Origin of the sequence: Tateyamaria sp. ANG-S1, from assembly GCF_000814025.1 — a bacterium.
Lineage (GTDB): Bacteria > Pseudomonadota > Alphaproteobacteria > Rhodobacterales > Rhodobacteraceae > Tateyamaria.
This window is the reverse complement of record NZ_JWLL01000003.1, coordinates 786,582-874,274: the sequence shown is the minus strand read 5'-3', so window position 1 is coordinate 874,274 and position 87,693 is coordinate 786,582. Positions and strand designations below refer to the sequence as shown.

Below are 87,693 nucleotides of genomic sequence, written 5' to 3'. Positions count from 1 at the left end.
GATAGAAATTCGCAACGCGCACCGCCAGCGGATCAAGCCCCAGATGACCCGCCACATGATCGACAATCCGCTCCATCCCCAGCATCCCCTGCGGCCCGCCAAAGCCGCGAAACGCAGTAGCAGACTGCGTGTTGGTGCGCAGACGATGGCTCTCGATCCGCACATCCGGCAGCCAATAGGCATTGTCGGCATGCAACATCGCCCGGTCGGCCACTGGCAGGGACAGATCCATGGCCCAGCCGCAGCGCACATACTGGCACACATCCAGCGCGGTGATGCGGCCCTCGCCATCAAAGCCCACGTCATAATCGATCCGAAAATCATGCCGCTTGCCGGTGATGACCATATCGTCATCGCGGTCATAGCGCATCTTGCAGGGGGCACCGGTCAGCCGGGCGGCCACGGCGCAGGCGACAGCCAGCGCATTGCCCTGGCTTTCCTTCCCGCCAAAGCCGCCGCCCATCCGCCGCGTCTCGCAGCGTACCGCATGCATGGGCACGCCAAGCGCATCGGCCACCTTGTGCTGAATCTCGGTCGGATGCTGGGTGGAGGAGATGACGTGCATGTCGCCATCCTCACCGGGCAATGCCAACGCAGCCTGCCCCTCAAGATAAAAGTGCTCCTGCCCGCCAATCTCGAACGACCCTGTAAGGCGGTGCTCTGCCCCGCCCATGGCCGCGGCCGCATCACCGCGGGCATAGATGCGCGGGCCGTCTTCGAACCGGGTGCCCGCGGCCAAGGCCTGATCAATGGTCAGGATCGGATCCTCCTCAGCAATCTCGACCTTACCCAACCGCGCAGCATGACGCGCCGCCAGATGCGAGCGGGCGACGACCAGAAACAGGGGCTGGCCCAGATAGTGCACCGACCCGTCGGACAGCAAAGGCTCATCATGGGCCGACGGCGAGACGTCATTGGCAAAAGGCAGATCGCCCGCAACCAGAACGGCGACGACGCCATCCGCAGCTCGCACAGCCTCCAAATCCATCGCCGTGATCTGCCCGCGGGCGACGTCACTGATGCCAAAAGCCAGATGCAAAGTACCCGTCGGGCTGGGTATATCGTCCACATAACGCGCGGCCCCGGTCACATGCAGATGAGCGGCATCGTGGGGCAGAGGTTTTGCGACTGTCATGCCCGCACCTCCAACACATTCGTGGCCTGCCCCTGATCTTCAAGCCATGCACGCAGCAGCATGTTCTGCGCCGCCTCCATCCGGTACTGGGCAGAGGCCCGCATATCCGACATCGGCGTGAAATCCCGTGTCATCGCCTGCATGGCGCTTGCCACGGTCGCATCGGTCCAAGGCATGCCGCGCAGCGCAGCCTCGGCTCGCTTCGCCCGCTTGGGCGTGCCAGCCATCCCGCCAAAGGCGAGGCGCACCTCGCGCACTTCTCCGTCCTCGACGTCGATCCAAAAGCAACCGCAGACGGCCGAGATATCCTGATCGAACCGTTTCGACAGCTTGTAGCAGCGCAGATGATCCGGCCCGCGCGGGATCGTGATAGCTTCCACAAACTCGTTCTCCGCACGGTCCTGCTTGCCATAGTCGATGAAGAAGTCCTCAATCGGCATCTCTCGCACACCATCGACGGACCGCAAATGCAGCGTGGCCCCAAGCGCAATCAGCGCGGGCGAACCATCTCCGATAGGCGAGCCGTTGGCGATATTGCCGCCAATCGTCGCCGCATTGCGCACCTGGACGGAGCCATAGCGGCGGATCAACTCTGCAAAGGCGGGGTGATGCTCGGCCATGACATCATGCAGATCGGTCAGCGTCGTCGCCGCACCAATCCGTATCTCGTCTTCGCCGACCTCAACACCACTCAGCGCGGGAATGCGGTTCAAAAAGGCCACCGGCCCGAGGTCGCGGAAATCCTTCGTCACCCACAGGCCCACATCCGTGGCTCCTGCAATAAGCGTGCCGCCGGGATTTTCATTCATCCACGTGGCGAGGGCCTCGGGCGTTGTTGGGGGCTCTGCCCCCGGCTCCGTTGGAGCCTCCCCCGTGGTATTTTCAGTCAGAAGAAGGGGAGTGTCGTTTACATGATCGGGGACCGGCGCTGTTTCAGCGGCCTTGGCGGCGCGTATAATGGGCGCGTAGCCCGTGCAACGGCAAAGGTTGCCCGCAAGGGCCGTGTCATGGTCCGTCTCGCCGTTCAGGTGCGCCGTCGCCATCGTCGTGATGAACCCCGGCGTGCAGAAGCCGCATTGGCTGCCATGGTGCTCGATCATCGCCTGCTGGACAGGGTGCAACGTGCCGTCCGGCGCGGCGATCCCCTCGACCGTGCGGATCGCCTTGCCCTCAAGCTGCGGCATGAACAGGATGCAGGCATTCAGCGCCCGTGCGCCAGCCTGATCCGTCACCATGACCGAACAGGCGCCGCAATCGCCCTCGTTGCAGCCTTCCTTGGTGCCGGTCAGGCCGGGGCGGTCTCGCAGCCAGTCCAGAAGTGTCGTAGTCGGGGAAGTGTCCGCCGTGATCTCGCTTCCGTTCAGAAGAAAGGTCGTGCGCATGTTATATGTGCCTGCCGCGGTACCAACGCCCCTGATACGGCCCCTCGGTCGATGCGGCGTAGACCGAAGGGCGGGCTGTCAGCGGGTAAGGTAGGGCAGGCGGGCAGGCAAAGGCAAGCGGGCCGGGCGGTTACGCCGCCATCTTGGTGGCCAGTGCCTCAAGGTTGGCCAACCCGGCCTCCCAGCCCGCCATGAACTCGCCATCCGCGTCCGGCCCGGTGAAGGACGACACCGCGACCGAAACGTCGAGGCGCGATCCCGTCCCGTCCGCCGTCACCCGGTAGGTGACCAGAGTTGTCGCGATGGCGGCCCCGCCGGTAATGACTGTCTCGGTAAAGGCCGCGTCGTGCGGTCCGTCGATCCTGTACCAGCGCGTATCCACCGTGAATTCGGGGTTGTCCGCAGGCCCGCAGCGGTGCGTTTCATGGCCGCCCACGCGGAAATCGGATTTGTCCATGATCAGCACCATGCCTTCCTCAGGGGCGCCCCAGGCCTCGCGCATCTGGCCGTCGGTCAGCAGGTGCCACAGCCGGTCCGGCGTCAGCGGCATGGTGCGGCTGAGGTCGAAATGTCCGGTATCGGTGCTCATGATCGTGTCCTTTCCATGTGGTCGGCAAGGCGGGACAGGCGGTCCATCCGCGCCTCCCACATCGTCCGGTGCGCGTTCAGCCAGTCGGCCCCGGCGCGCAGAGCATCCTGGCGCATTTGATAGGTGCGCACGCGCCCTTTCTTGGTGCTTGTGACCAACCCGCTGTCTTCCATCACCTTGAGGTGCTTCATGAATGTCGGCAGCGCCATGGCGTGCCCGTCATGCAGCGCGCTGACGGCAGCAGGGCCGTCGATCAGCTGTTCGACCACCGCCCGGCGGGTGGGGTCGGAGAGTGCGCTGAAGAACCTGTCGATTTGGTTAGTCATGTGACTAAGTATTGGAGTGGCGCGATTCGAGTCAAGACACTTAGCTAAATAGCTAACTTATAGCCTGTGGATAACATCTTGTGGGGCTTTCCGTGCGGCGCGCCACGACATATCGTGGACCCCATGACCAACGCCCCCCGATTCATTCACCTGCGCACCCACTCCGAATACTCGCTGCTTGAGGGCGCGATGCGCCTGAAGAAGCTGCCCGGCGTCGTGCGGGATGCAGGCATGCCCGCCATCGCGCTGACCGACACAAACAACATGTTCGCCGCTTTGGAGTTCTCGGTCGGCATGGCTGGGGCAGGGGTGCAGCCCATCATCGGCTGCCAGGTCGATCTGCAATATGTGACCCCGCGCCCCGGCGAACGGCCCCGCGATCCCGCGTCATTGGTGCTGCTGGCGCAGACCGAGGCGGGGTACGAAAACCTGATGAAGCTGAACTCGTGCCTCTACCTGCGCGACGGTTCCGAACTGCCACATGTCACTGTCGAGGAACTGGCGGGCCATTCGGCGGACGTGATTTGCCTGACCGGAGGTCCAGACGGCCCCGTCGGGATGCTGTTGCAGACGGGGCAGGTGCCGGCTGCCCAGACCCTCATGGAACGGCTCAAGGACATCTTTGCTGACCGCCTCTATGTCGAGTTGCAGCGCCATCCGGGCGAGGGTGGTCAGCCCGAGGCCGAACGTCTGACAGAGCGCCCGCTGATCGAAATGGCCTATGCCATGGACCTGCCGCTGGTTGCCACCAACGACGTCTATTTCCCCAAACCGGACATGTATGAAAGCCACGACGCGCTGATCTGCATCGCTGAGGGGGCCTATGTCGACCAACAGGAACCGCGCCGCCGCTTGACGGCCCAGCACTATTTCAAATCTCAGGCCGAGATGGTGACGCTCTTCGCCGATCTGCCGGAAGCCATTGAAAACACGGTCGAGATTGCGCAGCGTTGCGCCTTCATGGCGTATCGCCGCGACCCGATCCTGCCCAAATTCGCGGATGACGAGGTCGAAGAACTGCGCCGCCAGTCCAACGAGGGCCTGCAGGAACGGCTCAAGGTCATCCCGCACGCCACATCGGTCGAAGAATACCAAAAGCGCCTCGATTTCGAACTCGATATCATCGAGGGCATGGGCTTCCCCGGCTACTTCCTGATCGTGGCCGACTTCATCAAATGGGCCAAGGATCACGACATCCCGGTAGGGCCCGGACGGGGCTCCGGTGCGGGCAGCCTCGTGGCCTACGCGCTGACGATCACCGACCTCGACCCCCTCCGCTACGCGCTCCTCTTTGAACGGTTCCTCAACCCCGAACGGGTCTCCATGCCCGACTTCGACATCGACTTCTGCATGGACCGGCGCGAGGAAGTGATCCGCTACGTGCAGGAGAAATACGGGCGTGACAAGGTGGGCCAGATCATCACCTTCGGCGCGCTTTTGTCCAAGGCCGCCGTGCGCGACATAGGGCGCGTGCTGCAAATGCCCTACGGCCAGGTGGACCGGCTGTCGAAACTCATCCCGGTCGAGGGGGTCAAACCCGTCAGCATCGAAAAGGCGCTGAAGGATGAACCACGCCTGCGCGAAGAGGCGCGGAACGAAGAGGTGGTGGACCGCCTCCTGACCTACGGCCAACAGGTCGAGGGGCTGCTCAGAAATGCCTCAACCCACGCCGCGGGTGTGGTGATCGGGGACCGTCCGCTCGACGCGCTGGTGCCGCTCTACCAGGACCCGCGTTCCGACATGCCCGCCACCCAGTTCAACATGAAATGGGTGGAACAGGCGGGCCTCGTCAAATTCGATTTCCTCGGCCTGAAAACCCTGACGGTGATCCAAAACGCCGTCGAACAAATCCTCGGCTCGGGCCGCAAGTTACACATCGCCGCCGACGGCACGGAACTCTATACGCCTGCGGATGGAATGGAGAATGACATCGGCGGCATCCCACTGACGGACGAAGCGTCCTACAAACTCTACGCCGCAGGCAAAACGGTCGCCGTGTTCCAGGTGGAAAGCTCGGGCATGATCGATGCGCTTAAGCGGATGAAGCCCGACTGTATCGAGGACATCATCGCCCTCGTGGCGCTTTATCGCCCCGGCCCGATGGAGAACATCCCGAAGTTCTGCGAGGTGAAAAACGGGCTGTCGGAACGCGACACCCTACACCCCTCCATCGACCATATCCTGGACGAGACCCAAGGCATCATCGTCTACCAGGAACAGGTGATGCAGATCGCGCAGGAAATGGCGGGCTATTCCCTTGGCGGCGCCGACCTTCTCCGCCGCGCCATGGGTAAGAAAATCCAGGAAGCCATGGACGCCGAACGCCCCAAATTCCTTGCGGGCTCCAAGGAAAACGGCGTGGACGAGGACAAGGCGCTGGAAGTCTGGCACCTCCTCGACAAGTTCGCGAACTACGGCTTCAACAAGTCCCACGCCGCCGCCTACGCCGTGGTTAGCTACCAAACGGCATGGCTCAAGGCGAACCACCCGGTCGAGTTCATGGCCGGTGTGATGAACTGCGATATCCACCTGACGGACAAGCTGGCCGTTTATTTCGAAGAGGTGCGCAAGGGCCTCGACCTGCCCTGGGTGCCGCCTTGCGTGAACCGCTCCGATGCAACGTTCAAAGTGGTCGACGGCGCGCTGGTCTATGCGCTGGGCGCGCTGAAAAACGTGGGCGTCGAAGCCATGCGGCTGGTGCAAGAGGCGCGGGCCGACAAACCCTTCGTCAACCTCTTCGACTTCGCCCGCCGCGTGGATCTGAAGAAGGTCGGCAAACGCCCACTCGAAATGCTGGCTCGCGCAGGCGCCTTCGACCAACTCGACCCCAACCGCCGCCGCGTCTTTGACGCTTTGGACGCGCTCAGCGCCTATTCGGCAGCGGTGCACGACCAGAAAAACTCCAATCAAGTCTCGCTCTTCGGCGAGGCTGGTGACGACCTGCCGGAACCCCGCCTCCTGCCGCTTGACGACTGGTTGCCCGCCGAACGTCTGGGCGAAGAGCATAAGGCCGTCGGCTTCTACCTCTCCGGCCACCCGCTCGACGACTACATGGGCCCACTTAAGCGCAAAGGCGTGATCACGCTGGACGAGGTCACGGCCAAGGCCGAAACCCAGCCGCTCGTGGCCAAGCTCGCAGGCGTGGTGGCAGGGCTGCAGGTGCGTAAATCGGCCAAGGGCAACCGCTTCGCCTTCTGCCAGATGTCCGATACCACAGGCGCCTACGAGGTCACGCTCTTCTCCGAAAGCCTCGAAAAATCGCAGGATCACCTAGAAACCGGTGCCAAGGTCATCGTCACGGTCGAGGCAACGATGGAAAGCGACCAGCTCAAGCTGCTGGGTCGCTCCGTCGCCCCGGTGGACACGGCAGTGGCCGATGTCGGCGGCATGGGCCTGCGCATCTTTGTCGAAGCGCCCACCGCGCTCGCCTCGGTCGCTACGGTCCTCGAAGGGGCGGCCAACACAGCCAAGGGCGCAGGGCGCGGCCCGATCACGGTCTGCCTGATGGACGACAGCCTGCCGGGCGAGGTCGAGATGGACCTTGGCGCAGAATTCCCCGTGACGCCCCAGATCAAGGGCGCGATCAAATCCCTCTCTGGCGTGGTCGAGGTGCAGGACCTCTGACGCCAACGGCCCCCCGACTGGACGTCATGGCGTCTTGGGGATAAAACCGGCGCCGGGATGTGGATAAGTTCAGGGGGGATATGCGCGTGATGCGAACGCTGTCGGCCTGCGCCTTGTTGGTTCTCCTCGGGGCCTGTGGCGATCCGCTCCGCGGCATCGACCGCGTGTCAGCCGGTGCTGTTCTGCCCCCTGAACCGGGTGCCAACGTCCTGCCAACCGAAGAAGAGCTCGCGCGCGAGGACAGCGTTCTGTCCGGCCTCTTCCGTGACCCGACCAATGGCGCGGACGAAAACGCACAAGCACCTGCGCCCAACCCTGACCAGATCGACGCTGACGCCACGGTATCAGACACAGACGGAGCGCCGCCTGCCGAACCAGCCCCGTCCGAAGGGCTTGCAAGCGCCGGGCCTGACGCCGCGGTAAAACCGGCAGAGCCCGGCTCGCGCGGTCTCTTCGGCTGGCTGCGCCGCGCATCGCATTCAGATGCGGACCCACAACCACTGAAAGGCCAAGATGCGATCACCGCAGGGGCCGACCCGCAAACGGACACCGAAGCTGACGCAGAACCTGTCGTCACAGCCGCCGTCTCCCCCGACGCGCTGGTCGAGCCGGAAAAGCGCCGCCGCCTCTTCGGCGGCCCTCGAAACACGCCGCGCAATGGTCCAGACGCCATGGATGTGGCACCCGGCATGATGGTGCCCTTCGGGCAAATCGCGCGCAATTGCGACGCAACACCGGCAAGATCGGGCGCGGTGGTGGACAAGGCCGCAGGCAAGGGCCGCGGCTACGTGCTCTACGACACAGCCCCCGACAGCACTGCACCACGTACCTTCTACGTGACGGGCTTTGCCGACAATTGCCCCCGCCAGTTCACTGCAGCACTCGCGCTCTTCGGTGAACCCGCCTTCCACGAACAACTCCGCTACGGCCTGCCCGCGGAGGAGTATCCCTACTCGACCACCGACGAAGCTTATGAAAAGCTGAAGCGCAAGGTGTGCAATGTGGGGCGCAACAAGCCTTGCAGCGGTCGCATCGACCGCCTGTCACGGAACACGACGTTCATCAGCGCCTACGAGAACTTTACCGACAACGGGCGCTGGGCGGACATGCTCTTGTATGACGGGGTGGTTCTGGCGGCGTCACTCAAGACACCCTGAGGTCTGCGCTTTTTGCATCCCGACCCTTCGGAGAGGATTTTTTTGAAACAGGGAAGACAGACCCTGTTCAACAATCATTAAGGTTAATCGCCTTTGGTAAGGGCGCACCGGGAGCAGGGATGCAAACCGGTGTAAACGGGGAAGGCCCTTGGTCCATTGCGATCAAGGGCTGGACCACCCTGCCTTTCCCCACGTTGACAGGGCGAGCGCCACGGTCCGCATCTTCCCTGTTTCAAAAAAATCCTCCCCGAAGGGCCGCTCAGCCAAGACGCCGTCCACCTCAATAGTGCGGTGGCCGTTCATCCCCGATCACGACACCACCGCCGCCATCCGCCTCGCGCTGCGCTTCACGCTCCATCAGCATCTGCACGCGCCGGGTCAGCAGGGCAATCTCGGTCTCCTGCCGCGCCACCACGTCCGACAGCTCGTCCACGGTCCGCTGCAAATGCGCGATCTCTTCTTCCAGCTTTTCCATATCCCCCTCCTGCCACCTCAAGCCCCGCTTGCCCAGCCCCCATGCCTGCGGTATCCCGCGCCCGAACGCAAACCCGGAGCGCCACCATGGCCAAGCCCAAGAAAACCTCCCGCCCCAAGGCGCAAACGCCCAAGGGGTTCCGCGACTATTTCGGCACCGACGTCACCGACCGGGCCGAGATGCTGCAAAAGATCGCCGGGGTGTATCATCGCTACGGGTTTGACGCACTCGAATCCAGTGCCGTGGAAACGGTCGAGGCGCTGGGCAAGTTCCTGCCCGACGTGGACCGCCCGAACGAAGGGGTCTTCGCTTGGCAGGAGGAAGACGGCGACTGGCTTGCCCTGCGCTATGACATGACGGCGCCGCTGGCCCGCGTCTACGCCCAGCACCGCAACGACCTGCCCAACCCCTATCGCCGCTACACGATGGGGCCGGTCTGGCGCAATGAAAAGCCGGGGCCGGGGCGGTTTCGGCAGTTCTATCAATGTGATGCGGACACGGTGGGCACGGCTTCCATGGCCGCGGATGCCGAGATTTGCGCGATGCTGTCCGACACGCTCGAAGCGGTAGGCATCCAGCGCGGCGACTACGTGATCCGTATCAACAACCGCAAAGTGCTGAACGGTGTGATGGAGGTCGCAGGCCTCGCCGGTGACGACAAGGAAGCCGAACGCGGCATCGTTTTGCGCGCCATCGACAAGCTCGACAGGCTTGGGCTTGATGGTGTGAGGGCACTGCTCGGTGGGGGACGCAAGGATGAAAGTGGAGACTTCACGAAAGGTGCTGGCCTAAGCGAACGGCAAATCACACCAATAATCGATTTCCTTGAAATTGGTATTGTGACACTGGAAGCCAACGAACGAATTCGAGAGAACTTGAATGAAAGCGATAAGATTGAAGGGGCAAGGGACTACTTGCCCACCAAGGGCGGGCAAAACCCCAACTATGATACCTTAAATCTGCTTTCTGCGCTTGTGGATCGGTCTGAAATCGGAATGCAAGGTGTCTCTGAGCTACACCAGATATGTAAGCTTTTGTTTTCACAAGGGTACCGGGCTGATCGAATCTTGGTTGACCCCTCCGTCGTGCGCGGCCTCGGCTACTACACCGGCCCCGTCTACGAAGCCGAACTCACCTTCGACGTCCAGAACGAAAAGGGCCAGACGGTCCAGTTCGGCTCCGTCGCGGGCGGGGGACGCTACGACGATCTGGTCAAGCGCTTCACCGGGCAGGAAGTCCCCGCCACAGGCGTCTCCATCGGCGTCGACCGGCTGCTGGCCGCCCTGCGCGCCACCAACCGCATCGGCACCACCGAACAAGGCCCCGTGGTCGTCACCGTCATGGACCGCGACCGCATGGCCGACTACCAGGCCATGGTCGCCGAACTGCGCAGCGCAGGCATCCGGGCCGAGGTCTACCTCGGCAACCCGAAAAACTTCGGCAACCAGCTCAAATACGCTGACAAGCGCAACGCCCCCATCGCCATCATCGAAGGCGGCGACGAAAAGGACCGCGGCGTCGTCCAGATCAAGGACCTCTACCTCGGCGCCAAGATCGCCGAGACGGCAACGCACGAAGAATGGGCCGAAAACCCAAGCCAGTTCGAAGTGCCGCGCGATCAGATGCTCGCCAAGGTGCAGGAGATCCTGAACCAATGACCCAAGCACGCGAGCGGGCTCACGCCCTGCGCGACCGCTTCATCGCGGCGGGCGCGCAGCTGGTCAAACCGCCGATCCTGCAACCGGCGGACCTGCTGCTCGACCTTTATGGCGAGGATATTCGCGCCCGCGCCTACGTCACCTCCGACGCCCTGCGCGGCGAGCAAATGCTGCGCCCGGACTTCACCGTGCCGGTCGTGCAGATGCACATGGCAAACGGCGCCGACCCCGCCCGCTACACCTATGCGGGCAAGGTGTTTCGGAGGCAGGAGGACGACCCTGACCGCGCCAACGAATACCTGCAAGTGGGCTACGAGCTCTTTGACGGCACCGACCCTGCGGCAGCGGATGCCGAGGTCTTCGCCCTGATCGCCGACGCCGTCAGCCCGCTGAACCTGCGCGCCGCCACGGGCGACATCGGCATCCTCATGGCCGCCGTTGATGGCCTCGACACATCGGAAAGGCGCAAGGCCGCGCTCCGCCGCCACATCTGGCGCCCCCGCCGCTTCCGCGCGCTGCTCGACCGCTTCTCGGGCCGCAGCCCCGTGCCGGAAACCCGCGCTGCCCTGCTCGCAGGCAAGGCCGCAACCGACGCGCCCCTGACCGGCCTGCGCCGCCAGTCCGAAATCGACGCGCGTATCGCAGCGCTTCAAGCGGACGCCGCCGAACCGCCGCTCTCGGGCGCGCAAATGGACAGCCTCGACGCACTGCTCAACGTCCGCGAAACGCTGCCCTTCGCGCTGGCCCAGATGCACACGCTCTGCGCCGACCTTCCCGCCCTACGCCCCGCCGTCAAACGGATCGACGCACGGGCCGAAGCCCTTTCCGCTCGCGGCATCGACGTCGACAATCTCGAATTCGAGGCGAGCTTTGGCCGCACCTCGATGGAGTACTACGACGGCTTCGTCTTCGGCTTTTACGCCGAACAGCGCCCCGACCTGCCCCCCGTCGCCTCCGGCGGGCGCTACGACGCGCTCACCCGCCGTCTTGGCCAAGGCCAGGAAATCCCAGCCGTAGGGGCCGTCATCCGCCCCGGCCTGATGGACGAGTTGGAGGGCACAGCATGATCAAGCTCGGCGTGCCGTCCAAGGGGCGGCTCATGGACAAGACGTTCCAGTGGTTCGAAAAGCGCGGCGTTACACTGATGCGCACCGGATCAGACCGTGAATATGCGGGCGCAGTGGAGGGCATCGACGGTGTCGCGCTCGTGCTGCTCTCTGCCGGGGAAGTGCCGCGCGAACTCGCCGCCGGGCGCATCCACCTTGGCGTCACCGGCACCGACCTGATCCACGACAAACTGCCGCTCTGGGAACAACAGGTCGAACCGATGGCTGAAATGGGCTTTGGTCACGCTGACCTCGTGCTGGCCGTGCCCAAGGCGTGGATCGACGTGGACCTGACCGATGATCTGGACGCCGCCGCTGCCGCCTTTCGCGCGGCCCACGGCTTCCGCCTGCGCATCGCCACCAAGTACCACCGGCTTGTGCGTGACTTCCTGCGGGACGCAGGCGTGGCCGACTACGCCCTTGTCGACAGTCAGGGCGCAACCGAAGGCACGGTGGCGAACGAGACGGCAGAGGCCATCGCCGACATCACCTCATCCGGCGATACGTTGCGCGCCAACCACCTCAAGATCCTGAGCGACGGCCTGATCCTCGCCAGTCAGGCGACGCTGTGGCGTAGCCGCGTGGCCGAGGTCACGGATGCGGACCGCGCGGTGCTGGCCACGCTGCTGGATCGGCTCGGGGCCGACTGAAGGCCAAGTCTTGCCAAAGAGTGAACGCGCCCGCGCAAACATGAACGCCGGGCGCGTGTTAACGATGTCTGAACGGGTGCCCGTAGACGAAAACACGCAATTTGCGCTTCAAAATGTGCAGTTTGCCCAAAACCGGCTGAAAACGGGTGTTTTGGAAGGGGCCAAAACGCGCAGTTTCAGAGCGAAAATATGCAGTTTCGCAAAATCTGGCGCGAAACATGCACAGCACGGTGCGTTAACCTTTCGCCTCAAAGAACCCCGATCTCGGCCAGCGCCCGGTTCAGTTCGACCGGCAGCGGCTCCTCCCGCTCCCGCCCTTTCGGCAGGTCCGGCGGGCTGTCTTCGGGCTTCAGATACCGCCATCCCTGAAACGGCCGCTTGAGCGCCGACTGCACCCGGATCAACTCCGGATCAGACACAATGGCACAGCGCCGAATACCGTCGCTGCCAATCACCTCATCCAGCCGCAGAATGCGCTGCCGACAGGTCAGCACCCCCTTCACAACCCAGAAGATCGACCCACCATTTAGTATCTCGGCCTCGCGTTTGGGCCACATACGGGTCACATGGCGGGGATAGCCGTCAGCGGTCTGGGCCCGTTTCGTGGACTGCCACGCGACCAGATCCTCATAGCTGTCGCTGCCCACGGACAGCTTAATGAGATTTACTGTATTTCCACCCATCTCGAATCCTTGCCACACCCAAAGTGTAGCGTATATTGTAGTCCTCTTTGCGAAAGCCTCAACGCTTTGTGTTTTTCTCCACATCTGCCTGTGGATAACTGGGAAAGGTCCAAGAGATGTCTGCATTCAGTGCGCCGATAGCCGAACAGATCTGGGACATGAAGTACCGCTTCAAGGAGGCCGACGGCACGCCCATCGACGTCACGGTCGAAGACAGCTGGCGGCGCATCGCACGCGACCTCGCGTCGGTCGAAAAAGACCCCGCTGAGTGGGAGCAGACCTTCTATAAAGCATTGGAAGATTTCAAGTTTTTGCCCGCTGGCCGCATCACCGCCGGGGCAGGGACAGCACGCTCCGTCACCCTCTTCAACTGCTTCGTCATGGGCACGATCCCCGATAGCATGGGCGGCATCTTCGAGATGCTGAAAGAGGCGGCGCTGACCATGCAGCAGGGCGGCGGCATCGGCTACGATTTCTCGACCATCCGGCCCAAGGGGGCAGGGGTCAAAGGCGTGGCCGCCGACGCCTCCGGACCCCTTAGTTTTATGGACGTTTGGGACGCGATGTGCCGTACCATCATGTCCGCAGGCAGCCGCCGCGGCGCGATGATGGCCACCATGCGCTGCGACCACCCGGACATCGAGGATTTCATCACCGCAAAGTCCGACGCCGCCCGCCTGCGCATGTTCAATGTCTCCGTCCTCGTGACCGACGCCTTCATGGAAGCGGTGAAGGCCGATGGGTCTTGGGATCTGGTCTTTGATGGGACAGTCTACAAGACCGTTCAGGCCCGCGACTTGTGGAATGGCATCATGCGCTCAACCTACGACTATGCCGAGCCCGGCGTGATCTTCATCGACCGCATCAACGCTGCCAACAACCTGAACTATTGCGAGACCATCGCCGCCACGAACCCCTGCGGAGAACAGCCCCTGCCGCCCTATGGCGCGTGCCTCCTCGGCTCCATCAACCTCGCCCGGCTGGTTACGCAACCCTTTGAAGAAGCAGCGGAATTGGATGAAGCGGCGTTGTCAGACCTCGTCGCCACAGCCGTCCGCATGATGGACAACGTGGTCGACGCCTCACGCTTCCCCCTCGAAGCACAGGCGCGCGAAGCGGCCGCCAAACGCCGCATCGGCCTCGGCGTTACCGGCCTGGCCGACGCCCTTTTGATGCTGGGTCTGCGCTATGGCTCAGACGAAGCTGCGGCTCAGACCGAAGCGTGGCTCAAGGCCATCGCACGCGCCTCCTACCTCGCGTCCGTCGAGCTAGCGAAAGAAAAGGGCGCCTTCCCGCTGTTCGATGCCGAAGGCTACCTCGCCAGTGGCACGATGCAGGTGATGGACGAAGACGTGCGTGACGCCATCGCAGAACACGGCATCCGCAACGCGCTCCTCACTTCCATCGCGCCCACCGGGACGATTAGCCTCTACGCAGGCAACGTCTCATCCGGGATCGAACCCGTCTTCGCCTATGCCTACACCCGCAAGGTTCTCCAAAAAGATGGCAGCCGGACGGAGGAGGAGGTCGTTGATTACGCAGTACAAATGTGGCGCGACAAGTTCGGCGATGCAGAGCTGCCCGACTACTTTGTGAACGCTCAAACCCTCGCCCCCAGCGACCACGTCAAAATGCAGGCCGCGGCCCAAAAGTGGGTCGACTCGTCGATCTCCAAGACCATCAACTGCCCCGAAGACATCTGCTTCGACGCCTTCAAGGACGTGTATATGCAAGCCTGGGACACAGGCTGCAAAGGGTGTACGACCTACCGCCCGAACGCGGTCACAGGTTCCGTCCTGACCGTGGCTGAGGAGAAGCCCGCCGAAGCGCCCGTCATGGCCAACGACGACGCCGAACCCATGCAGCCCCATGGCGACGTCATCTACATGGCGGAACCGCTCGACCGTCCAAGCTCGCTTGAGGGGAACACCTACAAGGTCAAGTGGCCCGACAGCGAGCACGCGCTCTATATCACGATCAACGACCTGGTGATCGGTGGCCACCGCCGCCCGTTCGAAGTGTTCATAAATTCCAAGAACATGGAGCATTTTGCCTGGACAGTCGCGCTGACCCGCATGATCTCCGCCGTGTTCCGGCGGGGCGGGGACGTGTCGTTTGTGGTCGAAGAACTCAAGGCCGTGTTCGACCCGCGCGGCGGGGCCTGGATGCAGGGCAAATACATCCCCTCAATCCTCGCGGCCATCGGCGGCGTGATCGAACAGCACATGATCCAAATCGGATTTATCGAAGGTGAAGGCATGGGCCTGAAGTCCGATCCGCAAGCCGAGGTCGTGGGGCTAGACACCCCGCGCGGCAAAGCCTGTTCAAGCTGCGGCAGCTACGACATGCGAATGATCGAAGGGTGCATGACTTGCGCATCATGCGGGTTTTCTAAGTGCGGGTAAGGCCCCGGTCATTGGTTGTTGAAACGCGTCACCCGACATGGCTATTTGGGTCACGAAACGGCCCCTAGCTCAAAGCCCATTTGTCCCAGAGAATCAATAAAGTGCCTTTAATTCAATAGGCTAGCCTTTGCGAAGCAGGTCTTCGATTTCAGATACAAGCGTGGTCATCGTGGTCTCGAGGCCTTTGCTGAGGCCCTTTATCGTATCAAGGGTAGGTTGGTGCTTTTGCGTCTCTAGAAGAGAGATGTATCGCATCGAAACGCCAGCCCTGTAGGCCAGTTCTTCTTGAGTAAGCCCAAGCTCAGTTCGGCGTCTGCGCACAACAAATGCGAATGAACTGAGTAACTTATCCGATTGCTCTTCCATGCAATCGGCTTCTCGGGTCTTTACGATTTCGTCTATGAAGTATACTGTGAATTGTAGGGATTGTTTGTCTAGCTAAGTCTTCTGTTGGAACTCCGCGAAAGGGCTGTCTGTGCCAGGTGGAGAAGCAGAAGGCAGCGAAAGCTGATAAACATATAAGCGGGTATTCAGCACAAGTTTTTGAGGAGGAGCTTGATGAATCAGAGCGATTTCGAGGTCAGGTTTGCCCCAGTGTTTGCGCTGAAGGCGGCTGCCGGGTCCATTTCACCCGAAGCGAAGCCACTGAAATCACAAGATAGGCAGCGAAACTGGGACGCCTTGATGGAAGTGTTGCCATCAGTGTTATCGAAGTGCTCCGGGATAGATTTTCACCCGGACAATGCCGACTATCCTCCGCAAAATGCAAGCCTTCTCAGCGGTGGTGCGCAATCAATGGATGAGCGCCTTTTTCGTCACGGAGTAGATTTGGTTGACGTTGCTGCGATCATTCAAGCAACCGGTCGCCAGCGGTTGAGAATGCCCAGACCAAGACCCGCGAAAGCAACGAGCGCAAGGCCAATTTTCTGCCAACGATCCCATGTTGCATTTGAACGATCAAAGCTGTCCGCGATAACCCGCTTCGCTTCTTCTTCATTGAGCGAGCCACAATCATAAGCAGTGCATACCTCGCCCAGAGTCATTCGAAGACTCAATTCCTCTTTTGATATTCTTGGTATTTGCTGAAGTAGCCTACGCGCATCCAGAATGTTTTCATCAGAAACTCCACAGCATCCCCCATCTCTTCCACCAGGCGCTTGTGCCTCGCCAATATTTGGCGAAAAAACCAAGAGGGACAGAGCTAAAGCGAATACTTTCATGTACTTACGCCTTTGTTTGAAACTCGAAAAAGAGCAAACAACGAAATTAGCAAGCCAAACAAACCCACCAAGAACGCACCGGCTGCCAACCAAGTGTTGATGTCTGCACGTTTTGAATCCCGTTCCTGCTGTTTTGACGTGTTCAGCCGATCTATGAACCGGCTAGCTTGTTCCTCGGCAAGCTGACCGCAACTAAAATGTTCACATAGGGTGCCCGAAAACTGGCGTTGCAAAATCTCGGCTGGTGCGACATCCGCCGCTTCGATATTTTGTCGGAAAATACGTGCGTCGTCTTCAAGAGAAGTTGGGACGGCATCGCAAGCACCGCAAGTTGTTTGTGCCACAACGGGCGACGAAAAAAATAAAGCGAAAAAAGTGATCCAGGCCAGTTTTATCCTACGCCTTTTTGGGAAGTAGTTCATTGCGATGGTTTCCAGTGGTTGAGAATGCTTGATGTTAAGTTGAGGCGTCGCCCTACTACAAGCCAGCGGGCGCATGAGCCTCATAGCACCTGAGGAAGTGCTATATTTGCATTTGTTGAAAACAATTCCGAAAGCATTGTCGAAGCGGACCTTAGCGCAGCCGCAGCGAAGTAAGGCTATGGTCGCGCGGAGCGGTCGCCAGAGCGCCCAAGATGAATGTCCGCATTGGGCTGCCTGCCGTCTATCGCCGTCAGATTGGCTCCCTCTGGGGAAGGATCCCCAGAGCCGGCTCCTCTAAAACACAAACCAAAGCACCATGAACGGAAGCCCGTATGCGAGCGCGCATCGTCCCGTAAGTTCGATCACTTGTTCACGCTTTGAATCGTGCGCCGACTTACCGTAGAGAAATCCCATGATTAGAAATGCAGGCCACAGTAACGTGAGAAAGACAAACTGTAACACCTTAAAAAATGCTCCGCTCTCTGGTCGAACGCCTTCATATTTCTCCTGAATTCTATCGACTGATGACGCTGCCACCAGTCCTGCAATTAAGAACGCGATGGAGTGGACAGTCTCGATTTCCATTATTGCTCCCATTTGTCTGGCGCGATGGTAAGCCGCCGCGAGCCAAGAGCCAAGGTCCGCTTCGGGCTGCCAGGAGACATCGATCAGAAGCGCAGCGGACGGCCACCTTTATCGGCGTAGTAGACGTACAAATCTCGCCCGTCGAAGCGTCGTCACAACATCGGCCCCTTATCGACCTCACCTGCGTTTAGTAAGCGGATCATCAGTCTCCGCGCTTAGCCAAGCTCCATAGTTGCGATTGCCTGTAGAGTGTGGCGCGTTTCGGGGACATTGCCTCGGTACATTCTTGCTGTAACAAACGGTACGGTGAATCCGGCGCTCTCCAGCTCACGTCGCAGTTCGCCGTTTTCCTCGGGGACATCGATAATGAGCGGGCCATCTGATCGAACCACTGCAATGTCCGAAATCAGTTCAACTGAAGCCGAAAGGTCAGGGGCAATGATCGGACCGATTTTGGTTCCATCCCGGCAGGCACGCCAGGTTGCGAAGCCACGGATAGTTCCGTCTTGCACAAGAACGCGCGTTTCGCGTTTGCCGAGTTCTTCCGTTAGCCATGCTTCCAGGAACCTGTATCTTTTGAAGCCGTTGGCGCGACCGTCCAAAGTCATAAGAGCGGAAAAGTCTTTCCGCTCGAACGATCGAACCTTGTGCGACTTCCGCGCTCCCAGGCGACCTTCGTGCCTAAGACTTGATCCGGTCTTTACAAAGCCAGATTTGCTGTAGTTGCTTTCTTGCTCCGGAACACCATCCAGACCTACAGAGCGCGATCCCGCGTGCTTGATCCCGAATTGCCAGGTCGCGAAGCCCAACCCTTTGCCCCGCCATTCGGGGCGACAGATGTAGAGCCCCAGAAACGAATTTTCTGAGTCATGGTTTACCACTGACACCGAAGCAACCGGGGCGCCGTCAACGCAGGTAAGAAAGAAACCGCCCGCGTCAGCTGCATGGAAAACGTCTGCATCGGATACGCCCGGGTTCCAACCCTCGTCGGATGCCCAAGACAACACAGTCTTTAGTTCAGAACGGTCCATTGTCCGGGTTACGGCATTGGAATACATATTCAGTCCTCTACCTAGACGTCATTATTGGAGTGCTCCGTTGGTATGTCGCGCCCTCGCCAAACACAAAGCGAATTCCTACAAACATCTACCTGAGCGTAGGCAGTCTGATACCTGTGATGGTTCAGGCAGGCAGGTGTAAGTCCCAAAAACCGCCCGCAATCATACCTGTTCACGATACACCTTGTCTGCTCCAAGAGGCGCTCGAAGGCGAGTTTCCGTCATTCCGTAAGCGGAGCTTAACTGCGGCAAAGCACCGCGTTTCAGACTTTTAGCATGTTGACATCGAGCAGTTGCAGCGAAGGTCGGCTTTCTTGGTTGCTATCGCGACAGCCTGGCCCATCAGTGAATGGCAGGATTGGGCCGATATGCACCGCCCTCAACGAATTCCATAGCAAGTATGCTGCATTGCTCAGGAGGTTGGCTCAGAGGCCTAGCCTGTGTCCTTGGTGCCAAGCGCACATAGAGGCACATACAATTTGGAGCAGGGGCCACCTTTGGCCCCTGCGACGCGCCGATTTCGCCTATCCAGCCACGTCCCTGATCGTGGCGCGTGAGAGTGCTTCGCTCTTTTCCCGCTCTTCTTCGTTGAGCGGCTTGATTGTGATGCCGAAGACTCCAAACAGGATCGTCACAATCGGAGACAGCCAGCAGAAGAATGCGAACGGCATATAGGCAATGGTTGCCACGCCAAGGGTTGCGGCCTGATAGGCCCCACCGGAGTTCCACGGAACGAGGTTTGCCGTGACGGTCGCCGAGTCTTCGACTGCGCGAGATAAGTTCTCTGGAGCCAGGCCCCGATCACGATAGGCTTCTGCGTATGTCCGCCCGGTCATCACGATAGACATGTATTGATCGCAGAGAACCAGGTTGGAACCAACGCCCGTCAGCGCGGTTGCAGTGATGAGGCTGCCGGAGGATTGCGCCCTGGCCAGTATCGCATCTGCCAGAACTTTGAGCTGGTTGGTACGCTCCATCACGCCACCAAACATCAATGCGATCATTGTCAGGCTGATCGTATAAGTCATCGAGTCCATCCCGCCTCGGCTTAGCAGGTTGTCGACGTCGTTACCGCCTGTCTCAGACGAAACGCCATACATCGCCGAGTTAAGAATGTCCGGCCAGCTGGCACCCTGCAGGCCTGCAGCGAAGATCGCGCCGACGACAGCACCGACTGTGATGCCCGGTATTGCTGGGATTTTCTTGATCGACACCACCAGAACAACCAAAGGCGCAACAAACAGAACTGGATTGATTGTGTAGTTTGCATCGAGTGTCGCGAGCATTGTCTCGACCCGCTCGACATTGCCCTCTGCGGCGGCATAACGGAATGACAAGACACTTTCGATGACCAGCGTGATAGCGAAGCTGACACCGGTTGTGTAACTCATATGCCGAATGTGAGTGAACAGGTCCGTCCCGGCCATTGCGGGCGCCATGTTCGTGGTATCCGAAAGCGGCGAAATCTTGTCCCCGAAATACGCGCCGGACAGGACAGCGCCCGCCACCAGCGGCAACGGAATGCCCAGGCCAGCGCCGACACCCATAAGCGCAACACCGATTGTCCCGGTCGTGCCCCAACTGGTCCCGGTGGCCAAAGAAATCACCGCACAGATCAAAAGGGTCGCCGGCAGGAAAATGGCAGGTGAGAGGATCAGCAAGCCATAATAGATGAGCGTTGGCACAACGCCGGCAAGGATCCAGATGCCGATCAACATGCCAACGACAAGCAGGATGATGACCGCGGGGATCGCGTTGGTGATCCCGCGCACCATCCCGTTCTGGATGTTCGTCCAGGAAAAGCCACAGCGCAGCCCGACGATCGACGCGACAATCACGCCAAGCACCATCGGAATGTGTGGATCAAGCCCGTAGATCAGGATCGACGTCGTGATCCCGATGATCAAGGCAACCAGGGATATCGTTGCCTCTAGAATTGTGGGCGCTCTCGCACCCTCAGGTATTGTTGTTTTCATCACTGTCTCCTTGTTGGCGGATAAGGCAGAGCTTCTGTGGCTCCTTGAGATGGGGCGATGTGCAAAGCGCCTCCGTTCGCGCCCTGCGACATCGCACGTGCGTTCAGCCAGCGCGGGCTGGACATTGCAGACCGGCACGCCGACTGCGGTTTGCTTTTGGGCCCAGGGTCTGGCGGGTGGAAAGGGGCCCGCCTTTGACCTTGGGGCGGCGCTAGATCACGCGCCTGATCGGGACACTCCGTCCACGGGTAAGCCCGCTCACTGCGGTAAGAATGCCAGTCCGGTCGATGCCGTAATGGCGGTAAAGGTCTTGAATGCTGCCTGTCTGCCCAAAATGTTCGACGCCAAGCGAAATCGCACGATGGCCAGACACCGACCCAAGCCAGGCGAGCGTTGCGGGATGCCCGTCAAGAACCGTCGCGATGGCGCAATGGGCAGGCAGGTCGGCAAACAAACGTTCGACATGCGATGTGGCTGCCGCGTTGCCGCGGGCCCGTGCCCGTTGGGCGGCGGTCCAGCCTGCGTTCAGACGGTCGGACGATGTCACCGCAAGAACGCCGACGTCGCGCCGCGCTTCCGACAATTGTCCGGCGGCCGCGATGGCCTCTTGAGCGACCGCGCCCTGATACGCGATGACCACGTCACAATTCGGGCCCGGCTTTCTCAGCCAATAGGCCCCGTCAATTGCGCCTTGGCGGAAAGCGTCATCCGCGCGTTTGCCGGGCTGTTCCAACGGTGCAGTGGTCAAACGCAAATAGACTGAGCCGCCGGTTTCGTCTCTCAGCCAGGTGCGTTCATCCGGATCAGCGCCACCGTCCCGCTGCAGGTAGTCAAAAGCCCATGCCATGATGACAGCAAGCTCATCGGCAAAGGCAGGCTCGAAACTGGCAAGACCGTCCTGTGACATGCCTGTCAGCGGCGTGCCAATAGACTGGTGCGCGCCGCCTTCAGGGGCCAGCGTCACACCCGATGGTGTGCCCACAATGATAAACCGCGCATCCTGATAGCAGGCGTAGTTCAGCGCATCGAGGCCGCGATGCACAAACGGGTCATAGACCGTTCCAATCGGGATCAGACGCTTTCCAAACAGCGCATGAGACAGGCCCCCAGCACCCAACAACAGGAAGAGGTTCATCTCGGCGATGCCGAGTTCGAGGTGCTGGCCCTCGGGGGCGAAGTTCCACTTCGCGGTCGAGGGGATGCGCTGCTCGATAAACGCATCGGCCATTTCGGTGCGGGCAAAAAGCTTGCGCCGGTTGACCCAGGGGCCAAGGCTTGTTGTGCCGGTCACATCGGGCGACGTGGTCATAATCCGTTTTGCCAGCGCGCTGTCACCCTTGGCCAGATCATCAAGGATCTTGCCGAACGCTGTTTGCGTCGAGATGTCTTTATCGACCGCGACTTCGATCTTGGGGACCGGCAGTACATCGTCCTCGTAGCGGCGGGGGCCTTTGGCGAAGAACGGCACCTCATCCAAAAAGCGCTGGAATGTGGTCTTGTCCTCAACTGTTGCCAGTGGCTCCCATTCCTCTCCCTGCTTCACACCCATCGCCGCCTGCCAGTCCGACATCTGGGCTTTCGTCATCAGCCCGCCGTGGTTGTCTTTGTGACCGGCAATGGGCGTTCCCCAGCCCTTGATCGTATAGGCGAGGACGCAAACAGGGAGGTCATGGTCTATGCCTGCGAAGGTCTCGGCCATGGTCTCCACACAATTGCCGCCGAGGTTCTCCATCAGGTCGGCAAGCGCAGTGTCGCTGCGCTTTTCGATAAGAGCGCTGACGGGACCTTGGTCACCCAAATCATCAAGAAGCCGTTTTCGCCATACCGCTCCGCCCTGATATGTCAGGGCGCTGTATTCCTGATTGGGACAAGCATCGATCCAGTCGCGCAGGGTCTCACCGCCGGGTTCTTTGAACGCTGCCTTCTGCAAGGCACCGTGTTTCACGCGAATGACGTCCCAGCCAAAGGCGTGGAAGGTTTTCTCGACCCGCTCGAACAAACCCTCGCGGACGATCCCGTCCAGAGATTGGCGGTTGTAATCAATGATCCACCAGCAATTCCGAAGGTCGTTCTTCCAACCTTCCTGAAGCGCCTCATAAATGTTGCCCTCATCAAGTTCGGCATCCCCGACCAGCGCAACCATGCGCCCGGTGTCCAGATCAGCCCCCCAGTCTTTGGCCTGTATGAAATCCTGCACCAGCGACGCCATGGACGTGATCGCGACCCCCAGTCCAACCGAGCCGGTCGAGAAATCAACGTCGTCCACATCCTTGGTCCGCGACGGATAGCTTTGCACGCCGCCAAGCCCGCGAAAATTCTCCATGCGGGCGCGGTCAAGATTGCCCATCAGATACTGCATGGCATGGAAGACCGGGCTGGCATGGGGTTTGACGGCGACACGATCCTCCGGCCGCAGTACCGAGAAGTATAGCGCCGTCATAATCGAAACCATGGAGGCGGAGCTTGCCTGATGTCCGCCGACTTTGATGCCATCCGCTTTTGGACGGATATGGTTGGCGTTGTGGATCATCCAGTGGCTGAGCCAGAGGAGCCGCTGCTCGACCGTCTTGAGATGTGGATCAAGGTCCATACGCCAGCGCCTCACACAAATGGAATTCTGTGGAAACGGGCAGCAACTGGTCCGCTATCGGTTGCAACGGTCAACTTGGTCTCTTTTTCCGATACGGAAGCATCGACCAAACCCACGCCGATTGTTTTCCCCAAACGCTTCGAGAACGCGAATTCGCTGACATAGCCAATGTCTTTGCCATTGCCTGTGACCGGGCAGGGATGACCAGGAAACGCGGGGGATCCATCCAGAACAAATCCGACCCGCTTCCTTTGTGGCCCTCTTGCAGCCATCGCTTCGAGGGCGGCGCGCCCAACAAACTCGTGCTCAGATTTAAGGTCGACGAGTGATCCAAGTCCTATTTCAAATGGAGTGGCACGCCAGTCCTGCCAACGAATGTCCGCACCATAGGAGACAAGCCCACTTTCAAGTCGCTCAACATCATTGGGTGCACCGGGACCGATGCCAAAGGGCTGACCGGCCTCGTTCACAATGTCCCAAAGCGCTGTGCCTTTGCTACGATCCCTTAGATAAAGCTCGTACCCGCCTTGTTTCGACCATCCAGACCGCGCCAGTACAACAGGAATGCCGTCAACCGACGTCTCGATAAATCCGAAGAACTTGAGATTTACTGCGGCAGCTCCAAACAGCGCCTCGGCAACATGGACAGCCTTTGGTCCTTGTATTGCCATCGGAGACACGTCTGGTTCGCTGACAGTGGCATCCCAGCCTTTTTCGTTTGCGATTGCCGCGGCCCACAAGTGAACGTCACTGTCGGCGACAGAGAGCCAATACGTCTGATCTGACAATTTCAAGAGAACTGGATCGTTGATCAGCCAACCATCGTAGTCGCAAAGCGGCACATAACGGCCTTGACCAACGCGCGTCTTTGCAAGGTTTCTTGGTGTCAGATACTGCGCCAGTTTCCCAGCGTCGGGCCCTTGTAGTTGAACTTGCCGCTGTGCGGCAACATCCCACTGCGCAACGCCGTTGAGCAAACGATCATACTCCGCGTCAGGATCGCCATAATGGCTCGGAATAAGCATGTGATTGTAAACTGAGAAACTTTGCACACCATCCCGAATGGTGGCATCGAAGTAGGCAGATTTTCGGATGTTTGGTCCGATACTAATGGAAAGCGACATGGCGGCCTTTGGAGGAAGAGATGTTGAATCAAGCATCAGACTGCCACAGCCATATGGGTGTCAGCCATCGCTTGCTCCAAGTCGGCCAGAATGTCTTCCGCGTCCTCAAGCCCAATGGAGAGACGAACCAGCCCATCGCTGATGCCATGCGCCGCGCGCTCCTCTGGGCTGTAGGTCGAGTGGGTCATCGAGGCCGGATGCTGGATCAACGTCTCCGCGTCCCCGAGTGAAACGGCTCGCTGGATCATTTTGAGCCGGTTCATCAATGCCCTGCCTGCTGAGATGCCCCCCGCCATCTCAAATGCAATCATCCCGCCCGGGCGCGCCATTTGGCGTTGCGCAAGTTCAAACTGCGAAAACTCCGGCAAGCCTGGGTAGCTGATCGAGGCAACGCGCGGCTGCATGGAGAGCCATTCGGCGACGTGTTGCGCCGTTTCCGAGTGCCGTTCCATCCGAAGAGCCAGAGTCTTCAAGCCACGCTGCACGAGGAGCGCGTTCATTGGTGCCATCACAGCACCGGTCATGTCTTTCATGCCCTTAAGTCGGATCTCGGCGATGGCCTCGGCGCGTCCGGCAACAAGCCCAGCGACAAGATCGCCATGTCCGCCCAGATACTTCGTCGCCGAATGCACGACGAGGTCCGCCCCAAACTCGATGGGCCGCGTCAGGTAGGGTGTGGCATAGGTGTTATCAACAACGACGGTTGCCCGTTGTGTGTGGGCGATCTCCGAAATTGCCGCGATATCGACGAGACGCATATTCGGGTTGGCCGGTGTTTCAAAATAGACCACCTTGGTCTTGTTAGAGATCGCCGCCGCAACCAGTTCTAGCTGGGTCATATCCACATGCGTGACTTGAACGCCAAACTTGGCAAGCCCATGGTTCATGAATGCAAATGTGCAGCCGTAAAGCGTTTGATCGACAAGAAGCTCATCGCCCGGGCTGAGAAGCGTCCAAAGCGTCGATGTGATGGCGCCCATGCCCGAGGCGAGCGCCAGCCCAGCCTCGGCACCTTCCAGAGATGCAACCCGTTTCTCCAGCAGGTCGAGGGTTGGGTTGGATATGCGGGAGTAGAAGTAGCCTTCCCGATCACCTGCAAAGACCTCGCCTCCCGCCTCTGCCGTTTCAAAAGAGAACGTGGACGACATGTGCAATGGAGGTGTCAAAGCGCCGTGATGCTCCGCGGGGTTGTATCCAAGGTGGATGGCACGTGTTGCAAAGCCCTGGATTTCCGGCATGTCTGACCTCCGTCGTTTGAGGAAAGCCTAAACAAATTCGGCAGCTACGGATTGCCAATGTGGCCACAAATACGCATCATTTTGGCAGAATCTGCCAATCGAGGGCCCAATGGATGAAAAAGATCGCCAGATCATACGCGTGCTTCAGCAAAACGGGCGCATCACCAACCAGGATTTGGCTGAACGGGTGAACCTGTCCCCGTCTCCATGTCTTCGACGCGTGAAGCTGCTTGAAAAGGCGGGCATTATCCAAGGCTATGGCGCGCAGATAAACGCCAAAGCTTACGGTTTGTCTGTGATGGCATTCGCTGCGATCCGTCTTGAGCGTCACGATGATGAGACGGTAGCGACCTTTGAACGCGCAGTTGCACAAATGAGCGAGGTCCTTGATTGCTACGTAATGGCGGGTCAAGCCGACTATCAGCTTCGCGTTGTCGTGCAAAACCTTGAGAGCTACGAGACCTTCGTTCGGAACCGGTTGCAGCGGATTGGGGGGCTTGCGTCAATCGATACGCGGTTCGCCTATGGCACAGTAAAAGAGACTTCGGTCTTTCCCGACATACAGTCGGGTTAGGCGGAAAGGCCATCAGGTGTTTTGCCAAAACGCCATCAAGTCCCGAGCGATGGGCACATCGCAATTCGCAAACATCGCCACCCTAAGCGGCTCCTGCCCAAGTGTGTTGGCCAAGGAAATCATTGTTCCGCTTGCCACATGTCGGTGAACCATACTGTAGGGCAGCCAGCCAACGCCTAGGCCAGATAGGACAAGCTCGACCACGCCACTCGAGAAAGCTGTTACGCACACTGGATTTGCAGCATACTGTGCCGTTCCGAACTCTCTTTGTCCACGCGCGAGGATGCGGCCGAAGTAGCTATCTTCGGGATAAACAATTGCAGGTGATGCCTCATCAATATGGCCACTAGCGCGCACACTGTAGCGCAAAGACCCTCCGACAACGGGCACCAGGAAATCAGAGCCCCAGTTGCCACGCAGTATTCCCTCACCAAAGTCTAGTGAACGTGCATGCTCCGCCTCGTAACACAGAAACATGTCTGCATCGCCGCGCAATAATGCGCTGATGCAATCATCCACATTGGCAGCTCGAAGGCGAATGTGCAGGCCAGGGAACGCCGTGCGTGCCCGGAGCGCCATGTCTGGAAAGCTGGAGCAAACCTGGGCGTGTTGCGCTGCAATCGTAAGGCGCTGCTGACGCGCGTCGTAATTTGCTATATTTGTACGCAGTCCACGCAATCGGTCCACAAGTGCGCGAATTTCGTTTTCCCTGGATGCAAGGGCGTCACTGAGTTCGATCCTATTCGCTTGGCGGTCGATGATTGGCGCGCCAAGCCAGTCTTCAAAACTGCGGATGCGTCGTGAAAACGCTGGCTGGGTTATGTTTCGACGCTCTGCCGCGCGGGTCATATTGCGCTCTTCGAGGAGCACGAGAATGTCGTCGAGCCACGCTAAATCCATGCCGTTCTCCTTCCAGGCAAAGCAACAGTATGGCTAGGCAAGAGAAAAAGCATTTCTTTTTCACATCAGCGTAGGCTTTGTTTTGGCTCGTCTAGCAATCAGAGAGGCGGAGCATGGCGCATATCGACAACATGGCAGAGCAAAATGCAGCCCCATCGGCGGATATTTCAATGAGCCTGTGCAAAGAATTGTCAATCGCGCTCGCTCGTTTTCCGCGCGTTAAACTGGGCCATCTGCCAACGCCGCTCGAACCCATGGACCGTCTGAGTGAGCACTTGGGTGGGCCGCGGTTGTGGGTGAAGCGTGACGATTGCACCGGGCTGTCCACCGGAGGCAACAAGACCCGCAAGCTGGAATATCTGATGGCAGATGCGCAACGCTGTGGTGCCGACACGATCATCACCCAAGGCGCAACACAATCCAACCATGCGCGCCAAACCGCGGCAGCGGCTGCAAAACTGGGCATGGGCTGCACCATTTTGCTGGAGGATCGCACTGGAGCAAATGATGACCCGTACGTGCTTAGCGGGAATGTCCTCCTCAACAGACTGCACGGCGCGCCTGTATCGAAGCGCCCTGGCGGTGCGGATATGAATTCAGAGATGGAAGAGGTTGCCGACACGCTCCTGGCGGATGGAAAGAAGCCGTACATCATTCCCGGCGGTGGATCCAACGCAATTGGTGCCCTTGGATATGTCAATTGTGCCCGCGAACTGACCGAGCAAGCGGCGGATATGGGATTGGGCATTGACGCCCTGGTACATGCGACAGGCAGTTCCGGAACCCAAGCTGGCCTGGTGACGGGCCTGAGCGCACTCAACAGCGACATTCATCTTCTCGGTATTGGCGTGCGCGCGCCGCAAGAGAAGCAAGAGGCCATGGTGCATGACTTAGCAGTAAGAACAGCCGAGCATTTGGGAACAAGGTTAACGATCGCGCGTAGTGCGGTACGCGCAGATTGTGCCTATGTCGGCCCAGGTTATGGCAAGCCCACGCCCGGCATGGTTGAGGCCATCAAGCTGTTGGCCCAAACCGAGGGCCTACTCTTTGACCCGGTCTATTCAGGCAAGGGGCTCGATGGGCTCATCACCCTGATCCGCAAAGGATATTTCGACGGCATGGATAACGTCGTCTTCCTCCACACGGGTGGCAGTGCCGCACTCTTCGGCTACCCGGAAATCTTTGGACTGCCCGGATACCAAACCTGATGAAATTCACGACCAACAAGGAGAACAATCCCATGAACAAGACCAAGATGCTCTTTGGCGCGGCAGTTGTCAGCGCAATGTGCGCCCCGGCCTTCGCTGAGGAGGTGGCGATCGGCGTACCATCGTGGACGGGCGCACAGGCCATCGCCCACGTGTTGGGTGAAGTTGTGATGTCACGGATTGGCGGCACGGTCGAGTATGTGCCTGGCAACAATGCCACGATCTTCCAGGCAATGGGGCAAGGAAACGGCGATATCGACGTCCACCCCGATGTATGGCTGCCCAACCAGGAAAGCTTCACAAAGAAATATGTGGAAGATGAAGGCACTGTCACGCTGTCCTCCAATCCCTATGAAGGCAATCAAGGTTTCTGCGTCACTGAAGATTTTGGCTCTGCCAATGACATCACCGATATCGCTGATCTTGGTCGGCCAGATGTGGCAGCGTTGATGGACAGCGACGGCAACGGCCTTGGTGAAATGTGGATCGGTGCGCCCGGCTGGGCCTCTGCCAACGTGAACGAAGTCAAAACACGTGACTACGGCCTTCTTGACTTCGTTGAACCCATCCGGGCCGAGGAAAGCGTGAAGACAGCGCGCATCAAAGACTCAATCGCGAAGGGCGAAGGTTACGCATTCTATTGCTACACGCCCCATGCGGTCTGGTTCCAATTTGACGTGCGTATGCTGACGGAACCGACCTATGACCCGGCGAAATACGTCATGGTGCAGCCATCTGACGATGCAGATTGGTATGAAAACTCCATGGTTGCGACCAAGGACGCGCTGAAAGAGGTCCAGATTGCGTGGTCGAACTCGCTTCCTGACCGCTCCCCCGCCATCGCAGAGTTTTTCGCAAACTTTGCGCTGACGGCGGATGACGTGAGCGGGCTGGCTTTCGAGATCAGCAACGGAATGGACGCTGCAGATGCGGCCAAAGCCTGGGTTGAGGCCAACTCTGATCGCGTCGACGCCATGCTTGGCCTGTAAGATGACAAACCAGCGGCACCGATCATGTCGGTGCCGCTCTGTCCATAGAGGACCGCCATGTCAAACGAGACTGTAATCGAGATTTCTAACGTCTGGAAAATCTTCGGCCACAAACCCGAAGCGGCGCTTCAGGCGATCCGTGAACACGGGCTCACCAAGGCCGAGGTTCTGAGCCAACACAACGCCGTTGTTGGTGTTGCCGATGTCAGCCTTTCCGTGAACCGGGGCGAGATCTTCTGCATCATGGGTTTGTCGGGAAGCGGTAAATCCACCTTGGTCCGCCATTTCAATCGACTTCTTGAGCCCACAGACGGAAAGATCGAGATTGAAGGCACTGACGTGATGGCTCTCGCGCCGACCCCACTTCAGCATTTCAGGAACCGCAAGATCGGCATGGTGTTCCAGAACTTCGCGCTGATGCCTCACCGGTCTGTGATGGACAACGTGGCCATGCCGCTCGAAATCCGGCAGGTCCCCAAGAATGAGCGGATGCGCCAAGCGGCGGCGATCCTGGACATTGTTGAGCTTGGTGCATGGGGCTCAAAATTCGCTCATGAGCTGTCGGGTGGGATGCAACAGCGCGTGGGCCTTGCACGCGCGTTGGCGGCAAACCCCGATGTGCTTTTGATGGATGAACCATTTTCAGCACTCGACCCGCTCATTCGGAGGCAGTTGCAGGATGAGTTCATCCGCCTGTCCAAAATCCTGAAGAAAACCACGATCTTCATCACGCACGATCTGGATGAAGCTGTGCGCATCGGTGACCGTATTGCGATCATGCGTGACGGTGCCATGGTGCAGATCGGCACCGCGGAAGATATCGTGATGAACCCCGCAGATGACTATGTCGCCGATTTTGTCGCGGGTATCTCAAGGCTTAAAGTCGTGCACGCCCGCGCGGTTATGCAACCTGTGCAGAGCTTCGTGGCGAAGGAGGGTCCACTCCCCGCAGATGTCGTACGTGTCGGCGATCAAGAAACGCTCAGCAACCTGATCAATCTGGCGATAGACGACAGCAAGCCGATCCTCGTTGAGCATGGCGGTTCCGACGTTGGCGTCATTACCCGGGCGGATCTGTTGCGCACGGTTATCGAAGGGACAGAAGTGTCATGAAAGACGAGACGATCAATCCGCTCGAAGATACCGAAAGCGCGGCTGCCATTGCATATGCAGAAGAGCGGCGCGCAAACATCCGGACCTTCGTCCGGACAAGCCCAGATTACTACATCTCGAATTTTGACCGTGTGGGTGCGTCGGCCCGGTTTACCCCCACATTCAACGCGATGGCTGGCCTTTTCGGACCTATCTGGTTTGGTGCGCGGGGCCTCTGGTCGTGGGCGCTGTCTTTTCTGATTATTGAGGCCCTTGCGTTTGTCCAGATCGCGCGCGGCTTGTTCGGTGACCTTGCCGCTGACGCTATGGCGCGCATCTCATCGATTGAAGGGACCTTGGAACTCCGACGTCAGCAGCTTGCTGCCGCAATCGAAAGTGGCTCGGATCGGGTTGATGCCTTTCAACGTGCTGTTGACGGGCTGGAGGCAAATATCGGTGGAATTCGTGCGGAAGCAGAGGCTCTTGCAGCAGAAGGACCTACCATTGCTCTCACCGGCTTTATCATCTTGGTGATTGTCAAAGCGGTTCAGTCAACGGTGGCGAACTGGGCACTTGAGGCGCGGTTTTCAGACTGGCTGTCCAACAAGAGCATCCGGTCAGGGCTGCCCGTTTCACAAATCGTATTCAGTTCGGTTTTCATGGTCGTGATGGTTGCGGTCGCGATGGTGCATTACAGCTTCCCAGGTCGTTTCGACCTTCTCAGCGCCTTTCCTACAGAGCCGGATATCCGACTGGTCAGTATCGATGGCGTCGAGGCATTCTTTAACTGGGCGGTCGTGAATGGCGATGCTTTCTTTGATGGGATCACCTATGGAATCCGGCTCATACTTGATGCGCTGGAGCTGATCTTTGTGAGCACGCCATGGATCGTCATCGCGTCGCTTATCATCCTGCTCACATGGCTTACGGCTGGCGTTCGCATTGCAATCTACTCGGGTGCGTTCCTCGCCTATATGGGCCTGTTGGGTTTCTGGGAAAAAGCCATGACGACCCTCGCGCTCCTTGGGACGGCTGCCTGCCTTTCGATTGTTATTGGTATTCCGCTGGGAATGTTCGCAGCCCGCCGCCCGCGCTTTTACAGGTTCATCCAACCAATCATGGACTTTATGCAGACCATGCCCGCTTTTGTCTTCATGATCCCGGTCATAGCTTTCTTTGGGACAGGAAAACCTGCCGCGGTAGTGACGACCATGATCTTTGGCGGCACGCCTGTTGTGCGCCTCACAGTGCTCGGACTTCGTGGGGTCCCGGACAGTGTGCGCGAAGCTGCGATTAGTTTTGGTGCGAATAAGTGGTATCTGCTCACCAAGGTCGATTTGCCGCTTGCAAGCCCGTCGATCCGCGCTGGCATCAATCAGACCATCATGCTCTCTCTCGCGATGGTCGTTGTTGCGTCCTTGATCGGAGCCAAAGGTCTTGGTGAAGATGTGCTGGAAGCGTTGCAATACGCCAATGTCGGCCAAGGTATTCTTGCTGGCTTCTCCATTCTTTTCTGCGCCATGATCCTTGATCGCATCGTGCAAGGCCAAAAGAATTGAAGCCACTCGTCCTTGTGCATGGCTTCCTTGGCGGCTCGGAACAATGGGCAAATCTTGCCTCATCATTGAACGACCATGACGTCATTGCGTTGGATCTGCCCGGCTTCGGCGCGGCCGCGGCTGACGCACCGCTGCCGTCCATTGGATCATATGCAGATTGGGTGATTGAGACACTCCGAGAGCAAGGCGTGAGCGACTGCAATCTGTTGGGCCACTCTATGGGTGGGATGATCGCGCAGGAGGTGGCGCGTCGCGATTCTGTGTTGATTGACAAACTCGTACTCTATGGGACTGGTCCGGTTGGTGTTTTGCCGGGACGGTTCGAGCCCATTAGCGAAAGCAAACGTCGTGCACATGCAGATGGAGCGTGTGAGACAGCGCGGGGGATTGCATCAACATGGCTCTTAGAGCTAGAGAGGTCTTGCGCCTTCCATGACATTGCGCGGCTTGCCGAGAAAGCGACCCTTTCGACAATTCTCGCTGGTCTTGAAGCAATGGAGAAATGGTCCGGAGTGGAGGCCTTGGATCATATTGTCTGCGACACGCTCTTAATTTGGGGAGATCGCGACAGAACATATCCGTGGTCGCAGACTGAAGCGTTGTGGCGAGGGATAGACCAAACATCTCTGTGCGTGATCCCAAACTGTGCACATTTGGTGCACATAGAAGAACCAGACCTATTCGCAAAGGTGCTGACCCGTTTTTTGACAACGGAAGAAGCCACGCGTGCAGAGGTGACGGCAAACTAGACGCAGTCCGGCACATGTTGTGATTTTAGTTGGGGCGGATCGTCGGATTGTCCCGATGTACGCATCTGCGGGCAACCGCGGTCAGGGCGCAATCTCGGACAGTCATGTCAAGGCAACTTGCGGTATCAACAGAGATCTATCGTTCCAATTTATCGAAAGCTGACGACGATTTATCCTAGGTGCCTTTGAAGAAGGGTTGCGACTACCTTCGCGCTGAGATGAGAAAGTTACACCATTGCTGCTGGTAGTGCGCGTTTCGCGTTGCGTTGGGCAAGTCCAATGTCGAGTTCCGAGAGCTGTACGAATGAACGCTTTGGGGCCAGCCAGTTTTGGTTTCCTGCAAAATAGGAGAAGTGTATGTTTAGATCGCTCTTTTTGGCGTCCGCTCTGACTTTGTCAGGCATGGCGATAGCCCAGGCCGACACCATTGTGATCGAGGTTGCCACCATGACCTTGGCAGAGGGCATGACGCCGGAAGACTTTGCAGAAATCGACGCCCGGGTTGATGCGGAACACGTATCACAACAACCGGGCTTCATCTCTCGCCAGTCGGGCTACGAGGGCGATGCCTGGGTGGCAATTGTTGAATGGGAGAGTCACGAAGCGGCACAGGCGTCGATGGACAGTTTTGTGACCGCCCCCGCCGCGGCGGAGTTCATGGGCGGGGTTGATGCCGAGAGCATCGTCATGACCCGCTATACCTCCGCTAATTAAAGGATCACCGTCATGGCTAGCGCTAAGGAAAACGCCATCGCTCTTTATCTTGAGGGCATTCAGAAAGGGCACCCGCGCGAAGCCGTCGCAGCCTATACCGGCGAGCGCTACACCCAGCATTCCACAGGTGTGGCAGATGGTGCGGAGGGGTTTATCGCCTTCTTCGAGCCCTTCATTGCGCGCAATCCAAAGCGCGACTTCAAGATCGTCCGTGCGCTGCAAGACGGTCGACACGTCTTCGTGCAATGCTACCAGAACATCAATGATGCCGAAGCCGAATGGTTGACCACGGATTTCTTCGACTCTGATGCGGACGGTAAAATCATCGAGCATTGGGATGTCATCGCCCCAATCAAGTCTGCAAACCCCTCGGGACGTACGCAGATTGATGGTGCAACAGAGATCATCGATCATGACAAGACCGCGGCGAACAAAGCGCTGGTCATCGATTTCATCACCACATGTCTAGTCAATCGCGATCTGTCCCGCGCGGCTGAGTTCATCAATGCAGAAACCTATATCCAGCATAATCCAGATGTCGGTGACGGGTTGGAGGCCTTCCTCAACCTCTACGGCGCGGCGGACTGCCCTTTGGCCTATCAAGAGTGCTTTCTCGCGGTGGCTGAGGGGAATTTCGTGGCCACGTTGAACCGTGCGACATGGGACGGGCAGGATCTGTGTCAGGTCGATCTCTTCCGCGTTGAGGCGGGTAAGATCGTTGAGCATTGGGACAATTCAGAACCCGTGCCACCAAAAGAACAGTGGGCTAACTCTGGCAAGTTTTGATGCCGCTTCAACCAAGGCACTTTACACCCTGATCGCGCACAAAGTGGCGTGGAATTGCGCGAATTAGGGTGAAGGCAGCGGTATTCCGCCGCGCTGGCCTCGCGGCTCATTCGACAATTCCATCGTTTCGATTTACGAAAGTAGCAACTGATTACTTTTGAGATTTTCGAACGATGAGAAAAGATTATCACGCCCTCGCTATCTTCGTCTCAGTTGCTGATGCGGGCAGTTTCTCAGCTGCGGGACGGCGGATGAAGTTGTCGACTTCAGTGGTCAGTCATCACATTGCGAACCTGGAAAACCGGTTGGGAGTGAGCTTGTTTTTCAGGTCATCGCGCAAACTGTCTCTCACTCCAGAAGGTCATAGGATCCTTGATGCCGCGCGCCGTATGGTGGATGCGGGCAATGAGGCGCTGGACGCGCTCAGCGATACATCGGATCAGCCCGTTGGCGCTCTCAGGATCGCCATGCCCGCCTTTGGTCAGCACACAAACCTTTATCGCGCCATTTGGCAGTTTTCATCTGACAATCCGATGGTGTCGATCTTCGTGGGCAGCAGCGATAAGCAGGTAGACCTCGTAGAAGGTGGGTTTGACCTCGCCATTCGCATTGGAAACATGCCCGACAGCAGCCTGATGACAAAGCGCATCTGCCCTTTCCATCGCACGCTGGTTGCTTCCCCTGACTATCTGAAGTCGCGGCCAGCCATCCATGCACCTGAGGATCTTCGGAGCTGCGATTTTGTATCGCTTTCAATGCTCCCGGATGAGATCACGCTGCTGCAAGACGAACAGGTGTTTACCTTTGAACCTGACAATGTTTCCACTGAAGTTGATACCATCACAGCCGCAAAATCTGCTGTAATCGCAGGGCTCGGCATCCAGCATCTGCCGGACCGTGAGGTTGTGGACGAACTCTCGTCTGGGTCGCTTGTAGAGGTCTTGCCGTCTTGGCAATTGCCGGTTCTGGGCATCTATGTCGTCTGGCCGGAAAATGGGCCGCAGAAGAAGCTGACCCGGCGCTTGATTGATCATCTCGCCCACTAGGTCAGGACAACTCTGCCGTGCCTGTTGATTGGGCGCTGGCCCTTCCACATTATGAAAACCTGTATTCCAAAAACTGACCTCCCTTGATGCTGCGCCAGCGCATAGCTTCCCGCCAATAAGAAACATGACGCGCCTCTCGTATGCCGTCTGTCGCTGTGGGAGTACTGTATATGAAGGTCATCGTCATTGGGGCCAGCGGAACTGTTGGAACTGCTATTCAGAAGGCTCTGCCCAGCGATTGGGAAATGATCAAAGCGTCCCGCTCCGGTGACGTCTCTGTGGATTTGAATTCACCCAGCTCTATTGCGGCTATGTATTCTGAAACGGGTCCCGTTGATGGCGTGATTTGTGTAGCCGGCGGCGCGAAGTTTGGCCCCCTCAACAGTATCAGCGAAGACGACTGGGAGGCAGGCTTTCGCAACAAACTCATGGGTCAGATCAACCTGATCAGGCTTGGCCAAGGCTACATCAAGCCTGGGGGATCAGTTACGTTGACGAGTGGCATGTTGTCGACTCATCCGAACCCAAAATCTGTTGCTTTGACGACGTTCAACATCGCAGTCGAGGGGTTCGTTTCTGCCGCCGCTCTGAACCTAGAGAATGGCCAGCGGATCAATGCTGTGCGCACGCCGATGGTGCGTGAAACCGCGCAAAAGATGGGTTGGGGCGATGGTGGGGTTCCAGCCTCTGAAGTGGCCCAACTCTATCTGCTGTCCCTTCTCGAAAACAAGAATGGTCACGTCTTTGAGTTTCAGCGTGACTAACTGGCCTCCGTACAGCGCAAGACGTACCAGTCTTTCCGGGTTGGTCGCGATGCTTTGCGTTGTGTCCTCGCCAGCCTCGGCAGATATAGAGGTGTCGGGTTCCGCAACGTTTGGATTTTCATCGGGATATCAACAACGTGGATTTGAAGACCAGCCAGTGCAAGGGGCCTTTGGGATCGTTGATCTATCGCTGAAGTGGTCGCAGCCAGTCGCCGCATCAACGATCGGTCTGGACCTGGATCTGGATTTTGGTGTCAGTGATCTGCACTTACCACGCGCATCCATCTTAGACGACTTCACGCTCTACCTTGATACAGGGGCCTACGGTCGTCTCTCATTCACATCCGAAAACCGATGCACCCCGCTCGATGTGACGTTCATCGATGGCGACATCTTGGATGATGGGCAAAACAACTTTTACCAAGGGGGCGACGACGCGGTTCATGATGGCCTGCCATCACGTATGCGCTGTGTGGGCGACGCCGGTTCGTTCAATACCCCGACCGCAAACTATCTGCGATACACTCTGGACAGCAGCTTCTTCACGTTCGACGCTTTCTGGAACCCGGGCGGAAAATACACCACTTGGCAGGGCAGATCGCTGCCGGATACGCCACCTTTTAATAGCATCCAGGGCGCAACGTGGGAGCTTGGCGGCACGGCAAAAACAGATCTCGGACAGTTCTCGCTAAGCCTAAATGACCTCAACGACATGCTGTATCGCGCAGTTGTCCCATGGCGCACATACAACTTGATGCTGGTTGCAAGTCATGAGGTTCAGGGCGCCGGAGGAGACGGCGTCAAAGGATCTTCTAGAACACTTCTATCGGCAAACTGGTCACCACCAAACCTCGGTAGTTTCAAAGGTATTGGGCTGTCTTATCAAGGCTTAGACCCAGCCGGTGAGCGGTTTCCGTTTTCAGATTTTGACCGCTACGTCATCCAAATTAACTTTGGCGGCTCTGGCTGGTCGACTTCCATCGCAACGGACCAAGATGCGGATTGGGCCGTCGAAAGCAGCTTCGACCTGAACGAGCGTCTGCAGCTTCTGGTCGGGGTCGATAGCGGCTTCTCAGACCAATTTACCGGATTTGACTCAGTGACAGCTGGGCGCGGGGCAAACGGTGCGCCGCCGCGCGATGCGGTCTCCTATGAAGTTGGGCTGCAAGTCACCTTTTGAAGGTCGATCCACGGTCACCCATGGGTTGGCGATATCTGTTGACCCCACAATAGAAAGGCAAAGCAGAATGAAGGCAAACTTTGTAATCAACGAGCAGCCGGTATCGATTGATGTCGAACCGGATACGCCCTTGCTCTGGATTGTCCGAGATCATCTGGGCCTGAAAGGCACTAAATTCGGTTGCGGCGTGGCCCAGTGTGGTGCGTGTATCGTGCATCTCAATGGCAAGGCTGTGCATGCCTGTCAGGTTCCGGCAGACGCGCTCGAAGGCACGAATGTCGAAACAATTGAAGGGATGACAGATAAGCTCGGCGCTGCCTTGAAGGCAGCTTGGACTGCGGAGCAGGTGCCGCAATGTGGCTATTGCCAGCCGGGCATGATCATGAATGCGGCCAGTCTTTTGGCCAGCAATCCTGAACCGAGTGAGGAAGAGATTGCGGAGCACATGACCAATATCTGCCGCTGCGGCACCTATCCGCGGATCATCAAAGCCATTCAACGCGCTGCGAAGGAGGTGATTTGATGAACAATGCAGCAAAACTGTCACGTCGCGGGTTCTTGCAGGCTGGAGCCGGTCTGCTCTTTACGTTCAGCGTCGCGAAACCGGGGCTCGCGCAATCCGAGGCAGAGAAACGCCTAAGCACCGCCTTTGTCGAAATCCTTTCTGATGGAACGGTCAAGATCGTCTCTCCCGCCTCGGAGATGGGCAACGGCTCATTGACCGCAATCCCGATCATCGTGGCCGAAGAAATGGATGCGGATTGGGACAAGGTGGCGGTGGATTTCTCGCCCGTCGATGACCAGACCTATGCAAACCCAACCTTCTGGCACTACGGTATCATGCTCACGGCGGGCAGTTCTGCCGTGAGTGGGTTTTACGACCAATTGCGTCAGACTGGTGCACAAATCCGAAAGGTCTTATTGGCGGGTGCGGCGGATATGTTGTCAGTGCCGGTTGGTGAACTGACCACTGAGCCCGGGATGGTGGTCCATGCGGCGTCCGGTCAGTCGCTCGGCTTTGGCGAGGTTGCGGCCAGCATCGGCACGCCTGAGGAATTGCCCGAGGTCACGGAAGACGATTTGAAGGACCCCGCGACGTTCCGCCTGATCGGCAATCCCGATCTTCAGCGGCGCGACACACCCGCAAAGGTCCATGGCGAAGATACGCTTTACAGCATCGATGTGGCGCTGCCCGGCATGCTGTACGCGACGGTCAAACGCACCTGTTTCATCAACCGCGTTCCACTCAATGTCCCTAACGAGGCTGAAGTGCTGGCGCTGCCCAATGTCGTTGCGGTCACCCGCTTGCCCGACGCCGTTGCAATCGTCGCCTCGACCTATGAAGCCGCTCTGGCGGGGGAAGACTTGCTCGAGGTCGAATGGAGCCGGGCAGAAACGGACGCTGAGTATAGTAGCGACGGCGCGCTGGACGCGCTGGCCGAAACCGCCGAAGATATGGCGATAGAAGGCATGGACGTGATGGCCATGGTCGGCGCGCCAGCCACGGATTTCGCGCCTATCATTGCAGATGCGGTAAAGGTTCACGCGCGCACCTACAAAACCGATTTTATGTACCACGCCCAGATCGAGCCCTTGAACGCTGTTGCCAACGTAACGGAAGGCGGTGCTAAGGTCGAGCTCTGGGCAGGCACACAGACCCCCAGTCATCTCACGCGCGCCATAGGGGATGCGTTAAGCATCGCGCCTGAGGACATCACGTTGCACCGCAGCTATCTCGGCGGCGCTTTTGGCAGACGTGCGGCCATGGATCACGATTGGGCGCTTGATGCGGTGCGCCTGTCGCAGATCCACGGTGCGCCGGTCAAGTCGATCTGGAGCCGGGAAAGTGATGTCCATGCCGGGCGCTTCCGCCCCATCACCGCGCATCACATTCAGGCGGTGGAAGACGCAGATGGCACAGTTGCGTCGTTCTACCACCGGGTGGCCAGCGACACACCGCTCCGGATGGCCGACCAATACCGGCTTCGCTCGGGCAACGGGTTCCCAGTAATCACCACGCCGGGGCTGTTTCCGAGCTACACCTACGCCAAGTACAAGGCGGAGATCCTTCGGGTGGAATCCGACGTGCGAGTCTCGCCCATGCGCGGGGTCGGGGCCTTTGCCAATGTCTTCGCAATGGAGTCGTTTTTTGACGAGGTCGCAGCGGAGACTGGAACCGACCCGCTGGAGTTTCGGCGCGGTCTGACCCAAGGCAATGAACGTGGCCTCGCCGTGCTCGACAAGATCGCAGAGATGTCGAACTGGGATGGACGGCCGGGCCTTGGCCTCTGTTTCACCGAAGGTCGGATGGCCATCGCCGTCGAGCTTGATTTGGATGAGGGCAGCGGCGCCGTAAATCTCAAACATATTTGGTGCGCCACAGATGTGGGCGTGGTCGTGCATCCCGATAATGCTGAAAACCAGGTTGTCGGCGGGTTGATCTTCCATCTCAGCAATTCGCTGTCCGAAAGGATCACTTTCACGAACGGCCAGGTCGATCAGCAGAACTTCTACAACTACAATGTGTTGAAGATGGCGGATATTCCGCCGATTGATGTGGTGTTCATGCCCTCGACCGAAGCCCCAGAAGGGGTGGGTGATTTTGGAACAGAAGCCGTCGCCGCAGCCTTGGCGAATGCGATCTATAGCGCCACGGGCAAACGGCTTCGCCATGCCCCAATGACACAGGACCGGATCCTCGAAGCGCTAAAGGCCTGAGCCCGCATCTGTCCTATCCCTGACCGCGATACACGCCGGGTGCGGCGCGGTCAGGGAAAAGCCATGGCCCTAGCGAAGCGACATAGACGACGATCGCGGGAACAGGGGCGACGACCGCAAGTAGAACCCCAAGTGACTGCAAGCTCATCGAACCAACCAAGGCTTTTGTCTTGGAGCGGTCCAAGTGCGGCGATTTCCTTCCTGCGGCATTCCGGAAAACGGCTTGGCGCAGCAGAACGTAGGCGACGGAACAGAGCGACATCACAGATCCATAAAGTGCCACGGGCACCGAAGAAAAAACATGTTTGTCCATCCAGGCCGTCGCGAACGGTAGAAGCGACAGCCAAAACAGGAAGTTAAGGTTGAGCCACAGCTGCGACGCCGAGACCCGTTCGACACTGTGCAACAGGACATGATGGTTGTGCCAATAGATGCCGACAAAAACACAGCTGATCGCATAGCTCAGAAAGGTGGGCATCAATCCAAAGAGCGCGCCCAGCGTCGGCGCGTCTGGAACCTCGAACTGCAGCACCATGATCGTGATGATGATGGCGATCACGCCGTCGCTTAGCGCTTCGAGGCGTGATGTCTTCATTCGCGCGTTGTCCCAAACTTGCCGGTGCCCAGTCAGAGCCAAGCTGACAGGGAGACTAGTCAAGGAATGGGCGCGCCGAACCTGAAGTTTTTCGAACCTACCCTTCGATGTTTTGGCGCTCAAATCGACGTGGCAACGACTTTACGTTTGGGGAAGCATACTGGCGGCCCACACGCCAGCATCCATCAAATCGAGAGGACATGACCATGCTTCGCCGGCTACTTCTGATTTCACCCGTTCTCATCGCAGGGGCATCCCAAGCGCAAGATGCGCCCGTGCAAAGCACCATCGAATTCGGCCCCTGTCATGAGTTTATCGGTGCCTATTTCATCACTGAAGAAACCGCCCGGCAGGTCGTTCCGGCCGATTACCAACTTGATGTCCAAGACAATGGCGTGACCGCTCAGGTGCGTGCGATCACCTGCGAAAGCATCTCAATCACCTCCGAGGATGGCACAACCGCCGAAGGCGGTCGCCACGTTGTCTATCAACTTGGGGCGGCTGTCCTTCCCCCTGTGCAGCTGGATGCAAACCCCTATCTCGAAGGCTCCGAGAATGTTACCGAATACCATGCCTATGCGTACAACACCTTGACCAGTTTTGAGCCCCTGGCGGAGGCGATGACTAAGGCGGGGATCGACGGAGTTCACTATGTCGAAGACATTGCCTTCACCTATGAGGATCCAAATCCCGAGACGTGCGAGATGATCACTGTTGCTGGCAGCGTGACGCAGCCTGAAGATTTGGCGTTCAGCTTTACGGGGGCTGTGCGTGACCCTGGCACGTCAACCACGGATGGCTGCGAATTTGGTGAGAACGACATAACGACCTCAGAACGCGCGGTTTGGTATACCGATGGGCCCTTCGGAATGGCGATGTCGGACACATCCGTGCCGAATTCTCAACGGCTGTTGTTCAATGCCGATCCGACAACCTACCAGCCATTGGCCATCAGATATGCTCCCACCGGTGATGTGATGACAGCTTTGTCAGGCCAGGACATCGGCCAATTTGCATTCACCATGTCAGGCTTACTCGAACGGGGTGAAGTCTTCACAATCCTTCGCCCTATCACCGAAGAGTGAACCGCCGTCCACCACTCACATAAAAAAGGCGCGCGCGCCAGACGTGCGCCTCTTTTCATATGTCTTGTGGCAGGCTGAGTTGCTCGAAATTGCGCTCTTAAAAATCGGCCTCAGCCCAGGGATAGCCTGCTCGCTGCGCCAGTTGACCAGTTGGGTGGCATGTTCCTTTGGTCAGTCAGTGTCGTAAGTGCGTCGCCAAAGGATCTTTGGATTGTCACGAAAGGCGAAGCGCTCCAGATGACTGCCGATTACCCTTTCTAGTCGCCCGATCTCGGCGACATCTCCGGAAACGCACACCTCAAGCTGATCGTCAGATGCAGTCAACAAAGCGGTGCCGAAAGGCAGCTTTATCTCGCTTGCGTTGTTTTGAATGACGACGTGAACACGAGACCCAAAATGCGCGTTCATCTGGGTCATGTAACGTACCGCCCGCTTCGTGAGAATTAGCGTTTCGCTTTGCAACCGCAGCCATCCTTCGTATTGGTACAATACTAACTGGATTTTTGAAGCTCCAACTAGGTGTATTATCGTGAGCTGTCTTTCAAAAATCGATAAAATCAATCGTCTGCGGTAAGCTGTACAGTTGCTGTAGCGCCGCATTAAGCGCCAGAAACACCTGTGGTCATTCTACGTGTAAATTGTTCTGTTCACCCTTGTCACCACAGCAACGGCACCTTTAATGAATCGCGCTGTTGCATGGCCCTCCGAAGAAGAATGGTATGAGTGGGCTGCGAGGCGGCATGAGTGCTAGACGCGGCGAAGGTCAGCAGCGAGCCCAACTTGAGCACTCGTCGGGGTGCAGCGAACGACTGAAATCGGATTGAGTATTCTAGTTGCTCGGGGTAGCTTCGCTTTACGGCTTTGCTCGGGCCTCCCCCCTCCACTGGGGCAGCATTTTACATGCGGAACGATACCATTTCGGACCCAACCTGTTCGAGCACGCGCATAAGGAGGGATTGCGGCTATCGTTCGTAAGAGGAGGTTCAAGATGAGACTCTCATCGCCGATTTACACACTGAAACGTCAAGCAAAATTGCTGGCACGTGATAAGGGCATAAAGCTCAACCAAGCACTCAACCGAATTGCCGCCAAAGAAGGCTTCAGCGACTGGAGCCACTTGGCGTCCAGCTACTCCAAGGCGACACCCGCCAAGGAAATCATGAGCCAACTCAATTCAAGCGACATGGTGCTGATCGGTGCGCGTCCGGGTCACGGCAAGACCCTTCTTGGGTTAGAGTTGGCTGCGTTAGCTAAGAAAAACAGTCGCAAAGGCTACGTTTTCTCGCTGGACTACAATGACGCGGATGTGTGGGATCGGTATGAAAAACTTGGTTTGGATCCTAAGGAGCATGACGAGCCAATCGTCGTTGATACCTCAGATGATATCTGCGCGGCTCATATCATTGAACGCCTCGGCAATATGCCGGCTCATGCGTTCGTGGTTGTTGACTACTTGCAGCTTTTGGATCAAAGGCGCAACAATCCACCGCTTGAAGAACAGGTCCGGGCGCTGAAGAAATGTGCCATCGAACGCGGAGCGGTAGTAGTTCTGATTTCGCAGATCGACCGCCCTTTTGAGCTATCGTCTAGTACCATGCCGACCCTTGAGGACATTCGACTGCCAAATCCTGTCGACCTGTCGTTGTTCGACAAAAGGTGCTTCCTGCATGACGGCAAAACACAGATAGAGTCGGCGGCATAACGATAGTCGAACCTGCTTTGCGGACCTTTCAAGAACGTCCGCAAAGTCAGCGATCTGTCATTTCGACCGTGTCCAGATTTTCCAGGCGCGGCGAATGGCCGGTTCGATGAAGCTGCACTGCGGCTCGGGGCAAGCCAATGAATGGCTGGTTTGGGCAGTTAGACCGGCTGACACTGCACGTCTCAGACATGGTCACCTCGCAACATGATTGCCACGCACTAGTTGCCACAAAGGTGTTTGGGGTTGGAAGCTTAGCATGACGCAATCACCCCCGCTGGTCTTTGAAAATGTACAGGATTACCCGCGCCCTCCGGCATTGGAAGCCGTGCCGCAGGGCATAACCGTCGTGCTCAACAGCAAGGTCATTGTTGACACATGCAATGCTCTTCGGGTGCTCGAAACGCACCACGCTCCCACTTACTACATACCGCCGGATGACATCTCGGCGCAGCTGGTCCCGGTGGAGGGCAGCAGTTACTGTGAATGGAAAGGCATTGCTCGATACTTCGATGTCATCGCGGATGGTCGTGTCGCAGAGCTTGCGGCCTGGTCCTACGACAAACCGTCGTCGGCTTTCTCACGTCTTGCGGGCTATGTCGCATTCTACGCAAATAGAATGGATGTCTGCACAGTTGGTGCAGAGGTGGTTCGACCGCAGCCCGGCGACTTCTACGGCGGATGGCAGACGAGTAACCTGACCGGGATCGTAAAGGGCGGGCCTGGAACGCGACACTGGTGAACGATGAACAATACACCTTTAAGGGTCCGCCTCTGAGGAATGCCTCACGGTAAACCGGTTGAACATCCACGGTTGTCAAGCATCGCCTCAATCGCAAAGGCCGAGGGATTGCATTCGAAGACACTGGAAAATGTCCTACGTGTCGCCGGTGTGATAGGGGATGGAGAAGAGCAGAAGAGCGCTCGGAATGTGGTCGCGGACTACGCCGAGGCAAAGGTTTTAATCGACAGGGCAAAGCACGCGGTACCGGTGACACAGGTGCCGGATATGCTCTCTGCATCACGTCCAATCGTGGCTGAGTTGATTTCGCTAGGACAGCTGACGAGAATACAGGACCACGGTCAGCTGCAAAGCAAGCTGGGAAAGTCGATCGACGGACGGTCGGTTCAACGGACGCTCAAGTTCATCGAAGGTGTCGGCCCGCTTGTGGAGGAGCCTCCCGAAACGCACGTCCACCTTGCCAAAGCTGCGGAGAAAACCCGGGTCACATTACGGGCCATTCTCGAAATGCTATTTGGCCAATTCCTGCCAACGGTGTTTCGGCTACAGGGTTGCCACGGGCTCGAAGCGGTCTTGGTCTCACCGGATGAGATCACGGCATGCATCGCAGATCCGCCGCCCGATGCGTCCGATGAGATTCGGTTCTGGATGGGGTGAAGTGGCCACAGCGGGGTGAATGCCCAACGATTTGCCAAATTGCCGCCTGCGGGCGGCTTTTTTTCGAACTTTCGATGGCCAATTGATCTGTGCTAAAGGCCATTTTGGACGCCTGTAGGTCAAAATTGTCCAATGAAATCAGTGCCCCGGAATGACAGAATGGTCACGTTATGCTANNTAGCATAACGTGACCATTCTTGAGGTTTTTTGACCTCTCGACACAGATAAAATGACCACCGAGAGCGCCGCTTCCGGTGGTTTTCTTTTGTATTCAATAGGTTGAGCGACGCCGATGCATGAACGCCTCTAAGCTGAACGCAGTGTCGAAGCACTCTGCGGACGCCTTGCTCTGCGCATAGGATGTTCTCTAAAGGTTGGCTTGGGACGACACTGGTCCTAGCACCGCTGCCGCCACCCCCGCCGGGCTTGCTAGCTCAAGCTGATTTTGGAGAGCAATGTGCGAACGACTGTTCTGTCTCGCATTTTCGGCCAGCGAAAGCGCATCGAGATCGATCGACCATTCGTCGATTTCAACACGCTCATTGGTCGATCGACTGCAAACTCTCTCCGCATCGCAAACCAACCGGTAGCTGGCGATTGTCCGGTTCGAGTTCGTATGAACTTCCAATTGGTATTGGAGCATTGATTGTCCTTTCATCAGACACAAAAAATTCCAACCTGGGCGAAGGACGCCTCGGCGAAGTTACGGAACGTGGGGTGGAGATCGGCCGAGCGCGGTTGAATGCGACTGGCCGATCTGAGGAACGAACGATCAGTTCGCGCGCAACCGGGCGACTTCGGTGCTGCGTTCAATGCGCTCGTGGCGCAGCATCTGAATGTGGCCGGAACGAAGCAGCCGCACGACAGCCCGAAAACCCATCCCTTCGAGGCGGGTTCGATCCACCAGATCACCGATCGTTGTGACGATGGGCGCATCAGCCAACACATGGCCCAGCGTCAGCCGGGTCTTAATGTCTTCTAAAGATGGTCAGCGGTTGCTGGGCCGATGCGCACAGTCCGTGCCATACCGCCTCCGTCGCAGGGGCCATCCAAGGCATTTCCGCGTGAAGGGCCGCCGCGATCTCGTCGGCCTCGTGCTCGATAGTGATTTTGGCGATAGGTAGCCCGCCACGCAGGGGCGTCAGGCGGGCGCGGTCTTCTTCACTCAGATGATACATGCCCGTCTTGGATTGCGCGCGTTCTAGCAGGCGCATGGCGCGGCGTTTGATTCGGCGGCGGTCAGTCTCGTTGAGCAGATCATAGGGGGCACCAAATCTTGCTCAGTGATTTTCCCAGCCACGAGATCAGCGTCCTGCGCCTCTCGACGGAAATGCTTGAGGAACTTCTTCCACCGCTCCTCGATATCGCGGAGATTGGTGATGTCGTCCATGAAGTTCAGGTAGTGAAACGGAATGGTCTTTGTAGAGCGGGTCATGGCGGAGTCCTTTGAAGGCGTGAAGACGTCTTCACGCAGGTCGCCCAAGCCGAGATCAGTTGGGCAGTGAGAGATGGAAAGGTTCCGGAACCTTGCGGAAAGCGCCAAGGTCGAATTCGGGCCTTTGCCCAATAGGTCATTCCAGGAACTCGCGTTGCCAATCAAAATCGGCGGACGCCTCAAATGATGTTGGCCAGTGTTCGAAATGGACAGGCACACCTGCTTCCATCACGCGATCTGACGCCGGGAAGTAGGGTTTCAGGTCGAGAACTGGCGTGCCCGGCAGCATGTCGAAGTAGTGCGATGAGACCACTCCGTTTTCTAGATCGACAGTCTCTAAGGAAAACACAGAGAGCCCTATGGGATTGGGTCGCGCCTCCGAGCGCGTTGCAAAGACCCCGACATCGGCGGATGTTGCGGTGTAGGGCGATGGGATTATCTGACGCGCGCGCAGATCTGTATGATCCGCCTCGTGGGCCCACCATAGCGCAATCGCATGGCTGAAGTCTGCCAGCCCGGTGAGCGCTTTGCGATGGGCAGGGAGAACCCGCACCGCAAAGCGGCCGTTTGTGGTTTCCGTGTGCCCAATTGGGGAGAGGATGAGGGTGTCAGTCATGGTGAGGCTCCGTAGGTATATCTTTCAAGGGAAGGCAGAGCGTGATGTCGAAGCCAGACATGTCAGCGGTTGTCCGGTAAAGCTCGTAAGCAGGCCGGTCCGCCAGTTCGATTCTTTGCTGGGGCAGCCAATGGCCAAGGAAGAGATCCCAGAGCTCTGAAATCCCATGCGTTTCAGAGGCGGCGAGCGAAGCCTTCAGGCAGGCCGTGCGTCCACCCTCAAGTGTGCGCATGACAACTCCGTCCGATCCTTTGATGCCAGCGGGAACCGCATAGCATGCATCCATGCGAAGGGTGTCCTCGACCGCCAAACTCGGATCCGACCAGGTGATGCTGACGGTCTCGTCTGGCAAAGGTTTCCCCAGATTGGATTGGTACCATTTGCCAAGCTCAGCGTAGAGACCGGCAATGCCTTCATGAGTATAGGGACCAAGAAGGCGCAGGCTGGCGAGCGTCCGCTTCGGCATCGTCTGGATATCAACAGTCACGTTCATGTCGCCTGGATAGTCGCGCGCTTTGGGTCTGGCTTTGCCAATCCTGCGGATTCTGAACCCCTTTGGATGGTCCTTGCGGAACTGCGTGGGCGAACAGCCATGGGCTTTGCGAAATGCCTTCGACAGATGCGCGCTGTCGGAGAACCCGCACTCCAGCGCGATCTGTGTCAAAGGCGTTTTCGGTTGATAAACTAGGGCGCTTGCCGCGGCCTCCAGTCGAAGTCGAATGATGCATTGCGCGACACTCTCACCCGCGATGGCCTTGAAGACGCGATGAAAGTGAAATTCCGAGAACGCCGCCTGTGCCGCGAGGTCTTTGACGGTGAATGGGTGTGACGGGTTGGCCAGGATAACGTCGATCACGCGCTCAACACGTCTGCGGTAGTCGGTGACTGTCTGGGGTTTCATCGGATATGAGCTGGATCGCTGTATCAATGAGTTTTGCCTCTCGCCTCATGGATACCAAGCTAATTGGGCCCTTCAAAGCAGCCCTGCGGCTGTATCAATTAATGTTGTCTTGTGCGCGAATCACTTAGCTTGGCAAGGCGGTCACGCTCGCTTCACTTCCGGCAATGGGCCTGTACAAGCAAAGATTGTCGTCGCGAAGGCTCACGGCAAGGCGCTTAACTTGTATTTGAGCCAAAGGTCTTGAACGCCGCGCGATTAAGCAATGTCCGCTATGCGTATCGAACAGGCTGCACCCCGGCATCGAATGCAATGCGCCGTCGTCGAAATGCGGCCCCCTTGATGATTTCGGGGCGGCTGATCCTGTCCATGCGAAAATGCCGGACATCTTCGCGACTTGGGTCCCACGCAACCAGGTACCAGAGCGGCGGCAAGATCAGTATCGCTTGCGGTTCAACGCAACGCTTGGATGTGGCGCCTTTTGCGTCGCGATAGTCGAACCTCAGATGCAGGCTTTCGAGAAACGCCCGCTCAAAAGCGGGGAGCAGCGTGCAGTCCATCTTGCCCACGTTGGAAATATCGACCTGCGGGGCCAGTGGCCCGACGTACAGGCTGTCCAACATCCGACGGAGATCCCGCAGCTTGTCCCTTGGCAGAGCCTTCTCGATCTTGGCGAGCCCGCTATCGGCGAGGCCTGAGAACGGCAGCGATCCGGCAGCCCGCATGCTGGCTATGCTAAGGATCAATGCGAAGACTTCGGGCACAGTGAGCTTGGCCGTCGTTTGGACGGACCCCGGATCGAGGTAAAGCCCGCCGCCGCGGCCTTGTTCGGCGTGGATCACGTAGCCCTCATCACGCAGGGCAGAGAGATCGCGCAGGACGGTACTGCGCGATACGCCCACCTCTCCGCTCAAGGTTTCGATGGTGGTCGCTCCATTGCGGCGAAGGCTTCGGACGATGGCATCTTGGCGAGATCGGCTTTTCATACTGAGGCTGTAGCACAGAAAGGTGTCAGAATTTGAGACCTTTTAGATCCATACCAGTGTCGCACCCATCCAACCGGAGACACCAACATGACAACTATCGCAGATTTTCCCGAACCCGCACTTATCGCTCTGAATGGCATCGATCTGGAAGTCTTTGAAGCGGGGCAAGAGAACAGAGGCAACCCGATTGTACTCTGCCACGGATGGCCTGAGCACGCGTATTCTTGGCGCCACCAGATGCCAGCCCTTGCAGCAGCAGGGTACCACGTGATCGTTCCCAACCAGCGCGGGTACGGAAACTCTTCCTGCCCGGAGGATATCACGGACTACGACATCGCCCATCTGACGGGCGATATGGCGGCCCTTCTAGATCACTTTGCGTATGACGATGCGGTCTTTGTCGGACATGACTGGGGTGCCAATGTCGTCTGGAGCATGGCCCTTTTGCATGCGACCCGCGTGAAAAAGATCATCAGTCTCGCGTTGCCCTATCAGGCTCGCACAGCGGTTCCTTGGATCGAATTCATGGAGACAGTGTTCGGAATGGACAATTACTTCGTCCACTTCAACCGACAGCCCGGCGTCGCGGACGCGGTATTGAACCAGCACGTTGGGCAATTCCTGCAAAACCTGTTTCGGAAGAACTTGCCACCGATCCCACCAGAGCCCGGCATGATGATGATCAACCTCGCCAAAGCGACTGCGCCCTTGGGCGATCCTGTCATGAGCGATGACGAGCTGGCGGTCTTTACCGCCGCATTCGAGGCAACCGGGTTCACCGGCAGCATCAACTGGTACCGCAACATGGACCGCAATTGGCAGATCTTGGCCGATATTGATCCAGTCATCAACCAGCCCGCGCTGATGATATACGGCACACAGGATATGATCCCGCCGTCTGAAAATCTCGCCGAACTCGTCCCCAAAGTGCAGGTGCTGAATCTCGACTGTGGCCATTGGATCCAGCAGGAGAAGCCGCTTAAGACAACGCAGGCGATCCTGAATTGGCTAGATGTCACGCAGGGTACGTAGACCCTGTGCGAGGGACTCCGCTATGAATTTGAAGGCCGAATGCTTCGCTGATACATGAGGGGCTTCACTGATGCCTTCGCTACGATTACGCAGTCCAGTGGTGATAGCAGACCCTTACTGGAGAACTGGAAACGGCAGCGTTGTCCGCGTCTCGCGTTTCTTACTTCGTAGCTGGGAGAGTTCAGTCGTGGGTGAGTCGAAATCGACGCCCCAGAATAGCCGCTTTGGTGACTACACGGCCCCGCAATAACAACGTTCTGCACAGGCGTGAAATTGCGGCATAAGCAATAGCCCCAGCTGCATAAGTCCGGTTTGTCCGCAGACTGTGAGTTCGCCCGCGCCAATATTTCGCATCTGCGGCGAATGGCGGCAATGCGGAGTGCGACCGTAATATCCGAAAGGCAGGTCGAAAGTCCGGAGAGGGCCGTCCTGGCCTCGTTTAGTACGCTAGGTCATGCCGCCGCGGCACTGCATCCGAGGCCTGCTCCGAGCCCATTCCGTAAGTTCAGTTGTCTTGCCACACGCACACACATCACGGGCTTTGCTGCTCCATGGCAATTTCTTTGCGCTGTCGCGCCGCACGAAAAGCCGTCGTTCGTGTCAAGAATGGTGGGATTGCTGGGCAAATCATGCCAATACTGCAGTCTCCTGCCATCACCCGAAATGCAGAGCCTGAAATTGAGGCCTGATCATCGGTCTGAAACTTCCGCTGCTAGCCCACGAAAAACTCGATAATCACCACGTTGGCGAGATCGACAAAGAAGGCCGACACCAGCGGCAAGACGATGAAGGCCAGTGGGGCCGGTCCGTATCGTTTGGTGACCGACGACATGTTGGCAATCGCGGTCGGGGTGGCTCCCAGCGTGAAACCGGCAAACCCGGCGCTGAGTACGGCCCCTTGGTAGCTGCTACCCATCAGGGGGAAGAACACCACGAGAATAAACGCGATTGTCATGACCGCTTGCATTGCAAGGACAGCGAGGATCGGGCCACCAAGCTCAGCAAGCGTCCACAGTTGCAGGCTCATCAAAGACATGGCGAGGAACACGGACAGGCAGTAGTCGGAAATGATCGCCAGAGATTTTGTGCGCGCGGGCCAAGTTATGCGCGGAAAGAGGTAAGGGACGGTGTTCGACATCGCGATGCCCACCAGCAGGCAGGGCACAAAGAGCGGCAGTTTCATGCCCGCCTTTGTGATCGCGAGATGTAGCATGTAGCCCAGAAAGATCGCCACATGCACGGCCAGCATACCCCGCATCAGACTGACATGATTGATTAGGTCCTCGGGGTTTTCCTTGTCCTCGAATTCGAGGCCCACGACCGGGTCTTTGCTTTCTTCTGCGGTCAGCTTGTTCCTGTCGATCAGCCGCTTTGCAATTGGGCCGCCCAGCAGTGCGGCGAGGATCAGTCCTATGGTCGCGGCCGCCACCCCCATCTCAGGTGCCGCGCCAAAGCCGGAAATGTCCTCGATCTGTGGTCCCCACGCAATGGCCGTGCCGTGCCCGCCGATCAGGGACGCCGACCCTACCAGAACTGCTGCGGCGGAGGGCAGCCCAAATAGTGTTACGCCAAGCAGCCCCACCACGTTTTGCAAGACCATGAAGGCCAGGGTGAGCAACAAGAGCAGGAGCAGCAGTTTGCCGCCGCGAAAAAGGTCCGAAATTCGGGCGTTCAGTCCAATCGTGGAGAAGAAGGCAACCAACAGGTAATCGCGCACTTCGAGGTCAAAACCGATCTGTTGTCCGGTGAATGCGAACCACGCCCAGGTCAGCAAGGCGATGGTCAGTCCGCCAGAAACCGGTTCGGGGATGTTGTAGTCGCCCAGAAAAGCGATCTTGCGGGTCAGGAACGCCCCGAGAAAAAACACCACAAACCCCAAGGTGACCGAGATGAAAGCGGGTACGATGAATTCGGGCATGGGCTTGTCTCTTGCTGGTTCATCGAACGTTTCGGGGCGAAAGTGCACGGACAGCTGTGTCGGACAGTTCCCGAAGCGCGTGACCTAACTCGGCCGCCGGAATACCTAAACCTCGCTGCCTTTGACCTGGAAGAAGATGGAATAAAGCGTTGGCACGATGATCAGTGTCAGGATCGTGGCAAAACTGAGCCCGCAGATGATTACGATCGCCAGCGACTGAAAAAACGGATCCCACAGAAGGGGCACGACCCCCAAAACGGTGGTCAGCACGCCAAGCGAAACCGGCCTGACGCGACTGACCGCAGCATCCACAACAGCGGCCATGCGCGCCTTTCCGTCTGCGATCTGGGTGTCCGTCTCATCTATCAGAACGATGGCGTTTTTGATTAGCATTCCGGTCAGGGACAAGATGCCGAGGATCGCCATAAACTCCAGTGGGGTTTGCGTGCCAGCAAGCCCGTAGATCACACCAATGAGGGCCAGTGGAACGATCAGCCAGATAATGATGGTTTGCCGCCAAGCGTTGAATAGGAACAGCGTTACAACGAACATCGCACCAAATCCAATCGGCATTGTCGATGCCAGTCCGGCGTTTGCCTCTTGCGAGTTGCCATATTCACCCTTCCATTCAAGACTATAGCCCGGCGGCAAGTCTATTCCCTCGATCGGGGCGCGCACCTCGGCGAACAGATCGCCGGAAAGTACTCCTGGCGCATTGTCGGACTGCGCAGTAATAGCCAGCTCGCGGTCGATCCGGCGCAGGTTGCCTGCTTCGAACACGATGTCGAACCGGTCGACCACCTGGGAAATCGGCACGTAGCTGCCCGTTGCGGCGGCGAAGACTTGGATATTGCGCAACTCCCCGATGTCATTGCGTGCCGCGTCCATGGGGCGCATAACGATGTTCAAGAGTTCGTCGCGCTCGCGGTAGACGCCCAGGTGTGTCCCAGTCAGATGGCTGTAGATCGCGTTTGAAATCTCGCCCTGCGTCAGACCCAGCCGACGCGCGTTTTCAATGTCGATTATCGGACGCACCACTTGCACCTGCTCGCGCCAGTCGTCCTTGACCGCGACCGCACCCTCTTCGGACATGATCGTCTTGGCCTGCCCAGCCAAATCGCGCAGCACTGCAGGGTCAGGCCCAAAGAACCGCGCCTCGATCTTTGACCCGCCACCCGGGCCCAGAACAAATTTCCAAACCTTCGCGTTCGATTCCGGATAGGTTTCGTCGATATGGCTCTGTAGCTGCGTGCGCAGGTCTTCGATCTGCTGATAGTCTTCAACATCGACCAGAATTTGACCGTAGGCCGCATTCGCCCCCTCGGATTCGTAAATCAGCATAAATCGCTGATGTCCCGCACCCACAACGGTGTTGGTACCTGTCACGCCTTCGAGACCGCGTGTGTATTCAGCGATTTCGAGGACATCCGCTTCGGTCCGGGCGATGTCCGTACCCTGCGGCAGGAAATAGTCGATCACGAACTGCGCACGGGTCGAAGACGGAAAGAAGCCCGGCGGCACTTGACTGAACATCGCGATGGCGGATGCAAAAAGCACCACAACACCGCCCACTGTAAGCCAGCGCACCTCAATCGCGCGTGCCAGCAACTTGCGATATCCGACGAGGATAGCATTCTCTTTCGGTTGAGTGTCTGCCGCGCCTTTTTTCAGCAGAAGCGTGCAGAAGTACGGCGTCAACCAGATCGCCACGAGCCAGGAAAACAAGAGCGCGATGCCAATAGTCCAGAAGAGCGACCCGGCATATTCGCCCGTGTTGTCTGGTGAAAATCCGATGGGAGAAAAGGCGAGGATGCCCACGACCGTGCCGCCAAGCAGAGGCCATATGGTTTGTTTGACAACAGCGCGCGATGCCTCAGCCGCGTCTTCGCCGCGTTGTACGCGCACCAGTGTGCCCTCCACCACCACAATGGCGTTATCGACCAGCATACCAAGTGCGATGATCAGCGCGCCCAGGGAAATCCGCTGCATATCCAAGCCATAGAGATACATGCCAAAAAGCGTTCCCGCGACTGTGACCAGAAGGATGCCACCCATCAGGATACCGGACCTGAGCCCCATAAAGATCAGGAGCGTGCCCACAACGATTGCAAGCGCCAGCACGACATTGACCACGAAATCATCTATCGACTCTTTTACGCTCGCCCCCTGATCCGAGATCGGCAGAATGCTGATCCCTATGGGCCGGTCGCTTTCCAGTTCGGCGATGCGGTCGCGCACGGCGTTCGCCATGTTCACGACATTCCCGCCCAGTTGATTTGACACGCCCAGACCAATTGCGGGCCGCTCGTCGCGGTAAAGCAGCGTTTGCGCAGGTTCCGCGACCCCGCGAGACACCTTGGCAATGTCACCTAAGCGGAAGAATGTTCCACTCTGCGCATCTGTGATCAGCAGGTTCTCAATAGCATCCAGCGACCCAACCGCACTTTCGGGTCGGACGGACAGACGGGCCATGCCCGCTACAATCGACCCTGCAGGCGTCACGAGGTTCTGTCCTTCGAGCAGTTGCGCGATCTGTGAAGGGGCGAGGCCCAGTTCAGTCAGGCGCGCCGGCGAGTATTCCACATAGATCACCTCGTCCTGAACGCCGCTGAGGATAACCTTGGACACACCTTCGACAGTCACAAGCTCCCGCTGCAAATCCTTGGCATATTCATGAAGCTCAGCCAGCGAATACCCCTCGCCGACAATCGCGTAGTATTGGGCAAATACGTCGCCGAAATCGTCATAAACCTGCGGCGCGAGCGCGTTTGGAGGGAGTTGCGACTGCGCATCCAGTATCTTGGCGCGCATTTGCTGGAAGCGCTCGTTCAACGCTGTGCGGGTCCGTGTCGAAGCGATAGTGAATTCGATCGTTACAGTGCTGAGACTTGGCGAAGAGACCGAGCGCACCTCGTCCACGCCTTGCAGCTGCTGCAGCGCATTCTCGACCACTTCGGTGACTTCCTCGGCCACCTCTTCGGCGGACGCACCCGGATAGGGCGTGATGATCTGCGCTTGCCGGATGACAAATTCAGGGTCCTCAAAGCGCGGTAAAGCGGTATAGGCGAAGTACCCCGCAAACAGGATAAGCAGGGTCGCGACGGCAGAAACGAGCCGCTTTTCAAGAGCAAACCGGGCGAGATCCATACGCTTAGTTCCCGACCGAAGTGATGGGGCGGACGGTCATACCCTCGATAATTTCACTGACTCCCGCCGCGATGATCGTATCGCCGTCCGTGACCCCATCTGTCACGACGACTCCTGCACCGCTTGCCTCTCCCAACGTGACCGATTGCGCGGAAACCATGCCGCTTTCATCGACCAACCATACGAATGGCGCGCCATCCGAGGCAGCAGCAATGGCGGAAAGCGGTGCGCGCACTTCAGCAGCTGCCCCTGCGGTTGAGGCAATTACATTGGCAATCATGCCGGGCAGGATGATCGCCCCTTCGGGCACCTCGACTGCGACGCGCCCGCGATAAGTCTGTGTTGCGCTGTTGGCTTGGACAGAAAATTCCACTGTCTCTGCATCAAAGATCTGGTCGGGTAAAGCGTCGAAAACCGCGGTATTCGTAATCTCTTCGGGGCCATTGCGGGTGAGATCGGTAACATCAGGGCCGGGGATATCAAAGGCGAGATGCACGACATCCAGCCCCTGCAGCAAGGCTATCGACTGCCCCGCTTGCACATTCATAAAGTTCTCAATATCACGCCGGGCAACAATTCCATCGAAAGGCGCTGTCAAGGTCGCATCCGAAAGCGCATCCTGCGCGATTTTCACCTGAGCGTCTATCGCCTCAAGCCCAGCTTCAGCCGCGGCGATGTCTTCGGGGCGTCCACCCACCTGACCGATGCGCAATTGCTCTTGTTGAGACCGCAGATTGGCCTCTGCCACGCGAAACTCCGCTTGCGCGGCTTCCAACTGCGCACGGGTCGACACACCCCGTTCAAGTAACTGCTCGGCGCGCGCCAAGGCTTCGCGCGTCTGATCCACTTGTGCTTGAGCAGACGCCACAGTCGCCTCAAGCGCAACGATTTCCTCTTCCCGCGCCCCAGCCCGCAGCGCGTCCAGCTGCGCCTCCGCCTGAGCGCGCTGGCTTTGCAATTGTCGGATCTGGTTTTCGAAATCCCGCGGATCGATCTGGGCAACCACATCGCCCGCAGCCACCTGCGACGCGGCGCGGATAGGCAGCTCGATCACCTGGCCGGACACCTTGAACGACAGCTCGATCTCGCGCGACGGCAAGACAGTCGCCGGGTACCGCCGCGACACCGTTTCTTCGGTCGATTGCAGCGTTACCACCTTGGCCGGGCGTGGAACTATTTCTTGCGCAGATGCGAACACGGTCAGTGCAGTATACAGGGCTACCGCTATCCCCAAGATGTTGTGTGGATTCATAATTGTGGCTCCCCTGTCTGCGCTTCTTCTTTATATTGTGTTTTTAACGATATTCCTGATGCAGGACTACCGTTATGACGGCGCTCCAACAAATCCTACTTGGGATTGGCCTGCTTGCATTCAGCGCCGTTGTTCACGTCGGCCTGATTGCCGTCAGCATCCCCTCTTTTGCAAAGCTATCCAGTTACCTGCCTCATGACAAAACACCCCGCCTGCGCAATGTCGCCTTGCTTCTTTTGGCTATCTTTGTCCTCGTTCTCGCACACACAATTCAGGTTTGGTCTTGGGCCGTTTCATTCCTTCTAATGGCTGATTTGCCAGACCTCGCAACAAGCTTCTGCTTCACGACTGTGACTTATACGACGCTCGGCTACGGTGACATCGTACTCGGCGCAGAGGGGGCATTTTGGTAACCGTTTTCCACTGCATCTAGGCCAACAACAATGGTATTCAGATGAGCCACGGCCTCACCTGTTTCAAGAAGAAAATCTCTAAGCGGTTGTGTTGCGCTTGGGCGTTTGGTGGGGGCATCGGGGTTCGAACCCGCACTTCCTGCTTTCAAATTATGATCCTCTAATCGGCAGGCGTGCTACCGTTACACTATGCCACCCCTGTTACGCCGTCGGCGTTGAGCTTCTCGGAACTCACTGCACTTTACAAGACCAAGGCGGCGCTGTGTCCAGTTCAGTGACATTGTCACCCAACGTCAAAAAAGACATATATAATATGTAAGTTAAAGGTGGGGCTGCTATTTGAAACTGAAGTCGTATACGAATTTTGCCTTGCGATCCTTGCAGTTGGCTGCGCTGAAAACGCCGGATTTGATCCGTGTGGATGACGTTGTCCGGGTGCACGGTCTGGCCCGCCCTCACATCGTTAAGATCGTGCATGAGCTTGGACTGGCGGGATATGTCGTGACCCATCGCGGCAGATATGGCGGTTTTCAGCTGGCACAGCCGGCCGAAGACATCGTCATCGGCGACGTTGTCCGTTTGACCGAAGGACCGCTGACCCTTGTCGAATGCTTCAACCCCGACAGCAACACCTGCCCGCTGATCGGGATATGCAAGTTATCCCGTGCCCTTCAGGGCGCAACGCAAGCGTTCATGGCGGTGCTCGACGATCTGACCTTGGCCGATATCGCCTCAAACCGTGGCGATCTGTTGGCGCGCATTGCGCCGCTCGAAGAGGGTATCGTGGCACCGATGCGCAAGGCACGATGATCGGGGATTGGACGGAGCGTTTTCAGGGCACAGCCCGTCTGCCCCGCGCGGTCCGCGACAGGTTGATCAAGGTCGCGCGTGTTACACACATGTCCGAAGGGACTCAGGTCTTTGGTCCTATGAATGTGCCGGACAGTCTGTTTTTTCTTTATGAGGGACGTATCCGCGTTGTGCAGCGCTCTGACATGGGGCGTGACATTGTGCTGTACCGTGTGGACGCAGGTGAAAGTTGCGTTCTCACGACGGCCTGTATGCTGGCGGAAGAAGCGTATGAGGCTGAGGGCATAGCAGAAACGGACATCACAGCGATCGCACTTCCCAAAGCGGCGTTTGACCGTCTCGTGGCCGAGGAAGAGGCCTTTCGCGCATTTGTGTTTGCCGCCTATTCCCGGCGTTTGATTGATCTGCTGCGCGTTGTTGATGATGTTGCCTTTGGGCAGATGGATGTGCGGCTGGCGGCGCGTCTTCTTGCGCTTGCGGGTGACTTCAAGGAGGTCACTGCCACGCATCAGCATCTGGCAAGTGAGCTTGGAACTGCACGTGAAGTTGTCAGCCGCATTTTGCAGGACTTCCAGAAACGGGAACTGATTGCCCAGTCGCGCGGTCGCATCGCCCTGCTCGACAAACCCGCGCTTCGCGATATTGCTGCAGCCGAATAGTATTCAAGTATTTGCATGTTGAGTGACAATGTCACTGAAGGCATGGGGTCAAAGTTATATCTGTTCTCCAAGTTATCGGATGGGAGAACACGATGGCAGCCAAGGCAGACGCCCCTGATCGCACTCTTTGCGCCTTGACGTCCTGTGTGACGTACACGGTCTCGGGCCGCAAGAGCGGTACGGAGTAGGGTGATGGAAACAGAGTTCACACCCTTTGCCTCGTTTGGGGGCGGTCTGATGATCGGTCTTGGTGCCGTGCTCCTGATGCTTGTCCTTGGGCGCATCTTCGGGGCGACGGGCATTCTGTCAGGCACGGTTTTTGCAGAAGCGCGAGAAGAGATGTCGTGGCGCCTGGCGGTCGTCCTCGGCATGGTGCTTGCCCCCATCCTGATCTTTGCCGTGAGTGGATCGATGCCAACGCTCACCGTTCCGGTAAGCCCCGCGATGATCGTCGTGGGTGGCGTTATTGTCGGCTTCGGCGCGAGCCTGGGGTCCGGGTGCACATCCGGTCACGGGGTTTGTGGCCTTTCTCGCCTGTCGGTCCGTTCACTGGTTGCGGTGCCCACCTTCATGCTGACCGCGGGTATCACCGTGTTCGTGATCCGCCACGTTCTGGGAGCCTGATATGAAGCATCTTTTTGCCCTTCTGACCGGTTTGGCGTTTGGCACCGGCATTGCCCTGTCGGGAATGATGGACCCGGCCAAAGTGCTGAATTTCTTTGACCTGGCCGGTACCTGGGACCCCAGCTTAGCGTTCGTGATGGGCGGTGCCTTGATCGTCACTTTCATCGGGTACCGGCTGGTCTGGCGCCGCGCGGCGCCGCTGTTCGAAGCGCGGTTTCAGATCCCCAGTGCAAGCAATATTGACGCCCGACTGATCGGCGGTTCGGCCCTGTTCGGTGTTGGTTGGGGCATTGCAGGTTTCTGCCCTGGTGCGGCGATCCCGGCGCTTGGGACCGGCCGTTGGGAGGTTGCCCTGTTTTTGGTGTCTGTCACCGCTGGTTTCTACCTGCGTCGCCTTTGGCGTGCCGACCCGGCAAAGGCAGCGTCCTGACACACTTACCTTGGAGGAGAAGAGTTATGACTTATCCCGTCAACATGTCTGTCAAACCTGACGTGCAAGCGTTCTTTGACGCGGCCACGAATACGATCAGCTACATCGTCAAAGACCCCACATCGAATGCATGTGCCATCGTCGATAGCGTGATGGACATAGATTACGCCGCCGGGCGGATCACGTACGAACATGCCGATACCTTGATCCAGCAGATCGAAGCCCGGGGTTTGACGCTGGAGTGGATCATCGAAACCCACGTGCATGCCGACCACCTGAGCGCGGCGCCCTACATCCAGCAAAAGCTGGGCGGTCAGATCGGCATCGGTTCGAAAATCATGGTGGTGCAGGACACGTTCGGAAAGGTCTTTAACGAAGGAACCGAGTTTCAGCGTGATGGGTCCCAGTTCGATGCGCTGTTCGAAGATGGTGATACCTACGCAATCGGCAATATGCAGGCCTTTGCGATGTACACACCCGGCCATACCCCGGCCTGCATGGTGCATGTCATGGGCAACGCGGCATTCACTGGTGATACCCTGTTTATGCCCGATGGCGGGTCTGCCCGGGCTGATTTCCCGGGTGGTGATGCCGGTGTTCTTTACGACAGCATCCAGAAGGTTTTGAGCCTGCCTGACGATATGCGCCTGTTTATGTGCCACGACTATGGACCGAACGGCCGCGACATTGCCTGGGAAACGACAGTGGGTGAAGAGAAGGCGCACAACATTCACGTGGGCGGCGGCAAGTCAAAGGCGGACTTCGTCAAGTTCCGCACCGCGCGGGATGCCCAACTGGCGATGCCCAAGCTGATCATCCCTTCGTTGCAGGTGAACATGCGTGCAGGCGAGGTGCCGACCGACAAGGATGGCAACCCGATGCTCAAAGTGCCTGTGAACGGTCTGTGAGGTCGGGCAGATGGATATCAGGAGAGTTACAGACAAGACATCCGTCAGCCCACAGATCACGGCGCAAGACTTGCCTGCGATCAAAGAAGCCGGATTTCGCGCCATCATATGCAACCGCCCGGATGGCGAAGGCGCTGATCAGCCCAGTTTCGAAGAGATCGAAGCGGCCGCGCAGGCCCTGGATATCAAGACGGCTTATGTGCCGGTGCAAACGGGGATGGTGCAGGACGCGGATGTCGCTGCCTTTGGCGCCGTACTTGAGGACCTACCGCGCCCGGTGCTCGCCTATTGCCGGACCGGGACACGCTCTGCCACCTTGTGGTCGTTTCACGAGAGCAAGAAGCGCCCGATACCCGAGATCCTCGCCGCCACGAAAGCCGCTGGGTATGACATGAACGGTGTTGCCCGGCGGATCGCCAATGGCGGCAAAACTCCGACGGATACCGGCGATGCAAAGTATGACGTCGTGATCGTTGGCGGCGGTGCCGGAGGTGTGGCTGTTGCCGCCAGTCTGCAGGCCCGGACCTCGAACCTGTCGATTGCGATCATCGATCCGGCGGACATCCACTACTATCAACCCGGTTGGACGATGGTTGGTGGTGGCATTTTTGACGCCACTCAAACCGCCAAAACAATGGGGTCTCTCATCCCCCGTGGCGTGAAGTGGATACAAGCTGCCGTGGCCGCGTTCGAGCCCGCCGACAATGCGGTGATCCTGGATGGGTGCCGTGTCGTGAAATACGACCGGCTGGTCGTATGTCCTGGCCTCAAATTGGATTGGGACGCTGTTGAAGGGCTGGAAGAGACGCTTGGGCGCAATGGTGTGACCTCGAACTATCGCTACGACCTAGCCCCCTATACCTGGCAGCTCGTGCAGGAGCTGAAGGAAGGGCGCGCGATCTTCACCCAGCCGCCGATGCCGATCAAATGCGCGGGCGCACCGCAAAAGGCGATGTACCTGTCGGGCGATGCGTGGTTTCGCAACGGTCGCCTAAAGGACATCGACATACAGTTCATGAATGCGGGCGGGGTGTTGTTTGGCGTAAAGGATTACGTGCCTGCGCTTGAACGATACGTCGACAAATACGACGCGACGCTTAACTTCTTTCACAACCTGACTTCGGTGGATGGTGCCGCGAAAACAGCGACGTTCCGGATCGCCAAGCCGGATGCAGAGCCGGAGAATGTCACTGTCGACTTCGACATGCTGCATGTCTGCCCGCCTCAGGTTGCTCCGGATTTCATCCGGGTTTCGCCATTGGCGGATGCTGCGGGGTGGGTCGATGTGGATCAGGCCACGCTGCGCCACGCAAGCTATGACAACATCTGGAGCCTTGGGGACGTCATGAACGCGCCCAACGCCAAGACCGCGGCAGCGGCGCGCAAACAGGCCCCAACCGTGGCCGAGAATATCGTGGCAGACATCTCTGGCCGCTCACCTACGGCGGCCTATGATGGCTATGGTTCGTGCCCCCTGACCGTGGAGCGCGGCAAGATCATTCTGGCTGAGTTCGGCTATGGCGGTGTTTTGAAGCCGAGTTTTCCAGCGGCGATGCTGGACGGCACCAAGCCCACGCGCCTCGCGTGGTTTTTAAAAGAACGCATGCTGCCGCCGATCTACTGGAAAGCCATGCTCAAGGGCAAGGAATGGATGGCCAAACCTGAAAAGCTGAAGGTCACGGCTGAATAGGCCGCGTATGGATGAAGTGCAGGGATTGGTTTGCCAAAGCCCTGCGGTCGGACGGGCTCAGGAGCGAACAGGTGAGCCCGTCCTCTTCTTTTTGCCCGGAATGAATGATGATTGACAGTTTGCGCCGCTACATTCCCGTGCTCGATTGGGGCCGCACGTATAATCGCAAAGCGTTCTCCAATGACATGATCGCGGCCGTGATCGTGACGATCATGCTGATCCCACAAAGCCTGGCCTATGCCATGCTTGCTGGCCTTCCGCCTGAAGCTGGTCTCTACGCATCGATTGCGCCGATCCTGCTTTATGCGATTTTCGGGACGAGCCGAGCGCTCGCTGTGGGCCCGGTTGCGGTGGTATCACTTTTAACCGCGTCCGCGATTGGACAGGTCGCGGAGCAGGGGACAGCGGGTTATGCCGTCGCCGCCCTGACGCTGGCTTTCCTGTCGGGCGGGATCCTGTTGCTGATGGGTGTTTTCAGGTTGGGCTTTCTGGCGAACTTCCTCAGTCACCCGGTCATTGCGGGCTTTATCACCGCGTCCGGCATTCTGATCGCGACAAGCCAGTTGAAAAACATTCTGGGCGTATCAGCGCACGGGCACACTTTGCCGGACATGCTAATGTCGATCCTTGGCCATCTGGGGGATACGAATGTCGTTACCTTCGCTCTTGGCGTAGCCGCGACCGGATTTCTGTTTTGGGTTCGCAAAGGCCTGAAACCGATGCTGAAGCGGCTTGGTGTGGGACCAACTGCTGCGGATGTCACAACGAAGGTGGGGCCAGTGGCGGCCGTTGTGGTGACCACATTGACTGTCTGGTGGCTCGACCTGGCTGATCAAGGTGTGAAGATCGTCGGAAGCGTTCCGCAAAGCCTTCCGCCGTTGACGTTGCCCGGCTTCGGATCTGATTTGATCGGCGCATTGTTTGTGCCCGCGCTTCTGATTTCGATCATCGGCTTTGTAGAATCCGTGTCTGTTGCGCAAACGCTGGCCGCCAAGAAACGTCAGCGCATTGACCCGGACCAGGAACTGATCGGACTTGGTGCGGCAAACGTTGGTGCGGCTTTTACCGGTGGTTATCCGGTCACGGGTGGTTTTGCGCGATCGGTGGTAAATTTCGATGCGGGCGCGGAAACTCCGGCTGCCGGTGCGTATACGGCGATTGGCTTGGCCGTTGCCGCGGTCGCTCTGACGCCCCTGGTGTACTACCTCCCCACCGCAACGTTGGCGGCAACGATCATCGTGGCCGTGCTTTCGCTTGTGGACTTTTCGATCCTTAAAAAGACTTGGTCTTACAGCCGTGCGGACTTTACCGCGGTGACTGCCACCATCCTTTTGACGCTGGTTCTTGGCGTGGAAGTCGGCGTCGCATCTGGCGTCGCAATTTCCGTGTTGCTGCACCTTTACAAAACCTCACGCCCGCATGTGGCCGAGGTTGGTCGGGTACCCGGCACAGAGCATTTTCGAAATACCCATCGGCACACCGTTGAAACTGACCCGACCCTTGTCAGCCTGCGTGTGGACGAGAGTCTGTTTTTCGTGAACGCGCGGTTTCTCGAAGATCTCATCCAGAAACGGGTTACCGAAGGGTGCGAGGTGAAGAATGTCGTGTTGATGTGCTCTGCCATCAACGAAGTCGACTACTCTGCGCTTGAAAGCTTTGAGGCGATCAACCATCGCCTGAAAGACATGGATGTCGGTCTGCATTTGTCCGAGGTGAAAGGGCCGGTTATGGATCGTCTCAAGCGGTCGCATTTCATCAGTGAGCTTAACGGACGCGTGTTCCTGTCTCAGTTCGATGCGTGGAGCGCGCTTTCCCTGCCGACACGTTAGGTCGTGGCCGCTTAGGTCATGGCCAATAGATCATTGAGGTCACGCCGAGCCACGTTGCGAAAATGACTATGTCGGCTTTGTGAAAGGCATCTTTGGCGTATGCAGCCTGAGGTGACGGATGAACGCACGCGCAATCGCGGGAGTGGGTTTGTGGTCTGACGTCACGAAGTAGGTCCGATACTCTATCGGTGACGCGAACCTGCGGAACACGACATCTTCCGACCGATACTGCGCAACCGGAAAAGGATTGACCACAGTCACGCCAAGACCCTCACGTGCCAGGTCCACCGCCGCGAATGATGTGGATGCTTCGGCGACGATCTTTGGAAAGCTTCGGCTGTTGGTCAAAACCCTTTCCAATTGTGCCCGTCGCGAATGCCGGCGGCTCAGGGCGATCAACGGTTGGTTGTGAAGATCCTGGGCCTGGATGACGTCAAGATCCGCCAGTTCGTGCCCGCTGGGCATGGCACAAGCGGCTTCCGAATATCGGTAGGGCGTTAGTTTTATGCCTTCGCGGGTGAGGTCGACACCGGACATACCCAAATCGGATCTGTCGTCCTGGACCCGACGGATCACATCCTCGGCCGAGTTGACTTCTAGGCTGACATAGAAGTGCGGGTTTGCTTGCAGGAACGTCGCGATGTGGCCAACGAGAAACCGATGCGCATATGTGGGCGGTGCGGTGAGCCGCAAGGTTTCCTGGGTCGGTTCAGTGGGCCCATCAATCCGGTCCAGCGCCTCGAACAGAGGATCAAGGCGCCGGTTCAACTGCGTTGCTTCCAAGGTTGGCCGCAGACGCCCCCCGTCACGCTCGAACAAGATACGTCCCAGACGCGCTTCCAGGGAAGAGATTGAGCGACTGATCGCGGATTGCGAAAGCCCTAGTCTAAGTGCGGCCTTTGAAGTCGTCCCACTCTCCATCAGCGCGCGCAATGCCTCATACTCGGGCAAGCTGTGCCAGGTTCGTCCCGCCATCATTGTCTCTGCGTAAACATCATCATTCTATGAAGTATTATCATATACATAATCATCGCCCATGAGAATTTATGTTTTAAGGTAGAACGGTTGTTATCTTTTTCAGGACGACACATATGGGGGAATTAACCCAACCTGCTATTTTTGACGGCCACAACGATGTTCTGCTGAAACTGTTCAGGGCTGGCCGATCCACCGTTGCTGACAACTTCATCAACGGTGGAGACGGGGCCGTCACATTGGCGTCGGCACAGGCAGGTGGTTTTGGCGGCGGCTTCTTCGCGGTCTTTGTTCCGTCCCCGATGGACGTGGACGATAAGTTCGAGGAGATGACCAAGGACAGGTATGACTTGCCGTTGCCTGATCCCATCGCATGGGAAGACGCATTCCCGGTGGTCATGTCCCAAGCGGCCATTCTTTTCGAGTTAGAAGAACTCGGCGCTCTATCCATATGCCGCAGCGTTGCGGACATTCGCACCTGCCTGGCAGAGGGCAAGATCGCCGCGATCTTCCATATCGAAGGCGCGGAAGCCATTGATGCAGACCTTGCGGCTTTGGACGTCCTCTATAACGCCGGGCTCCGATCGATTGGCCCGGTTTGGAGCCGCGAAACGATCTTTGGTCATGGTGTGCCTTTTCGCTTTCCGGCGTCGCCGCAGACCGGGCCGGGTCTGACAGATCACGGGCTGCGCTTGGTCAAGCGATGCAATCAGCTTGGCATTATGATCGACCTGTCGCATCTGAACGAGGATGGGTTTTGGGATGTCGCACGGCATTCAACGAAACCGCTTGTTGCCACCCATTCGAACGCACATGCCATTTGTCCGCATTCAAGAAACCTGACGGACAAGCAGCTTGCCGCCATTGCCGAAACCGGTGGCATGGTCGGTTTGAACTTTGCAGTGGCTTTTTTGCGGGCCGATGGCAAGATGCTGCCCGACGTGCCCTTGGAGCAAATGGTGCGCCATCTCGACCATCTGATCGAAGTGATGGGCGAAGACTGTGTCGGGCTTGGGTCCGACTATGACGGCGCAATTGTGCCAGAACCGCTTACATCAAGTGCTGGACTGCCAAAATTACGGGCAACCATGCGCCAACACGGCTACGACGACGCTTTGATGACGAAACTCTGCCATGGGAATTGGCTTAGAGTGCTCGAAGAAACCTGGGGATCCTAACCCGGGCACAAAAAACAAATATTTCTGACAACAGAGGAACGTATCACATGAATACCTTTGCAAGATTGCTCACCGGGGTCGCGATGGGCGTGGCCGTCAGCATGACATCACTTTCTGCTGTGGCCGAAACGCCTGCGAACATGCTCGTTATCGCGCACCGGATTGATGACATCACGACTATTGATCCTGCCGAAAGCTTCGAATTTGCCGGGTCCGACATCAGCCGCAATGTATACAGCCGCCTGGTTATGCTCGACCCGAACGATTTGGCTGCAGGATACAAACCGGACCTTGCTGAGAGCTGGGAAGTGTCCGAGGACGGCAAAACCATCACCTTTACCATGCGCGAAGGTGTGACGTTTCATTCGGGCAACCCCGTTACAGCAGAAGACGCTGCATTCTCGCTACAGCGCGCCGTCATTCTGAACAAGACGCCTGCGTTTATCCTGACGCAGTTCGGTTTTACAGCAGAGAACGCGGCAGAGACGATCCGAGCCGACGGCAACAAGCTGATGATCACCACAGACAAGCGCTATGCGACGTCGTTTGTTCTGAACTGCTTGACGGCGACCATCGGTGCCATTGTCGACAAGGAAACAGTCATGGCCAACGAGGTCGATGGCGACATGGGCAATGAGTGGCTTAAGACCAACTCAGCAGGCTCTGGCCCCTACAAGCTGGACAGCTGGAAGCCAAACGAGAGCGTCACAATGTCCTCCAACCCGGACTATTATGGCGGTGCCCCGGCGATGGAGCGTGTGATCGTGCGCCACGTTCTGGAAAGCGCGTCCCAGCGTCTGTTGCTGGAACGCGGTGACGTCGATATTGCACGGAACCTGAACCCCGAAGATATCGCCGGTGTGTCGCAAGCGGATGGCGTCAAGGTTGAGGACGAGCTCAAGGGCCGTCTGATGTATATCGCTCTGAACCAGAAGCACCCGGAACTGTCCAAGCCCGAAGTGCGGCAAGCGTTCAAATACCTGATCGACTACGAAGGCATGCGGGACAGCTTCCTGAAGGGGCAATACACGATCCATCAGAATTTCCTGCCGGCGACCTACCTGGGCGCGTCCGAGGAAAACCCATTCTCCTACAACATCGAAAAGGCCAAGGAGTTGCTGGAGGCCGCTGGCGTCGAGGACCTTGAGATCGAGATCGGTGTACGTGAGGCACAGGAACGGATCGAGATTGGTCAGAGCTTCCAGAACGCGGCCGCGCAAGTGGGCATCAAGGTCAACATCACCGTGGGCACGGCCAAGCAGATCCTTGGGCGCTACCGGGCGCGTGAACTTGATGTGTACCTGGGTGCCTGGGGACCGGATTATCCTGATCCGCAAACCAATGCAGGTACATTTGCCTACAACCCGGACAACTCTGACGAGGCCAATGCAACGGGCCTTCTGGCCTGGCGCAACAGCTGGGACACCGGCGGTCTGACGGAAAAGGTTGATGCGGCAGTGGTCGAGAACGACCGCGACATGCGCATCCAGATGTATCAGGACATTCAGGCCGAGTTCCGCGAAACGTCGCCCTTTGTCATCATGTTCCAGCAGATCGAACAATCTGCGCTGCGGGACAACGTGACCGACTGGTCGACCGGTCAGGCCGTAACGTCGGCTGCATATTGGCAGGTCACAAAGTAAATGGCCGTCACTGAAGGCAATGGGAAGGGGCGCTTGAGCGCGTCCCTTCCTCCTTGGTTGAAAACGACTTTGCTCACCATCGGCTCTATCGCGATGACGATGCTGGGCCTTCTATTCATCACATTTATCATCGGTCGCGTGATGCCGATTGACCCGGTCCTGGCGATTGTGGGCGAACGCGCATCGCAATCGACATACGATGCCGTATTTATTGAGCTCGGCCTTGATAAGCCGCTCGTTGTTCAATTCGGGTATTACATCTGGGATGTGCTGCATCTGGATTTTGGCACCTCACTTCTGAATGCACGGCCCGTGTCCGAGGACATCGCGCGCGTTTTTCCTGCAACGCTTGAGCTGGCAACGCTGGGTATCATCATCGGGATCGTGATCGGAGTGCCGCTGGGGGTCGTTGCTGCTGCGCGCAAGGGGTCGTGGATTGATCAGGTTGCGCGTGTTTTGGCGTTGGTCGGCTACTCCATGCCAATCTTCTGGCTTGGTCTGATGGGGTTGCTCATCTTCTATGGCATTCTGGGGTGGGTCGGCGGACCGGGGCGTGTTGGCATTTTCTATGTCGATGTGGTGCCCAGCGTGACGGGGTTGATCCTTGTCGATGCAGCCCTGGACGGCAATTGGGACGTCTTCAAGAACGCCTTCAGCCACATCATCCTGCCGGCGTCGCTGCTGGGATACTTCTCGCTCGCGTATATCAGCCGGATGACGCGGTCCTTCATGCTGGAGCAGCTGAGCGCGGAGTATATCACCACAGCGCGCGTCAAGGGCATGTCGGAATGGGACGTGATCTGGAAACACGCCTTCAAGAACATCCGCGTGCAACTGATCACGGTAATCGCTTTGAGCTATGCCAACCTGCTCGAGGGGTCGGTGCTAACCGAGATCATCTTTTCCTGGCCGGGGATCGGTAGCTACATCACCACGGCGCTGCTGAGCGCAGACATGAACGCCGTACTTGGCGGTACGGTGGTCGTGGGCCTGATCTTTATCCTGCTGAACATCTTCTCCGACCTGCTCTACAAGGTCTTTGACCCGAGGGCGAATTGATGACGGAACAGACACTTCGCCAGTGGTTGCTGACCGACACGCCCACATCGCGCCGACATGCCAAGCTGTCCGCGCTCTACCAGGGCTGGCTTGCCTTTCGCTCGAACACGATGGCGATGATCGGCCTCGGCATTTTGCTGGCACTTGTCTTGATTGCTGCGGCCGCGCCATTGCTCGCGCCGCACGATCCTTTTGTGCAGAACCTTGGCAATCGCCTGGCTCCTCTTGGGTCGGAAGGTCACCTGCTGGGCACGGACAGCCTGGGGCGCGATATCCTGTCCCGTCTCATCTACGGCGCGCGGATCACACTTTATATTGTGGCGCTTGTCGCTTTGATCGCGCCAATTGTTGGTCTGCTGGTGGGCACTGTTTCAGGGTATGTCGGGGGCTGGGTCGATATCGTTCTGATGCGGATCACCGACATTTTCCTGGCCTTCCCGCGCCTTGTTCTGGCGTTGGCCTTTGTCGCGGCGTTGGGGGCGGGGATCGAAAACGCCGTCATCGCCATCTCTCTGACCGCCTGGCCGCCCTATGCGCGCATTGCGCGGGCAGAGACGCTGACCATCCGGTCATCCGACTACATCTCAGCCATCAAGCTGCAGGGGGCAGGGGGCTTTCGCATCATCACGAAGCATATCTGGCCGCTGTGCATCTCGTCGCTGATCGTGCGGGTGACGCTGGACATGGCGGGCATCATCCTCGCGGCCGCAGGTCTGGGCTTTCTCGGCCTTGGCGCGCAACCACCTAGCCCGGAGTGGGGAGCCATGATCTCGGAGGGGCGACGCTTCATCCTTGACCACTGGTGGGTTGCCACCATGCCGGGGCTCGCAATCTTTACCGTGTCGCTTGCCTTTAACCTTCTGGGTGATGGTTTGCGCGATGTGCTCGACCCGAAGGCAGGTGAGTGATGGATACGCTTCTTGATATAGAAAACCTGTGGGTCAAGTTTCCGACCCGTCAGGGTATCTTTGATGCGGTCCGCGGGGTGTCGTTCACGCTTGGCCGCGAACGGTTGGGGATCGTCGGTGAAAGCGGGTCCGGCAAGTCGATGACGGGTCGCGCCATTCTGCGGTTGATCCGTCCACCCGGCATTGTTGAGGCGGACCATATCAAGCTGGACGGCGTGGATTTGTTGCAGAAATCCGAAAAAGCGATGCGCGATGTGCGAGGTGAACGGATTTCGATGGTCATGCAGGACCCCAAGTTCTCGCTCAACCCGGTGATGACCATCGGGGACCAGATCATCGAAGCGTATCGGCTGCACAACACGGCTTCCAAATCCGAAGCGCGGGCCAAGGCACTTGAGATGCTGGAGGCTGTGTCGATCCGCAATCCGGAACGTGTCATGCGCGCCTACCCGCACGAGATGTCGGGCGGTATGGGGCAGCGGATTATGATTGCAATGATGCTGATCCCCAATCCGGAAATCCTGATCGCGGACGAACCGACCTCGGCCCTTGATGTGTCCGTGCAACGCCAGGTGCTCGACATCATGGACAAGCTGGTCAAGGAGCGTGGCATGGGCCTGATCTTTATCAGCCATGACCTCAACCTTGTGGCTGACTTTTGCGACAGGGTCCTGATCATGTATGCGGGCCGGATTGTTGAGGTCTGCGATGCGGACAAGCTGCATGATGCGCAGCATCCGTATACGCGCGGTTTGCTGAACTCGCTGCCCCGGTTGAATGCACCCCGCGACAGGCTGGATGTGCTGAAGCGTGATCCGGCGTGGTCCGACGCGCCAAGTGTGAGCGGCCGCGTATGACGATGCTGCACATAGACAATCTGAATGTCTGGTTCGGCAGTGGCAGGGACCGTGTGGATGCCGTTAAGGGCGCATCTTTTGACGTGGGTGCCGGGGAAAGCTTCGGGCTTGTCGGCGAAAGCGGTTCAGGGAAATCCACGATCCTGCGCGCGATCACGGGTCTTGCCCCAACCTGGTCTGGCAGGATCGCTGTCGATGAACGGACGATTGAAAAGACGCGCGCGCGGGCCTTCTATAAGCAGGTGCAAATGGTGTTTCAGGACCCTTACGCCTCGCTGCATCCGCGCCATTCAGTTGACGCGGTGCTGGGCGAGACGCTGCAATTGCATGGCTTCAAGGATATTGATGCCCGCGTAGTCCGGCTGCTGGATGATGTCGGGCTTGGGCAGAAATTTCGCTTTCGCTATCCGCACCAGCTCTCGGGCGGACAGCGCCAGCGCGTTGCCATTGCCCGCGCCCTTGCACCGGAGCCGGAGCTTTTGTTGCTGGATGAGCCGACATCCGCGCTGGATGTGTCGGTACAGGCTGAAATTCTCAACCTGCTGGCGGACCTGCGGCAAGAGCATGGCCTGACCTATCTTATGGTGTCTCATGACCTCAGCGTTGTGGGGCACATGTGCGATAGGCTGGCGGTGATGAAGGACGGCGAGATTGTCGAAATCATGGATGTCGCCGATCTGCGCGTGATGAAGGCCGCGCATCCATATTCACAGCATCTGCTGCAGGCTTCGGTCTGAGCCGGGATTTAACAAGAGGGAAATACATGTATCATTTTCGAACACATCTTTTTGCAGGCATCGCCGCGAGTGTCCTCGCGGTCATGCCACTTCATGCCGAAACGCCAGACAACATTCTGGTTGTTGCGCAGAACATAGACGACATCGTGACGATTGATCCCGCGTCAGCCTATGAGTTCAGTTCGGGTGAGTATGTGGCCAATACATATGACACGCTGGTGCGCTACGATGCTTTGGACACAACGGTTCTTGCGCCCGCCCTGGCAACCGAATGGGAAATCGACGCCGAGACCAAGACCGTCACCTTCACTCTGCGGGAAGGCGTCACGTTCCATTCCGGCAACCCGTTGCGTGGCGAGGACGTCGTAGGCTCGTGGAAGCGCGTGGTGTCATTGGACAAGGCGCCTGCCTTCATCCTGAAGCAACTGGGTTGGACGCCCGAGAATATCGAGGAGATGGTCACAGCCGATGGCAACACCGTGACCGTTCGGTACGAAGGCGATTTTGCCCCGTCTTTCGTATTGAATGTTCTGGCTGCCAGACCCGCTTCCATTGTGGATATGGAAACGGTCATGGCGAACGAGCTGGAAGGCGATATGGGCCACGCCTGGATGAACCGGAACTCTGCCGGGACCGGTCCGTTTAGCCTTGGCACGTACCGGCCTGCCGATATCCTCTCGCTTAACGCTAACCCTGACTACTATCAGGGCGGCCCGGCGATGGATCGCGTTGTCATTCAGCACAACCCCGAAGGGGCTACGCAGCGCTTGCAACTTGAAGCGGGCGACATCGACATGGCCAAGAACCTCGATCCGGGGCAGATCGCGGGGCTTGAAGGCGTCGAAGGGGTGCGCGTTGAAACCTATCCGCAGGCGGCTGTGCACTGGGTGTCCTTTAACCAGAAAACCGAAAGCTTGACCGATCCCGCCGTTTGGGAAGCCGCCCGGTATCTGGTGGACTACGACGGCATGGCCGACGGTATGCTCAAGGGGCAGATGAAGGTGCATCAGGCGTTCTGGCCCGATGGGTTTCCCGGTGCGCTGACTGACACGCCATTCAGCTTTGATCCGGAAAAGGCCAAGCAGATCCTGACGGATGCGGGGGTGGAGACGCCGATCAACGTGACTATGGATGTGATCTCGGCCCCGACATTTGTCGAAATGGCGCAGGCTTTGCAGGCGTCTTTTGCGCAGGGGGGTATCAATCTTGAAATCGTGCCCGGCACCGGCGCACAGGTCATCACCAAGTACCGCGCTCGCACGCATGAGGCGATGATGCTCTATTGGGGGCCCGACTTCATGGACCCACACTCCAACGCCAAGGCGTTCGCATTCAACGCCGACAACTCAGACGATAAGTACGCATCCACAACCACGTGGCGCAATGCTTGGATGCCACCGGCAGAGATGAACGAAAAGGCGATGGCGGCCTTGGCCGAGCAGGACGGTGACAAACGGTTGGAGATGTACATGGAGCTTCAGCAGGAAACCCAAGCCGAAGCGCCGTTTGTCATCATGTTCCAGGCCATCAAGCAGGTCGCAATGCGCGACACTATCCAAGGTTTCGTGAACGGTGCCACCTCTGACTACGTGTTCTACCGTCTGGTCGAAAAGGAATGAGCGAGGTGTCGTCCCCCGCCGTGTTCTTTGCTGACCTGCATGAGGACGTCGGGGGGCGCCTGTTCACCATAACCGTCCTTGACCGACAGGCGGGACTGGCCCGCCGTGTCTATTCATCGGACCCTGAGGCCTATCCGGTCTCAGGCACGAAGCCGATGGCGCAAGGGGCCTGGACCCAGATGGTGATTGATCGAGGTGAAACCTTTGTGGCGAACACGGTTGCAGAGTTTGCGATCTACTTTGCCGATCATGCACTGATCGAAAGCCTTGGTTGCAAATCCGCATTGAATATGCCGATCCTGAACGACGAACAGGTGATCGGGACTGTGAATGTGCTGGATGAAGAACACTATTTTTCGCCTGACCGCGTGCGGATCTGTCAGTCCGCGATCCGCCACCGGCACAAAGAGCTGATTGCTGTCTTACAGGCTTTGGCCCCGTGATCACATCGGTTCAGCGCACGCCTCCGGGCTGGAAGATGCGGCAGTCGCGCCTCTGGTGATTTGCGTACAAGCGTGATGATGTGCCCTTATGAAAAACGCATATCGGCAGCGCGAGGGTGGGCACAATGCCAGGGCCGCTTGATGGTTTGAACGTGGTCGAAATCGCTGGCCTTGGTCCCGCACCGCTTGCTGGGCAATTGCTGGCGGACATGGGCGCAGAGGTCATCGTCATTGACCGCGCGTCCGCTCGGCAGGATTCGTCGGACATCAACCGACGTGGCAAACGCTCCATCGCCCTGAACCTCAAGTCTGCGGCAGGTATTGCAGTCGCACGCGATCTGATTGCGCGGGCCGATATCCTGATCGAAGGCTTCCGCCCTGGGGTGATGGAGCGGTTGGGGCTTGGCCCAGATGACCTACCCGACAAGCTGATCTACGGTCGGATGACTGGCTGGGGTCAAGATGGGCCGCTTGCACAGACGGCGGGTCATGATCTGACCTATCTCGCGCAAACCGGTGTCTTGAGCCTGATGGGCACGGCTGACGCCCCGCCAAAGCCGCCGTTGAACCTGGTCGCGGATTACGGTGGGGGAAGCATGTTCCTTGTCTTTGGCATTCTGTCTGCGGTGATCGCGCGTGGGCGCACGGGCAAGGGACAGGTTGTCGATGCGGCAATGATCGATGGTGTTCCGGCCATGATGGGGTTGTTGCACGGTTTCATGGCCAATGGCTTTTGGTCCGACCGACCCGGCACAAACTGGCTCGATGGCGGGGCACCGTTCTACCGGTGCTATAGATGCGCGGACGGGCGCGATATTGCGGTGGCAGCGCTTGAGCCGCAATTCTATGCCGCCTTGCTCAAGGGGTTAGACTTGGATGCTGCCTCTCTGCCCGATCAGAATGATCGTACGCAGTGGGGCGCATTGACCAAAGTGTTTGCGGAACTGTTTGCCAGCCGCCCAAGGGATGCGTGGGTTGGCATCTTTGCGGGTACGGATGCCTGTGTTGCGCCTGTTCTGTCGATGACCGAGGCCGCGCGTGATCCGCATCTCGCGGCCCGCAGCACGTATGTCGCCGTGGACGGCGTTGTGCAGGCCGCACCCGCCCCGCGTTTCAGCAGATCGGTTCCGCGCGTGCCTGCAGAACCCGGTGCGCCCGGCGCGGATGGTCATGCGATACTGTCCGAACTTGGATACGACGCTGCACGCATAGATGACTTGCAGCGCGAAGGGCATCTGACATGAACGCAATCATCGTAGGGGGCGGTATCGGTGGTCTGTCGGCGGCAATTGCCCTGCGCCTGCGTGGCTGGACTGTTCGGGTGTTTGAACAGGCCGCTGCTCTGACAGAGGTTGGGGCCGGGCTTCAGATCTCGCCCAATGGCTGGCGGGTCATTGAAGCGCTGGGCGTGGCTGAGCATCTGTCCTCTGCGGTGTTCGAACCTGAAGCGATCGAGATGCGCCTGGGGGTCTCGGGCCGACAGGTGTTTCGCTTGCGGATGAAGGGCTACGCGCGGCAGAGGTGGGGTGCACCCTATTTTCACGTGCATCGCGCTGATCTGGTTGATGCCCTGGCAGTCCGCCTGGCGGAGCTTGCGCCTGACGCGGTGCAGACGGGTTGCCCGGTCTCGGGCTACACCCGGTCGGGTGACGTGCGTTTTGAAAATGGCGACACGCAATCCGCTGATTTGATTGTTGGTGCGGATGGTTTGCATTCTGTCATTCGCCGCCAGATTCTTGGCCCGCAATCGCCACGCTATACTGGCAATGTCGCATGGCGGGCGGTGGTGCCACTGACTGACCTGGCCACCCCGCCGCCCCCAACCGCCTGCGTCTGGGCAGGCAACAAGCGCCACGCAGTGACGACCTGGCTGCGCGCGGGCACAATGGCCAACTTTGTTGGCATGGTTGAACAGGATGAACCGGCCCCGGAAGGTTGGCGTATTGAGGGTGACCGCAACGACGCCCTAGCGGCTTTCGCAGGTTGGGATCCGGTGATCGTTGGGGTGATAGAACGCGCGCCGATACTGAACCGCTGGGCCCTTTTCGACAGGGCCCCGTTGCCGCTCTGGCATGACGGGTGCGTTACGCTCTTGGGTGATGCCGCACATCCGATGCTGCCGTCGATGGCGCAAGGAGCCGTGCAGGCATTGGAAGACGCATGGACGCTTGCGGCGGTTCTGGATGGAGCCGCTGATACAGAGCGCGCACTCGGGCAGTATTTTGACCAACGCATCGACCGCACAGCGCGGATACAGGCCGGGTCAGCAGCAAATGCGCGGATGTTTCACAAGGCGTCCACTTTGGGGCGCATCGGATTCTACGGACCAATGGCACTGGGCGCACGCTTGGCCCCCGGCATGATCCATGCGCGGCAGGACTGGGTCTATCGCCATGATGTCACGGCGCAGACCTAGTTGTTTGAGTTGTCGCGCATGGCTTGTGGGGTTTGTCCAGTCCAGGCGCTGAAAGCGCGGTAAAACGAGTTTGGATCGCGGTACGCCAGCAGGTAACTGATCTCCGCCACGTTCAGGTCGGTCGAGGTCAGGTATTCACGCGCCAGATCGGCTCGCGTGCTGTCGAGTACCTGCTGAAACCGCGTTCCCTCATCTCTCAGGTGGCGCTGCATGCTGCGTGTGCTGAGGCGCATCCGTTTTGCGGCCGCTTCGATCGTCGCCTCCCCCGCAGGCAGCATCTCGGCCAAGGTTGCGCGCAGTCTGGCGGAAACGGCGAGTTCTTCGGTTTGCAGTCGCATCTGACGTTTGAAATTCGGCTCCAGCTGCGCCCATTGTGCGGGGTCTGCGGACAGAAGCTTGCGATCTGCATCTTCCTGGGCAAGCGTCAAACGGTTTGGACCGCCAATAGCAACCTCCACGCCAAGGAAGTCTTCGAGCGCGTTGTGGCATGGCAAGCGCTCGGGCAATTGCGCTTCAAGTGGTGTAACGTGATGGCCCGTACACCCACGGATGGCTTCCGTCAGAAACACCAGCTCCGTCGCGCCAAATGTTGAGGGCAGCGGCAGGTTTGGTTGGTTCGAAGACTTCCTGACTTCAAGAGCTTGCGTCGATGTTCGTCTGAGGCCGAGGTACAGCGGTCCCGTCAATGGTTTGAACAGCGACAGCCGCTCTAGCCCAACAGCTACAGAAGGGCTGCAGGTAAACGCAAAAAATGCTGGATTGAATGGCCCACGGGCATAGGCGCGGCCAAGAAAAAGCGGCGTGTCATCGCGGTTCGCCTCGGCCAGAATTGCGTTCCAACCTGCGAAATAGTCCGCTGCATTCACCCCGCGTCCTTCATTCTGCAGAAAGTCCGCTGGAAAGCGCATCCGCCGCATCACTGCTGTGGGGTCAACATGAAGCAGGCCACACAACTGTTCGGTCGTTCTCGAGATTTTGTAGTAGGTGTCCTGCGCTGCCGTCATGCATACACTGTGCCGTGTATGCGCAATCAATGCCAGAGCTGTGGCGCGATCTGCAATTTGATTGGCGCAATATGTATGTGGCAGCGCTAAGAGTCATTTGCTGTTGTCTTGAAATGTTCAAGACACGGAAGATTTTATCGAATTTAAGCAGGTGCGCCAACTGATCCGCACGTTCGACGCGCCGGTGCGGACCAGTTGATGTTGTAAGCCATCAGGCTTGGGGTCCTGACCGATTTGAACCGGGTCGTGGGTGTGGGCAATACCATTCTGTACCACATCTATGGATGATGTGACCTTTCCACGCGGCATGGGCGGGGGCCTTTCTGGCCCCGTTGTTATGCCTTGTTCATCCGATTTTCGATCAGGTCATCGACGACTGATGGATCGGCCAGAGTGGACGTATCCCCCAACGCGCCAAAATCATCCTCGGCAATCTTGCGCAGGATGCGGCGCATGATCTTGCCTGACCGTGTCTTGGGCAGGCCGGGGGCCCACTGGATCAGGTCGGGTGAGGCGATGGGCCCGATTTCACTACGCACCCAGGTTCGCAACTCTTTGCGCAGATCTTCGCTTGGTTCCTGGCCGTTCATCAGGGTGACATAGCAGTAAATCCCTTGCCCCTTGATGTCGTGCGGGTAGCCGACCACTGCGGCCTCGGCCACCTTGGAATGGGCAACCAGTGCGCTTTCAACCTCGGCCGTGCCCATGCGGTGACCGGACACGTTGATTACATCATCGACGCGGCCGGTGATCCAATAATCACCGTCCTCGTCCCGGCGGCAGCCGTCTCCGGTGAAGTAGTAGCCTTTGTAGTCCGAGAAATAGGTTTTCTCGAACCGCTCGTGATCGCCCCAGACAGTTCGCATCTGTCCGGGCCAGCTGTCAGCGATGACCAACACTCCTTCGACCCCGTTGCCCTCGATGACATCGCCGCTTGTTGGGTCGAGGACAAGGGGTTGGATGCCAAAGAATGGCTTCATCGCCGCCCCCGGTTTTGTCGCATGCGCGCCGGGCAGGGGGGTCATCAAGTGACCGCCGGTTTCCGTTTGCCACCAGGTGTCAACAATCGGGCAGCGCCCGCCACCGACAACCTCGTTGTACCAGTTCCAAGCCTCGGGGTTGATCGGTTCACCGACTGTGCCCAGCACCTTGATGCTGCTCAGATCGCACCTGGTCACATAGTCATTGCCTTGCCCCATCAGCGCACGGATGGCCGTCGGAGCGGTATAGAACTGTGCGACCTTGTGCTTTTCACAGACCTGCCAGAAGCGAGAGGCGTCTGGATATGTCGGCACCCCTTCGAACATCAGCGTCGTGGCGCCGTTCGCGAGTGGGCCATACACAATGTAGCTGTGCCCCGTGACCCATCCTACGTCAGCGGTGCACCAATAGATGTCGCCGTCCTTGTAGTCGAACGTGATCTCGTGGGTGAGTAAGGCATAGACCAGGTATCCGCCAGTCGTATGCACCACGCCTTTGGGCTGACCCGTGGAACCTGAGGTATAGAGGATGAACAGCGGATCTTCAGCCCCCATCTCCTCAGCCGGACAATCGGCATCAACCTTTGCGGCTTCCTCATGCAGCCAGTGGTCCAGCCCGTTGCGCCAGGCGATCTGCTGGCCGGTGCGCTTGACGACCAGGCACTTGGTGTCGTCGATCACATTGATCAGAGCCTGGTTCACGTTGTCCTTAAGGTTTGTCACGCGGCCGCCGCGCGGTGCTCCATCGGCGGTGATCACGACCTTTGCATCGCAACCGGACACACGCGCAGCCAGCGCATCGGGCGAGAAGCCTGCAAACACGATGGAGTGGATGGCCCCAATCCGCGCACAGGCCAGCATGGCATAGGCCGCTTCCGGGATCATGGGCAGGTAGATGACAACCCGGTCACCCTTGCCCACGCCAAGCCCCTTGAGCACATTGGCCATCTTGCACGTTTCGGCGTGCAATTCACGATAGGTGATGTGCTTGGCCTCATCCTCCGGGCTGTCTGGTTCCCAGATGATGGCTGTCTGATCCCCGCGTGTGGCCAGATGCCGGTCGATGCAGTTGGCCGAGACGTTCAGGGTGCCGTCGCTGTACCAGTTGATCGACACATTCCCGAATTCGTAAGAGACGTCTTTGACCTGACTGTAGGGTTTCATCCAATCGACGCGCTTGCCGTGGTTGTCCCAAAAGGCCGCCGCGTCGACGATGGAGGCCGCATACATCTCTTCGTATTTTGCAGCATCTACATGGGCGTTGGCGGCCAGTTCTGCGTTTGGCGCGTGGGCTTTGGTGTCCGACATGGTTCCTCCCGGTCGTGTATCCCTATGATCGGAGGCGCACACACGGCGTATCCCGCCAAAAAGCTGGCGAGCCTCCTCCCTCTCTTACGGTGATAATACGCAACGTGTCGCAGAAGGAAATAAATGCGACGATGGTTGTATAGGCATCATCCGCAAAAACGATCGGACAAGACGGGTCCGCGCTCAAGATGAGCCCTTCATCCGCACCCCTCTTGGCAGCGTCGCATCGCCACGCTAGCCTCTTTACCAAGCGGGCCGACACGCCCCGCATCAAGGGAGAGATATCATGAACAAAATCGCAGTCGGCGGTATTGCCGCCGCCATTTCCTGCACATTCGCACTCGAAGCCGCCGCGACCGAGTGGAATGTATCCGTATGGGGCAAGCGCCGCGCCTTTACCGAGCATATTGAGAAGCTGGCCGAGCTGGTGTCTGAAAAGACGGGTGGCGAGTTCACCATGAACATCAGCTATGGCGGTCTGTCGAAGAACCGTGAAAACCTTGACGGTATTTCGATCGGCGCGTTTGAGATGGCGCAGTTCTGCGCGGGCTATCACCGCGACAAGAACCGCGTGATCACTGTTCTGGAACTGCCGTTCCTGGGTGTTGAGAACCTGGAGCAGGAAGTGGCTGTCGCCTCGGCTGTTTACCAGCATCCTGCTGCCGTGGAAGAGATGGAGCAGTGGAACGCCAAGCTGCTGATGACGTCGCCCATGCCACAGTATAATCTGGTGGGTACGGGTGATCCCAAGACAACCCTCGCCGATTTCAATGGCATGCGGGTGCGTGCGACCGGTGGGCTGGGCAAAGCCTTCGAAAGTGTTGGCGGTGTGCCGACATCGGTCACAGCAACTGAGGCCTATCAGGCAATGGAGTCTGGTGTGGTCGATACGGTTGCATTCGCTCAGCACGCGCACCTGTCCTTCGGCACGATCAACCAGGCGGATTGGTGGACGGCCAACCTGAACCCCGGCACCGTGAACTGCCCGGTGGTCGTCAACATCGACGCCTATGACAGCCTGTCGGACGCGCACAAAGCGGCGCTCGACAGTTCGGTGTCCGAGGCGATTGATCACTACCTTGCCAACTACGCCGAACTGCTGGAGCGCTGGGACAGCGTGCTGGAGGAAAAGGGTGTTCAGAAGGTCGAGATTGCACCAGAGGTGATCGAAGAGTTCCGCGCCAAGGCAGCAGAGCCTGCGCGTGATGCTTGGATTGCCGATATGGAATCGCAGGGCCTTCCGGGTCAGGAGCTGTATGACCTGGTTGTAAACACGCTGGCTGACGCCAAGGGCGGCAGCTGATCTCAGAGTGCGGTGCGGCTTTGGGCTATGCCTGTGGACGCACCGCATGTCTGTAAACGACAAGAGAGGCAGGGCATGGCAGGTGCATCCACAGTGCTGGAGGACTCCAGCATTTTGAGCCGCTTGGACCGGGCCTTGTTGCCCGTAGAGAAGATCATGGCGCTCTTGAGTGGGTTCGCCGCCTTTTCATTGATGTTTCTTGCCGCCTACTCTGTGTCGGCGCGCGAGTTCTTTGAAAAACCGCTGCTTGGCTATGTCGACTATATCGAAGCGTTGATGCCGCTGATCGCGATCATGGGAGTGTCGTATGTGCAGCGCAACGGCAGCCACATTCGTATGGATATCATCGTTGGCGCGATGCGTGGGCGGGTGCTGTGGTTGGTTGAGTTGCTTATGGTCGTGCTCATCCTTGTTCTAATGATTGCCTTGGTTTGGGGGTCTTGGGCGCATTTCGACCGGTCCTTTGACTGTGCGCGGCCATTGTGCAGCCGCGACAGTTCCATCGACATTTCGATGCCAATTTGGCCTTCGAAACTCCTTGTGCCCATCGCTTTTGCGGTGCTGTGCGCGCGGCTTGTTCTACAAGCAGTCGGCTACGCGCGGGCCTTTTGGCTGAACCTCGAACGTCCCGTCGCGGTGCCTTTGATCCAAAGTGTGGCCGCGCAAGCCAAAGCCGAAGCTGAAGCGTTGGAAGGGGCGGACTGATGGATCCGATCACCATTGGCCTGTGGACCACGGGCGGGATGCTGTGCCTTGTTTTTCTGGGCATGCGCGTAGCCTTCGCAGCAGGTCTGGCGGGGTTCGTTGGTCTTGTCTGGCTTCGCTGGAACGGCTTTGACTACGCGCCAGACCGGTTTTGGAAAGCTTTTGAGATCAGCGTCAAGATCGCCGGACAGGTGCCGCATTCCAAGGTCTCGGCCCACGCGCTGAGCCTGATTCCGACCTTCATCCTGATTGGCTACCTTGCATACTACGCCAAATTGACCACGGCACTGTTCGATGCGGCCAAGAAGTGGATTGCCTGGGTTCCGGGTGGTCTAGCCGTATCTACGGTGTTTTCGACTGCGGGTTTCGCCGCAGTGTCAGGCGCGTCCGTCGCCACCGCAGCGGTTTTTGCCCGCATCGCGATCCCAGAGATGCTCAAGATCGGGTACAACAAGCAGTTCGCAGCGGGCGTTGTGGCGGCAGGTGGCACGCTCGCGTCCCTGATCCCGCCGTCGGCGATCCTCGTGATCTACGCCATCATCGTGGAACAGGACGTGGGTAAGCTGCTGCTGGCAGGGTTCATCCCAGGTGCGTTTTCTGCGTTTATCTATGCCGTCCTGATCATCGGTATTGCAGTTATCTTCAAGACGGTTGGCCCGCCCGTGTCTGGTTTCACGTGGCGCGAAAGACTGATCGCCCTGCCACCTGCGCTTCCCATCGTCGCCGTCGTGGTGATCATTATCTTCTTTGTCTACAATCCCTTTGGCGATGCCTGGGGCACGCCGACCGAGGGCGGGGCTGTGGGCGCATTTATCGTGTTCCTCATGGCCCTTTACCGTGGGATGCGCTGGTCCGAGTTGAAGGACGCGCTGATCGAAACGGCCAAGCTGACGGTGATGATCTTCACCATCATCTGGGGGGTGCTGATCTATGTCCGCTTCCTCGGCTTTGCAGACCTGCCCGGTGCCTTCAGTGACTGGATCACGTCACTGACCGTGTCGCCCATGCTGATCCTGATTTGTATCCTTCTCGCCTATGCGGTCCTTGGTATGTTCATGGATGCCATCGGGATGCTGCTCCTTACCCTCCCTGTCGTTTACCCGGCTGTCATGGCCCTGAACGGGGGCGAGTTCGTGAGTGCCGAGGACAGCACATTCGGCATGTCGGGGCCCATGTGCGCGATCTGGTTCGGGATACTCGTGGTCAAGATGGCGGAATTCTGTTTGATCACTCCGCCGATCGGGCTGAACTGCTTTGTCGTTGCGGGCGTTCGGGACGATCTGAGCGTTCAGGATGTGTTCAAGGGGGTCACTCCTTTCTTCATCGCCGATGCAATCACCATCGCCCTACTTGTAGCATTCCCGGCGATCGTGCTCTGGTTACCCTCGTTGGCGTAGCTCTGACCATGGACAGCGATTGTAGGGGATCATCATTCTGGGCAGCACGAGGGTGGCCGACACCGCACGTCGGATCGTTCAGGGCTGGCTGGTTGCTGGAACGATCCAGACTGCATGAGTTGCGTTGTTAGTTACAAAAGCAACTGATACCCGGTTTCGAAGGACGAACGACAGGGCGGGCGAAGGTAGCGCGCCAAACAAGGACACACCCATGGCCAAGGCTTTCGCGTCCCAGGGGGACATGACGGAAAAGACCATTACCTTTGACGAGATTGGCGAAGGTTTGTGGGCCTTCACGGCTGAGGGTGATCCGAACTCCGGCGTCATCATCGGGGATGACAGTGTGATGATCGTCGAGGCGCAGGCGACCCCGCGTCTAGCCGAAAAGGTAATCGAAAAAGTGCGCTCCGTAACGGACAAACCGATCACGCATCTGGTTCTGACCCACTACCATGCAGTGCGCGTTCTGGGTGCATCTGCATATAGCGCCGATCAGATCATTATGTCTGACATGGCGCGCGGCATGGTGGCTGAGCGGGGGCAGGAGGATTGGGACAGCGAATTTCAGCGCTTTCCCCGACTCTTCGAAGGGCACGAGAGCATTCCGGGCCTGACCTGGCCGACGACGACCTTTTCCGATGCCATGACCGTGTACCTTGGCAACCGTCGGGTGGACATCAAGCATCTGGGGCGCGCCCATACGGCTGGGGATGCCGTCATCCACGTGCCGGACCAGAACGTGATGTTCACCGGCGACATCGTTGAATACCACTCGGCCTGCTATTGCGGCGACGGTTACTTCGGTGATTGGGGCGGTACGCTGGACGCGATCAAGGCGTATGATGTCGACGCCATTGCCCCTGGACGCGGAGACGCGTTGGTCGGGTCCGAGATGGTGAACAAAGCCATTGAAAGCACACGCGACTTTGTCGAAAGTACCTATCGCCCCGCCGCGCGTGTCGCGGCGCGGAACGGATCGCTGAAAGAGGCGTGGCGTGCCGTGCGCGCGGAATGCGATCCCAAGTTCAGCGACTACGCCATCTACGAACATTGCCTGCCCTTCAATGTCGCTCGTGCTTATGACGAAGCGCGCGGCATTGCCCATCCGCGCATCTGGACGGACAAGCGTGATATCGAGATGTGGGAGGCCGTGCAGGGGTAGGTCATGGTCGATGTGCGCTACGACATAGCCTTTCAGCTTTATCCATACGCACCTGTTGCGGCGCAGAGGCTGCCAGCGCAACGGCACCCGGTTGTCGTCGTTGGTGGCGGTCCCGTGGGCATGGCCCTTGCCCTTGATCTTGGGCGCAAGGGGACACCGGTTCTGGTCCTGGATGACCATGAAGGGGTCGGGCAGGGCAGCCGTGCCATCTGCTTTGCCAAGCGCACACTTGAGATTGCCAATCGATTGGGCGCCGGTCAGCGCATGATCGACAAGGGCATTGTGTGGAATGTGGGCAAGGTGTTTCACGGCGACGACCGAGTCTTCCAGTTCAATTTGCAGCCTGAAGATGGACATCGCTGCCCGGCCTTCATCAATCTGCAACAACCATACTTTGAAAAGTTCCTCGTGGAGGAGATCCGGGCCGCACAAGCCGAGGGCGCGCCGATTGAAATCCGTGGGCGCAATGCAGTCACTGCAACAAAACAGTATCGCGATCACGTTCTATTGGATGTCGATACGCCCGACGGACCCTACCAGATCGAAGCAGAATGGTTGATTGCCTGCGACGGTGCGCGCTCCCCGATCCGGGATATGATGGGGCTCAGCTTCGATGGTCGTGTGTTCGAGGACAACTTTCTGATCGCAGACGTCAAGATGACGGCAGATTTCCCGACCGAGCGGTGGTTCTGGTTCGAGCCGCCGTTCAAGGATGCAGGGCAATCGGCGCTGCTGCACAAGCAACCCGATGACATCTGGCGCATCGACTTCCAGCTTGGCTGGGACATCGACCGCGACAAGGAGTTGAAAGAGAAAAATGTCCGCGCCCGTGTTGATGCGATGCTCGGCGATGGTGCGGAATACGAGCTGGAATGGACGTCGATCTATACTTTCCAATGCAGACGTATGAACAAGTTCCGGCATGACCGCGTGATCTTTGCCGGGGACAGCGCACATCAGGTATCGCCGTTCGGCGCAAGGGGCGCAAATTCCGGGATACAGGACGCTGACAACCTCGCGTGGAAACTGGATCTGGTGCTACGCAATCTCGCGCCTGAAACCCTGCTCCACACTTACTCCGAAGAACGTGTGCATGGCGCGGATGAGAACATCCTGAATTCGACCCGGGCGACGGATTTTCTGACGCCGAAAAGTGAGATGAGTAAAACGTTTCGAAACGCTATACTCGAACTTGCCAAGGTGCACAGCTTTGCCCGCCCCATGGTCAATTCCGGGCGTTTGTCGGTGCCTTGTGTCTATGACGGCTTGTCGCTGAATGGGCCGGATTTGCTTGATGGACCGGATCGAACACGTGTCGGCGCGCCTTGCGTTGATGCGCCCTTGGCGCAGGGTTTTCTGCTCGACCAATTGACCGGGGGGTTCACCCTGCTTGCGATCAACACAGAGGCGCCGGTGCTGTCCGATGTTGATGGCATTCTGGTTACGATGCTTGAGCTTACGACGGATGCGGCAGACCCGTCGGGTGCCTTGCGTGAACGGTATCTGGGCGCGGAGGACAGCGCCGTCTACCTTATCCGACCCGACCAACATGTTGCGGCACGATGGCCGGTTGCGGATGCGGTTACCGTTTCGGATGCGTTTCGAACTGCTGTTGGAAAGGGTGCATGCGCATGACGCTTAATCTCTGTCCCAACATTCCCGATCCCGATGGGTTCTACGATGAGTTGCTGGCAGCTCACCAAGGCTTAAGCAAGGAGGAAAGCGAAGCGTTCAACGCACGCCTGATCCTTGTCCTTGCGAACCATATCGGCGAGCGCTCTGTTCTGACGGAAGCCCTGAAGGCCGCGCGGACGCGATGATGGGCTTGGTGCCTTTTGGAAGCTTTGATAGGGTCATGCCGAGCTCACGCTTGAAGGCGTTGCGACGAGGCAAGGTCAGACTAAAACCCTTGCCCCATGCAAAGGGCTTATCGGTACGTCCAAGCGGATTTGATGATAAGGCAAGCCTTCTATGGCCGAAAGTTCCCAAGTCGACAAGGCGCGTCAGGTACTCACCATAAATGCCTTGAAAGTGGGAGGTGTGGGCGACGTGGAACCTATGTTGAAGCCGCTATTGCAAGTTGGGGTGTTTTCCCAGTTCCAGCGCAATCTGTTGCTTAACAATTTGTCTCACCGCGGAGGGTGACAGCGCTGTTTGTTGAAGCGCTAAAATGCCCATCAAACCGTCGATCAACGCAGAAATCCGCCAAGCAGCGGTTACGGGGGCATCACATTTTCCCTGCTCAGCGTCTACGCAGCGTTTGATCAAATCCGCGATGACAGCATGCCAACGCATGTGTCCGTCTCGGATGATTTCTGCAAGTTCGTCATCACGCCGAGCTTCCTCGATGGCATCAAGCCAGAGGCCCCAAAACTGGTCGTCGGGATCCGAGATCATCCAATCCACAAAATGTTGGGTGAGGCGCTCTACAGGAACCTCGGCCATTGATGCTTCAAGCTCCGATATTTCCTTGAAAATAAATGTTCTTACGACTTCTGCACGCAACTCCGCCCAGGTTTTGAAGTAGTGGTGTAGCAGGCCAGATCCCACATCAAGGTGACGTGTGACGTCGCGGGTGGCGGTGCCTGACAGGCCGTTTTGCAGAATGACCTGATACGCGCCCTCCACGATCTGCAAACGGCGTTCCTGACCTGACAAACGTTGCACATTTTTCTCCCAGCACCTTGAAACTGCTTTGCAACTTGAGCATCTGCTCAATTGAGCGGTTGCTCAAGTTCAGGAGGATCCAAAGTGACGCATGATGTCAAGGTTGTGGTCGTCGGCGGTGGCGCCGCAGGGCTGGCCGCTGCCGCAGAACTCGAACGATTGGGTGTGTCCTGTCAGGTTCTTGAGGCGCAGTCACGTCTGGGTGGTCGGGTACATACCTGTGCGCGGGACGGGGACACGTTGTTCGAGCGCGGCGCACAGACGATCAACGGCGACATGAGCGCTGTTCTGGAATTGGCGGAAGAGGCTGGTCTGCATGTATCGCCCATTCCAGCGACCGGCAAAGATCTGTGTCTCGTGAACGGAGAAGTTCTGCCCAGAGACGAGTATGTGTCGGCACATGAAGTCGAGGAACTGCTCTACGACGCCATCCGGTCATGGTCTTCGCCGGGTGATGCGGTGCGGTCGTTTCGATCTCTGTTTCATTGGTGGACCAGCCCATGGGACGATTTTGGAGAAGCGCGGCGCGGTCTGCAGTTCGTCACTACGCGCGATGCACCACCAAAGGGCAGCCTTGGCGCTGCCATTCGACAGCTTCTTCTCCACCCGGAAGAGGAAGCCTTGATCAGAACGATGTTTGCCGAGCAGTTTGGCGCTAACCCGGATATCATCAACGGCGTCGCCGTACGCCGGTTGTTCGACGCTTACGCCTCGGATCGTGGCGAGCTTGAGTTCCAATTTCCCGCTGGCATGTCCTCGATCATATCGGGGCTTGCTGCAAAGCTTTCGCAGCGACCTGAGTTGAACACCGCCATCACCGGCATTTCCGCCGAAGGCAACGGTCTGTACATCACGACAAAGGATCGGCAATGGCGGGCTGCGCGTGCCATCGTTGCCGTTCCGCCCTCAGTGGCGCAACACGTGGCCATTGATGTCGGCGACGACGATCGTCTTGTTCGGCTGCTATTGGCCTTTGCACCCGGGGATATCATTAAGTCGACGCTGGTCTATGATCGACCCTTTTGGCGCAGCAAAGGATTGAGCGGTTCGATCACGTTCGACGCGCCCATGGGCCTCGAAGTCCGGGACACAAGTTACGAGACAGGTGGCGTGTCCCAACTCACCGCTTTCCTTGGCGGCCCCGAAGCGCGCTACCGTGCCAATTTTTGCAAAGGCAAGCGTGAGGACCTGCTGCTCCAAGACCTCTCTGCGGTCTTGGGTAAGGCCGCATCGCGCCCAATTGAAGTGCACGAGGCAGTCTGGGTCGATGAGAAATGGAGCGGCGGCGGTTACAATGGGTACATAAGAAACGGGCACCCGTCTGACGCGGCAAGACAACTCGCTGATTGGCAAGGTCTGGTGAAATTTGCCGGAGCTGAGCTGGACGACACATTCGCGGGCCATGTGGAGGGCGCCATTCGCAGCGGTCGCAAAGCAGCAGCGGCCGTTGCGGCGGATTTGGGGATGATCCAGTCGTGAGCCAGCGCCTCGTTGAAGGCGTTAAGTCTTTGGCGAACATGCCCTCTGATCAATGCCGCTCTTTTTCACAAGAGCCCAGGTATTCGGCTTCGGCACATAGCGGCAATACGTAATTCGACAGGACCTTGATGGCATGAACAAGAAAGAGCGTTCCAGACTAGCGATCATCATCGCCATAGCCGTCGCTATCTTTGTCGCTGTTTTGGGCGGCGATTGACATGAAAGACGCTCTGCCACATCGCTTGCGCGCTGCCGCACCAGGCGACGTTCAGCCAGGCAAGGCCGATCAAGACTGGTTGGCACCGCTGACCGTTGCTTTGAAGCCTGCGAATGAGATCGGCGAGATACTCATGATCCATGGCTTGGGCTGCACCGGATCGGTTTGGGGGGCGATGCAGGCTCATTTGGCAGCGCGCGGTATGACATGTCTCGCACCAACGCTGCTTGAGATGCTCCGACCGCGCAGCCCTTCGGTGCGGACTGCGCCTGAGATCGGTTTCCCCGATTTTGTCGAAGAGGCACGGACGTTTTGTCGGATATCGACGTCCCGCACAGGTTTGCCACCGGTTGTTATCGGTCACTCGATGGGAGGCCTGATCGCACAGGTTCTTGCGGTGGAGGGTCTTTGCAGCAAGGCCGTGTTCCTGGCGCCTGCACCGCCGAAAGCGATCAGAAACAGATCGGTCGGAATGCTCTGGTGCTTTGCCAACGTGCTTTTTTCAGGCGATGAAACGCGCTACCACAGG

Annotated in this window: 82 protein-coding genes, 1 tRNA gene and 1 pseudogene (1 of these 84 cut by a window edge); 51 read left to right on the top strand and 33 right to left on the bottom strand. The window is 58.2% G+C overall.

Annotated elements, in window-relative coordinates; genetic code table 11:
- From RA29_RS06125 to RA29_RS06110, 4 genes are all read right to left on the bottom strand, one after another.
- Positions 1 to 1,135, bottom strand: a 1,135-nt coding sequence (locus RA29_RS06125; protein ID WP_039683772.1) for a molybdopterin cofactor-binding domain-containing protein, incomplete at its 3' end; no start/stop codon positions are given.
- Positions 1,132 to 2,517 carry a xanthine dehydrogenase small subunit gene (gene xdhA / locus RA29_RS06120; RefSeq protein WP_039683770.1) on the bottom strand — a complete coding sequence of 462 codons (1,386 nt, stop codon included), beginning with the start codon at positions 2,515 to 2,517 and terminating at the stop codon, positions 1,132 to 1,134. The genes xdhA and RA29_RS06125, both read right to left, overlap by 4 nt.
- 130 nt (positions 2,518 to 2,647) lie before the next feature.
- Complete coding sequence (locus RA29_RS06115; RefSeq protein ID WP_039683768.1) at positions 2,648 to 3,106, bottom strand: SRPBCC domain-containing protein; 459 nt, start codon at positions 3,104 to 3,106, stop codon at positions 2,648 to 2,650.
- Positions 3,103 to 3,432: a metalloregulator ArsR/SmtB family transcription factor gene (locus RA29_RS06110; protein WP_039683766.1), complete on the bottom strand. Its 330-nt coding sequence runs from the start codon at positions 3,430 to 3,432 to the stop codon at positions 3,103 to 3,105. The genes RA29_RS06115 and RA29_RS06110 overlap by 4 nt, the downstream gene beginning before the upstream one ends.
- Positions 3,433 to 3,555: 123 nt before the next feature.
- Here RA29_RS06110 and dnaE point away from each other — a divergent pair, with 123 nt between their 5' ends.
- A complete protein-coding gene (gene dnaE / locus RA29_RS06105; RefSeq protein ID WP_039683764.1) occupies positions 3,556 to 7,056 on the top strand; it encodes a DNA polymerase III subunit alpha in 3,501 nt (1,166 codons plus the stop codon).
- Positions 7,057 to 7,142: 86 nt separating this feature from the next.
- On the top strand, positions 7,143 to 8,213 hold the full coding sequence (locus RA29_RS21755; protein WP_152612943.1) for a hypothetical protein: 1,071 nt from the start codon (positions 7,143 to 7,145) through the stop codon (positions 8,211 to 8,213).
- Positions 8,214 to 8,493: 280 nt separating this feature from the next.
- Here RA29_RS21755 and RA29_RS06095 read toward each other — a convergent pair whose 3' ends face one another.
- On the bottom strand, positions 8,494 to 8,688 hold the full coding sequence (locus tag RA29_RS06095) for a SlyX family protein (RefSeq protein WP_039683762.1): 195 nt from the start codon (positions 8,686 to 8,688) through the stop codon (positions 8,494 to 8,496).
- Between the two features lie 86 nt (positions 8,689 to 8,774).
- Between RA29_RS06095 and hisS the strand changes: the two genes are divergently transcribed.
- Genes hisS through hisG form a run of 3 tightly spaced genes read left to right on the top strand, consistent with a single transcriptional unit; the run spans position 8,775 to position 12,102 of the window.
- Positions 8,775 to 10,346, top strand: coding sequence for a histidine--tRNA ligase (gene hisS, locus RA29_RS06090; RefSeq protein WP_039684076.1), 1,572 nt, complete (start codon positions 8,775 to 8,777; stop codon positions 10,344 to 10,346).
- Positions 10,343 to 11,413: an ATP phosphoribosyltransferase regulatory subunit gene (locus tag RA29_RS06085; protein ID WP_039683760.1), complete on the top strand. Its 1,071-nt coding sequence runs from the start codon at positions 10,343 to 10,345 to the stop codon at positions 11,411 to 11,413. The genes hisS and RA29_RS06085 overlap by 4 nt, the downstream gene beginning before the upstream one ends.
- The gene (gene hisG / locus RA29_RS06080) at positions 11,410 to 12,102 is read left to right on the top strand and encodes an ATP phosphoribosyltransferase (RefSeq protein WP_039683759.1); all 693 of its coding nucleotides are present in this window, start codon (positions 11,410 to 11,412) and stop codon (positions 12,100 to 12,102) included. Before RA29_RS06085 ends, hisG begins: the two co-directional genes overlap by 4 nt.
- 248 nt (positions 12,103 to 12,350) lie before the next feature.
- On the opposite strand, the gene RA29_RS06075 is transcribed toward hisG, so the two are convergent.
- On the bottom strand, positions 12,351 to 12,785 hold the full coding sequence (locus RA29_RS06075; protein ID WP_039683757.1) for a DUF1489 domain-containing protein: 435 nt from the start codon (positions 12,783 to 12,785) through the stop codon (positions 12,351 to 12,353).
- A gap of 116 nt (positions 12,786 to 12,901) precedes the next feature.
- Between RA29_RS06075 and RA29_RS06070 the strand changes: the two genes are divergently transcribed.
- A complete protein-coding gene (locus RA29_RS06070) occupies positions 12,902 to 15,190 on the top strand; it encodes an adenosylcobalamin-dependent ribonucleoside-diphosphate reductase (protein ID WP_039683755.1) in 2,289 nt (762 codons plus the stop codon).
- A 120-nt stretch (positions 15,191 to 15,310) separates the two neighbouring features.
- Here the strand turns inward: RA29_RS06070 and RA29_RS06065 are convergent, their stop codons facing one another.
- From RA29_RS06065 to RA29_RS06030, 9 genes are all read right to left on the bottom strand, one after another.
- Positions 15,311 to 15,556, bottom strand: coding sequence for a helix-turn-helix domain-containing protein (locus RA29_RS06065; protein WP_039683753.1), 246 nt, complete (start codon positions 15,554 to 15,556; stop codon positions 15,311 to 15,313).
- A gap of 485 nt (positions 15,557 to 16,041) precedes the next feature.
- On the bottom strand, positions 16,042 to 16,410 hold the full coding sequence (locus RA29_RS22780; protein WP_152612942.1) for a hypothetical protein: 369 nt from the start codon (positions 16,408 to 16,410) through the stop codon (positions 16,042 to 16,044).
- Positions 16,407 to 16,832, bottom strand: a complete 426-nt coding sequence (locus RA29_RS22775) for a hypothetical protein (RefSeq protein ID WP_193743476.1) — start codon at positions 16,830 to 16,832, stop codon at positions 16,407 to 16,409. The genes RA29_RS22780 and RA29_RS22775 overlap by 4 nt, the downstream gene beginning before the upstream one ends.
- A gap of 294 nt (positions 16,833 to 17,126) precedes the next feature.
- The gene (locus RA29_RS06055) at positions 17,127 to 17,417 is read right to left on the bottom strand and encodes a hypothetical protein (protein WP_152612940.1); all 291 of its coding nucleotides are present in this window, start codon (positions 17,415 to 17,417) and stop codon (positions 17,127 to 17,129) included.
- 215 nt (positions 17,418 to 17,632) lie between these two features.
- A complete protein-coding gene (locus RA29_RS06050; RefSeq protein WP_052249487.1) occupies positions 17,633 to 18,475 on the bottom strand; it encodes a GNAT family N-acetyltransferase in 843 nt (280 codons plus the stop codon).
- 524 nt (positions 18,476 to 18,999) lie between these two features.
- Entirely contained in the window at positions 19,000 to 20,451 is a 1,452-nt protein-coding gene (gene nhaC / locus RA29_RS06045) for a Na+/H+ antiporter NhaC (protein WP_039683745.1), read from the bottom strand.
- A gap of 211 nt (positions 20,452 to 20,662) precedes the next feature.
- Positions 20,663 to 23,041 carry a 1-deoxy-D-xylulose-5-phosphate synthase N-terminal domain-containing protein gene (locus RA29_RS06040; protein WP_039683743.1) on the bottom strand — a complete coding sequence of 793 codons (2,379 nt, stop codon included), beginning with the start codon at positions 23,039 to 23,041 and terminating at the stop codon, positions 20,663 to 20,665.
- Between the two features lie 11 nt (positions 23,042 to 23,052).
- Positions 23,053 to 24,201, bottom strand: a complete 1,149-nt coding sequence (locus RA29_RS06035; RefSeq protein ID WP_342666386.1) for a glycine cleavage T C-terminal barrel domain-containing protein — start codon at positions 24,199 to 24,201, stop codon at positions 23,053 to 23,055.
- Positions 24,201 to 25,403: a methionine gamma-lyase gene (locus tag RA29_RS06030; RefSeq protein WP_039683739.1), complete on the bottom strand. Its 1,203-nt coding sequence runs from the start codon at positions 25,401 to 25,403 to the stop codon at positions 24,201 to 24,203. The genes RA29_RS06035 and RA29_RS06030 overlap by 1 nt, the downstream gene beginning before the upstream one ends.
- 109 nt (positions 25,404 to 25,512) lie before the next feature.
- Between RA29_RS06030 and RA29_RS06025 the strand changes: the two genes are divergently transcribed.
- On the top strand, positions 25,513 to 25,977 hold the full coding sequence (locus tag RA29_RS06025) for an Lrp/AsnC family transcriptional regulator (protein ID WP_039683737.1): 465 nt from the start codon (positions 25,513 to 25,515) through the stop codon (positions 25,975 to 25,977).
- A gap of 12 nt (positions 25,978 to 25,989) precedes the next feature.
- On the opposite strand, the gene RA29_RS06020 is transcribed toward RA29_RS06025, so the two are convergent.
- The gene (locus tag RA29_RS06020) at positions 25,990 to 26,877 is read right to left on the bottom strand and encodes a LysR substrate-binding domain-containing protein (RefSeq protein WP_039683735.1); all 888 of its coding nucleotides are present in this window, start codon (positions 26,875 to 26,877) and stop codon (positions 25,990 to 25,992) included.
- Between the two features lie 170 nt (positions 26,878 to 27,047).
- Between RA29_RS06020 and RA29_RS06015 the strand changes: the two genes are divergently transcribed.
- The 12 genes from RA29_RS06015 to RA29_RS05960 all read left to right on the top strand — a co-directional run bounded on the left by RA29_RS06015 (position 27,048) and on the right by RA29_RS05960 (position 39,682).
- Positions 27,048 to 28,085, top strand: coding sequence for a D-cysteine desulfhydrase (locus tag RA29_RS06015; protein WP_241462560.1), 1,038 nt, complete (start codon positions 27,048 to 27,050; stop codon positions 28,083 to 28,085).
- A 32-nt stretch (positions 28,086 to 28,117) separates the two neighbouring features.
- Complete coding sequence (locus tag RA29_RS06010; RefSeq protein ID WP_039684072.1) at positions 28,118 to 29,074, top strand: glycine betaine ABC transporter substrate-binding protein; 957 nt, start codon at positions 28,118 to 28,120, stop codon at positions 29,072 to 29,074.
- A gap of 57 nt (positions 29,075 to 29,131) precedes the next feature.
- A complete protein-coding gene (locus tag RA29_RS06005) occupies positions 29,132 to 30,187 on the top strand; it encodes a betaine/proline/choline family ABC transporter ATP-binding protein (RefSeq protein ID WP_039683733.1) in 1,056 nt (351 codons plus the stop codon).
- Complete coding sequence (locus tag RA29_RS06000) at positions 30,184 to 31,725, top strand: ABC transporter permease subunit (protein ID WP_039683732.1); 1,542 nt, start codon at positions 30,184 to 30,186, stop codon at positions 31,723 to 31,725. The genes RA29_RS06005 and RA29_RS06000 overlap by 4 nt, the downstream gene beginning before the upstream one ends.
- Positions 31,722 to 32,474 (top strand): alpha/beta hydrolase, encoded by a 753-nt coding sequence (locus RA29_RS05995; RefSeq protein ID WP_039683730.1) that lies wholly within the window; start codon positions 31,722 to 31,724, stop codon positions 32,472 to 32,474. Before RA29_RS06000 ends, RA29_RS05995 begins: the two co-directional genes overlap by 4 nt.
- A 357-nt stretch (positions 32,475 to 32,831) precedes the next feature.
- Entirely contained in the window at positions 32,832 to 33,188 is a 357-nt protein-coding gene (locus RA29_RS05990; protein WP_039683729.1) for a hypothetical protein, read from the top strand.
- A gap of 12 nt (positions 33,189 to 33,200) precedes the next feature.
- Positions 33,201 to 33,974, top strand: a complete 774-nt coding sequence (locus RA29_RS05985) for a nuclear transport factor 2 family protein (protein WP_039683727.1) — start codon at positions 33,201 to 33,203, stop codon at positions 33,972 to 33,974.
- A 173-nt stretch (positions 33,975 to 34,147) separates the two neighbouring features.
- Positions 34,148 to 35,020, top strand: a complete 873-nt coding sequence (locus tag RA29_RS05980) for a LysR family transcriptional regulator (RefSeq protein ID WP_039683725.1) — start codon at positions 34,148 to 34,150, stop codon at positions 35,018 to 35,020.
- 170 nt (positions 35,021 to 35,190) lie between these two features.
- Positions 35,191 to 35,784, top strand: coding sequence for a short chain dehydrogenase (locus tag RA29_RS05975; RefSeq protein WP_039683723.1), 594 nt, complete (start codon positions 35,191 to 35,193; stop codon positions 35,782 to 35,784).
- The gene (locus RA29_RS05970; protein ID WP_206540139.1) at positions 35,765 to 36,964 is read left to right on the top strand and encodes a hypothetical protein; all 1,200 of its coding nucleotides are present in this window, start codon (positions 35,765 to 35,767) and stop codon (positions 36,962 to 36,964) included. The genes RA29_RS05975 and RA29_RS05970 overlap by 20 nt, the downstream gene beginning before the upstream one ends.
- A gap of 67 nt (positions 36,965 to 37,031) precedes the next feature.
- Positions 37,032 to 37,487, top strand: coding sequence for a (2Fe-2S)-binding protein (locus RA29_RS05965; RefSeq protein ID WP_039683720.1), 456 nt, complete (start codon positions 37,032 to 37,034; stop codon positions 37,485 to 37,487).
- Positions 37,487 to 39,682, top strand: coding sequence for a molybdopterin cofactor-binding domain-containing protein (locus RA29_RS05960; RefSeq protein WP_039683718.1), 2,196 nt, complete (start codon positions 37,487 to 37,489; stop codon positions 39,680 to 39,682). Before RA29_RS05965 ends, RA29_RS05960 begins: the two co-directional genes overlap by 1 nt.
- Positions 39,683 to 39,695: 13 nt before the next feature.
- Here the strand turns inward: RA29_RS05960 and RA29_RS05955 are convergent, their stop codons facing one another.
- Positions 39,696 to 40,277 carry a TMEM175 family protein gene (locus RA29_RS05955; protein ID WP_039683716.1) on the bottom strand — a complete coding sequence of 194 codons (582 nt, stop codon included), beginning with the start codon at positions 40,275 to 40,277 and terminating at the stop codon, positions 39,696 to 39,698.
- Between the two features lie 200 nt (positions 40,278 to 40,477).
- Here RA29_RS05955 and RA29_RS05950 point away from each other — a divergent pair, with 200 nt between their 5' ends.
- On the top strand, positions 40,478 to 41,362 hold the full coding sequence (locus RA29_RS05950) for a hypothetical protein (RefSeq protein WP_152612938.1): 885 nt from the start codon (positions 40,478 to 40,480) through the stop codon (positions 41,360 to 41,362).
- A gap of 171 nt (positions 41,363 to 41,533) precedes the next feature.
- Here RA29_RS05950 and RA29_RS23755 read toward each other — a convergent pair whose 3' ends face one another.
- Complete coding sequence (locus RA29_RS23755; protein WP_082029445.1) at positions 41,534 to 41,962, bottom strand: DUF2218 domain-containing protein; 429 nt, start codon at positions 41,960 to 41,962, stop codon at positions 41,534 to 41,536.
- A gap of 388 nt (positions 41,963 to 42,350) precedes the next feature.
- Here RA29_RS23755 and RA29_RS05940 point away from each other — a divergent pair, with 388 nt between their 5' ends.
- From RA29_RS05940 to RA29_RS23155, 3 genes are all read left to right on the top strand, one after another.
- Positions 42,351 to 43,064: a DNA helicase gene (locus RA29_RS05940; protein WP_039683713.1), complete on the top strand. Its 714-nt coding sequence runs from the start codon at positions 42,351 to 42,353 to the stop codon at positions 43,062 to 43,064.
- A gap of 256 nt (positions 43,065 to 43,320) precedes the next feature.
- The gene (locus tag RA29_RS05935) at positions 43,321 to 43,803 is read left to right on the top strand and encodes a DUF427 domain-containing protein (RefSeq protein ID WP_039683711.1); all 483 of its coding nucleotides are present in this window, start codon (positions 43,321 to 43,323) and stop codon (positions 43,801 to 43,803) included.
- Positions 43,804 to 44,070: 267 nt separating this feature from the next.
- Entirely contained in the window at positions 44,071 to 44,460 is a 390-nt protein-coding gene (locus RA29_RS23155; protein WP_193743475.1) for a hypothetical protein, read from the top strand.
- Between the two features lie 367 nt (positions 44,461 to 44,827).
- Here the strand turns inward: RA29_RS23155 and RA29_RS05925 are convergent, their stop codons facing one another.
- A complete protein-coding gene (locus RA29_RS05925; RefSeq protein ID WP_039683710.1) occupies positions 44,828 to 45,103 on the bottom strand; it encodes a hypothetical protein in 276 nt (91 codons plus the stop codon).
- 99 nt (positions 45,104 to 45,202) lie between these two features.
- Here RA29_RS05925 and RA29_RS23150 point away from each other — a divergent pair, with 99 nt between their 5' ends.
- Complete coding sequence (locus RA29_RS23150; RefSeq protein ID WP_193743474.1) at positions 45,203 to 45,442, top strand: hypothetical protein; 240 nt, start codon at positions 45,203 to 45,205, stop codon at positions 45,440 to 45,442.
- On the opposite strand, the gene RA29_RS23550 is transcribed toward RA29_RS23150, so the two are convergent.
- From RA29_RS23550 to RA29_RS05905, 5 genes are all read right to left on the bottom strand, one after another.
- Positions 45,429 to 45,674, bottom strand: a complete 246-nt coding sequence (locus RA29_RS23550) for a hypothetical protein (RefSeq protein WP_052249482.1) — start codon at positions 45,672 to 45,674, stop codon at positions 45,429 to 45,431. The genes RA29_RS23150 and RA29_RS23550 overlap by 14 nt on opposite strands.
- Entirely contained in the window at positions 45,662 to 45,895 is a 234-nt protein-coding gene (locus RA29_RS23545) for a hypothetical protein (protein ID WP_241462553.1), read from the bottom strand. The genes RA29_RS23550 and RA29_RS23545 overlap by 13 nt, the downstream gene beginning before the upstream one ends.
- A 136-nt stretch (positions 45,896 to 46,031) precedes the next feature.
- Positions 46,032 to 46,511: a TrmO family methyltransferase gene (locus tag RA29_RS05915; protein WP_039683708.1), complete on the bottom strand. Its 480-nt coding sequence runs from the start codon at positions 46,509 to 46,511 to the stop codon at positions 46,032 to 46,034.
- Positions 46,504 to 47,412, bottom strand: coding sequence for an AraC family transcriptional regulator (locus tag RA29_RS05910; RefSeq protein ID WP_039683707.1), 909 nt, complete (start codon positions 47,410 to 47,412; stop codon positions 46,504 to 46,506). The genes RA29_RS05915 and RA29_RS05910 overlap by 8 nt, the downstream gene beginning before the upstream one ends.
- 269 nt (positions 47,413 to 47,681) lie before the next feature.
- Entirely contained in the window at positions 47,682 to 48,395 is a 714-nt protein-coding gene (locus RA29_RS05905; RefSeq protein WP_039683704.1) for a WYL domain-containing protein, read from the bottom strand.
- Positions 48,396 to 48,482: 87 nt separating this feature from the next.
- Between RA29_RS05905 and RA29_RS05900 the strand changes: the two genes are divergently transcribed.
- Positions 48,483 to 49,427: an alpha/beta hydrolase gene (locus RA29_RS05900; RefSeq protein WP_039683702.1), complete on the top strand. Its 945-nt coding sequence runs from the start codon at positions 48,483 to 48,485 to the stop codon at positions 49,425 to 49,427.
- 712 nt (positions 49,428 to 50,139) lie between these two features.
- Here RA29_RS05900 and gltS read toward each other — a convergent pair.
- The 3 genes from gltS to RA29_RS05885 all read right to left on the bottom strand — a co-directional run bounded on the left by gltS (position 50,140) and on the right by RA29_RS05885 (position 55,744).
- Positions 50,140 to 51,345, bottom strand: coding sequence for a sodium/glutamate symporter (gltS, locus tag RA29_RS05895; RefSeq protein WP_039683700.1), 1,206 nt, complete (start codon positions 51,343 to 51,345; stop codon positions 50,140 to 50,142).
- A gap of 105 nt (positions 51,346 to 51,450) precedes the next feature.
- Positions 51,451 to 54,492, bottom strand: coding sequence for an efflux RND transporter permease subunit (locus tag RA29_RS05890; RefSeq protein WP_039683698.1), 3,042 nt, complete (start codon positions 54,490 to 54,492; stop codon positions 51,451 to 51,453).
- A 4-nt stretch (positions 54,493 to 54,496) separates the two neighbouring features.
- The gene (locus RA29_RS05885) at positions 54,497 to 55,744 is read right to left on the bottom strand and encodes an efflux RND transporter periplasmic adaptor subunit (RefSeq protein WP_039683696.1); all 1,248 of its coding nucleotides are present in this window, start codon (positions 55,742 to 55,744) and stop codon (positions 54,497 to 54,499) included.
- Between the two features lie 74 nt (positions 55,745 to 55,818).
- Here RA29_RS05885 and RA29_RS05880 point away from each other — a divergent pair, with 74 nt between their 5' ends.
- Positions 55,819 to 56,157: an ion channel gene (locus RA29_RS05880; RefSeq protein ID WP_052249480.1), complete on the top strand. Its 339-nt coding sequence runs from the start codon at positions 55,819 to 55,821 to the stop codon at positions 56,155 to 56,157.
- Positions 56,158 to 56,263: 106 nt separating this feature from the next.
- Here RA29_RS05880 and RA29_RS05875 read toward each other — a convergent pair.
- Positions 56,264 to 56,355 (bottom strand) — tRNA-OTHER (locus RA29_RS05875).
- 141 nt (positions 56,356 to 56,496) lie between these two features.
- Here RA29_RS05875 and RA29_RS05870 point away from each other — a divergent pair.
- From RA29_RS05870 to sulP, 7 genes are all read left to right on the top strand, one after another.
- Positions 56,497 to 56,967 (top strand): Rrf2 family transcriptional regulator, encoded by a 471-nt coding sequence (locus RA29_RS05870; protein WP_039683694.1) that lies wholly within the window; start codon positions 56,497 to 56,499, stop codon positions 56,965 to 56,967.
- A complete protein-coding gene (locus RA29_RS05865; protein ID WP_039683692.1) occupies positions 56,964 to 57,626 on the top strand; it encodes a Crp/Fnr family transcriptional regulator in 663 nt (220 codons plus the stop codon). Before RA29_RS05870 ends, RA29_RS05865 begins: the two co-directional genes overlap by 4 nt.
- Before the next feature lie 192 nt (positions 57,627 to 57,818).
- A complete protein-coding gene (locus RA29_RS05860) occupies positions 57,819 to 58,250 on the top strand; it encodes a YeeE/YedE thiosulfate transporter family protein (protein ID WP_039683690.1) in 432 nt (143 codons plus the stop codon).
- 1 nt (position 58,251) lies between these two features.
- Entirely contained in the window at positions 58,252 to 58,680 is a 429-nt protein-coding gene (locus RA29_RS05855) for a DUF6691 family protein (protein WP_039683688.1), read from the top strand.
- Between the two features lie 26 nt (positions 58,681 to 58,706).
- Positions 58,707 to 59,588, top strand: a complete 882-nt coding sequence (locus RA29_RS05850; RefSeq protein WP_039683686.1) for an MBL fold metallo-hydrolase — start codon at positions 58,707 to 58,709, stop codon at positions 59,586 to 59,588.
- 10 nt (positions 59,589 to 59,598) lie between these two features.
- Positions 59,599 to 61,278: a bifunctional protein tyrosine phosphatase family protein/NAD(P)/FAD-dependent oxidoreductase gene (locus RA29_RS05845; protein WP_039683684.1), complete on the top strand. Its 1,680-nt coding sequence runs from the start codon at positions 59,599 to 59,601 to the stop codon at positions 61,276 to 61,278.
- Between the two features lie 107 nt (positions 61,279 to 61,385).
- A complete protein-coding gene (sulP, locus tag RA29_RS05840; protein ID WP_193743473.1) occupies positions 61,386 to 63,107 on the top strand; it encodes a sulfate permease in 1,722 nt (573 codons plus the stop codon).
- Between the two features lie 66 nt (positions 63,108 to 63,173).
- On the opposite strand, the gene RA29_RS05835 is transcribed toward sulP, so the two are convergent.
- Complete coding sequence (locus RA29_RS05835) at positions 63,174 to 63,890, bottom strand: LysR substrate-binding domain-containing protein (protein ID WP_241462559.1); 717 nt, start codon at positions 63,888 to 63,890, stop codon at positions 63,174 to 63,176.
- 3 nt (positions 63,891 to 63,893) lie between these two features.
- A pseudogene (locus tag RA29_RS23750) lies at positions 63,894 to 64,082 on the bottom strand (LysR family transcriptional regulator); the annotation flags it as partial.
- A 116-nt stretch (positions 64,083 to 64,198) separates the two neighbouring features.
- Here RA29_RS23750 and RA29_RS05830 point away from each other — a divergent pair.
- From RA29_RS05830 to RA29_RS05785, 10 genes are all read left to right on the top strand, one after another.
- Complete coding sequence (locus RA29_RS05830) at positions 64,199 to 65,260, top strand: dipeptidase (protein WP_039683680.1); 1,062 nt, start codon at positions 64,199 to 64,201, stop codon at positions 65,258 to 65,260.
- Positions 65,261 to 65,307: 47 nt separating this feature from the next.
- Positions 65,308 to 66,903 (top strand): ABC transporter substrate-binding protein, encoded by a 1,596-nt coding sequence (locus tag RA29_RS05825; RefSeq protein WP_039683678.1) that lies wholly within the window; start codon positions 65,308 to 65,310, stop codon positions 66,901 to 66,903.
- Positions 66,904 to 67,962, top strand: coding sequence for an ABC transporter permease (locus tag RA29_RS05820; protein WP_039683676.1), 1,059 nt, complete (start codon positions 66,904 to 66,906; stop codon positions 67,960 to 67,962).
- Positions 67,962 to 68,870, top strand: a complete 909-nt coding sequence (gene nikC / locus RA29_RS05815) for a nickel transporter permease (RefSeq protein WP_039683674.1) — start codon at positions 67,962 to 67,964, stop codon at positions 68,868 to 68,870. The genes RA29_RS05820 and nikC overlap by 1 nt, the downstream gene beginning before the upstream one ends.
- On the top strand, positions 68,870 to 69,727 hold the full coding sequence (locus RA29_RS05810) for an ABC transporter ATP-binding protein (RefSeq protein WP_039683672.1): 858 nt from the start codon (positions 68,870 to 68,872) through the stop codon (positions 69,725 to 69,727). The genes nikC and RA29_RS05810 overlap by 1 nt, the downstream gene beginning before the upstream one ends.
- The gene (locus RA29_RS05805) at positions 69,724 to 70,464 is read left to right on the top strand and encodes an ABC transporter ATP-binding protein (RefSeq protein WP_039683670.1); all 741 of its coding nucleotides are present in this window, start codon (positions 69,724 to 69,726) and stop codon (positions 70,462 to 70,464) included. Before RA29_RS05810 ends, RA29_RS05805 begins: the two co-directional genes overlap by 4 nt.
- Before the next feature lie 83 nt (positions 70,465 to 70,547).
- Positions 70,548 to 72,083, top strand: coding sequence for an ABC transporter substrate-binding protein (locus RA29_RS05800; RefSeq protein WP_241462558.1), 1,536 nt, complete (start codon positions 70,548 to 70,550; stop codon positions 72,081 to 72,083).
- A gap of 5 nt (positions 72,084 to 72,088) precedes the next feature.
- Positions 72,089 to 72,526: a GAF domain-containing protein gene (locus tag RA29_RS05795; protein WP_193743472.1), complete on the top strand. Its 438-nt coding sequence runs from the start codon at positions 72,089 to 72,091 to the stop codon at positions 72,524 to 72,526.
- Between the two features lie 125 nt (positions 72,527 to 72,651).
- Positions 72,652 to 73,770, top strand: a complete 1,119-nt coding sequence (locus RA29_RS05790; RefSeq protein ID WP_039684060.1) for a CaiB/BaiF CoA-transferase family protein — start codon at positions 72,652 to 72,654, stop codon at positions 73,768 to 73,770.
- Positions 73,767 to 74,942: an FAD-dependent monooxygenase gene (locus RA29_RS05785; protein ID WP_039683667.1), complete on the top strand. Its 1,176-nt coding sequence runs from the start codon at positions 73,767 to 73,769 to the stop codon at positions 74,940 to 74,942. The genes RA29_RS05790 and RA29_RS05785 overlap by 4 nt, the downstream gene beginning before the upstream one ends.
- Here RA29_RS05785 and RA29_RS05780 read toward each other — a convergent pair.
- Both RA29_RS05780 and acs read right to left on the bottom strand, forming a co-directional pair.
- Positions 74,939 to 75,946 carry an AraC family transcriptional regulator gene (locus tag RA29_RS05780; RefSeq protein ID WP_039683665.1) on the bottom strand — a complete coding sequence of 336 codons (1,008 nt, stop codon included), beginning with the start codon at positions 75,944 to 75,946 and terminating at the stop codon, positions 74,939 to 74,941. The two genes, RA29_RS05785 and RA29_RS05780, sit on opposite strands and share 4 nt — an antisense overlap.
- 335 nt (positions 75,947 to 76,281) lie before the next feature.
- The gene (gene acs / locus RA29_RS05775) at positions 76,282 to 78,234 is read right to left on the bottom strand and encodes an acetate--CoA ligase (RefSeq protein ID WP_039683663.1); all 1,953 of its coding nucleotides are present in this window, start codon (positions 78,232 to 78,234) and stop codon (positions 76,282 to 76,284) included.
- A gap of 286 nt (positions 78,235 to 78,520) precedes the next feature.
- Here acs and RA29_RS05770 point away from each other — a divergent pair, with 286 nt between their 5' ends.
- The 6 genes from RA29_RS05770 to RA29_RS05745 all read left to right on the top strand — a co-directional run bounded on the left by RA29_RS05770 (position 78,521) and on the right by RA29_RS05745 (position 84,621).
- Positions 78,521 to 79,537: a C4-dicarboxylate TRAP transporter substrate-binding protein gene (locus RA29_RS05770; protein WP_039683661.1), complete on the top strand. Its 1,017-nt coding sequence runs from the start codon at positions 78,521 to 78,523 to the stop codon at positions 79,535 to 79,537.
- 75 nt (positions 79,538 to 79,612) lie between these two features.
- A complete protein-coding gene (locus RA29_RS05765; protein WP_039683659.1) occupies positions 79,613 to 80,242 on the top strand; it encodes a TRAP transporter small permease in 630 nt (209 codons plus the stop codon).
- Complete coding sequence (locus RA29_RS05760; protein ID WP_039683657.1) at positions 80,242 to 81,639, top strand: TRAP transporter large permease; 1,398 nt, start codon at positions 80,242 to 80,244, stop codon at positions 81,637 to 81,639. The genes RA29_RS05765 and RA29_RS05760 overlap by 1 nt, the downstream gene beginning before the upstream one ends.
- Before the next feature lie 211 nt (positions 81,640 to 81,850).
- A complete protein-coding gene (locus RA29_RS05755) occupies positions 81,851 to 82,801 on the top strand; it encodes an MBL fold metallo-hydrolase (protein ID WP_039683655.1) in 951 nt (316 codons plus the stop codon).
- Positions 82,802 to 82,804: 3 nt separating this feature from the next.
- Positions 82,805 to 84,436, top strand: a complete 1,632-nt coding sequence (locus RA29_RS05750) for an FAD-dependent oxidoreductase (protein WP_039683653.1) — start codon at positions 82,805 to 82,807, stop codon at positions 84,434 to 84,436.
- The gene (locus tag RA29_RS05745; RefSeq protein ID WP_039684058.1) at positions 84,433 to 84,621 is read left to right on the top strand and encodes a DUF2783 domain-containing protein; all 189 of its coding nucleotides are present in this window, start codon (positions 84,433 to 84,435) and stop codon (positions 84,619 to 84,621) included. The genes RA29_RS05750 and RA29_RS05745 overlap by 4 nt, the downstream gene beginning before the upstream one ends.
- Positions 84,622 to 84,871: 250 nt before the next feature.
- Here the strand turns inward: RA29_RS05745 and RA29_RS05740 are convergent, their stop codons facing one another.
- Positions 84,872 to 85,468: a TetR family transcriptional regulator C-terminal domain-containing protein gene (locus tag RA29_RS05740; RefSeq protein ID WP_193743471.1), complete on the bottom strand. Its 597-nt coding sequence runs from the start codon at positions 85,466 to 85,468 to the stop codon at positions 84,872 to 84,874.
- An 84-nt stretch (positions 85,469 to 85,552) separates the two neighbouring features.
- Between RA29_RS05740 and RA29_RS05735 the strand changes: the two genes are divergently transcribed.
- Together RA29_RS05735 and RA29_RS05730 are read left to right on the top strand one after the other, a co-directional pair.
- The gene (locus tag RA29_RS05735; RefSeq protein WP_039683650.1) at positions 85,553 to 86,947 is read left to right on the top strand and encodes an NAD(P)/FAD-dependent oxidoreductase; all 1,395 of its coding nucleotides are present in this window, start codon (positions 85,553 to 85,555) and stop codon (positions 86,945 to 86,947) included.
- 218 nt (positions 86,948 to 87,165) lie between these two features.
- Positions 87,166 to 87,693, top strand: the 5' portion of a protein-coding gene (locus tag RA29_RS05730) for an alpha/beta fold hydrolase (RefSeq protein WP_039683648.1). The gene runs 408 nt beyond the window's last position; the window shows 528 of its 936 coding nt (coding positions 1-528); the start codon lies at positions 87,166 to 87,168; its stop codon lies beyond the right edge, outside the window.

Excerpts from the sequence above, each read along its gene's own strand:
- RA29_RS05850 (WP_039683686.1), top strand. The coding sequence starts at position 58,707 with ATGACTTATCCCGTCAACATGTCTGTCAAACCTGACGTGCAAGCGTTC.
- RA29_RS06050 (WP_052249487.1), bottom strand. The coding sequence starts at position 18,475 with ATGTATTCCAATGCCGTAACCCGGACAATGGACCGTTCTGAACTAAAG.
- RA29_RS06095 (WP_039683762.1), bottom strand. The coding sequence starts at position 8,688 with ATGGAAAAGCTGGAAGAAGAGATCGCGCATTTGCAGCGGACCGTGGAC.
- RA29_RS05905 (WP_039683704.1), bottom strand. The coding sequence starts at position 48,395 with ATGAAAAGCCGATCTCGCCAAGATGCCATCGTCCGAAGCCTTCGCCGC.
- RA29_RS06035 (WP_342666386.1), bottom strand. The coding sequence starts at position 24,201 with ATGCTTGATTCAACATCTCTTCCTCCAAAGGCCGCCATGTCGCTTTCC.
- RA29_RS23545 (WP_241462553.1), bottom strand. The coding sequence starts at position 45,895 with ATGACCCGCTCTACAAAGACCATTCCGTTTCACTACCTGAACTTCATG.
- RA29_RS05770 (WP_039683661.1), top strand. The coding sequence starts at position 78,521 with ATGAACAAAATCGCAGTCGGCGGTATTGCCGCCGCCATTTCCTGCACA.
- RA29_RS06015 (WP_241462560.1), top strand. The coding sequence starts at position 27,048 with ATGAGCCTGTGCAAAGAATTGTCAATCGCGCTCGCTCGTTTTCCGCGC.
- RA29_RS06065 (WP_039683753.1), bottom strand. The coding sequence starts at position 15,556 with ATGGAAGAGCAATCGGATAAGTTACTCAGTTCATTCGCATTTGTTGTG.
- RA29_RS06025 (WP_039683737.1), top strand. The coding sequence starts at position 25,513 with ATGGATGAAAAAGATCGCCAGATCATACGCGTGCTTCAGCAAAACGGG.
- RA29_RS05965 (WP_039683720.1), top strand. The coding sequence starts at position 37,032 with ATGAAGGCAAACTTTGTAATCAACGAGCAGCCGGTATCGATTGATGTC.
- RA29_RS05980 (WP_039683725.1), top strand. The coding sequence starts at position 34,148 with ATGAGAAAAGATTATCACGCCCTCGCTATCTTCGTCTCAGTTGCTGAT.
- RA29_RS05750 (WP_039683653.1), top strand. The coding sequence starts at position 82,805 with ATGGTCGATGTGCGCTACGACATAGCCTTTCAGCTTTATCCATACGCA.
- RA29_RS05975 (WP_039683723.1), top strand. The coding sequence starts at position 35,191 with ATGAAGGTCATCGTCATTGGGGCCAGCGGAACTGTTGGAACTGCTATT.
- RA29_RS22780 (WP_152612942.1), bottom strand. The coding sequence starts at position 16,410 with ATGAAAGTATTCGCTTTAGCTCTGTCCCTCTTGGTTTTTTCGCCAAAT.
- RA29_RS05900 (WP_039683702.1), top strand. The coding sequence starts at position 48,483 with ATGACAACTATCGCAGATTTTCCCGAACCCGCACTTATCGCTCTGAAT.
- RA29_RS05910 (WP_039683707.1), bottom strand. The coding sequence starts at position 47,412 with ATGAAACCCCAGACAGTCACCGACTACCGCAGACGTGTTGAGCGCGTG.
- RA29_RS05950 (WP_152612938.1), top strand. The coding sequence starts at position 40,478 with ATGACCATGCTTCGCCGGCTACTTCTGATTTCACCCGTTCTCATCGCA.
- sulP (WP_193743473.1), top strand. The coding sequence starts at position 61,386 with ATGATTGACAGTTTGCGCCGCTACATTCCCGTGCTCGATTGGGGCCGC.
- RA29_RS05800 (WP_241462558.1), top strand. The coding sequence starts at position 70,548 with ATGCCACTTCATGCCGAAACGCCAGACAACATTCTGGTTGTTGCGCAG.
- RA29_RS06115 (WP_039683768.1), bottom strand. The coding sequence starts at position 3,106 with ATGAGCACCGATACCGGACATTTCGACCTCAGCCGCACCATGCCGCTG.
- RA29_RS05925 (WP_039683710.1), bottom strand. The coding sequence starts at position 45,103 with ATGCTCCAATACCAATTGGAAGTTCATACGAACTCGAACCGGACAATC.
- RA29_RS05830 (WP_039683680.1), top strand. The coding sequence starts at position 64,199 with ATGGGGGAATTAACCCAACCTGCTATTTTTGACGGCCACAACGATGTT.
- RA29_RS05825 (WP_039683678.1), top strand. The coding sequence starts at position 65,308 with ATGAATACCTTTGCAAGATTGCTCACCGGGGTCGCGATGGGCGTGGCC.
- RA29_RS05885 (WP_039683696.1), bottom strand. The coding sequence starts at position 55,744 with ATGAATCCACACAACATCTTGGGGATAGCGGTAGCCCTGTATACTGCA.
- RA29_RS23150 (WP_193743474.1), top strand. The coding sequence starts at position 45,203 with ATGCGACTGGCCGATCTGAGGAACGAACGATCAGTTCGCGCGCAACCG.
- RA29_RS05820 (WP_039683676.1), top strand. The coding sequence starts at position 66,904 with ATGGCCGTCACTGAAGGCAATGGGAAGGGGCGCTTGAGCGCGTCCCTT.
- RA29_RS05890 (WP_039683698.1), bottom strand. The coding sequence starts at position 54,492 with ATGGATCTCGCCCGGTTTGCTCTTGAAAAGCGGCTCGTTTCTGCCGTC.
- RA29_RS22775 (WP_193743476.1), bottom strand. The coding sequence starts at position 16,832 with ATGAACTACTTCCCAAAAAGGCGTAGGATAAAACTGGCCTGGATCACT.
- RA29_RS06010 (WP_039684072.1), top strand. The coding sequence starts at position 28,118 with ATGAACAAGACCAAGATGCTCTTTGGCGCGGCAGTTGTCAGCGCAATG.
- RA29_RS05855 (WP_039683688.1), top strand. The coding sequence starts at position 58,252 with ATGAAGCATCTTTTTGCCCTTCTGACCGGTTTGGCGTTTGGCACCGGC.
- RA29_RS05790 (WP_039684060.1), top strand. The coding sequence starts at position 72,652 with ATGCCAGGGCCGCTTGATGGTTTGAACGTGGTCGAAATCGCTGGCCTT.
- RA29_RS05960 (WP_039683718.1), top strand. The coding sequence starts at position 37,487 with ATGAACAATGCAGCAAAACTGTCACGTCGCGGGTTCTTGCAGGCTGGA.
- RA29_RS06000 (WP_039683732.1), top strand. The coding sequence starts at position 30,184 with ATGAAAGACGAGACGATCAATCCGCTCGAAGATACCGAAAGCGCGGCT.
- RA29_RS23755 (WP_082029445.1), bottom strand. The coding sequence starts at position 41,962 with ATGCGGCGCTACAGCAACTGTACAGCTTACCGCAGACGATTGATTTTA.
- nhaC (WP_039683745.1), bottom strand. The coding sequence starts at position 20,451 with ATGAAAACAACAATACCTGAGGGTGCGAGAGCGCCCACAATTCTAGAG.
- RA29_RS05810 (WP_039683672.1), top strand. The coding sequence starts at position 68,870 with ATGGATACGCTTCTTGATATAGAAAACCTGTGGGTCAAGTTTCCGACC.
- hisG (WP_039683759.1), top strand. The coding sequence starts at position 11,410 with ATGATCAAGCTCGGCGTGCCGTCCAAGGGGCGGCTCATGGACAAGACG.
- RA29_RS05985 (WP_039683727.1), top strand. The coding sequence starts at position 33,201 with ATGGCTAGCGCTAAGGAAAACGCCATCGCTCTTTATCTTGAGGGCATT.
- gltS (WP_039683700.1), bottom strand. The coding sequence starts at position 51,345 with ATGCCCGAATTCATCGTACCCGCTTTCATCTCGGTCACCTTGGGGTTT.
- RA29_RS05765 (WP_039683659.1), top strand. The coding sequence starts at position 79,613 with ATGGCAGGTGCATCCACAGTGCTGGAGGACTCCAGCATTTTGAGCCGC.
- RA29_RS05805 (WP_039683670.1), top strand. The coding sequence starts at position 69,724 with ATGACGATGCTGCACATAGACAATCTGAATGTCTGGTTCGGCAGTGGC.
- RA29_RS05990 (WP_039683729.1), top strand. The coding sequence starts at position 32,832 with ATGTTTAGATCGCTCTTTTTGGCGTCCGCTCTGACTTTGTCAGGCATG.
- RA29_RS05860 (WP_039683690.1), top strand. The coding sequence starts at position 57,819 with ATGGAAACAGAGTTCACACCCTTTGCCTCGTTTGGGGGCGGTCTGATG.
- RA29_RS05955 (WP_039683716.1), bottom strand. The coding sequence starts at position 40,277 with ATGAAGACATCACGCCTCGAAGCGCTAAGCGACGGCGTGATCGCCATC.
- RA29_RS06020 (WP_039683735.1), bottom strand. The coding sequence starts at position 26,877 with ATGGATTTAGCGTGGCTCGACGACATTCTCGTGCTCCTCGAAGAGCGC.
- hisS (WP_039684076.1), top strand. The coding sequence starts at position 8,775 with ATGGCCAAGCCCAAGAAAACCTCCCGCCCCAAGGCGCAAACGCCCAAG.
- RA29_RS05780 (WP_039683665.1), bottom strand. The coding sequence starts at position 75,946 with ATGACGGCAGCGCAGGACACCTACTACAAAATCTCGAGAACGACCGAA.
- RA29_RS23155 (WP_193743475.1), top strand. The coding sequence starts at position 44,071 with ATGCTCTCTGCATCACGTCCAATCGTGGCTGAGTTGATTTCGCTAGGA.
- RA29_RS06055 (WP_152612940.1), bottom strand. The coding sequence starts at position 17,417 with ATGGAAATCGAGACTGTCCACTCCATCGCGTTCTTAATTGCAGGACTG.
- RA29_RS05845 (WP_039683684.1), top strand. The coding sequence starts at position 59,599 with ATGGATATCAGGAGAGTTACAGACAAGACATCCGTCAGCCCACAGATC.
- RA29_RS06040 (WP_039683743.1), bottom strand. The coding sequence starts at position 23,041 with ATGGACCTTGATCCACATCTCAAGACGGTCGAGCAGCGGCTCCTCTGG.
- RA29_RS06030 (WP_039683739.1), bottom strand. The coding sequence starts at position 25,403 with ATGCCGGAAATCCAGGGCTTTGCAACACGTGCCATCCACCTTGGATAC.
- RA29_RS05785 (WP_039683667.1), top strand. The coding sequence starts at position 73,767 with ATGAACGCAATCATCGTAGGGGGCGGTATCGGTGGTCTGTCGGCGGCA.
- RA29_RS06075 (WP_039683757.1), bottom strand. The coding sequence starts at position 12,785 with ATGGGTGGAAATACAGTAAATCTCATTAAGCTGTCCGTGGGCAGCGAC.
- RA29_RS05865 (WP_039683692.1), top strand. The coding sequence starts at position 56,964 with ATGATCGGGGATTGGACGGAGCGTTTTCAGGGCACAGCCCGTCTGCCC.
- RA29_RS06085 (WP_039683760.1), top strand. The coding sequence starts at position 10,343 with ATGACCCAAGCACGCGAGCGGGCTCACGCCCTGCGCGACCGCTTCATC.
- nikC (WP_039683674.1), top strand. The coding sequence starts at position 67,962 with ATGACGGAACAGACACTTCGCCAGTGGTTGCTGACCGACACGCCCACA.
- RA29_RS05940 (WP_039683713.1), top strand. The coding sequence starts at position 42,351 with ATGAGACTCTCATCGCCGATTTACACACTGAAACGTCAAGCAAAATTG.
- acs (WP_039683663.1), bottom strand. The coding sequence starts at position 78,234 with ATGTCGGACACCAAAGCCCACGCGCCAAACGCAGAACTGGCCGCCAAC.
- RA29_RS05935 (WP_039683711.1), top strand. The coding sequence starts at position 43,321 with ATGACGCAATCACCCCCGCTGGTCTTTGAAAATGTACAGGATTACCCG.
- RA29_RS05760 (WP_039683657.1), top strand. The coding sequence starts at position 80,242 with ATGGATCCGATCACCATTGGCCTGTGGACCACGGGCGGGATGCTGTGC.
- RA29_RS05880 (WP_052249480.1), top strand. The coding sequence starts at position 55,819 with ATGACGGCGCTCCAACAAATCCTACTTGGGATTGGCCTGCTTGCATTC.
- RA29_RS05915 (WP_039683708.1), bottom strand. The coding sequence starts at position 46,511 with ATGACTGACACCCTCATCCTCTCCCCAATTGGGCACACGGAAACCACA.
- dnaE (WP_039683764.1), top strand. The coding sequence starts at position 3,556 with ATGACCAACGCCCCCCGATTCATTCACCTGCGCACCCACTCCGAATAC.
- xdhA (WP_039683770.1), bottom strand. The coding sequence starts at position 2,517 with ATGCGCACGACCTTTCTTCTGAACGGAAGCGAGATCACGGCGGACACT.
- RA29_RS05755 (WP_039683655.1), top strand. The coding sequence starts at position 81,851 with ATGGCCAAGGCTTTCGCGTCCCAGGGGGACATGACGGAAAAGACCATT.
- RA29_RS05745 (WP_039684058.1), top strand. The coding sequence starts at position 84,433 with ATGACGCTTAATCTCTGTCCCAACATTCCCGATCCCGATGGGTTCTAC.
- RA29_RS23550 (WP_052249482.1), bottom strand. The coding sequence starts at position 45,674 with ATGCGCCTGCTAGAACGCGCGCAATCCAAGACGGGCATGTATCATCTG.
- RA29_RS06005 (WP_039683733.1), top strand. The coding sequence starts at position 29,132 with ATGTCAAACGAGACTGTAATCGAGATTTCTAACGTCTGGAAAATCTTC.
- RA29_RS06110 (WP_039683766.1), bottom strand. The coding sequence starts at position 3,432 with ATGACTAACCAAATCGACAGGTTCTTCAGCGCACTCTCCGACCCCACC.
- RA29_RS06070 (WP_039683755.1), top strand. The coding sequence starts at position 12,902 with ATGTCTGCATTCAGTGCGCCGATAGCCGAACAGATCTGGGACATGAAG.